Annotated in this window: 104 protein-coding genes, 2 tRNA genes and 1 pseudogene (2 of these 107 cut by a window edge); 35 read left to right on the plus strand and 72 right to left on the minus strand. The window is 65.3% G+C overall.

Going from position 1 to position 114,865, the window contains the following annotated elements; translation table 11 throughout:
- The 8 genes from F8O07_RS08240 to F8O07_RS08275 form a co-directional block, all read right to left on the minus strand.
- Positions 1-872, minus strand: partial view of a shikimate dehydrogenase gene (locus tag F8O07_RS08240; RefSeq protein WP_192496711.1) — the 5' portion only. Its footprint begins 37 nt before the window's first position; only the first 872 of its 909 coding nucleotides appear in the window; it begins with the start codon at positions 870-872; the stop codon falls past the left edge of the window.
- Positions 872-1,957 carry an endolytic transglycosylase MltG gene (gene mltG, locus F8O07_RS08245; protein ID WP_158031583.1) on the minus strand — a complete coding sequence of 362 codons (1,086 nt, stop codon included), beginning with the start codon at positions 1,955-1,957 and terminating at the stop codon, positions 872-874. Before mltG ends, F8O07_RS08240 begins: the two co-directional genes overlap by 1 nt.
- Positions 1,954-2,433 (minus strand): Holliday junction resolvase RuvX, encoded by a 480-nt coding sequence (ruvX, locus tag F8O07_RS08250; protein ID WP_158031584.1) that lies wholly within the window; start codon positions 2,431-2,433, stop codon positions 1,954-1,956. The genes mltG and ruvX overlap by 4 nt, the downstream gene beginning before the upstream one ends.
- The gene (gene alaS, locus F8O07_RS08255; protein WP_158031585.1) at positions 2,430-5,093 is read right to left on the minus strand and encodes an alanine--tRNA ligase; all 2,664 of its coding nucleotides are present in this window, start codon (positions 5,091-5,093) and stop codon (positions 2,430-2,432) included. The genes ruvX and alaS overlap by 4 nt, the downstream gene beginning before the upstream one ends.
- 114 nt (positions 5,094-5,207) lie before the next feature.
- Positions 5,208-5,417 carry a hypothetical protein gene (locus F8O07_RS08260; RefSeq protein ID WP_158031586.1) on the minus strand — a complete coding sequence of 70 codons (210 nt, stop codon included), beginning with the start codon at positions 5,415-5,417 and terminating at the stop codon, positions 5,208-5,210.
- 6 nt (positions 5,418-5,423) lie between these two features.
- Positions 5,424-5,801 (minus strand): DUF948 domain-containing protein, encoded by a 378-nt coding sequence (locus F8O07_RS08265; RefSeq protein WP_158031587.1) that lies wholly within the window; start codon positions 5,799-5,801, stop codon positions 5,424-5,426.
- 45 nt (positions 5,802-5,846) lie between these two features.
- Entirely contained in the window at positions 5,847-6,476 is a 630-nt protein-coding gene (gene rpsD / locus F8O07_RS08270; protein ID WP_158031588.1) for a 30S ribosomal protein S4, read from the minus strand.
- Between the two features lie 160 nt (positions 6,477-6,636).
- Positions 6,637-8,166: a replication-associated recombination protein A gene (locus F8O07_RS08275; RefSeq protein WP_158031589.1), complete on the minus strand. Its 1,530-nt coding sequence runs from the start codon at positions 8,164-8,166 to the stop codon at positions 6,637-6,639.
- 126 nt (positions 8,167-8,292) lie between these two features.
- Between F8O07_RS08275 and F8O07_RS08280 the strand changes: the two genes are divergently transcribed.
- Together F8O07_RS08280 and F8O07_RS08285 are read left to right on the plus strand one after the other, a co-directional pair.
- Positions 8,293-9,528, plus strand: coding sequence for a DUF349 domain-containing protein (locus tag F8O07_RS08280; protein WP_192496712.1), 1,236 nt, complete (start codon positions 8,293-8,295; stop codon positions 9,526-9,528).
- 123 nt (positions 9,529-9,651) lie between these two features.
- Positions 9,652-10,266 (plus strand): hypothetical protein, encoded by a 615-nt coding sequence (locus F8O07_RS08285; RefSeq protein WP_158031591.1) that lies wholly within the window; start codon positions 9,652-9,654, stop codon positions 10,264-10,266.
- Here the strand turns inward: F8O07_RS08285 and F8O07_RS08290 are convergent.
- The 9 genes from F8O07_RS08290 to thrS form a co-directional block, all read right to left on the minus strand.
- Positions 10,256-12,526, minus strand: coding sequence for a RelA/SpoT family protein (locus F8O07_RS08290; RefSeq protein WP_158031592.1), 2,271 nt, complete (start codon positions 12,524-12,526; stop codon positions 10,256-10,258). The genes F8O07_RS08285 and F8O07_RS08290 overlap by 11 nt on opposite strands.
- Before the next feature lie 44 nt (positions 12,527-12,570).
- Positions 12,571-13,638, minus strand: a complete 1,068-nt coding sequence (secF, locus tag F8O07_RS08295) for a protein translocase subunit SecF (protein WP_158031593.1) — start codon at positions 13,636-13,638, stop codon at positions 12,571-12,573.
- Positions 13,638-15,560: a protein translocase subunit SecD gene (gene secD / locus F8O07_RS08300; protein WP_158031594.1), complete on the minus strand. Its 1,923-nt coding sequence runs from the start codon at positions 15,558-15,560 to the stop codon at positions 13,638-13,640. The genes secF and secD overlap by 1 nt, the downstream gene beginning before the upstream one ends.
- Before the next feature lie 161 nt (positions 15,561-15,721).
- Entirely contained in the window at positions 15,722-16,180 is a 459-nt protein-coding gene (gene yajC, locus F8O07_RS08305; protein WP_192496713.1) for a preprotein translocase subunit YajC, read from the minus strand.
- Between the two features lie 78 nt (positions 16,181-16,258).
- Positions 16,259-17,371, minus strand: a complete 1,113-nt coding sequence (ruvB, locus tag F8O07_RS08310) for a Holliday junction branch migration DNA helicase RuvB (RefSeq protein ID WP_158031596.1) — start codon at positions 17,369-17,371, stop codon at positions 16,259-16,261.
- Positions 17,368-17,955: a Holliday junction branch migration protein RuvA gene (gene ruvA / locus F8O07_RS08315; RefSeq protein WP_158031597.1), complete on the minus strand. Its 588-nt coding sequence runs from the start codon at positions 17,953-17,955 to the stop codon at positions 17,368-17,370. Before ruvA ends, ruvB begins: the two co-directional genes overlap by 4 nt.
- Positions 17,952-18,572, minus strand: coding sequence for a crossover junction endodeoxyribonuclease RuvC (ruvC, locus tag F8O07_RS08320; RefSeq protein ID WP_158031598.1), 621 nt, complete (start codon positions 18,570-18,572; stop codon positions 17,952-17,954). Before ruvC ends, ruvA begins: the two co-directional genes overlap by 4 nt.
- Position 18,573: 1 nt before the next feature.
- Positions 18,574-19,335 carry a YebC/PmpR family DNA-binding transcriptional regulator gene (locus tag F8O07_RS08325; RefSeq protein ID WP_158031599.1) on the minus strand — a complete coding sequence of 254 codons (762 nt, stop codon included), beginning with the start codon at positions 19,333-19,335 and terminating at the stop codon, positions 18,574-18,576.
- A 144-nt stretch (positions 19,336-19,479) separates the two neighbouring features.
- Positions 19,480-21,582, minus strand: coding sequence for a threonine--tRNA ligase (gene thrS / locus F8O07_RS08330; RefSeq protein WP_158031600.1), 2,103 nt, complete (start codon positions 21,580-21,582; stop codon positions 19,480-19,482).
- Positions 21,583-21,732: 150 nt separating this feature from the next.
- Here thrS and F8O07_RS08335 point away from each other — a divergent pair.
- Both F8O07_RS08335 and F8O07_RS08340 read left to right on the plus strand, forming a co-directional pair.
- A tRNA-Val gene (locus F8O07_RS08335) sits at positions 21,733-21,806 on the plus strand.
- Positions 21,807-22,096: 290 nt separating this feature from the next.
- A complete protein-coding gene (locus F8O07_RS08340; protein ID WP_158031601.1) occupies positions 22,097-22,498 on the plus strand; it encodes a hypothetical protein in 402 nt (133 codons plus the stop codon).
- Positions 22,499-22,577: 79 nt separating this feature from the next.
- Here the strand turns inward: F8O07_RS08340 and F8O07_RS08345 are convergent, their stop codons facing one another.
- The 4 genes from F8O07_RS08345 to F8O07_RS08360 all read right to left on the minus strand — a co-directional run bounded on the left by F8O07_RS08345 (position 22,578) and on the right by F8O07_RS08360 (position 26,280).
- Positions 22,578-23,024, minus strand: a complete 447-nt coding sequence (locus tag F8O07_RS08345; RefSeq protein WP_158031602.1) for a cytochrome c oxidase subunit 4 — start codon at positions 23,022-23,024, stop codon at positions 22,578-22,580.
- Positions 23,025-23,026: 2 nt separating this feature from the next.
- Positions 23,027-24,757, minus strand: coding sequence for a cytochrome c oxidase subunit I (gene ctaD / locus F8O07_RS08350; protein ID WP_158031603.1), 1,731 nt, complete (start codon positions 24,755-24,757; stop codon positions 23,027-23,029).
- Positions 24,758-24,770: 13 nt separating this feature from the next.
- On the minus strand, positions 24,771-25,688 hold the full coding sequence (gene coxB, locus F8O07_RS08355) for a cytochrome c oxidase subunit II (protein WP_158031604.1): 918 nt from the start codon (positions 25,686-25,688) through the stop codon (positions 24,771-24,773).
- Positions 25,689-25,929: 241 nt separating this feature from the next.
- Entirely contained in the window at positions 25,930-26,280 is a 351-nt protein-coding gene (locus F8O07_RS08360; protein WP_318655640.1) for an iron-sulfur cluster assembly accessory protein, read from the minus strand.
- Positions 26,281-26,542: 262 nt separating this feature from the next.
- Here F8O07_RS08360 and F8O07_RS08365 point away from each other — a divergent pair, with 262 nt between their 5' ends.
- On the plus strand, positions 26,543-27,127 hold the full coding sequence (locus tag F8O07_RS08365; protein WP_158031605.1) for a DUF3043 domain-containing protein: 585 nt from the start codon (positions 26,543-26,545) through the stop codon (positions 27,125-27,127).
- A 1-nt stretch (position 27,128) separates the two neighbouring features.
- On the opposite strand, the gene F8O07_RS08370 is transcribed toward F8O07_RS08365, so the two are convergent.
- The 24 genes from F8O07_RS08370 to F8O07_RS08485 all read right to left on the minus strand — a co-directional run bounded on the left by F8O07_RS08370 (position 27,129) and on the right by F8O07_RS08485 (position 53,939).
- Positions 27,129-28,202, minus strand: coding sequence for a quinone-dependent dihydroorotate dehydrogenase (locus F8O07_RS08370; protein WP_158031861.1), 1,074 nt, complete (start codon positions 28,200-28,202; stop codon positions 27,129-27,131).
- Positions 28,202-28,714: a transcriptional regulator NrdR gene (gene nrdR / locus F8O07_RS08375; protein WP_158031606.1), complete on the minus strand. Its 513-nt coding sequence runs from the start codon at positions 28,712-28,714 to the stop codon at positions 28,202-28,204. Before nrdR ends, F8O07_RS08370 begins: the two co-directional genes overlap by 1 nt.
- A gap of 7 nt (positions 28,715-28,721) precedes the next feature.
- Positions 28,722-30,032 (minus strand): histidinol dehydrogenase, encoded by a 1,311-nt coding sequence (gene hisD / locus F8O07_RS08380; protein WP_158031862.1) that lies wholly within the window; start codon positions 30,030-30,032, stop codon positions 28,722-28,724.
- A gap of 157 nt (positions 30,033-30,189) precedes the next feature.
- Positions 30,190-33,717, minus strand: coding sequence for a DNA polymerase III subunit alpha (gene dnaE / locus F8O07_RS08385; RefSeq protein WP_225733230.1), 3,528 nt, complete (start codon positions 33,715-33,717; stop codon positions 30,190-30,192).
- Positions 33,718-33,763: 46 nt separating this feature from the next.
- Positions 33,764-34,690, minus strand: a complete 927-nt coding sequence (locus F8O07_RS08390; RefSeq protein WP_158031607.1) for an RluA family pseudouridine synthase — start codon at positions 34,688-34,690, stop codon at positions 33,764-33,766.
- A complete protein-coding gene (gene lspA / locus F8O07_RS08395) occupies positions 34,680-35,255 on the minus strand; it encodes a signal peptidase II (protein ID WP_158031608.1) in 576 nt (191 codons plus the stop codon). The genes F8O07_RS08390 and lspA overlap by 11 nt, the downstream gene beginning before the upstream one ends.
- A gap of 8 nt (positions 35,256-35,263) precedes the next feature.
- The gene (locus F8O07_RS10775; RefSeq protein ID WP_158031609.1) at positions 35,264-35,932 is read right to left on the minus strand and encodes a DivIVA domain-containing protein; all 669 of its coding nucleotides are present in this window, start codon (positions 35,930-35,932) and stop codon (positions 35,264-35,266) included.
- A 64-nt stretch (positions 35,933-35,996) separates the two neighbouring features.
- A complete protein-coding gene (locus F8O07_RS08405; protein WP_158031610.1) occupies positions 35,997-36,284 on the minus strand; it encodes a YggT family protein in 288 nt (95 codons plus the stop codon).
- Between the two features lie 19 nt (positions 36,285-36,303).
- A complete protein-coding gene (locus tag F8O07_RS08410) occupies positions 36,304-36,786 on the minus strand; it encodes a cell division protein SepF (RefSeq protein ID WP_158031611.1) in 483 nt (160 codons plus the stop codon).
- A 29-nt stretch (positions 36,787-36,815) separates the two neighbouring features.
- Positions 36,816-37,565 (minus strand): YggS family pyridoxal phosphate-dependent enzyme, encoded by a 750-nt coding sequence (locus tag F8O07_RS08415; protein WP_225733231.1) that lies wholly within the window; start codon positions 37,563-37,565, stop codon positions 36,816-36,818.
- Between the two features lie 17 nt (positions 37,566-37,582).
- Positions 37,583-38,797 carry a cell division protein FtsZ gene (ftsZ, locus tag F8O07_RS08420; RefSeq protein ID WP_158031612.1) on the minus strand — a complete coding sequence of 405 codons (1,215 nt, stop codon included), beginning with the start codon at positions 38,795-38,797 and terminating at the stop codon, positions 37,583-37,585.
- A 166-nt stretch (positions 38,798-38,963) separates the two neighbouring features.
- Positions 38,964-40,022 (minus strand): FtsQ-type POTRA domain-containing protein, encoded by a 1,059-nt coding sequence (locus F8O07_RS08425; RefSeq protein WP_158031613.1) that lies wholly within the window; start codon positions 40,020-40,022, stop codon positions 38,964-38,966.
- Positions 40,012-41,424, minus strand: a complete 1,413-nt coding sequence (gene murC / locus F8O07_RS08430) for a UDP-N-acetylmuramate--L-alanine ligase (protein ID WP_158031614.1) — start codon at positions 41,422-41,424, stop codon at positions 40,012-40,014. The genes F8O07_RS08425 and murC overlap by 11 nt, the downstream gene beginning before the upstream one ends.
- Positions 41,425-41,434: 10 nt before the next feature.
- Positions 41,435-42,532: a UDP-N-acetylglucosamine--N-acetylmuramyl-(pentapeptide) pyrophosphoryl-undecaprenol N-acetylglucosamine transferase gene (locus tag F8O07_RS08435; protein ID WP_158031615.1), complete on the minus strand. Its 1,098-nt coding sequence runs from the start codon at positions 42,530-42,532 to the stop codon at positions 41,435-41,437.
- Positions 42,529-43,680, minus strand: coding sequence for a putative lipid II flippase FtsW (gene ftsW, locus F8O07_RS08440; protein WP_158031616.1), 1,152 nt, complete (start codon positions 43,678-43,680; stop codon positions 42,529-42,531). Before ftsW ends, F8O07_RS08435 begins: the two co-directional genes overlap by 4 nt.
- Positions 43,680-45,176 carry a UDP-N-acetylmuramoyl-L-alanine--D-glutamate ligase gene (murD, locus tag F8O07_RS08445; protein ID WP_158031617.1) on the minus strand — a complete coding sequence of 499 codons (1,497 nt, stop codon included), beginning with the start codon at positions 45,174-45,176 and terminating at the stop codon, positions 43,680-43,682. The genes ftsW and murD overlap by 1 nt, the downstream gene beginning before the upstream one ends.
- Complete coding sequence (gene mraY, locus F8O07_RS08450; protein ID WP_158031618.1) at positions 45,173-46,267, minus strand: phospho-N-acetylmuramoyl-pentapeptide-transferase; 1,095 nt, start codon at positions 46,265-46,267, stop codon at positions 45,173-45,175. Before mraY ends, murD begins: the two co-directional genes overlap by 4 nt.
- The gene (locus F8O07_RS08455; protein ID WP_158031619.1) at positions 46,264-47,673 is read right to left on the minus strand and encodes a UDP-N-acetylmuramoyl-tripeptide--D-alanyl-D-alanine ligase; all 1,410 of its coding nucleotides are present in this window, start codon (positions 47,671-47,673) and stop codon (positions 46,264-46,266) included. Before F8O07_RS08455 ends, mraY begins: the two co-directional genes overlap by 4 nt.
- Positions 47,670-49,349 (minus strand): Mur ligase family protein, encoded by a 1,680-nt coding sequence (locus F8O07_RS08460; protein WP_158031620.1) that lies wholly within the window; start codon positions 49,347-49,349, stop codon positions 47,670-47,672. Before F8O07_RS08460 ends, F8O07_RS08455 begins: the two co-directional genes overlap by 4 nt.
- Before the next feature lie 18 nt (positions 49,350-49,367).
- Positions 49,368-51,128 (minus strand): peptidoglycan D,D-transpeptidase FtsI family protein, encoded by a 1,761-nt coding sequence (locus F8O07_RS08465; RefSeq protein WP_158031621.1) that lies wholly within the window; start codon positions 51,126-51,128, stop codon positions 49,368-49,370.
- A gap of 48 nt (positions 51,129-51,176) precedes the next feature.
- Complete coding sequence (locus tag F8O07_RS08470; protein WP_158031622.1) at positions 51,177-51,776, minus strand: hypothetical protein; 600 nt, start codon at positions 51,774-51,776, stop codon at positions 51,177-51,179.
- Positions 51,773-52,762 carry a 16S rRNA (cytosine(1402)-N(4))-methyltransferase RsmH gene (gene rsmH, locus F8O07_RS08475; protein ID WP_225733232.1) on the minus strand — a complete coding sequence of 330 codons (990 nt, stop codon included), beginning with the start codon at positions 52,760-52,762 and terminating at the stop codon, positions 51,773-51,775. The genes F8O07_RS08470 and rsmH overlap by 4 nt, the downstream gene beginning before the upstream one ends.
- Entirely contained in the window at positions 52,752-53,183 is a 432-nt protein-coding gene (mraZ, locus tag F8O07_RS08480) for a division/cell wall cluster transcriptional repressor MraZ (protein WP_158031623.1), read from the minus strand. Before mraZ ends, rsmH begins: the two co-directional genes overlap by 11 nt.
- A gap of 324 nt (positions 53,184-53,507) precedes the next feature.
- Positions 53,508-53,939 carry a DUF3040 domain-containing protein gene (locus tag F8O07_RS08485; protein WP_158031624.1) on the minus strand — a complete coding sequence of 144 codons (432 nt, stop codon included), beginning with the start codon at positions 53,937-53,939 and terminating at the stop codon, positions 53,508-53,510.
- Between the two features lie 42 nt (positions 53,940-53,981).
- Here F8O07_RS08485 and F8O07_RS08490 point away from each other — a divergent pair, with 42 nt between their 5' ends.
- Together F8O07_RS08490 and pknB are read left to right on the plus strand one after the other, a co-directional pair.
- Positions 53,982-55,085, plus strand: coding sequence for a polyprenyl synthetase family protein (locus F8O07_RS08490; protein WP_158031625.1), 1,104 nt, complete (start codon positions 53,982-53,984; stop codon positions 55,083-55,085).
- A gap of 36 nt (positions 55,086-55,121) precedes the next feature.
- Positions 55,122-57,278 carry a Stk1 family PASTA domain-containing Ser/Thr kinase gene (pknB, locus tag F8O07_RS08495; protein WP_158031626.1) on the plus strand — a complete coding sequence of 719 codons (2,157 nt, stop codon included), beginning with the start codon at positions 55,122-55,124 and terminating at the stop codon, positions 57,276-57,278.
- A 144-nt stretch (positions 57,279-57,422) separates the two neighbouring features.
- Here the strand turns inward: pknB and F8O07_RS08500 are convergent, their stop codons facing one another.
- Both F8O07_RS08500 and F8O07_RS08505 read right to left on the minus strand, forming a co-directional pair.
- A complete protein-coding gene (locus F8O07_RS08500; RefSeq protein ID WP_225733262.1) occupies positions 57,423-58,760 on the minus strand; it encodes a class II 3-deoxy-7-phosphoheptulonate synthase in 1,338 nt (445 codons plus the stop codon).
- A gap of 133 nt (positions 58,761-58,893) precedes the next feature.
- Positions 58,894-59,583, minus strand: a complete 690-nt coding sequence (locus F8O07_RS08505) for a lysophospholipid acyltransferase family protein (RefSeq protein WP_158031628.1) — start codon at positions 59,581-59,583, stop codon at positions 58,894-58,896.
- Positions 59,584-59,695: 112 nt separating this feature from the next.
- Between F8O07_RS08505 and F8O07_RS08510 the strand changes: the two genes are divergently transcribed.
- On the plus strand, positions 59,696-61,195 hold the full coding sequence (locus F8O07_RS08510; RefSeq protein ID WP_158031629.1) for an LssY C-terminal domain-containing protein: 1,500 nt from the start codon (positions 59,696-59,698) through the stop codon (positions 61,193-61,195).
- A 39-nt stretch (positions 61,196-61,234) separates the two neighbouring features.
- On the opposite strand, the gene def is transcribed toward F8O07_RS08510, so the two are convergent.
- On the minus strand, positions 61,235-61,726 hold the full coding sequence (gene def / locus F8O07_RS08515; protein WP_158031630.1) for a peptide deformylase: 492 nt from the start codon (positions 61,724-61,726) through the stop codon (positions 61,235-61,237).
- A 1-nt stretch (position 61,727) separates the two neighbouring features.
- Positions 61,728-65,159, minus strand: a complete 3,432-nt coding sequence (locus tag F8O07_RS08520) for a pyruvate carboxylase (protein WP_158031631.1) — start codon at positions 65,157-65,159, stop codon at positions 61,728-61,730.
- Between the two features lie 143 nt (positions 65,160-65,302).
- Here F8O07_RS08520 and F8O07_RS08525 point away from each other — a divergent pair, with 143 nt between their 5' ends.
- Complete coding sequence (locus F8O07_RS08525; RefSeq protein WP_158031632.1) at positions 65,303-66,154, plus strand: ParA family protein; 852 nt, start codon at positions 65,303-65,305, stop codon at positions 66,152-66,154.
- A 76-nt stretch (positions 66,155-66,230) separates the two neighbouring features.
- On the opposite strand, the gene F8O07_RS08530 is transcribed toward F8O07_RS08525, so the two are convergent.
- The 3 genes from F8O07_RS08530 to F8O07_RS08540 all read right to left on the minus strand — a co-directional run bounded on the left by F8O07_RS08530 (position 66,231) and on the right by F8O07_RS08540 (position 68,226).
- On the minus strand, positions 66,231-66,782 hold the full coding sequence (locus F8O07_RS08530; protein WP_158031866.1) for a MerR family transcriptional regulator: 552 nt from the start codon (positions 66,780-66,782) through the stop codon (positions 66,231-66,233).
- Positions 66,783-66,949: 167 nt separating this feature from the next.
- A complete protein-coding gene (locus tag F8O07_RS08535; protein WP_158031633.1) occupies positions 66,950-67,687 on the minus strand; it encodes a MerR family transcriptional regulator in 738 nt (245 codons plus the stop codon).
- On the minus strand, positions 67,687-68,226 hold the full coding sequence (locus tag F8O07_RS08540) for an FHA domain-containing protein (RefSeq protein WP_158031634.1): 540 nt from the start codon (positions 68,224-68,226) through the stop codon (positions 67,687-67,689). The genes F8O07_RS08535 and F8O07_RS08540 overlap by 1 nt, the downstream gene beginning before the upstream one ends.
- Before the next feature lie 158 nt (positions 68,227-68,384).
- On the opposite strand from F8O07_RS08540, the gene F8O07_RS08545 reads away from it, so the two are divergent.
- The 4 genes from F8O07_RS08545 (at position 68,385) to F8O07_RS08555 (ending at position 70,188) form a co-directional block, all read left to right on the plus strand.
- Positions 68,385-68,458: transfer RNA gene (locus F8O07_RS08545), tRNA-Pro, on the plus strand.
- Positions 68,459-68,906: 448 nt separating this feature from the next.
- Positions 68,907-69,137, plus strand: coding sequence for a hypothetical protein (locus tag F8O07_RS08550; protein ID WP_158031635.1), 231 nt, complete (start codon positions 68,907-68,909; stop codon positions 69,135-69,137).
- A gap of 95 nt (positions 69,138-69,232) precedes the next feature.
- Complete coding sequence (locus tag F8O07_RS10600; RefSeq protein ID WP_192496714.1) at positions 69,233-69,376, plus strand: hypothetical protein; 144 nt, start codon at positions 69,233-69,235, stop codon at positions 69,374-69,376.
- Entirely contained in the window at positions 69,373-70,188 is an 816-nt protein-coding gene (locus F8O07_RS08555; protein ID WP_158031636.1) for a hypothetical protein, read from the plus strand. The genes F8O07_RS10600 and F8O07_RS08555 overlap by 4 nt, the downstream gene beginning before the upstream one ends.
- A 165-nt stretch (positions 70,189-70,353) precedes the next feature.
- On the opposite strand, the gene F8O07_RS10780 is transcribed toward F8O07_RS08555, so the two are convergent.
- From F8O07_RS10780 to F8O07_RS08575, 5 genes are all read right to left on the minus strand, one after another.
- The gene (locus tag F8O07_RS10780) at positions 70,354-70,482 is read right to left on the minus strand and encodes a hypothetical protein (protein WP_263969998.1); all 129 of its coding nucleotides are present in this window, start codon (positions 70,480-70,482) and stop codon (positions 70,354-70,356) included.
- Between the two features lie 207 nt (positions 70,483-70,689).
- Entirely contained in the window at positions 70,690-70,923 is a 234-nt protein-coding gene (locus F8O07_RS08560) for a hypothetical protein (RefSeq protein WP_158031637.1), read from the minus strand.
- A gap of 563 nt (positions 70,924-71,486) precedes the next feature.
- Positions 71,487-72,545, minus strand: coding sequence for an LPO_1073/Vpar_1526 family protein (locus tag F8O07_RS08565; RefSeq protein WP_158031638.1), 1,059 nt, complete (start codon positions 72,543-72,545; stop codon positions 71,487-71,489).
- Complete coding sequence (locus tag F8O07_RS08570; RefSeq protein WP_158031639.1) at positions 72,532-72,822, minus strand: hypothetical protein; 291 nt, start codon at positions 72,820-72,822, stop codon at positions 72,532-72,534. Before F8O07_RS08570 ends, F8O07_RS08565 begins: the two co-directional genes overlap by 14 nt.
- Positions 72,819-73,262 carry a recombinase family protein gene (locus F8O07_RS08575; RefSeq protein WP_158031640.1) on the minus strand — a complete coding sequence of 148 codons (444 nt, stop codon included), beginning with the start codon at positions 73,260-73,262 and terminating at the stop codon, positions 72,819-72,821. The genes F8O07_RS08570 and F8O07_RS08575 overlap by 4 nt, the downstream gene beginning before the upstream one ends.
- Here F8O07_RS08575 and F8O07_RS08580 point away from each other — a divergent pair.
- The gene (locus tag F8O07_RS08580; protein ID WP_158031641.1) at positions 73,261-73,977 is read left to right on the plus strand and encodes an AbiV family abortive infection protein; all 717 of its coding nucleotides are present in this window, start codon (positions 73,261-73,263) and stop codon (positions 73,975-73,977) included. The two genes, F8O07_RS08575 and F8O07_RS08580, sit on opposite strands and share 2 nt — an antisense overlap.
- Before the next feature lie 224 nt (positions 73,978-74,201).
- Here the strand turns inward: F8O07_RS08580 and F8O07_RS08585 are convergent, their stop codons facing one another.
- Positions 74,202-74,507, minus strand: a complete 306-nt coding sequence (locus F8O07_RS08585; RefSeq protein ID WP_158031642.1) for a DUF2510 domain-containing protein — start codon at positions 74,505-74,507, stop codon at positions 74,202-74,204.
- Positions 74,508-74,707: 200 nt separating this feature from the next.
- Between F8O07_RS08585 and F8O07_RS08590 the strand changes: the two genes are divergently transcribed.
- Positions 74,708-75,775, plus strand: a complete 1,068-nt coding sequence (locus F8O07_RS08590) for a hypothetical protein (protein WP_158031643.1) — start codon at positions 74,708-74,710, stop codon at positions 75,773-75,775.
- 458 nt (positions 75,776-76,233) lie between these two features.
- On the opposite strand, the pseudogene F8O07_RS08595 reads toward F8O07_RS08590, so the two are convergent.
- Together F8O07_RS08595 and F8O07_RS08600 are read right to left on the minus strand one after the other, a co-directional pair.
- Positions 76,234-77,169, minus strand: a pseudogene (locus tag F8O07_RS08595) (recombinase family protein); the annotation flags it as partial.
- Between the two features lie 15 nt (positions 77,170-77,184).
- On the minus strand, positions 77,185-77,793 hold the full coding sequence (locus F8O07_RS08600) for a recombinase family protein (protein ID WP_158031645.1): 609 nt from the start codon (positions 77,791-77,793) through the stop codon (positions 77,185-77,187).
- A gap of 632 nt (positions 77,794-78,425) precedes the next feature.
- On the opposite strand from F8O07_RS08600, the gene F8O07_RS08605 reads away from it, so the two are divergent.
- From F8O07_RS08605 to F8O07_RS08620, 4 genes are all read left to right on the plus strand, one after another.
- Positions 78,426-78,734 (plus strand): hypothetical protein, encoded by a 309-nt coding sequence (locus F8O07_RS08605; protein ID WP_158031646.1) that lies wholly within the window; start codon positions 78,426-78,428, stop codon positions 78,732-78,734.
- Between the two features lie 14 nt (positions 78,735-78,748).
- Positions 78,749-79,030, plus strand: a complete 282-nt coding sequence (locus tag F8O07_RS08610) for a hypothetical protein (protein WP_158031647.1) — start codon at positions 78,749-78,751, stop codon at positions 79,028-79,030.
- On the plus strand, positions 79,030-79,425 hold the full coding sequence (locus F8O07_RS08615; RefSeq protein WP_158031648.1) for a hypothetical protein: 396 nt from the start codon (positions 79,030-79,032) through the stop codon (positions 79,423-79,425). Before F8O07_RS08610 ends, F8O07_RS08615 begins: the two co-directional genes overlap by 1 nt.
- 263 nt (positions 79,426-79,688) lie before the next feature.
- A complete protein-coding gene (locus F8O07_RS08620) occupies positions 79,689-80,462 on the plus strand; it encodes a 5'-methylthioadenosine/S-adenosylhomocysteine nucleosidase (protein ID WP_192496716.1) in 774 nt (257 codons plus the stop codon).
- 1,629 nt (positions 80,463-82,091) lie between these two features.
- Here F8O07_RS08620 and F8O07_RS08635 read toward each other — a convergent pair.
- On the minus strand, positions 82,092-82,361 hold the full coding sequence (locus tag F8O07_RS08635) for a Rho termination factor N-terminal domain-containing protein (protein WP_158031651.1): 270 nt from the start codon (positions 82,359-82,361) through the stop codon (positions 82,092-82,094).
- Positions 82,362-82,631: 270 nt separating this feature from the next.
- On the opposite strand from F8O07_RS08635, the gene F8O07_RS08640 reads away from it, so the two are divergent.
- Together F8O07_RS08640 and F8O07_RS08645 are read left to right on the plus strand one after the other, a co-directional pair.
- Positions 82,632-83,360, plus strand: a complete 729-nt coding sequence (locus tag F8O07_RS08640) for an NUDIX hydrolase (protein WP_158031652.1) — start codon at positions 82,632-82,634, stop codon at positions 83,358-83,360.
- Between the two features lie 110 nt (positions 83,361-83,470).
- Positions 83,471-84,514: a hypothetical protein gene (locus F8O07_RS08645; RefSeq protein WP_158031653.1), complete on the plus strand. Its 1,044-nt coding sequence runs from the start codon at positions 83,471-83,473 to the stop codon at positions 84,512-84,514.
- Positions 84,515-84,521: 7 nt separating this feature from the next.
- On the opposite strand, the gene F8O07_RS08650 is transcribed toward F8O07_RS08645, so the two are convergent.
- Complete coding sequence (locus F8O07_RS08650) at positions 84,522-85,376, minus strand: carbon-nitrogen hydrolase family protein (RefSeq protein ID WP_158031654.1); 855 nt, start codon at positions 85,374-85,376, stop codon at positions 84,522-84,524.
- A gap of 130 nt (positions 85,377-85,506) precedes the next feature.
- On the opposite strand from F8O07_RS08650, the gene F8O07_RS08655 reads away from it, so the two are divergent.
- The 3 genes from F8O07_RS08655 to F8O07_RS08665 are packed head-to-tail and all read left to right on the plus strand — an operon-like array spanning position 85,507 to position 89,727.
- Positions 85,507-87,060: a class I adenylate-forming enzyme family protein gene (locus F8O07_RS08655; RefSeq protein ID WP_158031655.1), complete on the plus strand. Its 1,554-nt coding sequence runs from the start codon at positions 85,507-85,509 to the stop codon at positions 87,058-87,060.
- An 8-nt stretch (positions 87,061-87,068) separates the two neighbouring features.
- Positions 87,069-88,544, plus strand: a complete 1,476-nt coding sequence (locus F8O07_RS08660; protein ID WP_225733233.1) for a beta-ketoacyl-[acyl-carrier-protein] synthase family protein — start codon at positions 87,069-87,071, stop codon at positions 88,542-88,544.
- Positions 88,537-89,727 carry an acyl-CoA dehydrogenase family protein gene (locus F8O07_RS08665; protein WP_158031656.1) on the plus strand — a complete coding sequence of 397 codons (1,191 nt, stop codon included), beginning with the start codon at positions 88,537-88,539 and terminating at the stop codon, positions 89,725-89,727. The genes F8O07_RS08660 and F8O07_RS08665 overlap by 8 nt, the downstream gene beginning before the upstream one ends.
- Before the next feature lie 118 nt (positions 89,728-89,845).
- Here the strand turns inward: F8O07_RS08665 and F8O07_RS08670 are convergent, their stop codons facing one another.
- On the minus strand, positions 89,846-90,049 hold the full coding sequence (locus F8O07_RS08670) for a cold-shock protein (protein WP_158031657.1): 204 nt from the start codon (positions 90,047-90,049) through the stop codon (positions 89,846-89,848).
- 458 nt (positions 90,050-90,507) lie between these two features.
- On the opposite strand from F8O07_RS08670, the gene F8O07_RS08675 reads away from it, so the two are divergent.
- Both F8O07_RS08675 and F8O07_RS08680 read left to right on the plus strand, forming a co-directional pair.
- Positions 90,508-91,836, plus strand: coding sequence for a bifunctional glycosyltransferase family 2/GtrA family protein (locus F8O07_RS08675; RefSeq protein WP_158031658.1), 1,329 nt, complete (start codon positions 90,508-90,510; stop codon positions 91,834-91,836).
- Positions 91,833-93,896, plus strand: a complete 2,064-nt coding sequence (locus tag F8O07_RS08680) for an ArnT family glycosyltransferase (RefSeq protein WP_158031659.1) — start codon at positions 91,833-91,835, stop codon at positions 93,894-93,896. The genes F8O07_RS08675 and F8O07_RS08680 overlap by 4 nt, the downstream gene beginning before the upstream one ends.
- A 119-nt stretch (positions 93,897-94,015) precedes the next feature.
- Here F8O07_RS08680 and F8O07_RS08685 read toward each other — a convergent pair whose 3' ends face one another.
- The 4 genes from F8O07_RS08685 to F8O07_RS08700 form a co-directional block, all read right to left on the minus strand.
- Positions 94,016-95,215, minus strand: a complete 1,200-nt coding sequence (locus tag F8O07_RS08685; RefSeq protein WP_158031660.1) for a hypothetical protein — start codon at positions 95,213-95,215, stop codon at positions 94,016-94,018.
- Positions 95,216-95,359: 144 nt separating this feature from the next.
- Complete coding sequence (locus tag F8O07_RS08690) at positions 95,360-95,926, minus strand: GNAT family N-acetyltransferase (RefSeq protein ID WP_158031867.1); 567 nt, start codon at positions 95,924-95,926, stop codon at positions 95,360-95,362.
- A gap of 99 nt (positions 95,927-96,025) precedes the next feature.
- Positions 96,026-96,838, minus strand: a complete 813-nt coding sequence (locus F8O07_RS08695) for a formate/nitrite transporter family protein (RefSeq protein ID WP_158031661.1) — start codon at positions 96,836-96,838, stop codon at positions 96,026-96,028.
- Entirely contained in the window at positions 96,835-97,776 is a 942-nt protein-coding gene (locus F8O07_RS08700; protein ID WP_158031662.1) for a VOC family protein, read from the minus strand. Before F8O07_RS08700 ends, F8O07_RS08695 begins: the two co-directional genes overlap by 4 nt.
- A 195-nt stretch (positions 97,777-97,971) precedes the next feature.
- Here F8O07_RS08700 and F8O07_RS08705 point away from each other — a divergent pair, with 195 nt between their 5' ends.
- From F8O07_RS08705 to F8O07_RS08715, 3 genes are all read left to right on the plus strand, one after another.
- A complete protein-coding gene (locus F8O07_RS08705) occupies positions 97,972-98,184 on the plus strand; it encodes a heavy-metal-associated domain-containing protein (RefSeq protein WP_158031663.1) in 213 nt (70 codons plus the stop codon).
- A gap of 66 nt (positions 98,185-98,250) precedes the next feature.
- A complete protein-coding gene (locus F8O07_RS08710) occupies positions 98,251-100,518 on the plus strand; it encodes a heavy metal translocating P-type ATPase (RefSeq protein WP_412973608.1) in 2,268 nt (755 codons plus the stop codon).
- A gap of 47 nt (positions 100,519-100,565) precedes the next feature.
- Entirely contained in the window at positions 100,566-101,201 is a 636-nt protein-coding gene (locus F8O07_RS08715) for a DedA family protein (RefSeq protein WP_158031664.1), read from the plus strand.
- 35 nt (positions 101,202-101,236) lie between these two features.
- Here F8O07_RS08715 and F8O07_RS08720 read toward each other — a convergent pair whose 3' ends face one another.
- Positions 101,237-101,794: a type 1 glutamine amidotransferase domain-containing protein gene (locus tag F8O07_RS08720; protein WP_158031665.1), complete on the minus strand. Its 558-nt coding sequence runs from the start codon at positions 101,792-101,794 to the stop codon at positions 101,237-101,239.
- A 57-nt stretch (positions 101,795-101,851) separates the two neighbouring features.
- Positions 101,852-103,084, minus strand: a complete 1,233-nt coding sequence (locus F8O07_RS08725; protein WP_225733234.1) for an AI-2E family transporter — start codon at positions 103,082-103,084, stop codon at positions 101,852-101,854.
- A 105-nt stretch (positions 103,085-103,189) separates the two neighbouring features.
- Between F8O07_RS08725 and F8O07_RS08730 the strand changes: the two genes are divergently transcribed.
- Positions 103,190-105,304 (plus strand): NAD(+) synthase, encoded by a 2,115-nt coding sequence (locus tag F8O07_RS08730; protein ID WP_158031667.1) that lies wholly within the window; start codon positions 103,190-103,192, stop codon positions 105,302-105,304.
- Positions 105,305-105,313: 9 nt separating this feature from the next.
- Here F8O07_RS08730 and rraA read toward each other — a convergent pair whose 3' ends face one another.
- Both rraA and F8O07_RS08740 read right to left on the minus strand, forming a co-directional pair.
- Positions 105,314-105,814: a ribonuclease E activity regulator RraA gene (gene rraA, locus F8O07_RS08735; RefSeq protein ID WP_158031668.1), complete on the minus strand. Its 501-nt coding sequence runs from the start codon at positions 105,812-105,814 to the stop codon at positions 105,314-105,316.
- Positions 105,811-107,322 carry a helix-turn-helix domain-containing protein gene (locus F8O07_RS08740; protein WP_158031669.1) on the minus strand — a complete coding sequence of 504 codons (1,512 nt, stop codon included), beginning with the start codon at positions 107,320-107,322 and terminating at the stop codon, positions 105,811-105,813. The genes rraA and F8O07_RS08740 overlap by 4 nt, the downstream gene beginning before the upstream one ends.
- A gap of 214 nt (positions 107,323-107,536) precedes the next feature.
- Between F8O07_RS08740 and aceA the strand changes: the two genes are divergently transcribed.
- The 5 genes from aceA (at position 107,537) to F8O07_RS08765 (ending at position 114,283) form a co-directional block, all read left to right on the plus strand.
- The gene (gene aceA, locus F8O07_RS08745; protein WP_158031670.1) at positions 107,537-108,847 is read left to right on the plus strand and encodes an isocitrate lyase; all 1,311 of its coding nucleotides are present in this window, start codon (positions 107,537-107,539) and stop codon (positions 108,845-108,847) included.
- Between the two features lie 154 nt (positions 108,848-109,001).
- On the plus strand, positions 109,002-110,720 hold the full coding sequence (gene aceB, locus F8O07_RS08750) for a malate synthase A (RefSeq protein WP_158031671.1): 1,719 nt from the start codon (positions 109,002-109,004) through the stop codon (positions 110,718-110,720).
- A 4-nt stretch (positions 110,721-110,724) separates the two neighbouring features.
- Positions 110,725-112,092 carry an MFS transporter gene (locus tag F8O07_RS08755; protein WP_158031672.1) on the plus strand — a complete coding sequence of 456 codons (1,368 nt, stop codon included), beginning with the start codon at positions 110,725-110,727 and terminating at the stop codon, positions 112,090-112,092.
- Positions 112,089-113,225, plus strand: coding sequence for a cation:proton antiporter (locus tag F8O07_RS08760; protein WP_158031673.1), 1,137 nt, complete (start codon positions 112,089-112,091; stop codon positions 113,223-113,225). The genes F8O07_RS08755 and F8O07_RS08760 overlap by 4 nt, the downstream gene beginning before the upstream one ends.
- Positions 113,226-113,263: 38 nt before the next feature.
- Positions 113,264-114,283 carry an acyl-CoA thioesterase gene (locus F8O07_RS08765; RefSeq protein WP_158031674.1) on the plus strand — a complete coding sequence of 340 codons (1,020 nt, stop codon included), beginning with the start codon at positions 113,264-113,266 and terminating at the stop codon, positions 114,281-114,283.
- Between the two features lie 31 nt (positions 114,284-114,314).
- Here F8O07_RS08765 and F8O07_RS08770 read toward each other — a convergent pair whose 3' ends face one another.
- Positions 114,315-114,865, minus strand: partial view of a CPBP family intramembrane glutamic endopeptidase gene (locus tag F8O07_RS08770; protein WP_158031675.1) — the 3' portion only. The gene runs 301 nt beyond the window's last position; only the last 551 of its 852 coding nucleotides appear in the window; the start codon falls outside the window, past its right edge; its stop codon occupies positions 114,315-114,317.

Genomic DNA, 114,865 nt, shown 5'->3' on the forward strand with positions numbered 1-114,865 from the left:
GGCGGCAGCACTGCTCGCATCGCACGCACGATCGTCGGTTCGTCGGGCAGCTCGCGCGTGTCGTCGCCGAAGACGAAGAAGCGCACCTGCGCGACCGCCTGCCAGAGCAGCATCTCGATGCCCGAGACTGCGGTGCCGCCGATGGCCTGCCAGCGGGTCGCCAGCGTCGAGGGCCATGGGTCGTAGGCGACGTCCAGCAGCACGTCGCCCGCTGAGCTGAGTCGAGGTTCAATCGCATCTGCGGCATGGGCGGGCAGCGTCGACACGACCGCCGGTGCCGTCAGCGCGAGCTCTCCCCCGGTCAGCGTCACGACATCCACCGTGACGCCCCAATCGGCCGCGCGATCGACCAGCTCGCCGGCGTGCTCCGGCGTGCGTGCGTGCAGGCGGACGCTGCGGGCGCCGAGATCTGCGAGCGCCCGCAGCGAGCTCAGTGCGGTCGCACCCGAGCCGATCACCTCGGCGCTCTCGAGTCGTTCGATTCCGGCTTCGCGCAGGGCTTGCTCGATGCCCCACACGTCGGTGTTCGCCCCTTGCAGCACACGCGTGCCGGAGCTCCTGCCTGAGGCGAAGCGCAGCGTGTTGGCCACCTGCAGCTCGTCGACCAGCGGAGTCACCTCCTCGAGATAGGCGATGACCTCGCGCTTCAGCGGCATCGTCAGGCTGAGCCCGAGCCAGTCGTCGCCGAGCCCCTGCAGAAAGGGCAGCAGCTCGCCGCTGCCGACCTCTGCGCGGTCGTACTGCCAGGGCAGCCCGAGGGTGGTGTAGGCGGCATTGTGCAGCAGCGGAGACAACGAATGCTCGATCGGGCTACCCAACACGGCTAGGCGCCGCTGCGACCGCACGGTCGCAGCGGAGGCATCGGCAGCCACTACTGAATGCCTTTCTGCTGCTTCCAGGCGTTGTACCGGTCGACCGACGCCTGATGCTCCTGCAGCGTCGTCGAGAAGACCGTCTCGCCGGTGTCGAGGTTCACCGTCACGAAGTACAGCCAGTCGCCGGGGGTCGGGTTGAGCGACGCCTGGATGGCGTCGTCGCCCGGGTTGCCGATCGGTCCGACCGGCAGGCCCTTGTTGGCGTAGGTGTTGTACTTGTTGCTCGCATCGTCGCGTTCCTGTTTGTCAGGCTCGACGATATCGGTGCGCCCCGACCCGTAGGTCACAGTCGAGTCCATCTGCAGCGGCATGCCCTGGGCGAGCCGGTTGTCGATCACACGCGCGACTTTGCCCATGTCGGCGACGCTGCCCGATTCGGCCTGCACGACCGAGGCCTTCGTCATCACGTCGTAGCGTGCCGCGTCGCCCTGCACCCCGGCGTTGTCGAGGGCCTTGTTGGCGCGATCGACCATCTGCTTGATGATGTCTTTCGGCTCGGCCTCTGGGTCGATCGTGTATGTCGCCGGGAACAGGAAGCCCTCCAGGGACTTATGATCCTTCGCCTGCTGCGGAACGTCGTAGGCGTTCACGTCGCGCGCGGCGGCCTGCAGCTTCTCGAGCGGCAGATCGACCACCTCCGAGATGCGGGCCAGAATCTGCGACTGTCGGTAGCCTTCTGGAATGACGACCTTGAGGTCGACGCGGTTCGACGGGTCGCTCAGCACATCGATGACCGTGGCCGAGGGAGACTCTTTCTGCAGCTTATACGCCCCCGGCTGGAAGACCGGTTCAGGAGACCGTTTGTGGTACTCGTCCAAGAAGCCCTTGTACGTCTTGATCACGCCGACGTCGACGAGGTTCTCGGCGATGTCGGTGCCCGACTCACCGTCACGGATCACGAACGTCACGTCGTCGGTGCCCGGCCCCGGGTAGTCGATGACCTCGCCGATGCCCATCTCACGCATCAGCGACCGCCCGGCGAAGAGCAGCGCGGCGATGAAGACGGCGACCAACACCGTCACAACGATCCAGGTGATCGTGCGTTTGCGTCGTGTGCGGCGTCTGCCTGCGTGTCTGCTCATGCATCGTTCCTTTCGACAGCGTCGCCGAGCAGTCGCCCGGTGTGCTGCTCAATCTCCAGCGCCTGCTGCAGGATGGCAACTGCGGCTGCCTGATCGATCACCGATCGCTGCTTCCCGCGTTTGCGACCGCTCGGCCGCAGCTGACGGGCCGCGACGTTGGTGGTCAGCCGTTCGTCGACCAGATGTGCAGCGATGCCGGTTCTCTCGACCAGCTGCTGGCAGACGTCACGGGCGTCGTCCGTCGACTGTGTGTCGCCGCCGCGCAGATTGATCGGCAGGCCGCAGACCAGCCCTACGGCGCCGTACTCCTCGGCGATTTCTGCGATGCGTTCCGCCCATGAGCCGTCATCAGTGCGCTGCACCGTCTCGACCGGGTAGGCCAAGAGGTGGTCGGCGTCGCAGGCGGCCACTCCGATGCGGGCCTTGCCGACATCGATGCCGAGCAGCACGCCGCGACGCTCACCCGCTGCTGTCACCGGTCGCGCACCTGCACACGCACCGCTTGGAGCGCGGCCTCGACTCCGCTGGCGTCGGTGCCGCCTCCTTGAGCGAAGTCCGGCTTTCCGCCGCCTCCGCCGCCCAGACGCGTCGCCGCAGCCTTGACCAGGGCCCCGGCCTTGACGCCGAGATCACGAGCCGCCTGATTCGTGGCGACGACGACCGTCGGTCGCTGACCGACGACCGCGACCAGCGCGACCACGGCTGCGTCCGCGCCCAGAGCTGACCGCACCTGCATGCCCAGCTCTCGCAGGGCATCAGCATCTGACACCTCGACGCGTGCGACGACCGCTCGCACGCCGGCGAGGTCTTCGGCACGTCCCACGAGAGCGGGAACCTGGGCGCCGAGCTTGGCCTTCGTGAGATCTTTGACCTGCTTCTGTGCGGCGTGCAGCTCTTCGACCAGAGCCGAGACTCGCTGCTCGAGCTGGTTGGGCTTCGTCTTGAGCTGAGCGGCGAGCGAGGCGATGAGCTGCTGCTGCGTGATGCCGTGCTGCACGGCGTCCATGCCGACCAGTGCCTCGAGACGACGCGCACCTGAGCCCACCGACGTCTCGCTGATCAGGTTGACGACGCCGATCTGCGAGCTGTGCGCGACATGCGTGCCTGCGCAGAGCTCGCGTGACCACGGGCCGCCGATCTCGACGACGCGAACCTCGCGACCGTATTTCTCACCGAAGAGGGCCATCGCGCCGGTCGCCTTTGCCGACTCGAGATCCATGATCGTAGCGCTGACCGGCAGATCGTTGCGCACAGCCTGGTTGCAGATCTCGTTGATCTCGCTGACCGTCTCAGGGCTCAGCCTGTTGTTCCAGGCGAAGTCGAGACGCATGTAGCCGGGGCGGTTGAGCGACCCCGACTGCACCGCGGTGCGGCCGAGCGTCTGACGCAGGGCGGCGTGCACGAGGTGTGTGGCCGAGTGTGCCTGGCTGGCCTCGAGACGATGCAGCGCGTCGGCGTGCACCTGCACGCGGTCGTCGACCGCCAGTGTGCCTTTCGAGACCTGCACCGAGTGAACGGTGAGCCCCTTGACCGGTGCCTGCGCGTCGACGATGCGTCCGGTGAAGTTGGCACCGACGAGCGTGCCGTGGTCTGCGGTCTGGCCGCCGCCCTCGGCATAGATCGGCGTCTCGTCCAGAATGACGTCGACCGACTCGCCCTCGGTGGCAGTCGGAACCGACTGACCGTCGCGGATGAGACCCAGCACACGTGCCTCGGTCGACAGCGCGTCGTAGCCGAGGAACTTGGTCGCACCCAGCGCGCGCAGATCCCGGTAGACCGCGAGATCGACGTTGCCGGTCTTCTTCGACTTTGCGTCGGCCTTAGCGCGTTCGCGCTGCTCGGTCATGAGCTTGGCGAACTCGTCGCGGTCGACGTCGAGGCCGGCCTCCTGCGCGATCTCGACGGTGAGGTCGATGGGAAACCCGTACGTGTCGTGCAGAGCGAACGCCGTGTCGCCCGACAGCGACGAGCTCTTCGCCTCTTTGGTGTGCTCGATCGCGAGGTCGAGGATCGTCGTACCGGCGCCCAGCGTGCGCAGGAATGAGTCCTCTTCGTTGTAGGTGATGTTCGAGATGCGCTCGAACCCGGTTTCGAGCTCGGGGTACGAGGCTTTCATGGCGTCTTTCGACACCGGCAGCAGGTCGGGCATGACCGGCCGGTCGACGCCCATCAGACGCATGGCGCGCACGGCGCGACGGATCAGGCGGCGCAGCACGTAGCCGCGGCCGTCGTTCGAGGGGCTGACGCCGTCGTTGATCAGCATCATCGCACTGCGCACGTGGTCGGCGACGATGCGCAGCCGCACGTCGTCGTCGTGGCTCTCAGTGCCGCCGTAGCTGATGCCTGCAAGCTCGGAGGCCCGGTCGAGCACGGGGCGCACCTGGTCGATCTCGTACATGTTCTCGACGCCCTGTTTGACGAAGGCGACGCGCTCAAGCCCCATGCCGGTGTCAATGTTCTTGTGCGGCAGCTCGCCGACGATGTCGAACTCGGTCTTCGAGCGCACGTTGTTGATCTCGTACTGCATGAACACGAGGTTCCAGATCTCGAGGAATCTCGAGTCGTCTATGGCAGGCCCGCCGTCACGGCCGTATTTCGGGCCGCGATCGTAGTAGATCTCGGAGCAGGGACCGGCGGGGCCCGGCTGACCGGTCGACCAGTAGTTGTCCTCGCGGCCGAGACGCTGGATGCGGTGCTCGGGCAGACCGGCGATACGGCGCCACAGCTCGTGCGCCTCGTCGTCGTCTTCGTAGACGGTGACCCAGAGGTCTTTCTCGTCGAACCCGTAGCCGCCGTCGGCTTCGGACGAGGTCAGCAGATCCCAGGCATAGGTGATCGCGCCCTCTTTGAAGTAGTCGCCGAACGACCAGTTGCCGAGCATCTGGAAGAAAGTGCCGTGGCGGGCCGTCTTGCCCACCTCTTCGATGTCATTGGTGCGGATGCACTTCTGGCAGTCGGCCGCCCGCGGGTACGGGGCGGGAACAGCGCCCGTCAGATACGGGATGAACGGCACCATGCCGGCGACGGTGAAGAGCAGGGACGGATCATCCGAGATCAACGATGCCGAGGGAACGATGGTGTGATCTTTGCTGGCGAAGTAGTCGAGCCAGCGCTGTCGGATATCCGCAGTGTACATATGCCTTCACAGACGTTTCGTAGTGGGGAAACGGGTGCCAGGTGCGGATCTCTCCGCACGATGGCACCCGTCCGGTGAGTCGTTCACCGTGAGAAGTTTTGGGCTCAGCGCAGATCAGTGCTGCGCAGCGTCACGCAGTTCGTCCTGCAGATCGTCGATCGCCTCTCGAACCTCGGCCGTGCGCTCCTGAAAGCTGCGCGCCACGGTGTCGGTGAAGTCGTTGACCTCGGCGAAGAATGCCTGACCCTTCTCGGTCTGCGACACCTTGTGAGCCACGAGGAATCCCGTGCCGATGCCGACGATGAACCAGAATGCCTTGCCCATATGCGCCTACTTTCGCTTCGCGGTGGTCTTGGCCTGCTTCGCCGTCGTGCGACGGCTTTTGCCGAACGACGCCGCGATGCCTGCGACGCGCCCTAACGGCGAGTTGACGACCGAGGTGACCGTCGCGACGACGCCGCTGACGTTGTCGGCGACCTTCGTCAGGTTGGTCGTGATGCCGTCGACCTTGACCAGCTGCCGATTGGCCTCGGCCACGGTCGCCGTGCTCTCTTCGATCAGGGGGGCGACGTTGTCGGTGAGATCGCGCACGCTCTCGCGTGCCTCATCGAGCAGATGGCCGAGCTTCCAGAGCGGCACGATCAGCACCGCCACCAGAACGACGAAGGCGATCGCAGCGATCAGCGCTGCAATGTCTCCTCCAGTCATGACCGTTCTCCTCTCTCCCACCGACAACGTCGGATGGGTCAGTGATCAGCGCGCAGCGTAGTACTCGACGACCAGCTGGACTTCACAGGTGACGGGCACTTCGGCGCGCTTCGGGCGACGCGTCAGCGTGGCCTCGAGCTTGTCGAGCGTGACGTCGAGATACTCCGGCACGGCCGGCAGCACCTCTGCGTGGGCGCCTTCTGCGGCGACCTGGAAGACGTCGAGCTTCTCGCTCTTCTCGTGCACGTGAATGAGCTGACCCGGCTTCACGCGGAACGACGGGCGGTCGACGCGTTCGCCGTCGACCATGATGTGACGGTGCACGACCAGCTGGCGAGCCTGCTGGATGCTGCGGGCGAAGCCGGCGCGCAGAACGAGCGCGTCGAGACGCTGCTCGAGCAGCTCGACCAGGTTCTCACCGGTCAGACCCTCCTGCTTGCGGGCTTCGCTGAACACGCGGCGCAGCTGTGCCTCGCGGATGCCGTACTGGGCGCGCAGACGCTGCTTCTCGCGCAGACGCACCGCGTAGTCGGAGTCGGTGCGGCGCTTCGTGCGGCCGTGCTGACCCGGGGGGAACGGACGGTTCTCCATCAGTCGGGCAGCCTTGGGGGTCAGTGCCACGCCCAGCGCGCGGGACAGACGGGTTTTGCTATGAGTACGCGACTTCGTCGCCATTGTTTCCTCTCGATGACGCTAAATACAATCAATCAGTGAGCCGGGGCAACGCTCGGCTACAGAGCGCCACCATTCACTCCGCGGGCGCAGCCGCTCGCCGTGCAGAGTTCAGGCCGAATAACACTACCACGCTCCTCTGTGCGCGGCGCCCGCCGCACCGTCACTTCTTCTCGAGCCCGTCGTCGGCATCCGCCGTCGCCTCAGGCGACGACTCAGCCGCCTTCCCGGAGGGCACCTCAGGAGTCTTGCCAGAGGGAGCTTCGGCGGTCTTCGCGGTGGCCGCCCCAGCGGTCTTTGCCGTGGGCGTCTGCGCAGCTCGCTGCATCGGCAGCCCGGCGAGCAGCCGACGCACCTGATCGAGTCGACGGCCGATCGTGGCGTCGAATCCGTGGCCGGTCGGCTCGTAGTAGCGGCGTCCCTGCAGCGTGTCGGGCAGATACTGTTGGGCGCTCACCCCCGTCGGCTCGTCGTGGGGGTACTGATAGCCGATGCCGTGGCCCAGTGCACGCGCCCCTTTATAGTGCGCATCGCGCAGATGGGACGGCACATCGCCTGCCTCACCGGCTCGGATGTCGGCGATCGCGCGATCGATGGCCAGGTACGCCGCATTCGATTTGGGGGCCGAGGCCAGATAGACGGTGGCCTCGGCCAGAGGGATGCGACCCTCGGGCATGCCCACCATCGCGACCGTCTGCGCGGCAGCCACAGCGATGCTCAGCGCCTGTGGATCGGCCGTGCCGATGTCTTCGGCAGCCGAGATCATGAGACGTCGTGCGATGAAGCGGGAGTCTTCGCCGCCCTCGATCATGCGGGCCAGGTAGTGCACCGCCGCGTCGACGTCTGACCCGCGGATCGATTTGATGAACGCACTGACCACGTCGTAGTGCTGATCGCCGTTCTGGTCGTACCGCACCAGCGCTCGGTCTGCCACGATCGCGACCACTGCCGCGGTGATGCGGGGCAGCCGAGCCTGTTCGGACGAATCTGCGTCGTCGGTCTTCTCAGCGGACGCAATGTCGGCGTCTGCCTGGCCGGCGGCCGCCTCGAGCAGGGTCAGCGCACGCCGGGCGTCGCCCGAGGCGAGCTCCACGATGGCCGTTCGGGCCTCGTCGTCGATCGCGACCGCCCCGTGCAGCCCACGTTCGTCGACGATGGCGCGATCGATGAGAGAGAGCAGGTCGTCGTCGGAGAGCGACGTCAGACGCAGCAGCAGCGATCGGCTGAGCAGCGGTGAGATCACGGAGAACGAGGGGTTCTCAGTGGTCGCCGCCACCAGCGTGACGATGCCGTCTTCGACGCCGGGCAGCAGGCTGTCCTGCTGCGCCTTGGTGAATCGATGGATCTCATCGAGGAACAGCACCGTCTGCGTGCCATAGAGGTCACGGTCTGCCTGCGCCTGCTCCATCACGCGTCGCACGTCTTTGACTCCGGCGCTGATGGCCGAGAGCTCGATGAAGCGGCGCTGTCCCTCGGTGGCGATCACATGCGCCAGCGTCGTCTTGCCCGTTCCCGGGGGGCCGAAGAGAATGACCGATGCCGGGGTGCGCTCGCCCTCGGTCGGGTGGCACAGACGCCACAGCGGTGTGCCCGGTCGACGCAGCTCGCTCTGACCGACAACGTCGTCGAGCGTTCGCGGTCGCATGCGCGCCGCCAATGGCCGGCTGGCTCGGGCACCTTGCAGAGACGTCATGCCGACAGCGTAGCGCCAGCCGACGACACGGCCGCTCAGACCGGCTTCGCCAGCGCGTCACGTGCACAGCAGCCGTCTGCCACCGGCTAGACTGGTGCAGCATCGAAGCGGGATTTGAGGAGAGTCGTGAGCGAGACACACCAGCAGCAGTTCGGCCGCGCCGACGGCGAGGGAAACGTCTACCTGGTCACAGGTGACGGCGAACGCTGGGTCGGGCAGGTCACCGGAGCCACCGCCGAGGAGGCACTGGCCTTCTACAGCCGCAAGTTCCAAGACCTCGTCGGCCAGGTCACTCTGGCCGAGCAGCGGGCACGCACCGGGGCGAAGGCCCGAGACGTGCGCAAGAGCGTCACGGCACTCGACGAAGCGCTGAAAGAGCCGGCGGTCGTCGGCGACCTCGACGCGCTGCGCACCAGGGTCGACGCACTGCGCACGCAGGTCGACGCACTGGAGAGCAAGCAGCAGGAGCAGTCGGCGCAGGCCCTCGCCGAAGCCGCGGCACAGCGAGAGGCCATCGTCGAGAAGATCGAGCAGCTGGCCGCCACCCCGGTCGCCAACATCCGCTGGAAGGACGTTCACGCCCAGGTCGAGCAGATCTTCGGCGAGTGGAAAGAGCACCAGCGCACCACGGCCCGCCTGCCCAAGCAGCAGGCCGACGCCCTGTGGGCGCGGTTCAAGCAGTCTCGCCGCAAACTCGAAGACGGTCGACGGGCGTTCTTCGCCAGCCTCGACGAGCAGCATCGCACGGCCAAGCAGACGAAGCAGCAGTTGGTCGAAGAGGCGCAGAAGCTGGCCGAGCAGGCCGAGCCCCGTGTCAATGACTACCGCGCGCTGCTCGATCGTTGGAAGGCCGCCGGGCGCGCCGGCGCCAAGGTCGACGACCGCCTCTGGGAGCAGTTCAAAGCAGCCGGAGACGTCATCTTCGCGAAGAAGCAGGAGCACGACGCCGTCACCGACGCCGAGTACGCAGAGAACCTGCAGAAGAAAGAGGGAGTGCTGACGCGGGCTGAGGCGCTGCTCCCGGTCACTGACTGGAAGGCTGCTCGCTCCGCGCTGCGTCGTCTGCAAGACGAATGGGATGAGATCGGTCGGGTTCCCCGTGCCAGCATGCGCTCCGTCGAGGCTCGGCTGCACGCTGTCGAGACGGCGGTCAAAGAGGCCGAAGACGCACACTGGTCCAAACGCAACAGTGAGAAGAGCGATCGTGCCACCGGTCTCGCCGCGCAGCTGCAGCAGAGCATCACCGATCTCGAGGCAGAGCTCGCTGCTGCTGAGGCGGCAGGTGACGCAGAGAAGACAGCCGAGATCACCAAAGCGCTTGAGACGCAGCGCAGCTGGCTGAAGGCCACCGGCATCGCCTGATCTGCCATCGGTCTCACAGCCCCGGCGGATGCTCCTTGTGCACAGGAGCATCCGCCGGGCCTTTCTGTACACAGCGTTGCTTTGACCCGTGTGCTTCGCCAACACTCGTGATCGACTGGCCTCATGGATCAGACAGAGGCGAACGGCCTGCGAGCTCAGGGCACCCGATCATCCGCTCACACACTGAGCCCCGAATGCTCCGCTCTGGCGGCGTTCTTCTCACCAGAAGAGCGCCGCCGGCTCACTCTTGACGGCCTGCTGAATGATCTCGGCGGCGTGCACCTCCCGTGGTTTGCCGCCAGCACGCCCCGAGCGCGGGCCGCCTCGCTGCCGACGCTGCCCGAGCCACTGGTCTGGGCAGGACGAACCGCTGCCTGGGTCTGGACGGGGTCACGCCGCCGCCCGTTCTATGAGGCGATGACGGCTCCCGGTCGACGCTGGGACATCCGTCGCGACGCCCTCGGCTCCGGAGTGATCTGCAGAATTCGCCATATGCGGCTGCAGCACTCGCACGTCGACGCTCTCGACCGCGCTCGCGTCACCGGCCCGACGCGCACCGCGAGAGACCTCGCCATGACGCTCGAGCATCCTGATGACTGTGTGCTGCTGGCCGACCTCGCGGCGCAGCACCGCCACGCGGTCGAACGGGCGCTGCCCTTGCTGCCCGCCGGCGATCAGACGCAGCACTCCGCGCATGCGCGACGCGCGCTGCAGCAGGCGCTCGCGCTCAGCCGTTGACGCGGTAGACGTCGTAGACGGCGTCGATGCGTCGCACGGCGTTCAGGATGCGATCGAGATGCACGGTATCACCCATCTCGAAGACGAACCGAGAGAGCGCCAGACGGTCGTCAGAGGTTTTGACGGAGGCTGAGAGGATGTTCACATGATGCTCGGAGAGCACCCGAGTGACATCGGAGAGCAGGCCGGAGCGATCGAGGGCCTCGACTTGGATGTTCACCAGGAACACGCTCTTGTGCGTCGGTGCCCACGAGACCTCGACCATTCGATCATGTTGGTTCTCATTGAGGTCGGCAACGTTGCGACAGTCGGCTCGGTGCACTGAGACGCCTGCGCCGCGAGTGATGAAGCCCACGATGTCGTCGCCGGGCACCGGAGTGCAGCACTTCGCCAGCTTGACCATGACGCCCGACTGACCGCGCACCAAGACCCCGGAGTCGCTGGTGGCCGCGCGCTGATGCGTCGTCGGATGCGGATGCGCCATGATCGGCAGTTCGCTGGTCGTCTCATCGAATTCGTCGAGTTCGATGCGCTCGATGACCGATTGAGTCGAGACGTGTCCCTCGCCGAGCGCCGCGTACAGCGCCCCGATGTTGGGGTACCCGAGGCCTGACGCGACCCGTGTGAACGCCTGCTGATCGCCGATGACGCGCAGCGGCACTCGGTTCTTGCGCAGCGCCCGCTGCAGGGCCTCTTTGCCGGCTTCGATCGACTCGTCGCGGCGCTCTTTGCTGAACCACTGGCGAATCTTCGCACGGGCTCGCGGGCTCGTCACGAACGAGAGCCAGTCTTTGCTCGGCCCGGCGTCCGCAGAGCGCGAAGTCAGAATCTCGACGACTTCGCCGCTGGCGAGTCTGGTGTCAAGCGGCACCAGACGACCGTTCACCTTCGCTCCCATCGCGCGGTGACCGACCTCGGTGTGCACCGCGTACGCGAAGTCGATCGGCGTCGCGCCGCCGGGCAGACCGACGACCTTTCCCTGCGGGGTGAAGACGTAGACCTCTTTGGCTCCGATCTCGAACCGCAGCGAGTCGAGGAACTCCCCCGGGTCTTTGGTCTCGGACTGCCAGTCGGAAAGGTGCTGCAGCCAGACCAGCTCCTGGTTGATGCCCTGCTCGGCGGTCTGGTTCATCACCGGCTTCGCCCCGCTGGCCTTATAGAGCCAGTGCGCAGCGACCCCGTACTCGGCGCGCTGATGCATCTCGTAGGTGCGAATCTGAATCTCGACGGGGCGTCCGTCCGGGCCGATCACCGATGTGTGCAGCGACTGGTACAGGTTGAACTTCGGGATCGCGATGTAGTCTTTGAAGCGCCCGGGAATCGGGCTCCACCGGGCGTGAATGGCGCCGAGAGCGGCGTAGCAGTCTCGGATCGAGTTCACCAGGATGCGAATGCCCACGAGGTCGTAGATCTCGTCGAACTCACGCCCGCGAACCACCATCTTCTGGTAGACGGAGTAGTAGTCTTTCGACCGCCCGACGACCTCGGCCTTGATCCGCTGTCGACGAAGATCGTCGTCGACCATCGAGATCACGCGCTTGACGTATGACTCGCGCGCCGGCGTGCGCTCTTTGACCAGACGCACGATCTCGTCGTAGACTTTCGGGTAGAGCGCCTTGAACGAACGGTCTTCGAGCTCGTGCTGCAGGGCACTCAGGCCCAAACGATGAGCGAGCGGCGCGTAGATCTCAAGCGTCTCTTTTGCCTTACGCGCCGCCTTCTCAGGCGGCACGAAGCCCCACGTCCGTGCGTTGTGCAGCCGGTCGGCCAGCTTGATCACGATTACTCGCACATCGCGAGCCATCGCGACGACCATCTTGCGAACAGTCTCGGCCTGGGCGTTCACCCCGTACTTGACTTTGTCGAGCTTCGTGACGCCGTCGACCAGCATGGCGATCTCGGCCCCGTAGTCGGCCGTGAGCTGATCGAGCGTGTAGTCAGTGTCTTCGACAGTGTCATGCAGCAGCGCAGCCGCCACGACTTGGGCTGATACTCCCAAGTCGGCCAGAATCTGCGCCACCGCGATCGGGTGGGTGATGTACGGTTCGCCGCTCTGACGCAGCTGCCCGTCATGGGCTGCATAGGCCGTCAGATACGCCCGCCTGATCAGAGCGAGGTCTTCTTTCGGGTGATGGTGTCGAACCGTCTGCACCAGTTGCGAGACCTGAGCGTCAAGACCGGTCGCCGGCCGCTGGAAGAGACGCGGCAGGCCGAGACGTCGTGGGGCTGACGGTGTTGACTGCTGCTGTGGCTCAGGCATGGTGTCGCCCCCTGATCGGTCGTGCGCTGTAGTGCTCCTGATGACTACTTCAGAGTACTCGGTTCGCCCGCAGACGTCGCATCGCCCGCCATCGCCTCTGTCGCCTCGCCAGCAGACGATCCTGCAGCCTCAAGTTCGGCACGATGCTCGGCGACGACTTCGTCATGCGCGACGATCTTCGGCTCTCTGCTGCGCAGCAGCGCATAAGTGGGCGCGGCCAGGAAGATCGTCGAGTACGCACCGACCAGGATGCCGATGAAGAGCGCCGTCGAGATGTCACGCAGTGTTCCCGCACCGAGCAGCCCGCCGATGAACAGAATGGATGCGACCGGAAGCAGCGCCACGACCGTGGTGTTGATCGAACGAATCAGCGTCTGGTTGACGGCGAGGTTGACCAGTTCTCCGAATGTTCGCGTCTTCTGCTCTTCGAAGCCGCGCGTGTTCTCACGAATCTTGTCGAAGACCACGACGGTGTCGTACAGCGAGTAGCCGAGAATCGTCAGAAAGCCGATCATCGCCGAGGGTGTGACCTCGATGCCGACCGCTCCGTAGATGCCAGCGGTGACCACGAGGTCATGGAAGAGGCTCAGCATGGCCGCGAGTGACATCTTCCAGGTTCGGAAGTAGATCGCCATCAGCACCGAGGCCAGTACGAGGAAGATGATCAGACCGCGCAGCGCCTGCGCTCCGACGTCCGCACCCCAGCTCGGATTGATGTATGACACGGCCACGTCGTCGCCGGGCACCTGGTACGTCTGTGCCAGAGCCGACGAGATCTGCTTCGACTCGTCTTCGCTGACCTGGTACGTCTGCACACGAATGGTGTCGTCGCCGATCACGGCGATGCGCGGCTCGATCTCGCTGTTCTGCAGCACCGATTCGACAGCGTCACGCGCCGGCTGCTCCTGGGGATCAACAACGTGCGTCACGCGGAACTCACTGCCTCCGCGGAACTCGATGCCGAGGTTGAACCCGCCCCGGGCGATCGGAAGGATCACCGAGAGCAGGATCAGCACGGCGGCGATCAGGTACCACACCTTCCAGCGACCGATGAAATTGACTGAACGCTTGCCTGAGTGCAGGTCGAAGCCCAACTGCGAGAAGGCGGCCATCAGCGCTGCTCCCCCTTCTTCTCATCGGCTGCCGAGTCTGTCTGGGCAGCGCCTTTCTGTGCGTCGTTCGTCGAGGCGGCCTCGGCTGAGTCGACGCCGTCATGCGGATGCGGTTCGAAGCCCGCAGCGCGAGCCTTGCGTTCGGCGATGGTCAGGCGGCGTTCGGCCTCGCCGGCAGCCCGGCGCGACTTCTTCGCTTTGCGACTGCCTGGTTCGGCAGATTCTGCCGCCCGAGCGGCGAAGTCCAGGTTCAGGCGTCCCCGATAGGCGTTGCCGAGCATCTGCGGGTTCAGTCCCGAGAAGTGATGGCCCTCGCCGAAGAACCGTGTGGTCGCGAGCAGCTGCATCATAGGGTGGGTGAAGAGCATGACCACCACGAGGTCGACGATGGTGGTGAGACCCAAGGTGAAGGCGAAGCCCTGCACACCGCCCACGGCGAGCACATAGAGCACGACGGCCGCGAGGAAGTTCACCATGTCTGAGGCCAGAATCGTGCGCAGCGCACGCTTCCAGCCCACCTCGACGGCGGGGATGAGCGTCGACCCGTCTCTGAGCTCGTCGCGTATTCGTTCGAAGTACACGATGAACGAGTCAGCCGTGATGCCGATCGCCACGATCAGGCCGGCGATGCCGGCCAGTGACAGGCGGTACCCTTCTGTCCACGACATCAGTGTGACGAGCAGATAGGTGATGCCCGAAGCGAGCACCAGTGACACGATGGTGACTAGGCCGAGGGCACGATACTGGAAAAGCGAGTACACGACGACGGCCAGCAGACCGATCGCACCGGCGATGAGGCCGTAGACCAGCTGCTGGGATCCGAGTGTCGGAGTGATCTTGTTCTGGCTCTGCACATCGAAGCTGATCGGCAGTGCGCCGTACTTGAGCTGATCCGCAAGCGTCTGCGAGCTCTCCTGGGTGAACTGCCCGCTGATCTGCGCGCGTCCGTCGGTGATGATCGCATTCGAGGTGGGTGCCACGATGACCTGTCCGTCGAGCACGACGGCGAAGCGGTTGGCCGGCTCGGTCTGGCTGGTGAGGTCGCTCGTGACCTTGTGGAACATGTCGGTGCCGACATCGTTGAATTCGATGTTCACGACCCAGTTGTTGGTGACGGTGCCGTTCTGACCGGCCTGCTGGCCCGCCTTGGCGTCGCTCAGCTGTTCGCCGTCGAGCAGCGCTCCGTCGGCTTTGTCATCCTGACGGTCGACCGGAGCGAGCAGCAGCTTCTCTCCGTTTGCGCTGCAGGCGATCTTCGGCAGGTCGGCACTGTTGACGCTGGTGCCGTCGGCATCGACCGAGGCACGGTTCGGCACGGGGTCGGCCATCTTGTACTGCTGCTGCGATGCGGCGTCGTCTCCGTTCTCCGGAGTCGATCCGTCTGCGGGAACCACGCAGCTGTATGCGTCGAACTGCGAGATGATGTCGTTCGACGCCTTCGTGCGAGCGGCGTTCTCGGTGGGATCCTCGCCGTCAAGCGTCGGCAGCTTCTCGGTGACGCCCGGCGTCGTCGGCGTCGTCGAGGTGGCGGCAGCGGAGCGCCAGACCCGACGAAACTCAAGCTTCGCAGACGACCGGATGCGCTGCAGCTGCTCGTCGGTGGGGTCGCCTGGAAGACTGATGACGATGTTGCGGCCGCCCTGCGTCGTGATCTCGGCTTCGGAGACGCCACCGGCGTCGACACGCTGGCGCATGATGCTCTGCGCCTGTTTCATCTGGTCGGCGCTCGGGTCGCTGCCGTCCTCGGTCTCTGCGGCGAGCACGATCTCCGTGCCGCCCTGCAGATCCAGCGCCAGCTTCGGCGTCGCCGAGGCTCCGCCCCAAAGGATGCCGCCGCCCAGGGTCGCCGCGAGAGCGACGATCACCACCCCGAGCCAGATCAGAGACTTGCGTGCCTGTCGCACCGGACCGCTTGCTGCCACTGTGTCGTTCTTCCTCGTCGTCAAGAGCACACGACCTGCCGGTCAGCGCACCGAACCGAGCGGTCGTTCCCCCCGGCTGCGTGGCCGTCTCATCTCTTCGAGACCGGACCACTCATGCGAATGAGCCGATGCACGTGGGCATCGGCTCATTCGCATGTCATCTAGTTGTTCTTGGGCTTGTCGTCATTCTGCGACGACGCATCGTCATGATCAGCGGTCGTGTCATAGTTCGAACCGCCGTTGTAGCGGTCGTTCTCGTCGCTGCGCAGGCCGTACTTCGGCGAGCCGTCCTCATCGGTGAGCGGCTCGGCAGCGGGGGTCGAGTCGCTCGTCACGGCGGCGGCCGGAGCATCGTCGACGGGAGACGACTCGATCTTGGTGATCGTCTGACGGTGCACGCGCACGAACGTTCCCGGCGTCGACTCGAGGGTCACGGTGTTGTTCGCCTCATCGATGTCACGGATCGTGCCGAACAGGCCGAAGCTGGTCATGACTTGGGCGCCGACGACGGCCTTGTCCTGGGTCTGCTTCGCCTCCCGCTGTCGTTTCTTGTTGTTGCGGAACGTCACGAAGATCAGCACGACGAATACCGCCAGCAGAATCAGAAGCATTGGATCCATGGAATAAAACTCCACTCTCATCGTCGGTTGCGGTCATCGGGCACGCACAGACGACCCGATCCAAGAGACTAGGCTACCCTAATCGTCCAAAAGCGTGGGCTGTGCGTTCCCTGCGGACGAGAGTTTCGCCTTCGGCGGAATCAACCCCAGATGCAGCCAGGCGTCACGCGATGCGACACGGCCCCGAGGGGTCCGCAACACGAGACCGCTGCGCACCAGGTACGGTTCGACAACTGACTCCAGAGTGTCGGTCTCTTCGCCGACGCTCATCGCCAACGGGCCGAGCCCGACCGGCCCCCCGGCGAACTGTCGGATCAGCACGCCGAGCACGTCTCGGTCGAGCCGGTCGAGACCGAGTTCGTCCACCTCGTAGAGCGACAGCGTCGATGAGACCGCCTCTAGAGGATCCTCATCGGGATGCACGATGAGGTAGTCGCGAACACGGCGCAGCAGCCGGTTCGCGATGCGAGGCGTTCCCCGTGACCGCGAGGCGATCTCGATGATGGCGTCTTCGCTCAGTTCGATCTCGAGCAGACCCGCGGTTCGATGCAGCAGCTGTGCGAGTTCATGAGGCGGATAGAACTCCATGTTCGCGGTGAACCCGAAGCGGTCGCGCAGCGGTGCGGGCAGAGCGCCCGCCCGCGTCGTGGCACCGACCAGCGTGAACGGCGCCAGCTCGAGCGGAATCGACGTCGCACCCGGCCCTTTGCCCACCATGACGTCGACGCGGAAGTCCTCCATCGCGAGATACAGCATCTCTGCAGCCGGCTTCGCGATGCGATGGATCTCGTCGATGAAGAGAACCTCGCCCTCGGTGAGCGAGCTGAGGATGGCGGCGAGATCGCCAGCATGGGTGATCGTCGGACCACTCGTCAGGCGCAGCGGTCGCCCCAGGTCATGCGCGACGATCATCGCCAGAGTCGTCTTGCCGAGTCCGGGAGGTCCCGCCAGCAGAATGTGATCGGCTGCACGCTCTCGCACTCTGGCGGCCTGCAGCACCAGATCGAGCTGTTCGCGCACTCGGCGCTGACCGACGAACTCATCGAGATGCTGCGGCCGGAAGGCGACGTCGTTGGCCGAATCGCGGTCGTCGAGCGGCGTCGGCGAGACGACGCTCTCAAGAGGCGCAGACGCTTCGCCGCGCGGGGTCTCGTCGCCCGCCGACGATCCTGGACGGCGCCTCGAACTCATCGAGCACCCCCGAGCAGGGCGAGCGCAGCTCGCAGCAGTGCGTCATCGCCTTTGGCGCCCACTTCGACGGCTCGCGCAACGGCCTCCTGCGCGTCACGCTCGGCCCACCCGAGGCCGACCAGAGCCGCGACCACGTTGACCGAGACGGCGGCGGATGCCGTGGACGTCTGCTGCGCAGGCGCCGGCGGTGCGATGCGGCCGGCAAGCTGCACGGTGATCAGCTTCGCGGTCTTCGCACCGATGCCGGAAATGGTCTGGAACGTCTTCGCATCTTCGTCGGCCACCGCCTGAGCGATGCGCTGCGGAGAGAGACCGCTCAGCACGGCGAGAGCCAGCTTCGGCCCCACACCGCTCACGGTGCGCAGAACGTCGAAGAGGCCTTTCTCCTCGGGAGTGCGAAAACCGAACAGCGTGACGGCGTCCTCACGCACGATCATGACGGTGAGTACGCTCACCTCGCTGCCCTCGCGCAGGCTCCGAGCCTGTTCTGCCGTTACCGATACCAGGTACCCCACGCCGTTGACGTCGATCAGCAGCTGGTCGGCGCCGGCGCTGACGACGGTGCCCCTCAGAGATCCGATCATCCTCGCCTCATCTTCCACTGCCCCGTCTTCGCCGCATCGCCTGCTGTGCGTTTGGAATTTGCCTGGCCGCGTTCGCGACCCAGCCGCCACTGCCGCTGCGCCGCCGTCTCGCCGGCTGGCGCGACCGCCTTCGTGTCGCTCGCAGTTGGCTTGAACGACTCACAGATCGCCACGGCCAGGGCATCGGCGGCATCGGGCGGTCCGTCGACGTGGTCGATGCCCAGCAGCCTCGCGACCATGTGCTGCACCTGCGACTTGTCGGCTCTTCCACTGCCGGTGACCGCAGCTTTCACCTCACTGGGCGTGTGCAGCACCAGCGGGATCTCAGCTTCGCCTGCGAGATGCATCACTGCGCCGATGATGTGCGCGACGCCCATCACCGACGGTAGGTTCTGCTGGGCGAAGACGCGTTCGACCGACACGGCTCGAGGCCGATGTCGCCGTATCAGCCGTTCGACCTCATGTGAGATCCGATGCACGCGAACCGCGATGTCGGCGGCCGGGTCGGAGCGGATCACGCCCACGTCGACCAAAGCGACGCGACGTCCCGGGCGCGACTCCACGACTCCGAACCCACAACGGGTCAGGCCGGGGTCGATGCCCAGGATGACCGACATGTCAGTCTTCTTCGGCCAGCGTCTCGACGATCTCGTCGCTCACGTCGAAGTTGCCGAACACGTTCTGCACGTCGTCGCTGTCTTCGAGCGAATCGATGATGCGGAACAGCTTGCGTGCCGTGTCGATGTCGACATCGATCTGCAGACCGGCGACGAACTCGTTCTCTGCAGAGTCGTAGTCGATGTTCGCGCCGACCAGGGCCTGCCGAACGGCCACCAGGTCGTTGGGCTCGCTGATCACGCGGAAGCTGTCGCCGTTGTCGATCACCTCTTCGGCTCCTGCGTCGAGCACCGCCTCGAGGATGGAATCCTCGGTGACACCGTCAGCCTTGGCTACGGTGACGACACCCTTGCGGCTGAAGTTGTACGCAACCGATCCCGGATCGGCCAGCGTGCCGCCGTTGCGGGTCAGCGCGGTGCGCACGTCGGCCGCTGCGCGGTTCTTGTTGTCGGTGAGGCACTCGACCAGCAGCGCGACGCCGCCCGGAGCATACGCCTCGTACATGATGGTCTCGTACTTCGCACCACCGTCGACCTCGCCCGAACCGCGCTTGACGGCGCGGGTGATGTTGTCGGCCGGAACCGAGTTCTTCTTCGCCTTCTGAATGGCGTCGAAGAGGGTCGGGTTGCCCTCAGGGTCGCCGCCGCCCAGGCGTGCGGCCACCTCGATGCCCTTGATGTACTTCGCGAAGGCCTTGGCGCGCTTCGCGTCGATCGCGGCCTTCTTGTGCTTCGTGGTCGCCCATTTGGAGTGGCCTGACATGTGACTCCTTGTTCGTGATCTCTCGATGAATCTTACTCGTGATGACGATTCGGTCTCCGGTGGCCCGCTGAGCCGACTCGACCAGTGACCGTCGACGGATGCCGTGCGCCGCAGCAGCGTGCGGTGTCGGCCCGATGCGAATCGCTACTCGGCCGTGGCAGCGGCCTTCGCCTGCTGTGCTGCCACTTCGGCCAGTGCGACGGCCGGCGCCTCGACGCCGGAAGCGGACGTGGCATCCACCGCGCTGCTGACCTGCACCCTGGCGTCGGCGAGTCCGCGCAGCCAGGTGATCGCCTCGGCGACGGGCACACCGTTGCACTGCGAGCCGTCACGGAAGCGGAAGCTCACCGTGCCCGACGAACGGTCGTCCTCGCCGGCGATGAGCATGACCGGAACCTTCTGCTTCGAGTGCGTGCGGATCTTCTTGGGCATGCGGTCATCCGACGTGTCGACGCTGGCACGCAGCCCGACGGCACGCAGCTGCGCCGCGACATCCTCGAGATACGGTGCGTACTCGTCGGCCACCGGGATGCCGACGACCTGCTCTGGTGCGAGCCACAGCGGGAACGCGCCGGCGTAGTGCTCGGTGAGCACGCCGAAGAAGCGCTCGATCGATCCGAAGAGCGCGCGGTGAATCATCACCGGGCGCTGCAGCGTGCCGTCGGGCGCGGTGTACTCGAGACCGAACCGCTCAGGCAGGTTGAAATCGAGCTGCAGCGTGCTCATCTGCCAGGTTCGGCCGATGGCGTCGCGCGCCTGCACCGAGATCTTGGGACCGTAGAATGCGGCGCCCTCTGGATCGGGCACGAGTTCGAGACCGCTCGCCTCGGCGACCTCTCGGAGTGTGCGGGTCGCCTCTTCCCAGACCGCATCGTCTCCGACGTACTTCTTCGGATCCTTCGTCGAGAGCTCCAGATAGAAGTCGTCGAGACCGTAGTCTTTCAGCAGGTCGAGCACGAACTGCAGCACGCTGGTGAGCTCGTCTTTCATCTGCTCACGCGTGGTGTAGATGTGCGCGTCGTCCTGGGTGAACCCGCGGGCACGAGTCAGACCGTGGATGACGCCGCTCTTCTCGTAACGGTAGACGGTGCCGAACTCGAAGAGTCGCAGCGGCAGGTCACGGTAGCTGTGCGCCTTGCTCGAGTAGATGAGGTTGTGCATCGGGCAGTTCATGGGCTTCAGGTAGTAGTCCTGCCCCTGACGCCTGACGTTGCCCTCTGCATCGAGCTCTTCGTCGACGTGCAGGGGTGGGAACATGCCGTCGCTGTACCAGTCGAGATGACCGCTCACCTCGTACAGGTGTGATTTCGTGATGTGCGGGGTATAGACGAACTGATACCCGGCCTCTTCGTGACGCTGACGCGAGTAGTCTTCCATCACCTTGCGGATGATGCCGCCCTTGGGGTGGAAGACCGGGAGGCCGGAGCCGATCTCGTCGGGAAAGCTGAACAGATCGAGCTCGACGCCGAGCTTGCGGTGGTCGCGCTTCGCCGCCTCAGCGAGACGGTGCTCGTAGGCCTTGAGCTCCTCTTTGGACGGCCAGGCCGTGCCGTATATCCGCTGCAGCTGCGCGTTCGCCTGATCGCCGCGCCAGTAGGCCGCTGCGGTGCGCAGCAGGTCGAAGCCGTTGCCGATCAGACGGGTGGTCGGCAGGTGCGGTCCGCGGCACAGGTCGCACCAGATCGTCTCACCGCTCTTCGGGTCGACGTTGTCGTACATCGTGAGGCCGCTGCCGCCGACTTCGACCGACTCTTCGTCGTCACCGGCGTTGCCCTTGAGGCCGATCAGCTCGAGTTTGTACGGCTCGTTCGCCTCTTCGACGCGGGCGTCGGCCTCTGAGACGGGACGACGCACGAAGCGCTGCCCCTGCTTGACGATGCGCTGCATCACCTTCTTGATCTGTTTGAGATCTTCGGGAGTGAAGGGCTCCTCGACGTCGAAGTCATAGTAGAAGCCGTCGGTGATGAACGGACCGATCCCCAGCTTTGCGTCGGGGCGAACCTGCTGCACCGCCTGTGCCAGCACGTGCGTCGTCGAGTGACGCAGGATGTTGAGCCCGTCCTCGCTGTCGATCGTCACCGGCTCGACGGTCTCGCCCTCGGCGACGGTGCCGGCGAGATCGCGAAGCTCTCCGTCGACTCGCTGGGCGACGACGTCGCGGTGGTCTGCGAAGAGATCGGCGCCGGTCGTTCCAGCTGCCACCTCTCTGTGCTCGCCGTTGACAGTGATGGTGATGGGTGACGACACCGGAGCTCCTTGAGCATGGCCGCGCCGACCGATACGAAGCGGTCCGCGCGTGGGTGATTGCTGTTGACCTGACTATCCTACCGCAGGGTGTGCGCAGCCTTGGAAAAGTACGCTATACTTGTCGAGTTGCCTGAAAGGCAGCAGTCGTTTGGGCGATTGGCGCAGTTGGTTAGCGCGCTTCCTTCACACGGAAGAGGTCGCTGGTTCGAGTCCAGTATCGCCCACAGTAAGACAGCCCCGGAATCACGCGGATCGCGTGGTATCGGGGCTGTTCTCGTCTCATGGCGCAGAGCGCAGGTGAGGGGCGGTGTCGAAGAGCCTCTCAGGCGCACGGCCAGACACGACGGTCACAGCATGCGTCCGCTCCCCTGGCTCGGTGGCCAATCGTATTCGCTCCCAGCAGGATGCTCAGTTCGCAGCAGAAGCCTCCTAGAATGCGAATCACCTGGTGATGTGCCAGGGGCTGTCAGACGCAACGGGGCGTCGACCGGCCGAGATGCAAGGAGGCATCAGCATGATCACCAAACGCGTCAGCCCAGTCGTCATCGACGGCCAACGGTATTTTCCACTTGAGCGCCCAGAGCAGCTGCCTCGTGAGTTCGGCAGCATCGAGCTGTTCATACGCAACAAGGTGCCGGTGCGATTCACCCGAGTCGCCGACAACACCTGGGTTGTGCACCGCACTGATCGCCCGGGCTCGACCGGCGTGCTCGTGGATGACCCCGAGGGCGACGCAGAGGCCAGGAGCGGGGTCACTGTGAAGGCTCCGGAGGCTCACGAGTCGAACCGTCCACGTCCCCGTTTCATCTATTCCGCGGCTGCAGCCACCAACGTCGGTCTCCCCGATTGGCGAATTCCGCTGCAGCGCGTCTCATGGGACGATTTCCTGAAGTTCTTCGAGTCGGCATCAGTCTGATCACTGAGAGAGACGAAAACAGCGGCCCCGCATCCGTAAGATGTGGGGCCGCTGTTCTACTCAGCAGGTCAGTCGACGATCAGTGTGCCAGCCGATTGCGGTGGTTCTCAAATGAGAAGCCGATGACGGTCACGACCAGCAGCGCACCGCCGATGATCGTCATCCACGTTCCGACGGCCAGGCCCAAGAAGATCACTCCAGCTGCCAGCGAGAGCGCGAAGGGCCACCAGCTCCACGGGCTGTACCAGCCGTAGTCGGGGTCGGCGTCTTCGATCTTCGCCTCGAGATCATCCTCAGGAAGGGTTCCGCCTGCGTTCTTCGACGCCTTGTAGAAGTAGAAGGCGGGAAACCAGGCCATGCCGATGCCCAGGGCCAGCACGGTCGCACCTGCGGGCTCGATCGGAACGGCAGGGTTGAACAGTCCGACGCCGTCGTTGACGAACGCGAGGCTGCACACGAAGTATGCGACCAGACCGACCAGGAAGAACAGGCCGATGCCGAAGAAGATATGTGCTGCAGTCTTCATTCTCAGTTCTCTTTCTTGTCGCTCGCCGCACGGACGGCCGGCACGTCGGCGAGAGCCTCATGTCGATCTGCCTGCTCGGTCTGCTTGGCCGTGGCGAGTGCGAGTTCGGGATGGTGCAGGTCGAACGCCGGACGCTCCGAGCGGATGCGCGGGATCGCCGTGAAGTTGTGCCGCGGCGGCGGGCAGCTGGTGGCCCATTCGAGCGAGCCGCCGAAGCCCCAAGGATCGTCGACGTTGACGCGCTTGCCGTAGCGAGTGGTCATGTAGACGTTCCAGAAGAACGGCAGGAACGAGATGGCCAGAATGGCGGCACCGATGGTCGACACCTGGTTCAGCACCGTGAAGCCGTCCTGCGGCAGGTAGGTGTAGTAACGACGAGGCATGCCCATCGCGCCCAGCCAGTGCTGCACGAGGAACGTCGTATGGAAGCCGATGAACAGCAGCCAGAAGTGCACCTTGCCCAAAGTCTCGTTGAGCATCTTGCCCGTGAACTTCGGCCACCAGAAGTACAGACCGGCGAACATGGCGAACACGACGGTTCCGAACAGCGTGTAGTGGAAGTGCGCCACGACGAAGTAGGTGTCAGACACCTGGAAGTCGAGAGCAGGGCTGGCCAGGATCACACCGGTGAGTCCACCGAAGCAGAAGGTGATCAGAAAGCCGATCGACCAGAGCATCGGGGTCTCGAAGGTAAGAGACCCTCGCCACATCGTGCCTATCCAGTCGAAGAACTTCACGCCCGTCGGAATGGCGATGGCCATCGTCATCAGTGAGAAGAACGGCAGCAGCACCTGGCCGGTGACGTACATATGATGCGCCCAGACGGTCGCGGAGAGGGCCGCGATCGAGATCGTCGCGAGAACCAGTGTGCGGTAGCCGAAGATCGGCTTGCGACTGAAGACCGGAATGATCTCTGAGACGATGCCGAAGAACGGCAGCGCGATGACGTAGACCTCAGGGTGCCCGAAGAACCAGAACACATGCTGGAAGAGCATGGCTCCACCGGTCTCTGGATCGAAGATGTGCGTGCCGAACTTGCGGTCGGCGAACAGAGCGAAGAGCGCAGCTGCGAAGGGCGGGAACGCCATGATCACCAGGATGCTGGTGACCAGCGTGTTCCAGGTGAAGATCGGCATACGCCACATCGTCATACCCGGCGCACGCAGCGAGACGATCGTCGCGATGAAGTTCACCGCACCCATGATCGTTCCGAAGCCGGACATGGCGAGGCCGATGACCCAGAGATCGCCGCCCATACCGGGTGAGTACGTCGACGTCGACAGTGGGACGTAGGCGGTCCAGCCGAACGAGGCTGCACCCTGAGGCGTGAGGAACCCGGCGACCGCGATGAGCGAACCGACGGTGTACGTCCAGTAACCCAGCGCGTTCAGGCGCGGGAACGCGACATCCGGTGCACCGATCTGGAGTGGCACCAGGACGTTTGCGAAACCGGCGAAGAGCGGTGTCGCGAACATCAGCAGCATGATGATGCCGTGCATGGTGAAGAGCTGGTTGTACTGCTCTTTCGTCGGGATCACCTGAAGGCCCGGCTCGAAGAGCTGCGCTCGGATGAGCAGGGCCAGCACGCCGGCGAACAGGAACCAGACGAACGACTGGACGATGTACAGGTAGCCGAGCGTCTTGTGGTCGGTCGTCGTCAGGAATCTGACGATCGAATGGCCTTTCTTACCCAGCTTGGGCGAGTAGCCCGCGACTGCTGTTGCGGAAGTCATAGTTCTCTTCCCCTCAATTCTCTGTCACGGCAGCAGCGCTGTGCGTGTGCTCGGCATCATCGGAGTTGTATTTCAGATCTTGGCGGCGGTCGAGCTCATGCCCGAGTGCGCCGGTGTTGCCACGCTCGCGGAGCTCCGCGATGTGAGTCTGGTACTCGCTGTCAGAGACGACCTTCACGTTCATGAGCATCATCGAGTGGTACTCGCCACAGAGCTCGGCGCACTTGACCGGGAACGTTCCTTCTTTCTCAGGAGTGAACGTCCAGTAGTTGTTGTGCACGCCCGGAAGCAGATCTTTCTTGTACAGGAACTGCGGCACCCAGAACGAGTGGGCGACGTCGCGAGCGTCGAGCTTGATCTTGACCTCTTTGTTCACCGGGAGGTACAGCGTCGGCAGCTTCGACTCGTCGAACGTCGGGCCGCTGACATAGTCGGCCTGAATGCCGGCGTCTTCGTGAACGTCAGGGTCGCCAGCAGTGGTGAGGTAGTTGATGTCCCAGCTCCACTGTTTGCCGACGACCTGCACCTGAACGTCGGCTCCGTCGTAGGCAGGCGTCGCCTTGGCCTCGGTTGCCGACTGCACATGGACGGTCGCAATGAAGAACCCGATGATCAGCACGAACGGCACGGCGGTGTACAGAACCTCGATCGGCAGGTTGTAGCGAGTCTGCGACGGAACGCCGGTGTCACCCTTACGACGCCGGTAGACGACGACGCACCACACGACCAGGCCCCAGACGACCAAGCCCACGCCCAAGAGCACGACCCATGAATGAACCCACAGATCAGTGATCTGCTGAGTGTGGTCAGTGGTGTCTGACGCGGGGAGAAACCCTCGCTTCGCATCATCTGAACACCCGCTCAACGCCAGGGCCGCGATGCCCAAGACGCCGCTCGCAGCGACGGCTCTCTTCACTCTCGAACGCACCATTGTTCCTATCGGTAGCTTCTGAACGCAGCATCGACATACATCGACGCACTATCCATATTACCCACTCCGAACCGTCTCACTGACCATATGCACACCGAAAGACTGAATTCTCCGTGCATCGGCTGTGAAATTCACAGCATGAGCCCTGAGCCCTTGGGCCTGGACGCCGCGACACGCAGACGGCGGTCACCGCCCGAGACTCACACTCGGGTGGTGACCGCCGTCTGACGAAGCCGAAGAATCAGTGGAACGAGTCGCCGCACGCACATGACCCCTGTGCGTTGGGATTGTCGATCGTGAAGCCCTGCTTCTGAATGGAGTCTTCGAAGTCGATGGTCGCACCGTCGAGATACGGTGCGCTCATCTTGTCGACGACGACTTCGACTCCCTCAGCGAACTCGGCGAGCAGATCGTCGTCGAGCAGCCGCTCATCGAAGTAGAGCTGGTAGATCAGGCCTGAGCAGCCCCCGGGCTGAACGGCAACACGCAGGCGAAGGTCTTCGCGGCCCTCCTGTGTGAGCAGAGCGTGCACTTTCTCCGCCGCGGAATCGGTGAGCGCGACGTTGTGCTTCTCAATGGTGTCGGTTGCCACGATGGTCTCCTTCTTCAGCTGCACCGCACGTCATCGACGCCCGGCGATCTCTGCAAGCATCCTACGTCGTTTCCAACGTCGTCGCGCCCTGGTGTGTTCCCGGCACTGCGGAGTTTCGCCGTGCAGGGCCGGCTCGGGCCATCGCCATGCCGGTTGGCGTCCCTCCGGCACCGCATAGAATGGAGCAGTGCGTCGGAGACGGCGCCCGAAGGTCGGCGCTCCGCGTCGATCTGGCACACCTCGACTTCCAGGAGCAGCACGCGTGAGCAGCAGGCACCACGATTCCGCACAGGGCAACGATCAGAATGAGTCGGCTGACGAGACGTTGCATCAGGGCAAAGGGCGCCCCACCCCGAAGCGCCGTGAGGCTGAGGCCCGAAACCAGCGGCCACTCATTCCGAACGATCGCAAAGAGGCGAAGGCTCGTGCCCGTTCCGAAAGAGAGAAGGCACGGCTCGGTATGGCCGCGGGCGACGACCGGTTTCTGCCGGCCAAAGAGAAAGGGCCGCAGAAGCGTCTGATTCGCGACTACGTGGACGCCCGCTGGTCGCTGGGAGAGTTCATGCTTCCCGTGATGATCATCGTCATCGTGCTGACCTTCATCCGCGAGCCGATGATCGTCACGATCTACACCGTCGGTCTCTGGGTCTTCGTCGCGGCTCTGCTCATCGACTCGTTTGTGATCGGACGAAAAGCACGGAAGATCGCGGCCGACCGCTTCGGCAAAGACGAGGTCGAGAAGGGTCTCGGCGTCTACGCTGCGATGCGCGCGATTCAGATGCGCGGCATGCGTCTGCCGAAGCCGGCGGTCAAGCGCGGCGAGTTCGACCCGAACCGCCGCCTCTGACTCAGCGGTACGCGGCTGCGGTCAGCTCGGCGAACGATGAGAAGCGGCTGCGCTGCAGCCGCTTCTTCAGCTGCCGGTTGATCTGTCGGGCCCACCCCGGGCCGGCATAAATGAACTCTGAATAGCCCTGCACGAGTGTCGCCCCAAGTTCGAGGCGCTCCCACACGTCAGCTGCGTCGCGGATGCCGCCCACAGAGACGATGGGCAGGCGGGCTTCGTTGTGTGCGGCGAGCAGACGCAGCACTTCAAGGGAGCGATCGTGCAGTGGCCGTCCTGAGAGACCTCCGGCGCCCATGCGCTCCACGGTCGCGGGGTCGGTGGTGAGCCCTTCCCGCGACACTGTGGTGTTGGTCACGATGATCCCAGCGAGCCCGAGCTCGGTCGCCATCGCCAAGATCGCGACGAGTTCGTCATCGCTCATGTCCGGAGCGATCTTCACCAGCACCGGCGTTCTGCCGGCGACCTCGCGAATGCCGCTGAGCAGTGGCTGCAGCGTCTCCACATGCTGCAGCGAGCGAAGCCCCGGCGTGTTCGGGCTGCTCACGTTGACAGCCAGGTAGTCGGCGAGCGGCGCCAGCGTTCTGGCAGCCCGCTGGTAGCTCTCGGGAGCCTCGTCCAACGGGACGACTTTGTTCTTGCCGATGTTGACGCCCACCCGCAGCGCTGATCGCCGATCGCGCGCACGAAGGCGTTCCGCGGCCGCGGCCGCGCCTTTGTTGTTGAAGCCCATGCGATTGATGAGCGCACGGTCGGCGGGCAGCCGAAACAGTCGAGGCCGAGGGTTGCCCGGCTGCGGATCTGCCGTGATGGTGCCGACCTCGACGTGGCCGAAGCCGAGGTCGCCGAGCGCCTCGAACATGACCGCGTTCTTGTCCAGGCCAGCAGCGATGCCGAACGGTGTGGCAAAACGCTGGCCGAACGCTTCGACTTCGAGCAGTTGATCCGGACGTGTGCAGGCTCTCGCGACGGCACCGACGCCAGTGGCATGGGCGACGCGCAGCAGCGCGACGGTGAGCACGTGCGCCTTCTCGGGGTCCATGCGGGTGAGCACATTGTCGAACAGCAGCCGGTAGATCATGCGTCGCCCTTCTTGGTGCTCTTCGCGGTGGCAGCCGCCTGGTCATTCGCAGCCTCGTGTGCGGCTGCTCGGCCGCGGAGTCGTTTCACGGCCTCTTCGAAGTCATCAATCGACGAAAAACTGCGGTAGACGCTCGCAAAGCGCAGATACGCCACCTCGTCGAGTTCGAGCAGCGGCTCGAGAATGGCGAGTCCGACGTCATGCGACTTGACCTCGCTGGCGCCGCTCTGCCGAATGGTCTCTTCGACGCGTTGGGCGAGCAGGGCGAGGTCACTGTCGCTGACCGGCCGGCCCTGGCAGGCCTTGCGCACACCCGCGATGATCTTGTCACGTCGAAAAGGCTCGAGCACTCCCCCGCTCTTGACCACTGACAGCGATGCCGTCTCGATCGTGCTGAACCGACGACCACAGGCCGGGCACTGGCGACGGCGGCGAATGGACGTTCCGTCGTCGGACGTGCGAGAGTCGACGACCCTGGAGTCTGGGTGACGGCAGAAAGGACAGTGCATCGGTGACTCAGGCCTTGCTCTCGAATCGTGCGGCGATGCTTTCGGCGTGTGCGTTCAGCTTCTCGGCCTCGGCGAATCGTTCGATGGGCTCGGCGATCTCGGCGAGGCCCTCACGCGTGTACTCGATGATCTGCTGCGGACGCAGGAAGGTGTAGGCGCCCAACGCCGGGCTGAACCGCGCGCGCCCACTCGTCGGCAGCACGTGGTTTGACCCTGCCATGTAGTCGCCCAGCGGAACCGGAGAGTAGGGGCCGACGAAGATCGCGCCGGCGTTGCGCACCCGATCGGCCAGCTCTTCGGCGCTCTCAGTGATGATCTCAAGGTGCTCGGGAGCATAGGCGTCGCTCACCGCGAGCGCGGCATCGAGGTCGTCGACCAGAACCACGGCCGACTGCTCTCCGTTCAGTGCGACTGAGGCACGTTCCCGGTTGGGAGTGTGATCCAGACGAACGCTCAGTCGCGCACGAACCTGATTGGCGAACGTCTCGGAGTCGGTCACCAAGACCGAGGAGGCATCCTCGTCGTGCTCGGCCTGACTCAGCAGGTCTGCCGCGACCAGATCGGCGTCAGCGTGTTCGTCGGCGATGACGAGAATCTCGGTCGGACCGGCGACGGAGTCGATGGCCACGTCACGAGAGACGGCCAGCTTCGCGGCGGCGACGAAGGCGTTGCCGGGCCCGCTGATCACGTCGACGGCGTCGAGCCCGATCTCAGGCACCCCGTAGGCCAGCGCAGCGATCGCTCCGGCTCCGCCGAGGGCGTAGATCTCGTCGAGCCCGAGCAGACCGGCCGTCGCAAGGGTCAGGGGGTGCACGGCGCCGCCGAAGGCCTGCTGCGCCGGCGAGACGAGCGCCAGCCGCTGCACACCTGCGACCTGTGCCGGCACGACGTTCATGATCACGCTCGACGGGTACACCGCCTTGCCACCGGGCACGTAGAGCCCCGCGGCCTGCACCGGTGCCCAGCGCTGGGTGATTCGCGACCCGCCGGGAAAGGTTGTGACGACCGGCTCGCGCAGCTGAGCAGCTGTCGCCTTGCTCACGCGTTCGATGGCGATCTCGAGCGAGTGGCGGATGCTCGGATCGAGTTCGCGAACCGCGGCGTCGATCTCGGCCTGGCCAACCCGGAACTCGTCGATCTGCACGTGGTCGAACCGCTGAGCCTGATCGATCAGCGCCGCGCGACCGTTCTCTCGCACGTCGGCGATGAGCTGCTGCGCAGCCTGCTCGGCGGCGGCCACGTCATGGTGCGGGCGGGGAAGCTGGTCTCTGAGAGAGAGGGAGTGGACGTTCTGCTCGCGAAAATCGATAGTGTGCATCACACACCACAGTCTACTCTGCGCCCCGTGTCGACACTGTTCTCCGTGTCGGCTCTGCACCCAAGTGTCGACGCGGCCCAAGTGTCGACGCTGTCCCCAGTATCGACGCTGCCCTCAGTATGGACGCTGCCTCGACGGATGCGCCGTGGGCTCGGCCTCAATCGATGCAGCTGGCGCCGAGCAGCGCTTTGAGCTCGCTGTACAGCGCCGCAGTGACGCTGACCCGATAGGGAATCTCGAAGACGCGCTCGGCACCCGCAGTCATCAGCTTCAGCAGCACCTCGGTGTCTCCGCTGTGGCGCACCAGAATGGACGACAGGTCTTCAACGATCTCTGGTGTCGCCGTCAGCTCTGGAATGCTCAGCATCAACGGCAGTCCGGCTCCCCCGGCGCCCTTGATCTCGGGGGTGAAAACAGAATAGGCATGCAGCGTCGCGCCGTCATCACGCTCGTTGATGCGACCGCGCACCACCACGATGGAGTCGGCTACCAGCGCCGGAGAGAACTCCTGGAAGGTCTTGCCCATGAAGAGCGCTGACATCTCGCCGGTGAAGTCTTCGACCTCGATGATGGCGTACTCGTTGCCGCTGTTGCGCGCGATGCGCTTCTGCACGCTCGTGATGAGCCCGGCGATGGCGACTTTGTCTCCGTCGTGGAACCGTTCGCCACCGGTGATGTCGACGATGTTCGCATCTGCGTGCCGAGAGAGCTCGCGCTCCAGCCCGTGCAGGGGATGGTCAGACACGTAGAGTCCGAGCATCTCGCGCTCGAACGAGAGCTTGATGTGTTTGTCCCACTCGGGGCGGTCAGGCACCTCGGCCCCCGGCTGTTCGTCGAGGTCGAACATCCCGGCGAACAGGTCGACCTGGCCGTGCGCTTCGTTGCGTTTGAGTTTGGCCGCTTCGTCGACTGCCTGCTCGTGAATCTCGATGAGCGCGCGGCGGGTGCTGCCGAGCGAGTCGAAGGCACCTGCTTTGATCAGCGATTCGATGGTGCGCTTGTTGCAGACGGTGAGCGGCACTTTGCGCAGAAAGTCGTGAAAGCTCGTGAACGGGTCTTCTGTCTCACGGGTCTTCACGATCGCGTCGACGACGTTGGCGCCGACGTTGCGCACCGCTCCCAGACCGAAGCGGATGTCTGTTCCGACGGCCGAGAACCCGAGGAACGAGGAGTTGACGTCGGGCGGCAGCACCGAGATGCCCATATGGCGGCACTCGTTCAGGTACATCGCGAGTTTGTCTTTGGAGTCACCGACGCTGGTGAGCAGAGCCGACATGTACTCGGCCGGGTAGTTGGCCTTCAGGAAGGCTGTCCAGTAGGAGACGACCCCGTAGCCGACCGAGTGCGCCTTGTTGAACGCATAGCCGGCGAAGGGAAGCAGCGTATCCCAGAGCGCTTTGACGGCCTCTTCCGAGTAGCCGCGATCGACCATGCCCTGATGAAAGTTGGCGTACTGCTTGTCGAGCTCGGACTTCTTCTTCTTGCCCATGGCGCGACGGAGCATGTCGGCCTGACCGAGGGTGAAGCCGGCCACCTTCTGGGCGACGCCCATGACCTGCTCCTGGTAGACGATCAGGCCGTAGGTCTCGCCCAGGATGTCTCTCAGCGGCTCTTCGAGCTCTGAGTGAATCGGCTGAATCGGCTGCAGGCCGTTCTTGCGCAGCGCGTAGTTCGTGTGCGAGTTCATGCCCATGGGGCCCGGGCGGTAGAGCGCGATCACAGCCGAGATGTCGGCGAAGCTGTCTGGCTTCATCTGCTTGAGCAGCGTGCGCATCGGCCCGCCGTCGAGCTGGAACACACCGAGCGTATCGCCCCGGGAGAGCAGGTCGTACGTCGGTTTGTCATCGAGGGAGACCTCTTGCAGATTGAGCGTCTCGCCACGGTTCTGTTTGATCGAATCGACCGCATCGCCCATCACGGTCAGGTTGCGCAGACCGAGAAAGTCCATCTTGAGCAGACCCAGGTTCTCGCACGCCGGGTACGGGTACTGCGTGATGATCGCGCCGTCTTCTTCGCGCTTCATGATGGGGATGTTGTCGATCAGAGCCTCCTGGCTCATGATCACGCCCGCTGCGTGCACGCCCCACTGGCGCTTCAGCCCTTCGATGCCCCGCGCCGTCTCCAGGATCTTCTGCGAGACCTCGTCGCCTTCGACGACCTCGCGGAACTCGGCGCCCTCCTGATACCGCTTGGCATCCGGGTCGTACATCTCTTCGAGGGTCATCTCTTTGCCCATGACGGCGGGCGGAAATGCCTTCGTGAGCTTCTCACCGGCAGAGTACGGCAGTCCGAGGATGCGAGAGGAGTCCTTCAGCGCCTGCTTCGCCTTGATCGACCCGTAGGTGACAATCTGACAGACGCGGTCATAGCCGTACTTCTCGGTGACGTACTTGATCACGTCGGTGCGGCGACGGTCGTCGAAGTCGACGTCGACGTCGGGCATCGACACACGCTCGGGGTTCAGGAATCGCTCGAACATGAGGCCGTGTTCGAGCGGATCAACCTCGGTGATGTGCATGGCATAGGCGACCATCGATCCTGCGGCTGACCCTCGCCCGGGGCCGACGCGCACGCCGTTGCCCTTGGCCCACTGGATGAAGTCGGCGACCACGAGGAAGTAGCCGGGGAAGCCCATCTGCTCGATGATGCCCATCTCGTAGTTCGCGCGCTCGCGAACCGGTTCAGGAACGGTCTCGCCATACCTGGAGTGCAGACCCGTCTCGACTTCTGATTTAAACCAGGTGAGCTCCGTCTCGCCCTCCGGCACGTCGAACTTCGGAGTGAGGTCGCGTTTGACGAACTCCACCTCGCAGCGCTCGGCGATGCTCAGCGTGTTGTCGCAGGCTCCTGGATAGTCCCGGAACAGCTCGCGCATCTGCTTCGGAGTCTTCAGATAGAACTCGTCGCTGCCGAAGCGGAACCTCTTGGGATCGTCAAGAGTTGAGGCGGACTGCACGCACAGCAGCGCGGCGTGCGCATGGGCATCCTCTGCATGTGTGTAGTGGAGGTCGTTGCTCGCCACCAGCGGAAGCTGCAGATCCTTGGCAAGGTCGATCAGGTCGCTCATCACACGGCGCTCGATGTCGATGCCGTGATCCATGATCTCGCAGTAGTAGTTGTCGGGCCCGAAGATGTCGCGGTACCGTGCCGCAGCCTCCCGAGCCTCTTTGTACTGGCCGAGGCGCAGGCGAGTCTGGATCTCGCCGCTGGCGCAGCCCGTCGTCGCGATGATGCCTTTGGCATACTGCTGCAGCAGTTCGAGATCCATACGAGGCTTGAAGTAGAAGCCCTCGATCGACGACAGCGATGCGAGCCGAAAGAGGTTGTGCATGCCCTCCGTCGTCTCAGCGAGCATCGTGGCGTGGGTGTACGATCCGCCGCCCGAGACGTCGTCTTCGCCGCCGCTGCCCCACCGCACGCGGGAGCGATCCTGGCGTTTGGTGCCAGGCGTCAGATAGGCCTCGAGGCCGATGATCGGTTTGATCCCGGCGTCCTGACACGCATAGTAGAACTCGTACGTGCCGAACATGTTGCCATGGTCGGTGATGGCCAACGCCGGCATCTCGAGCCGGGCCGCCTCGGCGATGAGCGGTTTGATCTTCGCGGCACCGTCCAGCATGGAGTACTCGCTGTGCACATGAAGGTGCACGAAGCTGTCGGAAGCGGTGCTCGATGATGCAGCCAAGAACGATCGCCTTTCGCAGACGTGACTCAGGGGAACTCGGCCCAGTCTACGCCTGTGGGTCGCACAGCAGCGAGAGGGCGTGCCGCAGGTCTGTCGGCGGTTCGCTGTCGACGACCATCGGCTCTGCGGTCACTGGGTGAGCGAAGTCGAGACGCACCGCATGCAGCCACTGCCGGGTGAGACCGAGTTGCTCGGCCAGCACAGGGTCGCCACCATAGAGCGGATCACCCATCAGCGGATGATGCCGTGCCGACATGTGCACACGAATCTGGTGGGTGCGTCCTGTCTCGAGGTGGATCTCGAGCAGCGAGCCGCGAGCGAAGGCCTCGAGCGTTCGGTAGTGGGTCACTGAAGGGCGCCCGCCGGCGACCACGCCGAACTTCCAGTCGGCACGCGGCAGACGGCCGATCGGCGCGTCGATGGTTCCGCTGCTGGGGTCTGGATGCCCGTGCACGACCGCCTGATACGTCTTGTGCACGGTATGATCGCGAAAGGCCTGCTTCAGCGCACTATAGGCCGGCTCACTGCGAGCCACCATCATCAGGCCGCTCGTGCCGACGTCCAGTCGCTGCACGATGCCGTGCCGTTCGGGTGGACCGCCCTGTGCCACACTGATCCCGCGTGCAGCGAGCACGCCGAGCACCGTCGGGCCGGTCCAGCTGGTCGCCGGATGCGCGACGACACCCACCGGCTTGTTCACGATGACGATGTCATCGTCGAGGTAGACGATCTCGAGCTCGGGAACGTCGAGTGGACGCACCGCGAGACGGTCTTCCTCCTCCCAGTAGACGGTGACGAGACCGCGATCCTCGAGTCGGTCGGCTTTGTGCAGCGGTCGACCTCCCTGTGTGACGTCTCCCGATGTCATCAGCGACTGAATACGGGCCCGTGACAGCCCGGTCAGCTCTGCCAGGCCGGTGTCTGCGCGCTGACCGATGAGCTCAGGCGGAATGGAGACGAGCTTACTGGGCATGTTCGTCTGCTCGTACAGCTGACGACTCGCCCTTGGCCGCTGCCGAGACCTCTTCGAACTGGCGAGGGCGGAAGAGCATGATCAGCACCAGCCCGATCACCGCACAGGTGAGCATGATGTCGGCGAGATTCACGATCGCGAAGCCCTTGAGCTGCAGAAAGTCGACCACGTGCCCCCGAGCGAATGCGGGCGGGCGGAACAGCCGGTCGACCAGGTTGCCGACGACCCCGCCCAAGAACACGCCGAAGAGCACGATCAAGGGGGTCGAGCGCAGCGACCGAGAGAACCAGACGAGCACACCGGACACGATGACGGCGAGCACGGTGAAGACCCACGTCATCTCTTCACCCATGGAGAAGGCCGCACCCGGGTTGAACACCAGACGAAGCTGAACGAGGTCGCCGACCAGCGAGACCGGCTGCCCCAATGTCAGAGTCGCAATCGCCCAGATCTTGACGAGTTGGTCGATGACCACCGCCACAGATGCGATGCCCAGCACAGACAGAATCGAGCGGCGGGCCGAGGCCCGCCGCTCGATGTCGTGCGAGGCTGAGGAATCAGCCACGCGTCACGCTACTTTCGGCCGTTGCTGCTGCCGTGCACCGACTTCGTGGTGCTCTCAGCGAGCGAACCCGACGACTCGAGGTCTTTGAGCTGACCGCTGATGAACGACTTGAGCGACGAACGGTACTGACGCTCGAACGTCTCGAGATCTTTGATGTCAGCTTCAAGAGTGGTCTTGCGCTGGGTGAGGTCGTTGAGCTCTTTGGTCTTGCGGTCCTGCACCTCGGTGAGGATGCGGCGGGCTTCGACGCGAGCCTCGGAGATGGTCTTCTCTTTGGTCTCTTCGCCTTCGCGAACATGCTGATCGTGCAGGGTGCGAGCAAGCTGCAGGAGCGAGGTGGCCTCGTCTGACTCGTTGCGCGGCTCGGCATCGTTTGACGCGTTGTTCGTCGTGGGCGCAGCGGCAGCGGGTGCGGTTGCGGCGACTGCTGCCGGCGCAGCCTCGGTGCCACGGCTCTGACGCAGCATCTTGATCTCGGCCTCGGCGCGAGCCAGCTTCGACTTCAGCTCGTCGGCTTCCTGAGCCTTGGCCTTGAGCGACTCGTTCTCATCGCTCAGGCGACGGAACTCGACGACGACCTCGTCAAGGAAGTCATCGACTTCGTCCTGCTCATAGCCATCGCGGAACTTCGTCGTCTGGAACCGCTTGTTCAGAACGTCATCGGGCGTTAAGGCCATTACTTACTCCTAATTCGTGTGTAGTTTCGCTCTCGACTTGAGCTTGAGCCAAACCCCATCAGATTCATCTTAGACCATTGAAAACCGCACCCAGGGTGCTGAAGACAAAAATGGAGAGGAAGATGCCGAAGTCGAGACTGACTTGACCGACTCGCAGTGGAGGAAGAAGTCGTCGTGCCAGCCGCACCGGCGGGTCGGTGATCGTGAAGAGCAGCTCAGCGAGAACTGTGACGAGATGCGGCAGTCGCGCTGATCTGCGCAGCCCCAGAACCAGCTCGACCAGAAACCTCAGGAAGAGAACGGATGAGTAGGTCTGGCAGAGCCAGCCGAGAATGCCAAAGAGGATGCTCACGCCGAGTCGCCGTCAGAGACTACTGCTCGGTGAAGAACCCGACCTGGCTGGGATCTTCGTCGTCTCGCTGCTGTCCGCCGCTCACAAGCACGTTCTGTGGAGAGAGAAGGAAGACTTTCGGTGTCACCCGCTCGATCTTACCCAAGAGCCCCTGTGCCAGACCTGATGCGAAATCGATCAGACGACGTGCGTCAGGCTCAGTCATCTGACTGAGGTTGATAATCACGGGGACGCCGCCTCGGAAGCCCTCGGCGATCATCTGCACGTCAGCGTATTTCTTCGGATGGACGGTCAGAATCTCGTTCAATTCACCTGCCTGGGTCTGTGCTGGCGTGCGTCGCAACGGCGTGACGTTGCTGCGCTGCTGGGCATGCGTTGTGGTCGTCTGTGCGGCGGCTGCCGCCGGACGCTCAGTTGCGGGCGCTGCCGGAGTCTCATCGACGTACTGGTCGTCGTCGACGAGTCCGAGGTACTCAAGTGTCTTGCGCAGTGGGTTTCCCATGGGGCATCCTCCAATGTCTCTGTCACAGGTTAGCGGCCGGAGACCGGTTTTCCAGTGATTGCCGTGCCGATTCGCAGGTGTGTCGCACCATGACGGACGGCCGCCCGCCAGTCGCCGCTCATCCCAGCCGAGATGCTGCGGGCCTCGGGAGCGATGTGCTGAATGTGCAACGAGAGCTCCTGCAGTCGTTCGAACGCCCGATCGGCATCGACCCCGAGCGGCGCCACGGCCATCAGCCCCTCAAGACGCAGGTGCGGCGAGGAGAGCACACGTTCGACCAGATCGTCGAGCTCGTCAGACGCCACCCCCCCTCGGTCGGGCTGACCGTCGAGCGAGACTTGGACGAACGCGTCGACAGCATGATTCAGCTCGATCCGGTCGATGCGATCGACCAGCTCCGGACGATCGATGGAATGGATCGCAGACGCGAGTCGAGCGACCTGACCGGCCTTCTTCCGCTGCAGCTGCCCGATGAAGTGCCACCGAGCCGACGCCAGCGCAGGATCTGCCTCGAGTTTGGCGTGCAGCCCCTGCAGAGTGTTCTCACCGAAGTCTCTCTGCCCGGCAGCGTGCAGCACAGCGGCGAGCTCCGGCGTGTGGTACTTCGTGACGACGATCACCTGCACCTCGTCACGGCGACGGCCGCACAGGCTCAGCTCTGCCTGCAGATCGGTCTCGAACGCGCGCAGACGCTCCGTGACGCCTGCCTCGCCCCCGGCAAGCCGAGGCACCGGCAGCACCGACGACCCAAGGTCGATCGACTCGCTGGGGGCGGGCACGGACTCGAACTCCGCACTCACTTCAAGAAGTCAGGAACGTCGAGCTCCTGATCGTCGAGTCGCTCGAACGGATACGAACGCGCCGCATAGGGATCGGCGACACTGGTGTCGACCGACTGCTCAGCGCCGCTGGCATCGCTGCCGGCTGTGGTCGCGTCGGCGTCTGCGGCATTCGACGCGACTGCCTCGTCCGATTCGTCGGCCGTCTGGGCGGCCGTCGGCCTCTCGGCTGCCGCGGGTGCCGCATGACCGCGCTCGTCGCGTCCCCGACGCAGATTGCGCAGTTCGTCCTCTTCGTCGAAGCCAGCTGCGATCACGGTGACGCGCACCTCGTCGCCCAGCGCGTCGTCAAGCACGGTGCCGAAGATGATGTTCGCCTCTGCGTGCACGACCTCCTGCACCAGCTGCACGGCGTCGTTGATCTCGAAGATGCCGAGGTCTGACCCTCCCTGCACCGAGATGAGCACACCGTGCGCGCCGTCGATCGTCGACTCCAGCAGCGGCGACGAGATGGCGAGCTCCGCCGCTTTGATCGCACGATCGGCGCCCCGTGCGGAGCCGATGCCCATCAGAGCCGTGCCGGCTCCCTGCATCACTGACTGCACGTCGGCGAAGTCGAGGTTGATCAGCCCCGGTGTCGTGATCAGGTCGCTGATGCCCTGAACACCGGCGAGCAGCACCTGGTCGGCGATCGAGAACGCCTCGAGCATGGTGATGCCGCGATCGCTGATCTCCAGCAGCCGGTCGTTCGGCACGGTGATCAGCGTGTCGACCTCGGCACGCAGGGCCTGAACACCCGACTCTGCCTGAGACATACGCCGCTTGCCCTCGAACGAGAACGGCTTGGTGACCACGCCGATCGTCAGAGCCCCGATCGACTTCGCGATCTTGGCGACGACGGGAGCGCCTCCGGTGCCCGTGCCACCGCCCTCACCTGCCGTCACGAAGACCATGTCGGCGCCACGCAGCGTCTCTTCAATCTCATCGGCGTGCTCTTCGGCCGCGCGTCGCCCGACCTCAGGGTCGGCGCCAGCGCCGAGCCCGCGGGTCGACTCGCGACCGACGTCGAGCTTGACGTCCGCGTCGCTCAGCAGCAGTGCCTGCGCATCCGTGTTGATGGCGATGAACTCGACGCCTTTGAGCCCGCGCTCGATCATGCGGTTCACTGCATTGACGCCGCCGCCGCCGATGCCGACCACTTTGATCACGGCGAGGTAGTTCTGGTTCGACATATTGGACCGGCCTTCCGTCAACCTTCAACTTCAACTGGAGCGTTAAAGTTATACTGCGTATACGTTTGATCTCTGAGAAAGTATCCACGTCTGAACGCCGAAACACGACGGCTCATGCGGTGTGTCGCGACTTGGATGCGAAATCCGAGCATGCCGGACGCGCTCGTCATGAGGCCACCGGGAGCGACGGCGAGGACACATCGATGTGCTTGGCATCCGGCCGATCCCCCACCAGAGCACGAAGCACGCGCGCCTTGAGCTCCGTCTCGCTGCCGTCTCCCCAGACGACGGTCGTCCCGCTGCGCAGTGTGAGTTGCACGTCATCCTGTGTGCTCGCCTGCGCAGAGGCCACCTGGGCCAGCAGGTCACCGTCCAGGCTGCGCAGCACAGCTGCGACCGACGAGAACGCCGGCGACTGCGGATCCGTCGAGGCGACCTGCAGTGTGGGGTACCCCTCCTCAGGCTGATCTGCGCTCTGCACCACCACACCTGCCGCATCCACCAGCAGGTAGGAATCGCCCTTCTTGAAGACGCCGATGGGGGCCCGTTCGGTCACTGTCACGATCAGGGTGCCCGGCAGCTCGGCACGGATGCTGTACGACTCGACAGCACTGAACTGCTGCAGCTCGCGCTCGATCTGCGCCCCGGAGAGTCCGATGATCGGTCGCCCCACTTGGTCGCTCAGCGCGTCGCTCAGCTCGGCTGCAGATGCACGCTGCGTTCCACGCACCTCGATATGCTGCACCGACAGCCACGGCGAGAACACGAGGCCGATGGTGACGGCGATGACCACGGCCAGGCCGATGATGAGGAACCGCCCGAGGTGCAGGTCGTGGAAGAGCGAGCCGATGCTCGCCCGAGTCGCCGCAGTCCCTGCTCTCCCCTGCCCCGCCCGCTGCTGACCGCCGGCGAGATCGCCGGAGCGATCGAGACGGCCCGCAGCACGCAGATCCTCGCGCTCGCGTGCGCGCCGTCGACGAACCGTCGCCCGAAGCTGAGCTCTGGCGGCGCGAGCCGTTCTGGCCTCCTGCCAGCGAGTGCTCAGCCCCGCCCGCCAGTCGGTCGACTCCGCGTCGCCGGACGACGTTCCGACCTCGCGAGGCCGGGACGTCGCACGCCCTCTGCTCTTTCGACCGCCCGCACGCCCGGTGCGTTCCCGTTCATCGGGCCCGTCATCCTCCTGTGTTCGCAGGTGCGGTCGCCGAATGCGATCGTCACCGGTCACGCAGACGCTCCAGCAGTCGCGGCAGAATCGGGTAGAGGCCCACGCCGAGCGTCAGCACGATATCGCCCGGCCGCGCACGACGCACGATCTGTTCGACGGCGTCGTCCCACGTCGGGCTGTAGTGGCCGAGATCGGGGCGCGGGAACCTGCTCACCAGCCAGGCCGAGTCGATGCCCGGGATCGGGTCTTCACGAGCTCCGCGCAGCGTCAGCACGTCGGCGAAGTCGGCCCAGCGGTCGAAGACCTGTGCGAACTCGTCCGCGTGATCGCGCGTGCGGCTGTAGAGGTGTGGTTCGAAGATCACCAGCACGTGCCCGTCACCGGCCAGCTCATGGGCGGCGGTGAGCACCGCGGCGACCTCGGTGGGATGATGTGCGTAGTCGTCGACGACGGTCACCCCGCCGACCACGGCCTGACGATCGAACCGGCGAGCGGTTCCCTGGTAATGGCCTGCCGCACGCAGTGCATCGGCCAGCGGATATCCGAGCTGACGCAGCACTGCGGCGACACCGAGCGCGTTCAGTGCGTTGTGGTGGCCGAGCAGGTCGCTGCGAAAGCGGATGCTTCCCTCGGGCTGGGCAGTCACGGCGACGTCGGTCTCCCACCCCTGTGGCGCCACCTCGGTCAGCTCGAGATCGTTGCCGTCGCCCGCCTCGCCGAATGTGATCAGGTGTTCGGCACCGTCGAGTCGCGGCAGAATCGCTTTGGTGAGACGGTCGCTGCCGTTGACCACGGAGAACTCCGCGGCGCTGGTGATGAAGCGCACGAAGGCGTCTTCGATGCCCTGAGCGGTGCCGTAGTGGTCGAGATGCTCGGTGTCGATGTTGGTCACGAGCACGCCGGCCGTCTCGTATCGCAGGAACGAGCCGTCCGACTCATCGGCCTCGAGCACGAACAGGTCTGATTCGCCCCAGCCCGCGTTCGTGCCGAGCTCTTTGATGATCGCGCCGTTGACGAAGCTCGGATCGGCGCCGAGTTCGCGCAGGGCGGTGATCAGCATGCCGGTGCTCGTGCTCTTGCCGTGTGCTCCGGCGACCGCGATGACGCGGTGGCCGCGAGTCAGCCATTCCAACGCCTGTGACCGGTGGATCACGCGCAGACCTGCTGCTCTGGCCGCTGCCAGCTCGGGGTTGCTCTCGTGCACCGCAGACGAGATCACGACGGTGTCGACGTCGTGCACATGGTCGGCGGAGTGCCCGATGGCGACGGTGACGCCCAGTTCGCGAAGGGCCTGCACATTGGCGCTGTCGGCCTGATCGGAGCCGGTGACCTGCAGCCCCTTCGCAGCCATCATGTGCGCGATGCCGCTCATACCGGCACCGCCGATGCCGATGAAGTGGATGCGCCCCAGCTCGTCAGGCAGCGTGTTCGACGAGTCGACGGATGTGTTCGTGTCGTTCATTTCGTCCTCCTCAGTGCTTCTGCTCGGCCACTTCTCGTGCCATGTCGGCGAGTCGCTGCGCGGCGTCCACGATGCCGATGCCGACCGCAGCATCGTGCATGGCGTCGAGCCGGTCGCGATCGGCCAGCAGCGGCAGCAGCACCTGCGTCACCCACGTCGCGTCGAGTTCTTCGTCGCGTGCCAGCATCGCGGCTCCGGCGGCGATCGCCGGGCGTGCGTTCAGCTCCTGCTCGCCGTTGCCGTGCGGATACGGCACGTACACCGCCGGAATCGCCAGGGCGGTGAGCTCGCAGACCGTCGAGGCTCCCGATCTGGAGACAGCCAGCGACGCGACCGCGAGGGCGTCCTGCATGTGGTGGCAGTACTCCATGAAGTGATAGCCGTCGACATCGGGAGCAGCCACGTCGTTGCGCGCTCCGGCCACGTGCAGCACCTGCCAGCCGGCATCGACGATCTGCTGCGCCGCAGAGGCGAGCACCTCGTTGATGTGCTTCGCTCCGAGCGAGCCGCCGGTCACCAGAAGCACAGGACGTTCGTCGAGGCCGAGACTGGTTCGACCGGCGGCGACGAGCTGTGCATCGCTGCCCGCAGCACGTGCATGAGCGATCTCGGCGATCTCAGGCCGCAGCGGCATGCCGATCACCTCTGCGCCGGCCAGCGGAGTGTCGGGAAAGGCGACCGCGACGTGCGCCGCACGCTTCGCCCCCAGGCGGTTGGCCAGGCCAGGCCGGGCGTTCGCCTCGTGCACGAGGTAGGCGACGCCTTCGCGTCTGGCAGCGAGATAGGCCGGGGCCGAGGCATAGCCTCCGAAGCCGACGACGGCGTCGACGCCCCGACTCACGATGATCGAGCGCACCTGCCGCACCAGCGAGCCGAGACGCTTCGGAAAGGCCAGAGCCTGCGCGTTCGGCCGACGCGGAAAGGGCAGCTTGGCGATGGGGATCAGCTCGTATCCGCGGGCCGGCACAAGTTCCGCTTCGAGCCCCTCGGCGGTGCCGAGCACCAGAATGCGAGCATTGGGATCGCTCTCACGCAGGGCATCGGCTGTCGCGAGCAGCGGGTTGACGTGTCCGGCGGTGCCGCCGCCTGCAAGCAGATAGGTCGTCACGAAGAAGTCCTTTCGGTATTGGCGATGCCGAGCACCACCCCGAGCATGAGCAGATTGGCCACCAGCGATGATCCACCATAGGACACCAAAGGCAGCGGCACGCCGAGCACGGGCAGCAGACCGAGCACGACCGCGATGTTGATGAAGGCCTGACCGACAGTCCACGTGAGGGCTCCGGCGACCACGATCTGCTCGAACGGCCGATCGGCGAGACGCACGATCAGCCGCACCATCAGAACCGCGAGCAGCACATAGAGTCCGATCAGTGCGATCAGCCCGACCAGTCCGAGCTCTTCGCCGATGATCGCGAAGATGAAGTCGTTCTCGGCCTCGGGCAGCCACGCCCACTTCGACTTGGAGTTGCCCAGGCCCACCCCGAAGATTCCGCCCGCCGCCAGCGCCCAGGTGCCGTGCGTGGTCTGCCAGCAGGTGCCGCTGTAGTCGGTGCAGCCCGACGACCCGGCCCAACTGGCGATGCGGCTCAGACGGTTGGCGCTGCCGATCGCGAAGATTCCGGCGATGATCCCGCCGGCGACGGCCAGAGCTCCCAAGAAGCGCAGCGGCACCCGACCCACGAAGAAGCAGCCGAACACGATGATCAGCATCACCATGGCCGTGCCGAGATCGCGACCGGCCATGACGAGTGCGATCGCTGCGACGACCCAGACCAGCACATGTTTGACGAAGGCTTTGAGGCTCGTCAGATCGTCGCGTCGCTCGCTGAGCACTCGTCCGAGCCAGATCACCAGCGCCAGCTTCATGAATTCGCTGGGCTGCACGGTGAATCCACCGACGTTCAGCCAGTTTCGGTTGCCGCCGCCGGCCGATCCGAGCGAGGTGCTCACCACGAGCAGCTGCACCAGCATGGTCGCGATGAGGAACGCCTTCGACCACCGTCTCAGCACCTCCATCGGTATGCGTGAGACGAGCAGCATCGCAGGAAAGGCGAGCAGGGCGATCAGGCCCTGCTTCATGAACAGGCTGAAGAAAGAGTTCGAAGCCGAGTACGAGTCGATCGACGAGGCGGAAAGCACCATGGTCAGACCGAGCAGCAGCAGCAGCGTGATCACGCCCAGCAGCTGGCCGAACGACTTCGTGATGTGGCGTTGGCCGCCGAGCAGCCGGATGCGCGTGTTGTTCGCGCTCATCACGCGCTTTCCCGAAGCCCCTGCACTGCTGCGGCGAAGAGATCGCCGCGCTGGGCGTAGCTGACGAACTGATCCCACGATGCTGATGCCGGTGCCAGCAGCACGACGTCGTCAGGGTGCGCCATCTGCGCCGCAGCAGCCACAGTCTGGCGCATCAGTTCGGCGCCGGCTTCAACGTCACCGGGTTGGGCCACGACGTCGATCTCGTGCGTCTCGACCTCTGGTGCGAGGCGGGCGAACAGGTCACGCACCGTCGATCGATCGGCGCCGACGATGACGGCGCCCCGCAGCCGACCATGCTCTCGCTCGATGAGCGGCGCGAGGTCGATGCCCTTGAGCATGCCACCTACGATCCAGACGACTGAGTCGAACGATTCGATCGCCACACGTGCGGCATGCGGATTCGTCGCCTTCGAGTCGTCGATCCAAACCACACCGTCGATCTCGGCGACCGGCGTGATGCGGTGTCCGTCGGTGTGGAACTCGTCGAGCGCCCGTCCGATTGCGGCTGCGTCGACCCCCACCGAACGAACCAGCGCGATTGCGGCCAGCGCGTCGAGCACGAGGTGGCGCAGGCCGAGCCCATGCGCCTGCAGGCGAGACACCGTGGTGATCTCCTGCGCATGCGTCTCACGGTTCGCGATGAACGCGCGGTCTGCGATCACGTCGTCGACGATGCCGATCTGGCCGATCGAAGGGGCCACCGGGCCCACCCCGATCGCTCGGGCACCGGCCACGACATCCGCCTGCTCGACGATGTCAGTGACCTGCTCGTCGCCGATCGGATACACGCACGCCGTCTGCACGTTCTCGTAGATGCGCGCCTTGGCCGCCGCATACGCCTCGACGCTGCCGTGCCAGTCGATGTGGTCGGAGTCGATGTTCAGGCAGACGCTCGCCCACGGACTGATGTGGTTGATGTAGTGCAGCTGAAAGCTGGAGAGCTCGACCACGATCGCGTCATAGGCCACCGGTTCGCGCACGAGATCGAGGATCGGCACACCGATGTTGCCGCATGCGGCAGCGCGCAGCCCCCCCGCGACGAGCATGTCGGTGGCCATCTCGACGGTCGTCGTCTTGCCGTTGGTGCCCGTGACGCAGAGCCACTTCGTGTCATGACCGCGCTGACGCTGCAGGTGCCAGGCCAGGTCTATGTCGGTCAGCAGCGGAACCTGCTGCTCACACGCCCACCGAACCGCGGGATGATGCGGCGAGAACCCGGGAGAGACCACGATCGCCTCGGGCGCGAACTCCTGGAGCACAGCCACCTCATCGCCGTCGTGGGCGATTGGCCGCCATTGGGCCCCCAGCACGCCGAGCAGGTCGATGTGCTCGGCAGAGGCGCTGCGCCCCATGGCGAGCACGTTCGCGCCGAGTTCGACCAAGGTGTCTGCCACCGAGAACCCGGTGACGCTCATGCCGAGCACGGCGACGCGCCGACCTGCGAAGGTCTGGTCGTCGTGCGTGCTGTCGAAGAAGTCGGTTTTGTCAGTCATCGTGTCGTACTCACCCACTGCACATAGAAGATCGCGAGCCCGGCGACCGCGCAGAGGCCGGCGAGCACCCAGAAGCGCACGACGACGGTCACCTGCGCCCAGCCTTTGAGCTCGAAGTGATGGTGCAGCGGAGCCATCAGGAACACCCGTTTGCCGCCGCTGATCTTGAAGAAGCCCATTTGGATGAGCGACGAAAGCAGCGCGACGACGAACATGCCGCCGATCAGCACAGAGAGCACCTCGGTGCGGGTGACCATCGCCACCGCGGCGAAGGCGCCGCCGAGCGCAAGTGACCCGGTGTCACCCATGAAAATCTGCGCCGGCGATGTGTTCCACCACAGAAAGCCGATCAGCGCCGCGACGATCGACGTGACGATGATCAGCACGTCGAGGGGATCGCGCACCTCATAGCACTGCCCGAACGAGACGCCCGAGGCACGTTCGCAGTCCTGGTTGAACTGCCAGAAGGCCAGCGCCCCGTAGGCCCCGAAGGCGAGGATGCCGATGCCTGCGGCGAGCCCGTCGAGACCGTCGGTCAGATTCACCGCGTTCGAGAAGCCGGCCACGATGCCGTAGACCCAGATGAAGAAGATGACGGCTCCCGGAATCACTCCCCAGGCGAACAGGTTGATCGGGGTGTCACGCAGCACAGACACGTACGTCGAGGCCGGGGTCAGCCCGCTCTGATCGGGAAACTGCAGCACTCCCCAGGCGAACAGGCCGGTGATCACCAATTGGGCGATCAGCTTGGCCGCTGGGGTCAGCCCCAGCGAACGGTGATTGCGCACCTTGATGTAGTCGTCGGCGAAGCCGACGAGCCCCATGCCGACGGTGAGTCCGAGCACCAGCATCCCGGTGGCCGTCACTCCGGCGCCGGTGACCAGTGCCGAGACGAAGTACCCGGCGAGCACTGCGATGAGGATGACGATTCCGCCCATCGTGGGCGTGCCGCGTTTGGTGAGGTGGGTGCGCGGGCCGTCCTCTCGGATGAACTGTCCCCATTCCAGGCGGTGAGCCAGCCTGATGAACAGCGGCATGCCGAAGATCGAGATGATCAGCGACACGGCGGATGCGACGAGTACGCTGATCATGCTCTGGCGGCATCCTCATACAGGCGGTCGCCCAGGAATCTGAGCCCCGCAGCGTTCGACGACTTCACCAGGACGACATCTCCTTCTCGCAGTCGTGGCGCCAGCCAGTCGTGCGCTTCATCCGCGTTCTCGCAGTAGACCGCTTCGCCGCCCCAGGATCCCTCCTGCTCGGCGGCGAGGAAGATGCGGCGGGCATCGTTACCGACGACGACGAGCTGATCGATGTTCAGTCGAACGACGTCCTGGCCGATCTTATCGTGCTCGGTGCCGCTGGCCTCTCCCAACTCGCCCATGGCACCGAGAACGGCAATGGTTCGATGTCCGGTGCGACGGATGCCTGCGAGCGTGCGCAGGGCGGCTGACATCGAGCCGGGGCTGGCGTTGTAGCCGTCGTTGATCACGGTGACACCGTCGGCGCGGTGCAGCGCCTGCATGCGCCAGCGTTCGCCTGAAGACAGGCTTTCGAGACCGGTGACGATCTGCTCGCGGCTGAGCCCCATGTGCAAGGCCGCCGCCGTCGCCGCAGCGATGTTCCAGGCGTTGTGCTCGCCGAGCAGTGCGACGCTGGGGTCGACCGTCTCACCGTCGAACGTGAGCTCGACGCGAAGCCGCTCCCCCTCCGGCTCGACGGCACCGATGCGCACAGCAGCGTCGCTGCGCGCTCCGAACCAGACGACCTGAGCACTGGTGTGCTCGGCCATGCGACAGACGTTCGCGTCATCGGCGTTGAGCACCGCGACGCCGGTCTCGGGCAGAGATTCGACGAGCTCCTGTTTCGCGATGCGGATGTTGTCGACCGAGCCGAATTCGCCCACATGAGCCAGGCCGACCTGCAGCTCGATGCCGAGGTCTGGATGCGCGATGCCTGAGAGATAGCGCAGATCGCCGATGTGGCTCGCACCCATCTCGACGACCACGAAACGCGTCTGCAGCGTCGTCTGCAGCATGGTCAGTGGTGCGCCGACCTCGTTGTTGAACGACCCCTGCGGAAACACCGTCTCGCCCGCCTGCGAGAGCAGATGAGCGAGGATGCGCTTTGTCGTGGTCTTTCCCGCCGAGCCGGTGATGCCGATGACGTGCTCGAGACGGCCGTCGGAGCGAGCCTGAAGCAGTACCGCCTCTGCGAGCAGTCCGAGCGCCCGCGTGGCGTCGGCGACCACGATCTGGGCCAGCGTGGCGTCGGGCACGGGATGCTCCACGATCGCGGCAGCCGCCCCTTGACGCTGAGCCGTGACGACATAGTCGTGCCCATCGCCGCTCTCGCCCCGACGAGCCACGAAGAGATCGCCTGTCGACACCTCGCGGGAGTCAGTGCGCACGGCACCGGTCACCAGACCGGCCTCAGCAGAACCGGCCAGCGTGCCGCCGACGGCCTCGGCGATCCAGTCAACGTCTGTCGTGATCATGCCTGCTCCTTCTCACTCTCGGCGTCGTGTCGCTCCGCAGCCGCCAGATCGTCGGCGTGCACGCCGTCGGCGGGATCCTGCCCTCCGCGCCGGGAGTGGTTGGGCTCGAAACCGGCCTCCCGCAGTGCCTCGCGGGCCGCTCCGCGTGAGGAATACGGAAGCTTGACGCCGCGCACCTCGTGGTAGTCTTCGTCGCCCGGACCGCACACGATGATCGTATCGTCGTCATGAGCGATGCGGATCGCAGTGCGGATGGCCGCCGACGGGTCGCCGACGTCATAGACCTCAGCCGGGTGATCCGCGGCACGGGCGGCCTCGACGAGCACCGATCTGATCGCATCGGGATCTTCGAATCTGGGGTTGATGTCGTTGACCACGAGCACGTCGCTGAGCTCGCTGGCGACCCGTCCCATCGCTGGACGCTTGTACGGATCGCGGCCGCCGTCCGCGCCCAGAATGAGCACGATGCGCCCCTTGGTCTGCTTGCGCACGGCCACCAGCGTCCGCTCCAGCGCATCCTCGGTGTGGGCGTAGTCGACGAAGAACGTCGGCCCGCTCTCGCCGGAGACCCGCTCCAGACGCCCGGGCAGATACACGTCTGCCAGCACGTGGGCCTCGAGACCGGACTCAATCTGCTGCGCATCGATGATGCCCGACTCCACGAGCATCACGACTGCGAGCACCGCGTTGACGTCCATGTGCACACCGGGCACTGACAGCACGATCGGCCAGCGCTGACCGTTCGGCCCGACCAGCGTGCCGGTCGATCCGTCCGCTCGATCGCTCTGCTCGACGAGCTGCCAGTCGCATTCGTCGCCGGTGCCGACTGTGGTCACCGGGAGCTCGGTCTCTCGTGCCAGCCGCCTGCCCCATTCGCTCTCAAGCGAGATCACGGCGCGATCTGCCCGATCTGCGGTGAACAGTGCGCGTTTCGCGGCGTAGTAGTGCTCCATGTCGCCGTACTCGTCCAGGTGCTCTGGACTCAGGTTGGTGAAGCCGACCACCGCGAAGTGCACCCCGTCGATGCGGTGTCTGGTGACTGCCTGAGCCGACACCTCGACCAACAGGGCTTTGGCGCCGAGCTCACGCATGCTGGCGAGCAGGCCGTGCAGCTCGCTGGCCTCCGGCGTGGTCAGGGCGCTGCCCAGCACGTGTTCGCCAACATGCCGCTCGACGGTCGTGCTCAGTCCGGTGCGCACCCCCGCGTGTCCGAGCAGGGCCTCCATGAAGTACGTGGTCGACGTCTTTCCGTTCGTGCCGGTGACGCCCAGCGCGGGCAGACGATGCGTGTCGTTCGCGTAGATGTGCTCGGCGACCTTGCCGAGCACCAAGCGCGGGTCCGGCACGATCAGCAGCGGCAGATCCTTCGCCGTGCTGGCGGCGACGTAGCTTCGCCCGGCTTCGTCGGTCAGCACGGCCACCGCTCCGAGACGCCGAGCCTCCTCGGCGTACTTGGCGCCATGGGTGTGCTGACCGGGCATGCCGACGTACAGATCGCCAGGCCGCACGTCGCTGCTGGTGAGCGTCACACCGCTGATCACACGTGCGGCTGCGGCGTCGGCCGCGGGCTCGCCCGCCGACGTGACGACCGACGCGCCGAGCAGGTCGGCGACGGCGGCCAGCGTCAGATCAGCCGAGTGTTGGGGACGAATATGAGGTGCGGTTCGCGAAGACATCAGTACATTCTCCCACTCTCACCACGTCGGTGCGTAGTCGGGCAGCTCTCCGGTGGCTGGCGGCACGTTGTTCGTGATCAGCGTCTGCGCCATGACATCGTGAAACAGCGACATGGTGTTGTCCGAGGTCTTGTCTGTGGCCGGGTTGTAGATCGTGATGCCGACGACGAAGCGGGGGTCTCCGGCGGGCGCCATGGCGGCCAGCGAGTTCACATACTGGTTGGGCAGATAGCCGCCGTTCGTTCCGGCGATCTGTGACGTGCCCGTCTTACCAGCCAGGCTGTAGCCTGCGATCTGCGCAGACTTGCCCACGTACTGGGTGAAGAGCGGTTCGAGCATTCCTCGCAGTTTGCGGGCGGTCTCGGGCTGGATGACCTGCTCGGGCTGAGCCGACGGGTTCTCCGTCGTCGTGCCGTCCGCACTGGTGCAGCTCTTGATCAGCCGAGGCGAGATGCGCACGCCGTTGTTCGCCACCGCCTGATATGCGCTGGCGACCTGAATCGGCGTCGCCGCGATGCCCTGACCGAACATGGTCGTGTAATGCGAGATTTTGTCCCATTTGTCGACCGGCGCCAGCGTCCCGCTCGACTCTGCGGGAAAGTTCACAGCAGACTTCTCGCCGATGCCGAATCGCTTGAGGTAGTCATAGCGTGTGGCGTCGTCGACTTTGTCTCCGACCTGCATGATGCCGGTGTTCGACGACTTCATCAGGATGCCCGTGCTGGTCAGATTGAGGGTGTCGTGATCCCACGCATCTTTAATGGTGTGCGGGGTGCCGGGAACCGCGATCGACCCGGGGGCCTGGAACTGGCTCTCGGGGCCCACGTCGCTGTGCTCCATGGCGGCGGCCATCGTGATCGTCTTGATCGGAGACCCCGGTTCGTAGGTGCTCTGGAAGATGCGCGAACCGCGATCCTGCTCTTTCGACGCCCCGACGTCGTTGGGGTCGATGCTGGGAGTCTCTGCGGCGACGAGGATGTCTCCCGTCTTCGCGTCGAGCACCGTCGCCGAGATCCACTGTGCACCGAGTTCGCTCTGGCGCTCGGTGATCTTCTGCTGCACATACCACTGCAGATCGCGATCGATGGTCAGTTCGACCGTGCCACCGTCGGTCACCTGCTGCTCGGTGACCGTGGTGCCCGGGATGCGGATGCCGTCGGCGCCGCGTTCGTAGCTCTCTTTTCCGTCGGTGCCGGCGAGACAGCTGTCAGCCAGCACTTCGACGCCTGCCTGCGGCTGCTGCTCGGCGCTGATGAAGCCCAACAGGTTGCCGGCCACCGCGCCCGAGGGATACGTCCGGTGTGGCACTGCTTCGATCGCGAGCCATTTGATGTCGAGGGCGCGAAGCTCCTGGTACTGATCGGCGTTCAAGTCCTGTGCCACGACCGAGTACTGGCTGTTCCCCTCCAGCGCCGTCTTGATTCGGGCTGGATCCTTCTTCGTGATCTGCGCCAGTCGATCGATGATCTGCTGCAGGGTCCATTTCTGGCCTTTGCCGTCGACCTGGACGATCGAGTCTCCGGCCAGCGTCTGATCGGCCGCCACACGATATCGCTGCACGCTCTGCGCGAGCACGTTGCCAGAGCGGTCGGTGATCGTTCCGCGCACCGCCTGCAGGGTGAGAGGCACTGACCGGTTGCCCTCCGCCTGCGCGTTGAGGCCGGGGGCGTCGACGATCTGGATGAACACCAGTCGAACGACGAAGACGAGTGCGACTGCGACGACCGCGGTCAGAACCGCGATCAGACGACGCCGACGATTGCCCAGAACCGGTGCCATTTCAGCATCCCCTGTCGACGGCTGGGACGGACTGCGAAAGCAGAGCCCTCATCGCAGCGTCACCTGTGGCAGTTTGGAGCCTCCGCCTTGACCGGCATCGCCCGACTGGCTGTCGTCGCTCGGCGCCGCAGTGCCGTCGGCAGAGCCTGACGAGGAATCCGAGCTGTTCGCATCTGCAGTCGCCCCGGCCTGGAGCTCCTGCTGATCGACTCGCTGCGGTGTCTTGGCCTCGTCGCCCGCCGCCGGCTTCGCGGTGGCATCGGCCGCGTCGAGCGTCGCGAGCATACGGTTGTTCACGAGGCCCTTCTGCGCCGCGATCTGCGCACCCTTGCTGTCGGCCGACCCAATGGTCTGCCCGTCGGCAAGACGAAGGAAGGTCACCTGCGTCGAAGGCTCCATGCCCAGCTCTTTGGCGCGGTCGGCGAGGTGCTGCGGTGACTGCAGCGCCGAGATCTGCTCGCTGAGGCTTTGGCGTTCGCGCTTGACCTGGTTCTGGTCCTGCTGCAGCTGGTTGATCTGGTATCCGCCGTCGGCCAGACCGATGCTGAGCATCAGCTGGGCCACGAGCGCCACCGCGATGACGGCCACCAGGATGCCACCGTGGACGATCCGCGTGCGCACGCGAGACGACATCTGCGTCATGGTCATCGGCCCCTCCGAACTCTCTGCACCGCTCGGAGACGTACCGAACGCGCTCTGGGATTCTGCTGCTGCTCTTGGTCTGCCGCCTGTTCGGCTCCTCGGGTGAGCGAGACGAACCGCGGGGCGTGCTCCTCGAGTTCGACAGGCAGCCCGCTCGGCGTACTCGAGGTGGTCGCGTCGCGCATGATGCGCTTGACGATGCGATCCTCGAGCGACTGAAAACTCATCACGACGACTCGCCCGTCGACCGAGATTCGATCGAGTGCCTTCGGCAGGGCGTCTTCCAGCCCGCGCAGCTCTTGGTTGACCTCGATGCGGATCGCCTGGAACACACGCTTCGCCGGGTGCCCGCGGTGGTCGGTCGCCTGGGTCGCGGTGCGCACCGCTTCGACCAGGTCAGCGGTCGTGCTGAGCGGATGCTGTGCCCGCATCTCGCCGATGCGCTCTGCGATGCGCCGGGCGTGCTTCTCTTCGCCGTAGCGCCGCATGATCGTCCAGAGACGGCTCACCTCATAGGTGTTCACGACGTCTGCGGCGGTCAGCGTCTGCGACGGATCCATGCGCATGTCGAGCGGGGCATCGGCACGGTACGAGAACCCGCGTTCGAGATCGTCGAGCTGCAGCGACGAGACGCCGAGGTCGAAGAGCACCGCCTGTGCTACTTCGACGCCGCACTGATCCAGCGCCTGGTCGATGTGGTCGTAGGAGGTGTGCACGAAGCGCACACGGTCGCCGAAGCGCTGCAGACGTCTGCCGGCCAGGGCGATGGCGTTCTCGTCACGGTCGATGCAGATCGCCTGCGCGTGCTCGCACCGGTCGAGCACGGCCTCGGTGTGCCCGCCCATGCCCGTGGTGGCATCGACGTAGATGCTGCCGGGTGCGCTGAGCGCGGGGGCCAGCAGGTCGACACAGCGGTCTCTCATGACTGAGACGTGCAGCGCGCTGGGATCGGCATCGGCGCGCAGATGGGGGTAGGTCTCGTCAGAAGACACCGGGGATCACCTCTTCTGCGGTCTCGGAGAACGGCTCTTCGTTGGCGTTCAGGTACTGCTGCCACGCGGATGAATCCCAGATCTCGGCTCGGTTGCCGGTGCCGATCACGGTGAGGTCTCTGGTGAGACCGGCGTAGCGTCGCAGGTCTGCCGGCACGCTGATGCGGCCCTGCTTGTCGGGCACCTGATCGCTCGCACCAGAGAGGAAGAGTCGCAGAAAGTCTCGGGCCTGCTTCGACGTCATCGGCGCTTGGCGAATCGACTGGTGGATGTTCTCGAACTCCCCTGCACTGAACACGTAGACGCAGTGCTCCTGCCCACGCGTCAGAACGACGCCGTCGGCCAGCTCGTCACGAAACTTCGCAGGCAGGACGAGCCTTCCTTTGTCATCCAGCCGGGGAGAATGCGTGCCGAGAAACATGCCGCACTCCTTCCTCGGGCTGGTTGGTCTGCAATGCTCACCACTTTACCCCACTTCCCTCCACCACAGTCCACCTACCTCGCAGAACACACCGCATTCTCAACGTTTCGACTCGTTCGGAGCCGCCGTGTCTGGTCGCCGTCTTAAGGAGCGGCACCTGCCGATGCTTGGAATACCGCGGCAGCGAGCCGTCGCGTGGTGCGTGCGGTCGCAGATGTGGAGGAGAGTGGGAGCTTTCAGCCACCCAGAGATGCGAAAAGCCCGCCCCTTGCGGGACGGGCTTTGTGATTGACCGGAGCTGCGGTCAGAAGGTCATGTGATCGATCACTGGAATCGGCGGTTCCAGCGATCCTCCATGCGCTGCCCCATCGAGTCGCCCTTCGCAGACTTGGTCTGGTCAGAGCCGTTGGGGCCATCGTGACGGTCGGAGCCGGCTGATGCGGTTCCGGCCGCAACCGGGGTCGGACGCATCGCCCAGATGATGCTGGCGACGATGAGCACGAAGCCGACCACACCCACGACGATGAGCTTGGCCGACACAGCCCACAGCAGCAGCGCGAGACCGATGACGACGCCGATCACGCCGAGCACGACGGCCATGCGGTTCAGCGAGCGCGGCACCTGATCGGTCGAGACTTCGTCAGACTCGGCCTGGTAGAGGTTGCGCTCCATTTCTTCGAGCAGCTTCTGCTCGTGGTCTGAAAGCGGCATGAGCACCTCCGTTCTCTCGCTCGGGGACTGCATCGCAGTCTTCATCTGCGCTCATTCTAAGGGCAAGCGAAGCATTAGGCTAGACAGGTGACCGCCCATTCCACTCTGCTGCAGCTGGTGCAGGATCGCATCGACGCGTTTCTCAGTCGAGAATCCGCACACCTGCGTCGAATCTCCTCACTCGCCACTCCGCTCACCGACGAGCTCTCCGGTCTGCTGCACGGCGGCAAACGATTTCGTTCCCAGTTCTGCTATTGGGGCTGGCGAGCGGCAGAGGCCGACGCCGACGAGGAGCTGTCTCGCATGCAGTTGGAGTCCGTGCTGCAGCTGAGCGCCGCCATCGAGCTCTTTCATGCGGCCGCGCTCGTGCATGACGACGTGATCGACAACTCCGACACCCGACGTGGTCGCCCGGCTGCGCATGTGAGCTTCGCCGAGCTGCACCGCTCCGGCCAGTGGCGGGGGGATTCCGCCCAGTTCGGCTCGTCTGCCGCCATCGTCCTCGGTGATCTCCTTCTCGGCTGGTCGCAGCGCGGTTTCGCCGATGCCGTCGATCTGCTGCCCGAGGCCAGCATCCGGCGACGTCTGCGCGAGCTCGTCGCAGATATGACGACTGAGGTGATGGTCGGGCAGTATCTCGACATCCTCGGCGAACACGCCTGGCCTGCTCTGCCTGACGACGAGGCACTCGAACGCTCAGAAACCGTCATGCTCTACAAATCGGCGAAGTACTCGATCGAGCAGCCGCTGTTGATCGGCGCAGCGGTGGCCGGTGCCGACGACGAGCAGGCCAGCGCGCTCTCGGCTTTCGGCGTGCATGCCGGCCTGGCCTTCCAGCTGCGCGACGATGTGCTCGGCGTCTTCGGCGATCCCGCGCAGACCGGCAAGCCGGCGGGCGACGATCTTCGCGAGGGCAAACGCACCGTGCTCGTCGCCCTCACCCGATCGATGGTGCCCGCGACCGTGCGTCACGTCGTCGACGACCTGCTCGGCGACCCGACGCTCACGAGCGAGCAGATTCAGATGCTGCAAGAGACGATCGTCGAATCCGGTGCGCTCGCTGCGACAGAGCGCCTCATCGACGATCACTCGTCGCAGGCGGATGCCGCGCTGCAGTCCGCTCCGATCGTTCCGCCCGCCCGCCGGGCACTGGGCGATCTCGCCCGACAGGCTGCTCAGCGCACCCGCTGATCCGGCCTGAAAGAGCCTGCCGTCTAGGATGGTGCCGTGACCGACGACTACACGCCTCCAGCAGACCCCCTCATCGGGATGCTGCTCGACGGCCGTTATCGGGTGGACGAACGCATCGCTCGCGGCGGCATGGCGACCGTCTACCGGGCACGGGACGAACGCCTCGATCGTGTGGTCGCCGTCAAGGTGCTGCACCTGCATCTGGCCGAAGACGAGTCGTTCCGCGACCGTTTCACCCGTGAGGCGCTGGCCGCGGCGAGGCTGTCGCATCCCAACGTCGTCAACGTGTTCGACCAGGGCCAGCAGGCCGGAGTCTGCTACCTCGTGCTCGAGTACGTTCCCGGGCAGACGCTGCGCCACCTGCTGCATCAACAGGGTCGGCTCACTCCGCAGGTCGCGCTCGAAGTGCTCTCACAGGTGCTCGAAGGGCTCGCCGCCGCTCACCAGGCCGGGCTCATGCATCGCGATCTCAAGCCCGAGAACATCCTGCTCAGCCCGGACGGCCGGGTGAAGATCGCAGACTTCGGGCTGGCTCGAGCGGTGGAGAGTTCGACCTCGGCCACCTCCGCGCTCATCGGCACCGTGGCGTATCTCTCGCCCGAACTGCTGCGCCGCGGCACGGCCGACGAACGCTCGGACATCTACGCGCTCGGCATCATGCTCTTCGAGATGCTCACGGGCGAGCAGCCCTTCACGGGGTCGGCCCCAGCTCAGGTCGCCTTTCAGCATGCCAACGACGAAGTGCCGCTGCCCAGTTCGATCGTGCACACCCTGCCTGCCGAGCTCGACGACTTAGTGGTCTGGGCGACGCGCGCCGACCCGCAGGATCGGCCCGCCAACGCCACCGATCTCTTAGAAGAGACCCGACGTGTGCAGTCCGAGCTCGCTCTTCCGGTCGGCTCCTACCGTGCGCTGCGCGCGCTGCTCGCACACGCAGCGGCCGGTGACCGCTCGCTGAACGCCACTGAGGTGCTGCGCCCGACCATGGTCGCGCCTGCGGTTTCGGCCGCTCCCCCGTCTCCGGCATCCGCCATCGCCAAGCTGCCCACCGTCACACCGCCGCTGCCCGTTGCCGGCGCTGACGATCGCGGCGACGAGCACGGTGGCGACGGGCCGGATGACGACGCGACGGCTCCGCACGAACCGGTCGCCCCTGAGGCATCGACTGCCGCAGCTGCGTCAGTGGTTGCTGATGCCGGCGAAGATCCAGAGTCTGAGCGCGATGCGGTGGACGCCGTGCTCACGCGGGTGCAGACGCGCCGTCGGCGAGGGTGGTCGATCACCGCAGTCGTCGTTGTGGTGACCGTGCTGCTGGCCGCGGCGGGGTGGTTTCTCGGGGACGGTCCCGGTGCACGCCTGACCGTGCCGAACGTGGCAGGCGCGACCCTCGAAGACGCCCAACGCGTGCTTGCCGATGCCGGCATCGACTCGACGCAGGCGCAGGCCAACAGCCTGGACGTGCCAGCAGGCCAGGTGATCGGGACTGACCCTTCGGCGGGTACGCGCGTGCCGAAAGACGCATCGGTCTCAGTCGTCGTCTCGCTGGGCCCGCGCATGATCGCGCTGCCCGACGTGGTCGGTTCGAAGGCCGATCTCGCCGACGACGCCCTCGCACAGGCAGGCTTCGTGGTGTCGGACGACCGCGCGGAGCAGTTCGACGACAAGGTGGATTCGGGGTCGGTGATCGGAGTCACGGGCAGCGACGGCAGCATGGTCAAGGCATCGACCGAGCTGGCCGAGCGAACGCAGCTCGGGCTGGTCGTCTCGCTCGGTGCGGTGCCGGCTGTCTCCGGGCAGTCACTGGCAGACGCGACGACACACCTGCAGGACGTGGGCCTCAAGGTCAGTTCGTCCGAGGCCTTCCACGATACGGTTCCCGCAGGCTCCGTCATCTCGGCGGCGCCGGACAAGAAGCCCGTGCACAAGGGCGACACGATTCGTCTGGTGGTCTCGAAGGGCCCCGAGATGGTCACAGTGCCCGATGTGAGCGGACAGACCCTCAACGACGCACGTGCGACGCTGCGCGCAGCCGGGCTCGACGGCACGTCGAACTTTCCCGAGCAGGCGATCCCGTTGAGCACGAAGAGCTATTGGGACGTCGTCACTGTGTCAGGCACCGACCCTGCCGCCGGCACGTCGGTGAAGAAGGGCACGACCGTGAAGATGAACGGGTCGCTCTTCGACGCGTTCTGATCGACGGCCGAGGGTCGAATCAGCGCAGGAGCGCCCCGTCAGCGCAAAGGCACCACCGCAAGCCACACCACCGCAAGCCACGAGGCGCACTGACGTGGGTACTGACGAGTGCGACTCGCAGTGAGCCACACCCGTCAGCGTCGGTCAGGCGGAGTGAGACTTCTTGAGCTCCTCGGCGACCAGGAACGCGAGCTCCAGAGACTGCCGGTGGTTCAGACGCGGGTCGCAGAGCGACTCGTAGCGAGTGGCCAGCCCGGCCTCGTCGATCTGTTCGACGCCGCCCAGGCACTCGGTGACGTCGTCACCGGTGAGCTCCACGTGGATGCCTCCGGGAACGGTTCCGACTGCCGCATGCGCCTCGAAGAAGCCGCGCACCTCGTCGACCACGTCATCGAACCGACGAGTCTTGTAGCCGGTCTCGGTGGTGATGCCGTTGCCGTGCATGGGGTCGGTGATCCACAGTGGCTGGGCACCGCTCGCCTTGACCGCCTCGAGCAGCGGGGGCAGCGCCTCGCGAATGCGGCCGGCGCCCATACGAGTGATGAAGGTCAGACGACCGGGGATGCGATCCGGGTCGAGTCGGTCGATCAGACGAAGCGCGTCGTCGGGGTCGGTCGTCGGGCCGAGCTTGACGCCGATGGGATTGTGAATCTTCGAGAAGTACTCGATGTGTGCGTCGTCGACCCCCCGGGTGCGCTCACCGATCCACTGGAAGTGCGCCGAGGTGTCGTAGACCAGCCCGGTGCGCGAGTCGATGCGTGTGAGCGGGCGCTCGTAGTCGAAGAGCAGCCCCTCGTGGCCCACGTAGAAGTCGACGCGTTTGAGATCGTCGAAGTCGGCGCCGCAGGCGGCCATGAACTTGATGGCCCGGTCGATCTCTTGAGCCATCTCGTCGTAGCGGGAGTTGGCCGGGTTGCGTGCGAAGCCCTGGTTCCAGCGATGCACTTCGCGCAGATCGGCGAACCCGCCCTGGGTGAAGGCCCGAATCAGGTTTAGCGTCGAAGCCGAGGTGTGGTACGCCTGCACCAGTCTCTGCGGATCTGCCTCACGTGACTCCGGAGTGAAGTCGTAGCCGTTGACGATCTCACCGCGGAACGCAGGCAGTGTGACGTCGCCGCGCGTCTCGGTGTCTTTCGAGCGCGGCTTCGCGAACTGACCGGCCATGCGCCCCATCTTCACGACGGGCACCGACGCACCGTAGGTCAGAATGACCGCCATCTGCAGGATCGTCTTGACGCGATCCTTGATCTTGTCAGCGGTGGCACCCTCGAAGGTCTCGGCGCAGTCGCCGCCCTGCAGCACGAATGCCTCCCCTCGGGCTGCCGCCCCCAGACGGTCGCGCAGGGCATCGGCCTCACCAGCGAAGACCAACGGAGGCAGCGCGCTCAGCGTCGCCCGAGCATCCGCGAGCGCAGCCGAATCAGGCCACGACGGCTGCTGCTTCGCAGGCAGCTGCTCTGCGGCGTCGAGCTCGGCCAGCAGCGACTGTGCGACCGTGTCGCTGACGACCGGCTGCTGGTCGGTGATATTGGCATTCACGTGGCGTTCCCCAATCATTTGGTGCTGTCGGCTCGATGCAGGTGCGTCGGGTCGGCGGTTCCGCGTCGCCGCGGGATCACTGCTGAGCTGCGGCGAGACGGTGGCGCACACTCGACGCGTACACGTCGCGGTACTCCTGCTCGCTGATCATCTGCAGCTCGTGCATTATCTCATCTGTGATCGATCTCAACACGAATCGATCGCCTTCCATTCCCGCGAAGCGGGTGAAGTCGAGCGCTGGCCCGGCGATGACGGCCAGCGGCACACGCTTCGGCCATTTGGCGCCGATCGGCATCATCTTGTCGGTGTTGCGCACTGCGACGGGCACGACGGGGCAGCCTGCGGCGAGAATCGTGCGGGCGGCACCCGTGCGGCCACGGTAGAGATAGCCGTCCGGACTTCTCGTTCCCTCGGGATAGAGCGCCAGCACGTGACCTTCAGAGAGCACGCGCAGACCGGTGTTGAGCGAGGCCTCGCTCGCTTTGCCGCCGCTGCGGTCGATGGGCAGCTGACCGGTGCCCTTCATCATGACCCGGGTGAACCACCCTTTGATGCCCTTGCCGGTGAAGTACTCGCTCTTCGCCAAGAAGCGCACCGGGCGCTTCACGAAGAGCGGCATGATGATTGAGTCGATGAACGACAGGTGATTGCCGACGAGCACAACAGGCCCCCGGTCGGGGATGTTCTCAAGACCGCGCACCTCAGTGCGGAAGAACAGTCGCAGCCAGGGGCCGATGAACACCCATTTGAGCAGCCAGTAGAGCACGGTGAAACCTCCAGTGGGCCAGTCTACCGGGATAGTCTGGGGGTCTGGGCGCAACACGGCGCATGGCACGGTGCCCGTCGGTGAACCGTGCGCAGCAGTCCGAAAGGGGAACATGGATATCCGGACCCTCCGCACGCGCTCGACCGCGCTAGTGCGCAACCGCACCAGAATCGCCAGGCTGCTTGACGGATTCTTCTTCGTCTTCGCCGCCGTGGCCACCTTCTGGCTCGCATTCACGCTCTTCACCGACTCGCTCGACACCGGCTGGTGGGGTGCGCTGGTCGCCATCGTGTTCTGGGTGCTGATCGCCTACCTCGCGCTGCCCCGACTGCATCGCATCCTCACTTCGATCTACGTGCCCGACTACTTCATCGGCCGCACCCGCACCAGCGACGGTCTGTTGGGCGACCCCGTGAACCTGGCGCTGATGGGCGACGAGCAGCGTCTGCATCAGATCATGGACGCGGCCGGCTGGACGCGCGCCGACGACCTCGGGCTGCGCTCAAGCATCCGCATCGTGACCTCGACGCTGTCTCGACGCAGCTATCGCGAGGCGCCCGTGAGCCCGCTCTTCCTCTTCGGCAGGCAGCAGGACTTCGCCTATCAGCAGGAGGTCGAGGGCAACCCCGCCAAGCGACATCACGTGCGGTTCTGGCGCTGCCCGCCCGACTGGCTGCTGCCCGGCGGCCGCCGCGTCGACTGGCTCGCGGCCGGCACCTTCGACCGTGCGGTCGGCCTCTCGCTGTTCACCCTGCAGGTCACGCACAAGATCGACGAGAACACCGACATCGAGCGCGACCACATCGTGGCGAGCGTGCTCGGCGCCGACGACGACGTGACCGTTCACGTGCTGCGAGACTTCTCGACCGGCTATCACTCCCGCAACGGCGGCGGAGACTCCATTCGCACCGACGGCGATCTGCCGATCATCGATCTGCGTGACGACGGCGTCGAACCGTTCGCCGGGCAGGATGTCGTCGAGGCGTCTGACGCTGCGGCCTGGCTGCCCGGTGCACGTCAGGACCGTGCTGCGGATGCGGTGCCTGCGCACTCGGCACAGGCTGCGGCACGACTGAAGCGGCCGGCGTTCGAGCTGCTCGATGACGACTCAGGCGAACAGTCGACCCTCGAAGAAGTTCGGCGTCACGGTCGGCCCGTGACGATCACGTTCGGTGCGGCGGTGCTGATGCTGCGCGCACTGGGGTCTCTGGTGCTGATGGTCAGCGGCGCGCTGCTGCCCGACGCCGACGTGCATGAGCTCGTCGCCGACGTCGGCGTCGATGCGGCGACGCTGCCCCAGGCCTTCGACGTGCGCTGGGTGCTGATGCTGCTGGGGCTGGCCATCGCGGCCGTGACCGCGCTGCTCGCCATCCTGGTGCTGCGCGGCTCTGACTTCGCACGCATGGTCGTGCTGGTGTTCGCAACGCTGTCGACGCTGCTCGCCTTCGCGAGCCATGCGGCGGGGCTGCCCCTGCTGTCCGACTTCTCGACGCTGATGACGGTGACTCTGAACATCCTGATTCTGATCGCGCTGAGCGGGCGACCCGCTCGCGCCTACGCGACGACGCGTCGAGAGCGGCGCAGAGCACGCATCGCATCCGCAGCTGCCTGAGAATGCGATGCGGCTGATGGGGCTGCAGCAGAGGCCCGCTCAGAACCAGGACTGAGCGCGCACCTCGCGCATGGCGGCACGCCGGGTCTCGCCCTGCAGCCGGTGCAGATAGACCGTGCCTCCGAGGTGATCGATCTCGTGCTGCAGCGCCTGGGCCATCAGCCCGTCGCCCTCCAGCGTCACGGCGTTGCCGTCGAGGTCGATGCCCTCGGCGCGCACCCAGCTGTACCGCGGTGTGTCGAACCACAGGCCGGGCACCGACAGGCAGCCCTCCTGAATCTCGACGATCGGCTCGCGACGCTCGACGATGCGAGGGTTCAGCAGGTAGCCGACCTCGCCGTCGACGTTGTAGCTGAACGCCGCAAGGCTCACGCCGATCTGCGGCGCGGCCACGCCGGCCCGCCCGGGCAGTTTGACCGTGTCGATGAGATCCTGCACCAGCTGGCGCACGTGCTCGTCGATGTGGTCGATCTGTTCGGTCGGCTGGCGCAGCACCGGATCGCCGTAGAGGCGAATGTCGCGAACCGCCACGTCACTCCCCTGCCACGTTCGTCACCGTGCTCGGGGCGATCACCAGCAGCAGATCGCCGGGCTCGACCTGGCGCGACCCGTCGAAGACGACGCGCTCGACGACGCCGTCGGCGCCGGCGGCGATGTTCGCCTCCATCTTCATGGCCTCGATGCTGGCCACCGGCTCGCCGACCGAGACGGTGTCGCCCGGCTTGACCTTGAGAGTGACGACCCCCGCGAAGGGAGCGGCCACCTGGTTCGGGTTGCTGACGTCGGCGCGCTCGGCCTCTTCGGTCTGCACCTTGATCGACTCGTCGCGCACGGTGACCGGTCGCAGCTGACCGTTCAGCACCCCCATGACGGTGCGCTCGCCCTTGTCGTTGGCCGGGCCGATCGCCGAAAGCGCGGTGTAGAGTCGCAGCCCCTTGTCGAGCTGCGCCGCGTGCTCTTTGTTCGCCTCGAAGCCGTACAGATAGTCTTCGGTGTCAAGCGTCGACAGATCGCCGTAGTCCTGACGGAACTTCTCGAAGTCGTCGGCCGGCCCCGGGAACAGCAGGTGGTTCAGCTGACGACGACGCGACGCGGAGTCGCCCTCGAGTGCGCGCTCCTGATCTTCGGTGAGCTCGGTCTCGGTGAGGTGCACTTCGCGCCCGGCGAGCACCTTCGAGCGGAAGGGCTCAGGCCACCCGCCCGGCAGATCGCCGAGTTCGCCGGCCATGAACTTCACGACCGAGTCGGGCACGTCGTACTTCTCGGGATGCGCCTCGAAGTCATCGGGATCGGCACCGACGGCTGCAAGGTGCAGAGCGAGGTCGCCGACCACCTTCGACGACGGGGTCACCTTCGGCGGGCGACCGAGGATGCGATTGGCCGCCGCGTAGTTGTCTTCGATGACCTCGAACTTGGTGCCCAGGCCGAGGGCGATGGCCTGCTGTCGCAGGTTCGTCAGCTGCCCTCCGGGAATCTGGTGGCGGTAGATACGGCCTGTCGGCGCATCGAGCCCCGACTCGAACGGTCGGTACAGGTGCCGCACGGCCTCCCAGTACGGCTCAAGATCGCTGATCGCATCGAGGTCGAAGCCGGTGTCGCGCTCGGTGTGGCTGAGCGCGGCGACCAGGGCCGAGAACGACGGCTGGCTGGTCGTTCCCGCGAGCGGTGCTGCAGCGACGTCCACCGCATCCACACCGGCCTCGCTGGCGGCCAGCAGCGTCGCCAGCTGACCGCCGGGCGTGTCATGCGTGTGCAGGTGCACGGGCAGATCGAACTCGCGCCGCAGCGCGGTGACGAGCTGACGTGCGGCCTCGGGGCGCAGCAGACCGGCCATGTCTTTGATGCCGATCACGTGGGCGCCCGACTGCACGATCTGCTCGGCGAGCCGCAGGTAGTAGTCGATCGTGTAGAGGTCTTCGCGCGGGTCGAGCAGGTCGGCGGTGTAGCACAGCGCGCCTTCGGCCACCGCGCTGCCGGTCGCCAGCACCGACTCGATCGCCGGGCGCATCTGGTTGATGTCGTTGAGCGCGTCGAAGATGCGGAACACGTCGACGCCGCCCTTCACCGCCTCTTCGATGAACGCGTCGGTGACCTTGGTCGGGTACGGGGTGTAGCCGACGGTGTTGCGACCGCGCAGCAGCATCTGCAGCGGGATGTTGGGCAGCGCGACGCGCAGCTTGTCGAGACGCTCCCACGGGTCTTCGCCCAAGAAGCGCAGCGCGACGTCGTAGGTGGCACCGCCCCAGGCCTCGACCGACCACAGACCCGGTGCCGCGGCGGCGACGTACGGCGCGGCTTCGAGCAGATCTTTGGTGCGCACGCGCGTCGCCAGCAGCGACTGGTGGGCGTCGCGGAACGTGGTGTCGGTGACGCGCAGCTGAGTGTCGTTGCGCAGCGCCTCAGCGAAGGCCCGCGGCCCCACCTGGTCGAGCAGCTGCTTCGCGCCGTCGGGCACGACCTTGGTGTCGATGGTCTGCGGCAGCTTCTGCGTCGGGTCGACCAGCCCTGCAGGGCGCTCACCCCAGGGTTTGTTCACCGTCACGTTGGCGAGCCACGTGATCAGCTTGGTGCCGCGGTCTTTCGACTTGCGCATGTCGAACAGCTCGGGCCGCTCGTCGATGAAGTGCGTGCTGAGATCGCCGGCGATGAAGTCGGGCTCGGCGAGCACATTCAGCAGGAACGGGATGTTCGTCGAGACCCCGCGGATGCGGAACTCGGCGAGAGCACGACGGGCACGACGCACGGCCGACGGAAAGTCACGAGCCCGGCAGGTGAGCTTGGCGAGCATCGAGTCGAAGTAGGGGCTGACCTGCGCGCCTGCCGCGGTGGTGCCGCCGTCGATGCGCACGCCCGCACCGCCCGGCGAGCGGTACGTGCTGATGCGACCTGTGTCGGGGCGAAAGTTCTCGGCCGGGTTCTCGGTCGTGATGCGGGTCTGCAGCGCCGCCCCGTGGATGCTGATGCGGTCTTGCGAGAGACCGAGCTCGGGCAGCGTGGCGCCGGCCGCGATGAGCATCTGGGCCTGCACGAGGTCGACGTCGGTGACTTCTTCGGTCACGGTGTGCTCGACCTGGATGCGCGGGTTCATCTCGATGAAGACCGGCGTGCCAGCGCGGTCGCCGACGGTCTCGACCAAGAACTCGCAGGTGCCGGCGTTGACGTAGCCGATCTCTTTGGCGAATCGGATGGCCGCCGTGGTCAGCTGCTCGCGCAGCTCTGCGGTGATGTTCGGCGCCGGAGCGATCTCAACGACCTTCTGGTTGCGGCGCTGCACCGAGCAGTCGCGCTCGAAGAGATGCACCGTGTAGCCGCTGTGGTCGGCGAGCACCTGCACCTCGATGTGACGCGGGCGCAGCACGGCCTGCTCGAGGAACATACGCGAGTCGCCGAACGCATTACCGGCCTCGCTCATGGCCTGTTCGAGTGCGGGCTTCAGCTCTTCGGCGGTGTCGACCTTGCGAATGCCGCGACCGCCGCCGCCGGCCAGGGCCTTCGCATACAGCGGAAAGCCGATCTCGTCTGCCAGCGCGACCAGCTCATCCGGGTCGCTGCTGGCGTGCGTCGACGCGAGCACCGGCACACCCGCACGAATCGCCGCCTCTTTGGCGTTGACCTTGTCGCCGGCCAGCTCCAGCGCATCCGCACCGGGCCCGATGAAGGTGATGCCGTTCTCGGCGGCGGCGCGGGCCAGCCCGGGGTTCTCAGAGAGAAAGCCGTAGCCCGGGTAGATCGCGTCAGCACCCGATTCGAGGGCGACGCGAATGATCTCGTCGATGTCGAGGTAGGCCTTCACCGGGCGCCCCGCCTCACCGATCTGGTAGGCCTCATCGGCCTTCAGCCGGTGAATGGAGTGTCGGTCTTCGTAGGGAAAGACCGCGACCGTCTTCGCACCGAGCTCGAATGCGGCCCGGAACGCACGAACGGCGATCTCTCCACGATTGGCCACCAGGATCTTCTTGAACAATTGGTCTCCCCACATCGCGAGTCGTTTGCACGATTGTACCGTGCTGCCGCGCCCCGCTCACACGCCCAGTTCACACGCCCAGCCGACGGTCAGAACCGAGACGGTTGTGCAGAGTCGCGCTCTACCGGGTAGCGTAGATGGTCGTGGACGTACTCAGTGTGAGCTCTCTTAAAGGCGGGGTCGGAAAGACCACCGTCGCCCTCGGTCTTGCCTCAGCGGCCCTGGCGCGCGGAAAGCGCACCCTGGTCGTCGACATCGACCCCCAGACAGATCTGACCACCGGTCTGGCCGTCGACCCCGGGTCGGCGCTGACCGTGGCAGACGTGCTCAAGAACCCGTCGCCCGACGTCGTGCGTCGCGCGATCGTGTCGAGCGCCTGGACCGAAGACCGCACACTGTCAGTCGACGTCATGGTCGGCTCGCCGCGAACCATCGAGTTCGACGTGCCGGCCCCTCGCCCACGCGATCTCTGGAAGCTCGACGAGGCGCTCGCGCTGCTCGAAGACGCCTATGACGTCGTCATCATCGACTGCCCGCCGTCGCTGAACTCACTCACCCGCAACGCCTGGCTCGCCAGCGACCGAGTGCTGCTCATCGCCGAGCCGAGCCTCTTCGCCGTCTCAGCCGTGGGTCGCGCGCTCAAGGCCATGGAAGAGCTCAGCCTCGATCAGCAGGTGCCGGTGAAACCTCTCGGCGTGTTGGTCAACCGCTTTCGCAAACAGTCGATCGAGCATGAGTTCCGCATCTCAGAGCTCGAACAGCTCTACCCGCGCCAGCTGCTCGACGTACGTCTGCCCGAGCGAGCCAGCCTGCAGCAGGCTCAGGGTTCGGCACGGCCGGTGCACTCCTGGCCGAGCGAGTCGGGCAAGAAGATGGCCGCACAGTTCGACCAGGTGTTCGATGTGTTCGAGCAGGCCGTCGACGGTCACCCACAGGCTCGTGGGCATGCCGGGCGCAAAGCCGCTGCCAAGGCCGCCGAGAAGAAGACTCACTGACCCTCAGCGGTCAGCGCGGGCTGCGCCTACTCCCCTGTTTTGAGCTGGCTCTCCGCTGAGGTGAGGATGCGACGGCTCAGCTGGCCGAGCGGCGACGATGGCGGCGTTCGGCGAGTTCGTCGACGTGCGTCTCGGTCGCGCCGATCGTCACCAGGTTGTCTTCGACCTCACGCAGAACCTTGCCGACGGCGATGCCGAACACCCCCTGGCCCCGACTCACCAAGTCGATGACCTCGTCGTTCGAGGTGCAGAGGTACACGCCGCCGCCGTCGCTCATCAGAGTGATCTGCGTCATGTCTTGAATGCCCGCATCGCGCAGCTGTTCGACGGCGACGCGAATCTGCTGCAGCGAGATGCCCGTGTCGAGCAGACGCTTCACCAGCTTGAGCGTGAGGATGTCGCGAAAGCCGTACAGACGCTGTGTGCCAGACCCGTGTGCGCCGCGAATCGTGGGCTTCACCAAGCCTGTGCGTGCCCAGTAGTCGAGCTGTCGATAGCTGATGCCGGCGGCGTTCGCTGCAACTGCACCGCGATACCCTCGGTCTCGGTCGAGCCCGGGAATGCCATCAGTGAACAGCACGTCAGAGAGTTCAGGGTCGTCGACTGACGAAAGCTGCGCATCCGGCATATCTGGGTGCTGTTCATCAGTCATGAACGACTCCTTCGAGGGGGCTGTGACGACCGCAGCTTGTGCGCGATCTGTGAGTCACATTACCAGCCGCACCCCGCTCGAAGACTGAAGACGAGGCTTTCTCGTCGGCGTGTCGAAGTCTCAACGTTCACGTGAGACTTGAATCAGCTGTCGAGCTGTTGAACCGCTCGCTCCAGCAGGGTGCGTTTCAGGTCGACGAGCGCCTCTACCACCTCGGCGGTGACGTTCGCCGCCTGGGCACGAGCCTCCGGAACATCGCGACGGAAGCCACTGATCGCACCCTCGACGAGCCCGATCTCACGATCGGTCGAGGCCTTCACGCCGCGCAGATGTCTGGGCTCGATGCCGCGTTCTTTGAGCGAGACCAGCAGGGTCAGCACTTCGCGAGCCTTCTGGTCGAAGCGCGACCCGGTGGGCAACAGACCGACCGAGACCGCGTCGCGCACCAGCTGTGCGTCGGCGTGTGTGATCTCGATGAGCTCGGCTCGCGAGTACGCCTGCTGGTCGGCCTGGTGGTCGAGTGCGCTGAGCGGATGCGCGATACCCGGGAGCATCGGAGACTCCCCCGCGTCGATCTCGTCGACGTACTGGCGGATGACTTTGAGTGGCAGGTAGTGATCGCGCTGCAGGCTCAGCACCAGGCGCAGACGGTCGACGTCTGCGGGGCCGAACTTGCGGTACCCGGATTCGGTGCGCTGCGGCGAGACCAGACCGCGTTCTTCGAGAAAGCGGAGCTTCGACGGGGTGACGTCGGGAAACTCTGAGACCAGTCGGGTGAGCACCTGGCCGATGCTCAACAGCTTCTGGGCATCATCGGTGGACTCGGCTACTGGCTGTGCAGCCGCCGAGTGGTCGATGTGCCTGCGTGCAGCCTGCCCCATCAGCCGTTCTCGCCTGTGAGCAGATCGCGACGTGACGGGTAGTAGGTGAGTCGGAACTTGCCGATCTGCACTTCTGCGCCGTCTTCGAGATGCGCACTCTCGATGCGAGTGCCGTTGAGGTACGTGCCGTTCAGCGACCCCAGGTCGACGACGTCGTAGCCGACGGCGGCACCGGTGCCGGTGCGACGGAACTCCGCATGACGGCGGGACACGGTCACGTCGTCGAGGAAAATGTCGGCGTGCGGGTGACGGCCGACCGTCACCACGTCGGAGTCAAGCAGAAAGCGCGACCCGACATTCGGCCCCTGGCGCACGATCAGCAGTGCCGACCCGGCAGGCAGCGAGGCGATGGCCTCGAGCTCTTCGGTGCCGACGCCAATCTGAATCGCCCCAGTCGCAAGCAGCTTCTGCGCGAACGTGCCGGTGAAGGTGAGGGTCTCATCTTCGGTCGAGAGATTCACGACCGGCTGCACTCGCGTGGCCGGCTCTTGGGGATCATTCTCGGGATGCTGCTGCCCCAGATCTTGGTCTGCGCTCATTCATCCCTCCTCTCAACACAATCTGGTGACCACTTTAGTCGATCAATGAAAGGTGTGGGCGCGGCGTGTCGTGCCGATTCACGCGCTCTCAGGCATGTGCGTACCGATGCACCCGTGCGCATGTGTATTATGGGTGAGGTTGTCCACGAAATGGACGACGGGCTGTGGCGCAGTTTGGTAGCGCACTTGACTGGGGGTCAAGGGGTCGCAGGTTCAAATCCTGTCAGCCCGACACAACACCGTGAAGAACCCCGGAAAATCAACGATTTTCCGGGGTTCTTGCGTGCCAGGGGCTGGCGCTGGAGCAGTGCGTGTGCACGCAAGGTCTTCTCCGAAGAGCGCGACACGCCCGGAACCCGCGATGCCGGCTTCGAATGCTGGCACGGAGGAGCGCGCTCCGTAGCGCTTGTTAGCATCTTCGGTTCCTCTCGCGATGAATCCTCGAAGTCGTCTCAAGCCCCCGTGCCCGCAGGTTCAATTGGCCTTAGCCGCTGAGCTCCGAGATATCGCCCACGAGCGCGACACGGCCCAACTCCAATCGCTGTACTTATCCCATCGCTTTGGGTTCTAGTGAGAGTGAAACCGCTCGACCGACAAAGCCCACCAGCCCGACCAGACCGGTGGGCTTTGTTGCGAGTCGAATCTCTGTCACCAGCTTTCTTGTGCGGCAGAATAGGAGCATGGATCTGCCCCAGCCCGACTGCGAGTTCGGATACCCGTTCGCGCAGTTGCGCGAACGGGTGAGCGACAACGCATTCGAGCTCTTCCAGGAGAGCGTCCTCCACCGGACGGTGACCATTTGTGAGGGCGAAGCGTGCTCCGATCCCCACGGCCGCATCGCCTTCGTGCGCGACGTGCGGCGCTTTGCACGGTCAATTCCCGCTTCAAGTATGGGCGGCCGCGCTGAATGACGAACGGCACGGTCACGGCGGATGAGCCTGGCGACTTCGAGCGCCCCAGGCTCACGCCTGAGCAGTTGGAGAACATGCAACGCATACTCTCCAGGATGAACTTCCCGACGATCAACCTGCCCGATTCGGTAATCTCGACCATCGCTGAGACCACACGACTCTTCGACGCCAGGCTCGATCGACTGTCGATGGTGGCGCGACAGCTGATCGGAGCCAACGCTCGCGTCCAGGCTAGATGAGCACGATCATCAACAGCGATGCCCTGAGGAACCTCACGACCGCCCAGGCGGGCTTCACCGCCTACGCCGATCGCTTGATCCAGAACATCGACTTCTCGGCGATCGCTGCGGCCTCGGAACGGTTTTCAGAGCAGCAGACTGCGCTGCTCAAGAACCTTGTGCCGGCGATGGATGCGATGCGGGCGAGGTTCTACCCGCCCAACCTCCGCGGCATCGACCGGCTGGACTTCGCGTCCGTGAACCACATCGTCATGGCCGAGGGCATCCCTCTCTACGGGGTGCCACGGACGTCCGTAGTCGAGGCGCTGATCCGCACTGAGAGCGAGCCCGCGCGACGCGCGATCCTCGGGCGACGGTGGAAGACGATCTCGGCGGGCTGCCGTGAGCTTCTCACGGGCTGCACAGCGCCTGCCATCGCTCAGTACGTGCCCGTCGCGCTTGCTGCTCTGAACGCGCTCGAAGCAGGTCACCCGATGGCTGCGCAGGCGCTGATCGGATCACTCACCGACGTCGTCGTCAACGGCTACTTCAGCAAGAATCGCTACGACTTCACGCCTGGCAAGAAGAACCTGACCAACGAGGCCTACGAAGAGTTCACGATCCGCGAGTTCATCGCCTTCGCGCCGATCTGGCAGGCCTACCAGCAGTTCTTCGTCAGCAATGGCGACAAGATTCCATTGACCTTCAGTCGGAACGCAACGGTGCACACTGTGAGCTCTCGTCAGTACAGTCGCCGGAATGTCGTACAGGGTTTGATGCTCGTCACCAGCCTGCTGTACCGCTGGAACGAAAAAGTCGCTGCTAAGCCGTAGTCAGGGAGTCTACGCTTCGCTCAGTGTTGACCTGATCTGACCTGTCAGTTCGTTGACGTACCGCTGCGTCTCCGCCATACCCTCGGCTTCGATGCACGCCCTCACACGGGTCTCGCTGATCGTGATCACCCGCCGGAAGCACTTGAGCGCAGCCAACACACCCACCTATTTGTCCCGGTCCTTGGCCAAGGCCACCAGCCTCACGTCGACCGCTAAGCCGATAGGAAGAGCCGCCTCCCGCAGCGCTGCATGGCCGATGTTCGTCGCGCTGATCGTGAACAGTTCGCCGATCACCGCAGGTCCTCGAACGGGTCGATCAGTGACTGGATGCCGTGCTCGTGGTGGACGAACGCGATGCGCCCCCCGACTCATCGGAGCCGAAGCCGATGTCCGGCTCGCAGGTGCGCCTTAGACGGCGCACCTGCGGTAGCACTCATCGATCGGCTCGCGCATGGGGATCCCGTCCACGTCGCCGACCTCCTCGCACTTCATGCCATGACTCTAACCGTCGACGATCTCACGCACAGCCACGAGGGCGTTCTCGGTTTGCCAGACGTCACATGCCCCGTCAGGCTCGACCTTCCAGCGGTCGCGGTTGCTGCCCCCGTTGCTCGCGAACCCGCGGTCGATGACCATCTGTTCGCTGCTCTCCGTCGTCAACTCCCAGATCTTGCCGCCGCGCAGCTCGACAATCTCGGTCGTTGCTGTTGCGCTGTCGGTATGGTCGTGCTCCATTCAACGAGCCTACCCAGGCACGACTGAGCGCCGTCAGGCGACTGGACCGGGCACGCGAGAAGATGGACAGTGCAACGAGTACAGATAGGAGCATCGGTGACCGACCGGGTCTACTACGAGGACCACGCGAACTGGTCGACCGTCGACTTCTACGCGCTCTGACGCTACCTCGACCGCCTCGCCGAGTACGTCGGCCCGATGCAGCAGCAAGCTGCTGACCCAGCGCGTCGCTCAGTCCTCGTCCAGTCCCGGAAGACCGGCGTCCGCGACGAGGAGCTGGCGGCGATCGACGTGGCGCTGATGTCGGGGAGAGCCGGTGCCTACTCAAAGCGGTGCTGCTCTCGCATGGACGCTTCTAGCTGGTGCATGAACGCTTCCCAAACCTGCACGCGCTGGAGCAGACTGTCAGCCCATCGCGGCTAGCCGGCTTCGACGAGTACCCGGCGTCGGTGCAGGACGTGCCCGCTAGTTGAACGTCGGACAGCGAGGTTTAGAGCAGTCTCGACGACCTCCAGCACACGTGACGTCGTAGGTTCAAGTCAAGCCGTGCTTCGCGCGACGACCTACGGCAGCCAGATCTCCAGCGAAGCATTGCTGCCGGTCAACCGCGTCCAGTACGCGTGACCGAGCGCCAACCCAACCGACGTCAGCGTCAACGATCGAAGCCCCGTCTTGTCATCATCCCATGTATCACGAAGGGTGCTGAATTCTGGCACTCTCGCGACTACCTCGTCCGACACCTCCCCCTCTGACATGCGCCCGAGACTAACCACATTTTTCAGGTCTGGGATCCGTCCTTCGAGCCCGAGCACTGTGGCACGCTTCTCGAGATCTTCATCCGCAAGAAGGTTCAACTGAAAGCGGCTCTGATCTCGCAACGCCGGAATCACGAATTGGCATGCCTGCAGTTCGGTCAGCAGGGCCGCATCAATATCGTTCTCGGCGAAACCTTTGGTGTAGAGGCCTTCAACGCCCGACATGATCCCATTGGCGAAGCTGTGGCTCGAGATACTCAGCGATCCAGCGCCGACGTATTCGATGTGCTGGTAGTCTGCGTGGCCCGTAGGGAGTGAGATTCCGAGAGCGGAAACTTCATTCTTCAACCGCAAGTAGTAGTCCTCAGGCGTACCGATATTTGTGGGTCGCGTGTACCTCAAGTAGAAGACCCAAGCGATCGCTCGTCGTTGCTTCTCGGTCAGCTTCGGTGCTGACACAATAGCCTCGTTGAGCGCCAGAGTTCGTAGGTTTCGATCCTCCTCACCAACGCGTGCCGCCAAGAGATCCACGAGCGCCACACGAAGCTCGTCTTCACCGGAGCGAGCGAACTCCTTCTGCGCCTGGAAGACGACGCTCTGGACGTCGGGATCCGCAAGTTGATCGACCCGCTCGGGTATTACTGTTTCAAGCTTGGTCAGAAATTCATTGGTCAGCTGCTCAGCGCGCGCTACGGCCAGTGTCTGGGCAACGCCGGCAAGTTCGAGCGCGTTGCTCCTAAACACGTCAAGCGCGACAGTGCGGGCTTCGTCGATCGAAAGGCCGTGCACATGAATATCCTTGCCCGCTTGATAGTTGGTGGAATTGTCACCGGCTTCTTGCGCCTGATCGCGCCTACCCATCTGCATCGTCGCTCCGACCGATCGTCATGTCTCTTCCTGCCTGGTAATTAGTCGACGCCTTGCCGCCGCGTTGTCGTTGAGCAGCGGAAGGCGTATCGCATCGAAGGAGTCCCGCTACGAGAAGGATCAGGCCAAGTCCTGTCACGACAAGAGCGACGACACCTTGCCAAGACCAAAAAGAAAGGTCGTTCTCAAGCGAGTAGATGTAGTAGGCCACCCCTAATGCGCCCCCAAGGCCGACAACGACGCCGCCTGCAGTGACAAGTCTGTCTGGTGTGCTCATGTCAGAACCATATCGCTCTTCGGTCGCTGCTCTGAGAACCAGCCGGTCGCGGCCTCTGCTAGCACGCCCGACACGGTCCCGACGGAGACGTCAACGGCTGAGGCGATCACCCGGATCGACTTGCCCTTCTCGCGGCGAGCGAGGATCACCGCTCGCTTGTCGTCATCGACCACCCAAGGTCGACCCCCGACCTTGCCGCGGGCACGTGCTGCGTCCAGCCCGAGCCTGGTCTTGTGCACGACGTCGCGCCGACGATCCTCGGCCAGCGCGAGCGCCAGATCAAGAATCAGGCTCCGCTCGGTATGCTCGCCCTGCGCGATGCCGTCGAGTACCTTCACAGCGATGCCGCGCTGGAAGAGGTCGGTGACGACGATCAACCTCTCGAGGAGGCTACGTCCTAGCCGGTCCGCTGTCCTGGGTCGACCGCATACTTGTGGCATGGAACTGACCCCTGCCGCCGCGCGAGGCTTCTGGAAATCCCTGACGGACAACGCGACGAACCTCGTGACCGACGCGAACCTGCTGCTCGAACACGGCTCGTTCGGCAGGGCGCGCTCTCTGACCGTGCTTGCCCAGGAGGAGCTGGGCAAGGCGCTGTGGCTGTACGAGACGTTCGAGTCCGCATGGAGCAGCGGCAGCGACGAGCCGCAGGCCGTCGAGCGCCTCGCTTCGGACGGGCGCAAGCACGCGGTCAAGTACATGGCGGCGTTCGTCTTCGGCCAGGAACTCGAGGCGTTCTGGGGCGACTACGGGTCGCTCTACGAGGACGCCCCCGTCGACGGCACGCAGGCCGACCGGGACGCCTGGTTCGCCGCGCGCGACGCCGAGGCGAAGGCCGCCGGGAAGGCCGCCAACGAGGAGAAGATGCTCGGCTTCTACGTCGACCTCGACTCCGATGGGAGGATCCTCAGCCCGAGCGACGTCGACGCGGGGACGATCGCGGACGACCTGCGGACCGCCGCGCAGGTGGTGGAGATGCTACTGATCAAGGACCACAGCCGGATGAAGCTCGACGCCGACACCCCCTACGACAGCACGCACGCGCAGCAGCACAAGCTACTCAGTATCAGCCGCCCCGAGGACTGGGCGGGCGCGTCGGAGGCGTTCAGGAGCGGTGGGTACTTCCGTGCCGGCGAGGAACGCCCGGTGGAGTGAGGCCTCGAAAAGGTTGACATTAGTAAACGTCGACGGCTTCTAGCTCGACGAGCACCCGGCGTCGGTGCAGGCGATGCTCTGAGCAACGACCCTGCGAGTACATCGCATTGCTGGACGGGCTGAGTCCAGCTGCGGCCGTTCCGCCATCGGCTGCGGCCCTGGCTGTCGTGGTACCAGCCTGCGGGGACAGCGGGGGTGACCGCTGCAGTCTGCTTGGCCGTCGGCTAGAAGTGATTGGCCCAAGTGTCGCCGTCCCACCACCTCAATAGTTCCGAGCGCCCGTCCTGGTACCAGCCAGCATGAGACAGCGAGCGGGGCGCGGGAGGGGCCGGCGCTGCCGACAGCTTGATCGTCGACTGTGGCAGCTCGGATGGAGCTTCGTCCGCACCTTCGCCTCCGGTTTCGGCGTCGAAGCCCTTCTCGCCGAAGATCTTTGACGCGCTGATGACTAGGGCTGCGCCACCGGCGATGACAACGGCGTTTTTGAGGGCGAACGGCGTGCTCTCGTTTCCGCCGAAATCCCTCGGCATCGGATGTTCTTGTGTAGCTGTCGCAAGTCATAGTCGTACTCGCGGCGCTGATACTCGTACTCGTGCCAGCATCAGTGGTCGCACTCGCATTCACACCCGTACCTCAAAAGTCCTGATCGCTTGCCGCCAGCCGGAAATGTCGGTGGTTCGATCTAGCGTTGTAGACGACACGAGAGCAAACGAAGCAGGAGCACGTCAGGATGAGCGCAAGTCAATACCGTGGACAGTTGGACCGCAAGCGCAAGCAACGGATCGAAGCGGACAAGAAGGCGGGCGAGTATCGGTCGAAGGAGTCTTCGAAACGTGCTGATGCCGCTAAAGCAAGGCAGGCTGCTGCAAAGACCACGAGCAGTTCCACACTCAGCAGCAAGTTGCGAGAAGCCGAGCGACGAGAGAAGGAAGCTGAGACTGCAGGCAAGGAGGCAAGTCGCTGGCAGACCCGTGCGGCCGGCTATGCCAAAGAGGAAGCCGCGCTACAGACCAAGCTCTCCCGTGCCGAACAATCAGAGGCCGATGCCGCCGAGCGGCGTCGCAAGAACGAGCAGCAGCGGGCCGACCGTCGCGCGGCGGCTGAACGGGCTGAGTTTGAATTGAGGATCAGCGGTGCCGAAGTAGCCGTCAACAGCGCGCTGCGTCACCTTCCAATGCCCAAACCCGAGAAGCTCCGAGTACTCATGCTGGGTGCCTCCGCTGAAGGCGACCTCCGCGTGGGGCGCGAACAGAAGCGCATCCGCGCTGCCGTTGGGTCCGCGCTACATCGGGACCAAATCGAACTTGACGTCCGGCCTGCAGCAACCACGGCTGACTTGTTGGACGGCATTACGAAGTTCCGTCCTCACGTGGTCCACTTCTCGGGTCACAGTAACAATGACTTGATCGTCTTCGAGGACGAAGTAGACGAACTTCATGAGGGAGTAGTCGTGACAGCGCGAGCGTTCGCTCGAGCGATCAGCTCAACCGACGATCCTCCGCTCCTCGTCCTTCTGAACTCCTGCCGTTCCGCAGCCCAGATCGACGAACTGGTGGAGCAAGTCGTGCCATTCGCTATCGGGATGGCTGACAGCATTGAAGACGCCGATGCGATCAACTACGCCGCACAGTTCTATGCGGCAGTCGCAAACGGGCAGTCCATCAACTCTTCCCATCTGTCAGGTCAAGCAGCTCTTGAACTTGCAGGCCTGGAGAGCACCGACTTGCCGACGCTTGCCTGGGCACCCGACGTCGATCCATCAACCACGATCCTTGTCAAACCCGGGATCGAAGGCTGACCTCAGATACACTCACGTGGACGCAGCTCCCACGGTGTATTCCACAGTCACGCTCACGCTCCAAGCATCTCGTCTTGGGGCCGTTCGGTACTCTTCTTGCCACCGAAAGTGTGCACGCAGACGTGCACGCAATGTCCGGGATGTCGACAGATACAGCGGGAACGGCTGATACCCCTCGAGCCTTACTCCCATATGGGATCTGCGGGTATTGAGCGTCCGTGGCGTAGATCACGTCGAGGGCCACGCGCTGATCGGTGGTCAACCGTGCTTGAGACTTCGCCGGATTTTTCGCGACCGCACCCCGCGAATCGTGTCTCTTTGGGGTTCGGTTCCGCGATCCGCGTTGCTCAGAGCCCTTGAGAACACGGGAGATCAACGATTTCAGCGCCGGACGCTTGTTTGAGAATCGCTTGGGAAGGCCCACCCAAATCCGGTATGGGAACGCCTGCCGTGGGGCTTTACTCAGCTAGGACCTCGGCGATCTCATCCCGCAGTTCGACGCGCAGATCTTCATCGCCTGGGCCGATGAGGACGCGGTTGAACAATGCGTTGTTCATCTGCTTCCGCGCATCTGGCGCTGCAGCGAGGTATCGCGCATGCGCGTCGTTCAGGAGTTCCAAGAGCGCCGATACACGTCGCACTGCAGTAGCCGCAGCCTCCCCGAGCCGGGTTTGTTCTTCGCTGACCCGAGACAGCGTCTGCGACAGCTTCTTCGGCTCTCTCACGAGCGTCTCGCGGGCGATGCCATCTGAGTAGTAGAGATCGAGTAGCTTTGCCTGGTGCGAGGCCAGAAGTGTCGATTGTTCGTCGAGTTCGACACAGTGTTGCTCTCGGGCATCAGCGTCAAGCGCGACGCGCAGCTGATGCGCCTGCTTGATCTTCCGTAGTCGACGGTCGTCAATCTCGATCGTCGAATACGCGCCTTCGACGCGGCGTTCGACGTTTGCGATTGGCAACGCACTCTGTGTGCATCGTGGAATGCCAGACTGCCGACCGGAGCAGACGAAGTAGTCATAGATGCGGCCGCTCTGCGAACGGGCCTTGTGAACGATGAGACGCCAGCGGCAGTTGAGACAGTAGACCGTGCTCTTGAGGTAATGCGTATGAATGCGACTGCGTTCGCCGCTGCGTCGAGCCTCGAGGAGTCGTTGCACCGTGTCCCAAGTCGTCGTCGAGACGAGCGGTTCATGTGATCCAGCGTGCTGAGCTCCGTTCATTGTGACAATGCCCTTGTAGTACGGGTTGGTCAGCACCCGATGGAAGCTCGTCACTGTGGGAATAGCAGCCGGTCGCGCCGGGGTTGGGCGTGTTCTTAAGCCGCGTTTCTCGAGTTCAGCTACGAGCTGAGCGACGCTCCAGTTGCCTGTCGCATACGCCTCGAACGCCCAAGCAACATGCGGCGCTCGTTCCTAGTCGGTCACGACGGTTCGAAACTCCCGACCATCATCCGTCTTTCGTCGGACATTGAGATACCCGATCGGTGCGCGACTCGGCGTCCCTCCCTGGATAACCTTCTGGCGCATGCCCTTCATGACTTCCTGCGCAAGGTTACGCGAGTAGAACTCGGCAATCGACGCCATGATCCCGTGCAATAGCGCGCCGTTCGGCGTCGTGCCGATGTCCTCCGTGCTCGAGACGAGACGAGCTCCAGTGTCGTGAATTGCTCGGGTGATCGCGATGTCATCGGCGCGAGAACGGGCGAGTCTGTCGAGCTTGTGCACAATGACATAGTCGACCGGATGCTCTCGCAGGTAAGTGAGCATCCGTTGGAGCCCGGGCCGGTCGGCGCTTCGCCCCGATCGCCCACGATCGACAAATTGGGCAGCGACGAAAGCACCAAGTGCGTGTGCTTGCTTGTGGTTTGCCTGGAGTTGGGCAGGGATAGAGAAGCCGTCTAGCTCACCGCCCTTCGTTGCCTGACGAATAGTCGAGACTCGGGCGTACGAAATAGCAAGCACCGGGGACAAAGCCTCCGGAGCAGATGAACGAGGATGAAAGGTATCTAATATGTGGGTCATTAGGCCAAGATGACAGTGGTGCCGACACGCTGCTTAGCGTCGGTGAGGTACTGACATCCGTGCATGATTCTTCGGAGTTTGGGGTGAATAGCTTCTCTCGACGAGGGGCCTCGGTACCGACTGCTCTCACCTGTCCAGAGAAAAAGTAATGAGCTTGCTGGCGCCATCGCTAGATGAGTGTGTTTCGGATACCGCTCACCGGTATCACGGCAGGAGTGCCCTTTATGTGGTGCCATCTCCATTCCCGCGCGTACTGGCCTTTGCGCTCCAATCAAGTTGAACATCCAGAAATACTCGATTCAGCGCCAGAAGATCTGATATAACTTGATTTACAGTGGCGTAGCTGTCCGAGTTAGGGGATCAATGTCAACACCGTCTACCGGCATGCAAGACAAATCTGAGAAGCTGTTGGCCGGGATACTTGCTCTTATGGCGGCAGAGCGAGACGACGCAATCAGCGCAAGATCAGCTAGTCTCCCCCGTCTCCGAAGCAGCGAGTCAGTGTTGAGTTCTGCGGGTTTCACTCCGGCCGAGATTGCTGAGTCTCTTGGAAAGACATATGAAGGCGTTCGTTCAACGCTTCGGCGTGAAGCAGCTCAGAAAAACAAGCGTGCTAAGGATGTGGGTGACGCATGACTACTCCGTATGAGCAGGAGATGCTCGACAAAATGGACCTCTTGCTCGGCGCCGTACAGCTCGCCTACGCGGAGGAAATCAAGACCGCGCGAGCTGACCTGCGTTCCGACCCAGTTATTGCTGCAATCCTCGACACGTGTGAAGACTGGACAGCCTCGGCAACAGTAATCAATGAGGCTGTGCGCGTGTCGGAATCCGGGAAGCGTACTGTTCAACGGCGCATCGCGGACCTCATTGGGAAGCGCGCGTTGATGTCACGTGGTGCCGGTGCGTCAATGAGCTACAAGAGCACTGGACTGCTGTGAGAAGGGTATAATTAATGGTTGCTATTGAAGAGGAAGACGCGGAAATCGCGTTCTCCGCTAGCCAGCAGGCTCTGCTTGCTGCTCTGGTCGCGTTGCTTGCGGATGAGAGAGAACACGACTCTCTACGGACAGCCAGTCGGAAGACCGAGGTACTTCTTGCTGATGCAGGTCTTCGCCCGGCTCAGATTGGCCCAATTCTTGGTAAGAAGCCGGACACGGTAAGGGTCGCCATCAATAGAGCGCGACAAGCAGCTGCAAAGTCTGCCAAGAAGCTTTCTGAAAGCAAAGGCGAGTAGTGGCGGAAAGCTTGGAACTGTTAGCCGAGATCGCTGCAATGCGAAATCAGCTCGATGATGTCTCGGCAATGACAGCTGCACTTTTGCGTGCCAACGGAGAGGAGCTGTCCGAAGCGATTCTGGATTATCTAAGCAAAGACGAGGCTGCGCGGATCATCTTTCTGATGTGCGACGGGGCTACGACGCAGGCCACCATCGTGGCTGGTCTAGGGGCCCGTAAAATCAAGGGCGGAAGTGCTGCGCAGATCACCCGCAAGCTTGAGAAGCTTGCCAAGGACTATCACCTGATAGCACCTGATCATCGACGAGCGGGGAGCAAGGTCTATCGACGTACTCAAATCGCTACAGCACTCAGCATCGAGCGCAAGCTTCTCAAGGCAGGCTTCACACTGTGAGTGCCGCCGATGAACGGGCCTTGGTTCAAGCGCTTGCGCGAGCCTGCCGGACTCGTGGTTTTCACGACAGTACCTCGTCGATAACAGGTGTCGTCGTTCGATCGTACACGGAATCGGCTAGTGTGCGGCCTTCCGATATTTCCGAGACCTTCTGTGTCTCGAATGGTCTCACAAAGGCTGAAGCAGCCGCTTTCGCCAATGAAGTAATTTCGTCGATTCGCAAGGACGAGACCGATTGCCACAGCATCGTGAGCCCATCCGTGATGATTGTCACTGCGCTGAGCCTAGAAGCAGAGGCAGTGGCGGAGTATCTCGAGGACGTTCGTGAGGTAGAACACCCCATCACGGGGTCCATATATCAGGTTGGACGATTCAACGGATCGCTCATGTTCGATGTTGCAATAGTCGTAACCGCACCCGGGAACGATTTCGCGGCAATGGAGACTGAGCGTGCCATCCAGCACTTCAGGCCCGCGGTTGCGTTGTTCGTTGGGGTTGCTGGTGGGGTTAAGGATGACGTCGTCATCGGTGATGTTGTTGCAGCGGACTACGTCTACGACTACTCTTCGGCGAAGGAAGGCGACGGTTTCGTTCGAGCCAGGATCAAGACGGCGAATGCGACCTATGCGGCTGTTCAGCGTGCCCGTGCGGTCGCATCATCCCGAGCATGGATTCCACTCATCAAGCGTCAACCCCCTCTCGCCAATGCCCCAGTGCCCAGTGCCCTCATCAAGCCAATCGCCGCTGGACCGCGGCTGTTGACTGCCACCGATGCCCCGACTGCGCTATGGATCAAGCAGCACTGTGGGGACGCACTAGCGGTCGAGATGGAGGGATATGGGTTTCATGCAGCGATGTCTGCGTACCCCGATATCAACGCAATGGTAGTCCGTGGGGTATCGGACGTAGTGGATGGGAAGTCAACTGAAGCAGATAAGGAATGGCAGCCGGTCGCAGCGAGCCGCGCCGCCGCTTTTGCGCTGACCCTCGCTACTGGGCTTCTCCAATCGTCAGTAAAGAAGCAATCAAATAGATGAGGCGACAATGGCGAAAACTGAAACCGAAGAACTGATCTCGGCAATTCAAAGCATCGATCGAAAGCTAAGTGCTTTGCTATCGATCGCAGTGGATCAACACCTGCGACGGACGCCCGACCTCGCGAACCCGCGTCCGCGGAATATTGATCAGATACTATCGGACGCTGGCATGCTCGGAACAGAGATTGCAACCACGCTCGGAAAGAGTCCGCAGGCAGTTTCTCAGGCGCTGAGGAGTAGATCCAAGCCGAGCGAAGGTGCTCGCAACGCTCAGTCTAAAACGGAAAGCAATTAGGTTGATCGGTCCGAGCTTCCTTGTGCTATGGGAGCCAGTGATGATCAATGGAACGCAGGTCGCGTGTTGGAGTATCTGTCCCCGAAGCATGAACGTGGAAGGCACACAGGTACGTCGACTAGAACACTCGTTTACTAACAGCCCAACTGGTAAATCAGGAGGACAAGCTATGTCTTGGGGTGGCCGCCGCTTACAGATCATGTCAATAACTTCAAGGTCCTCGGTGAGCCTGAGTTCGCCTCGAAGTCGCCATTAGCGCTTGCGCCACGCCACGCCAGCCTCATCAAGAACCCACCTAGATCACCCGCAACGACCCGCCACCCACCGGCTACACTCGACCCAAGCGAACCGCCCGGTTCCCTGTAAACACAAGGGAATCCGCGAGTTCCCGAGATGATCGGCGGAGACCGGAAATCGGCCGGATCCTCCAAGGGGTCGCAGGTTCAAATCCGGTCAGCTCGCCGGACAGAACGCTCCGTACACTTGCAAACACACGGCACGGGCGTTTTCTCGTTGCCCCTGTTCAGTCGCCTCGGGGTGATCTAGGGGTGATGACTGCTTGACCGCCTTCGCACGAGCGTACTGCGGAGAATGCTCACTACGGGGCCGAGCACCTGTGACTGGAAGTATGGCACCCGAGACATAGGAGACCTCTCCCGAGGCCTTGTAGACATAGGCGGTCGCTCGCTCGGCGGGCTGGCCGGGGCGGCCGTCCGGGGTGTTCTCGTCGAAGCGACGCTGGTTCTCGTCCTAGCCCTCGGCAGGATGTGAGACGCCCTAATGGTTCCCGGGGCAGCCGCGTTGATGTGCACACCCCGCTCCCCTGCTCCTCAGCGAGGAGCACTCATGAAGGGCACGAGAGCGGCCTTCGTCATGGCATAGTCGAGCGGGTCGTGTTCCGGATCGAACGGCTGGATCGATGCGGTCACAATGACGGAGAAACCGATTGCAGGAGCGTGGCGCCCTCCCGGGGTTTTCCCGGCAGGCTGAGGCACCTGCGCCCCGCATCTACGCTGTAACGTTCGGTCTCTGCGGCGTCTGGTTCCTCCTGCGGCAGGTACGAGATCGCGACATCGGCCCCTCCCGCGCAAAGGCGATCGCGATGGCGCGACCGACCCCAGAGTCACCGCCGGTGATGAGTGCCCACTGTCCCAGAGTCTCGCACTGCCGCAGCAACTCTCCTCACTGTGATCTGCTCGGGCGGTCAGCCCGGCTGGTCCAGCTAATTCCGCTCCGGTAGCGGTGGCCACGAATACTTGTAGCGCGGATCGGTGTTCGTCATGGTCTGCTCCGTTGTTTCGTCGCTCATTTCATCGAGACGAGGATCGCCCGAGTCAGTGCTCGCGCAACAGACGGATGAGCTCGGCTTTGCGTAGCTTGGAGTAACCGGTGAGGCCGAACTCCTTCGCACGTTCGCGCAGTTGCGAAACGGTGCGTTCTTCGTAGTCCTCTGCTTCACCACCGCGCTTGCCAATCTTTGACCGACCGTCCTTGGCCGCCGCGTTCGAGATGCGGGCAGCTTTCTCTTTCGACGCCCCATCGTCACGCAAACGCTCGTAGAGCTTCTCGTCCTTCAGCTGGGGCACGGATGATCGTTTGGGCACCGTCCTCTCCTTTCTTTGCGTGTGGTCCTGCGGAGGCTGCGCGCCCGCCACGCAGGTGGAAGGCTACGCAGAGAAACCCATCGGCCCGCGTGCTGTCAGATGCCGGATGAAGTCTCTACCACCGACTCTAAGCGGAGCCCTGTCGCACGACCACCCCATTGACATGGTTGACAGCGATGGCTCATGGTGACGCCCCCCGCGAATCAAGACCTCTTGCTCTCCGGGTACACGACCGTACGGCGCGGCCGCACCCTGCCCTATGGTGTCATCATGACCACATTGGCCCAGCAGGCACGGCACCAGCTCGAGGCGCAGTTCGGGCCCGGCTATCGCATCCCCTTCGTCGCGCAGGGCACCGGGACCTCGAGGGCCGACGCACGCCGCTCGGCCGTGCTCATTCTCTTCGGCCAGCTCGATGAGGTACCCGCCACCGCCAGAGCGACCGCCGCGGTCGATGCTGCAGATCACGCCACAGACGCCCACCCCGTCGTGCCCGAACTCGACGTGCTGCTCACCCGCAGATCGAGCACGATGCGCGCGCACGCCGGCCAGATCGCCTTCCCCGGCGGTGGCGCAGAGCCCGACGACGCCTCACCGGCTGCGACCGCACTGCGCGAGGCCAATGAAGAGACCGGCGTCGACCCGACCGGCGTCGATGTGTTGGGCACGCTGCCCGACATCTACATTCCCGTCAGCAACAATCTGGTCACGCCGCTGATCGGCTGGTGGCGCCGCCCGAGCGAGATCGCGGCTGACAACACCGAGTCGACCGAGGTGTTCCGCGTGCCCGTCGCCGAGCTGATCGACCCGACGCATCGTGGCACGTCGGTGCTGCGGGTCGGCCACCAGACGCATCACGGCCCGGCGTTCCGGCTCGCGTCGCACTTCGGCGGGCATCTGGTCTGGGGCTTCACCGCGATGCTGCTCGCCGGCGTATTCGACTCGCTCGGGTGGGCGGTTGCGTGGGATGCCGACCGCCGCTTCGAGGTCGCCCGCTGATCGCGCATGGTCGCCGCCGGTCGAGTACCGCTCCGTGCACCAGCCGACTAAACTCGGTGGTCGTCACTGTGTCGCACGCAATGTCGAGCTGAGAACAGGAACCACAGAACATGGCCCAAGCAGCCAGAAGCAGGAGCCACACGAACGGCGGTTGGTGGATCGCCAGCGCGCTGATCGTCGTCGTACTCGTCTGCGGCGGCTACCTCTGGTACCTGCACGGCGGCGGTCTCGATCAGCTGAGCACAGGCGCTGGCAGCGATGAAGGCCGCTGTGCGTCAGCCACGACTTCTCTGACCGAAGCGCAGAAGGCGCTCACCGATGCGGCAGCCGCAGCGAAGACCGCCCTGCACGAGGCAGACGCGGACGCCGACGTCGCGAGCCGTCGCCCCGCTGAGGCCGCTGACGAAGAGGGCCCCGCGTACGCGGCCACACCCGATGGCACGACGCTCATCGCACAGCTGCGGCCGGCGGCGAGCAGTGCCACCACGACGCCGGTTCCTTCGTGCAGCACGCGATCTGACGCCGACGCGATCGGCACCCACGCCGACGAGGTGAAGGCACAGGCCGGCGATCTCGCGAAGAGCACGGCGACGCTGCGCCAGGGCATGACCCAGCTCAAGCGCGATCAGACCGCCAAGACCGCCCCAAAGGTGCTGAGCGCCTCAGACCAGGTGCTCTCCGACGCCCACACCACCGATGAGTACGCGACCAGCGACGTGGGGCGCACGCTGATTCCCGACGTCGAGAGCCGCCGCGACGCTCTGCGCAAACTGATGCAGACCGACACCAAGAACGTCGACGCCGCCCTGTTCGACAAGACGGTGGATGCCGCACGCTCCGGCGCGACGGCGCTGGCCGCAGACCTGGCCGAGTGGAAGCAGGCGCGTGCTGACGAAGAGACCGCGGTCTCGCAGAAGTCGCTGGAGCAGGCCGCATACGACACCTCGCACGACGACGAGCACGATGCCGACGAGCAGGACGCCGATCACTCCCCCAGCGCTCAGAGCACCGCATCCGACGCACCTGCGGCCGGCGAAGACATCCGGCTGCACGCCTTCTGCAAGGCGCAGAACGGCTACATCACCTACCGTGCGTCGAACGGCTGGAGCCGCATCACAGCCAACCAGGATTACCTGCAGCGGCAGTGCGACTGACCGTCGGTCAGCGCTGCTGAGACTCGTCGGCGATCGTCACGGCGAACCTCCGGCCCAGCAGCGCCGGGTTCGTGGCACGCACTTGGGCGATGCGCTGCAGGCTGATCTCGGTGTGCACCAGAGCGTCTTCGGCACCGGTGGCCGAGAGCACCACGCCCATCGGGTCGACAATCAGTGACCGTCCGATGCCGTCGGGCACCGACTGCCCCGCAGCCAGCACATAGACGGTGTTCTCAATGGCACGCGCCTGAGCCAGCGTGCGCCAGTGCAGTTCTTTCAGCGAACCGCCGACCCACTGCGACGGCACCGCCACCAGCTCGGCTCCGGCGTCGACGATGCGTCGGGTGATCTCGGGAAAGCGCAGGTCGTACCCGGCTTGCAGACCGACGACGATGCCCTCGACCTCGAAGGTCTGCGGGTCGTCGAGCGGCCCCGGTCGCACATACCGCGACTCATGGTGCCCGAAGGTGTCGAACAGGTGCACCTTGCGATAGATGCCCTCGATCTCGCCTTTGGGCGACACCGCGACCACGGTGTTCCACAGCCGCTGGTCGTCCTGGTCGTCGACCTCGCCGAAGCCCGCGACCACGTGGATGCCGTGCACCGCTGCGATCTCGGCGAGCTGACAGACGAAGGGGCCGTCGAGCGGCTGCGCGTGGGCGACGAAGTCTGCCCCGAGACGACCGCTGAAATACGAGGCGTACTCCGGAAAGACCACGAGGGATGCTCGGCGACGGGCCGCCTCGGCGACGCACCGCTCGATGATGCGCAGGTTCTCGGCTTCATCCGGCCCCGGCGAGATCTGTGCGGCCACCACCACCACGGTCTTGTTCAGCCAGAGAGAGTCTTCGGGAGTCGACATGACGTCATCTTCTCACAGCACAGGCGTCGAGTCGCCGCACGACGCTCTGCCAGCAGCGGCCGTTGGGGTAAGGTGTGCGTCATCGAGGCAGAACGCCGCCCGTCTCAGCGCACCTTTCGAGGAGAAAACCGTGCCCATCACTCAGTCGATGCTGCAGGTCGCGGCCTCGCACCCCGAACGCCTCGCGATCGTCGGCGACCGTCTGCGTCTGACCTACCGGCAGCTCGTCGACGACGGAGCCCGAGTGCAGGCCGCCGTCGAGCATCTGCTGGGCCCCGACCGAGACGCGACGACAGCCGGCATCCCCGAGGCGCAGGGGCGTCCCATCGTCGGCATCTGCCTGACCGACGCCGCACAGACCGGGCGTCTCATCGCCGGTCTTGCGGGCTTCGGCGCGATCTCGGCGACCATCGACCCGCGCTGGCCGGTCGACCATCAGCTGCGCGTCATCCACCGCACCCAGATGGCCATCGTCATCACCGACTCGACCACGCTGCGGCAGCGGCTGCACGACTGGACGGGCACCGTGATCACCTCGGCAGCCTTCGACGAGCTCACACGCACCCTGCCGCCGGCGAGCGCACCGACCGTCCGCGACGGCGACGAGCCCTTTCTGCTGCTGTTCTCGTCAGGCACGACCAGCGCACCCAAGGGCTTCATCCGCACCCGCCGCGAGTACCGCTACAACATCGCCGTCTCGAGCCGCTACCTCGAGGCGCTCGACGGCGAGCGCACCCTCGCGCCCGGGCCCATCTCGTACAGTCTGACGCTCTATGCCCTGCTCGAAGTGCTCGCCTCTGGCGGCACCTGCTCGCTGAGCGACTCGTTCTCGCCGATTCCGCTGGTCTCGCGCATGCGTGACGAGCACATCGAACGCATCGTGGCGGTGCCGGCTGCGGTGCAGGGCATCGCTCAGGCGGCACGACACGAGCCGGCCGCGGCCGAGCACCTGCGGCTGCTGGTGACCGGTGGCGCCAACCTCTCGGCGAGCGTGCGTGAGAGCGTGCAGCAGGCCTTTCCCGGTGTGCCGCTGATCAGCTACTACGGGGCCGCCGAGATCGGATTCATCGGCGACAGCCGCGGCGGCGACGGCACCCGCATCCATCTCTACGACGGCGTCGAGATCAGCATCCGCGACCCGCACGGGCAGCCGGTGCCCGACGGTCAGATCGGCGAGCTGCACATTCGCGTGCCCTCGACGGCGGCCGGCTATGTCGCCGCACTCACCGACGAGCATCTCGTCGACGAGGCCGGCTGGGCGACGGTGCACGACCAGGGCCGGCTGGTGGATGGCGCGCTCGAGCTGGTCGGGCGCGCAGGCGACATCGTGGTCACCGGCGGTCACAAGGTGAGCCTTCCCGAGGTGGAACGCGCCCTGGCCGAGATCCCGGGCTGCGAGCGCAGCTGCGCGGTCGCCGTGCCCGACCGCACGCTCGGCTCGATCGTGGTCGCCGTCATCGAGCACGATGAGCGGGATGCTGGCGCAGTCGGGCTGCCCACGAAGGCCGGGCTGCCAACGAAGGCCGAGCTACTCCGCGAGCTGCGTCGGCGTCTGGCTCCGCAGTTCGTGCCCAGAAGGTTCTGCGTCGTCGCCCGGCTGCCGCGCACCGTCGGGGGCAAGGTTCGGCGTTCCGAAACCACTGAGCTGATCGAGGCCGACGGACCGGAGGTCACCCGGCTATGAGCGCAGATGTGTCCACGAACTCACGTCCCGCGGTGAGCGCGTCCCAGAACGGCGCACGCCGCCCGGTCTTCGTCAGCGGGTTCGGTGCCGTGGCCCCCTGCGGGCTCGATGCCGAGACCACCTGGCAGGCGGTGCTCGCGGGGCGCAGCGGCATCGGGCTGCTGCACGGCCCTGACGGCTGCGGCGGATCGTACGACGACCTGCCCGTGCGTATCGGCGGGCAGGTTCGCGACTTCGAGGCGAGCTCGGTGCTGCCGCCGCACGAGGCGCGCCGACTCAGCCAGGTGCTGTGGTGGGCGATCGCCGCAGCAGACGAAGCCCTCGCTCACGCCGGGTCGGCTGGTCGGCTGCCGGGCGCGCCACGAGCCGAGATTATTGTGGGCACCGGATCTGGCCCGATCCAGACGATGCAGCAGCAGACCCGGGCGCTCGACGCCCGCGGGCCGAGAGGAGTCACCCCGTACGTCGCCATGCACGGCGCGCCCGACGCCGCCGGCGCCCTGCTCAGCATGCGCTACGACCTGCACGGCCCGACCGTCGGCCTCTCGGCCACCTGCGCGAGCGGGGCGGTCGCACTCGGCGAGGCCATGCGCCGCATCCGCCACGGCTATGCCGATGCCGTGCTCGTCGTGGGTATGGAAGACTGCCTCAACGCGGTGAACCTCTCGGCCAACGCACGCATGCGGGCTCTGGCGGCCGGGTACGAGGCCGACCCGGCATCCGCCTGCCGCCCGTTCGACCGCGCCCGCAGTGGGTTCGTCATGGCGCAGGGCGCCGCGGCCGTCCTGCTCGAATCCGGCGAGAGTCTGCGGGCGCGCGGCGGTCGCCCGCTCGCCGAGCTGGCCGGCTATGGGGCGTCGAGCGATGCCTGGCACGCGACGGCACCCGACCCAGAGGCGCGCGGCGCGGCTCAGGCGATCGATGCTTGTCTGCAGGATGCCGGCGTCGCGCCCAGAGACGTCGATCACGTGAACGCGCACGGCACCGGCACCCCGCTCAACGACAGCATGGAGGTGCAGGCCCTCGACCGCGCGCTCGGCGCGGCGGCACAGCAGGTGCCGATCACCTCGACGAAGTCGTCGACCGGTCATCTGCTCGGCGCCTCGGGCGTGCTCGAGGCGGTGTTCGCCGTGCAGACGCTGCGCGACCGTGTGGTGCCGCCGACGATCAATCTGGACGAGAGTGCGTTTCCCGACCACGACATCGTCACCGGGCAGGCCCGGCCGGTCGACGTGCGCACGGTGCTGTCGAACTCCTTCGGCTTCGGCGGGCATAACGCCTCGCTGCTGCTGCGCCGCGCATCCGCACTCTCCCGAGGAGACCTCGTGAGCTCGCATCCGCAGACGGCTCAGGCTCAGCCCCAATCCAAAATCCAGACTCAAGCCCAGCCCCAGACTCAGGCTCAGCCCCAAACTCAGACCCAGACCCAGACGACCGGGCAACCAGCCGGCCGCCGACCCATGCGAAAGGCAATCGATGACTGACACCGCACACCGCGACCGCGAGGCGCGCTTCGCCGAGATCTCGCAGCAGCTGCTGCCCGACGATCTCTGGCAGCGCATCCATGATCGAGCCGCCGATTACGACGAGCGCAACGTCTTCTTCGACGAAGATCTCGCCGAGCTGCGCGAACACGGCTATCTCAAGGCGTTCGTGCCCACCGAACTCGGCGGCGCCGGCCTCGGCATGCACGAGGTGTCGCTGCTGCAGCAGCGTCTGGCGCAGGCCGCACCGGCGACGGCTCTCGGCATCAACATGCATCTGGTCTGGACGGGTGTGGCGCACGCCATGGCCGCTCGCGGCGATCACTCGCACGACTTCGTGCTCGAAGAGACCGCTGAGGGAGAGATCTTCGCCTTCGGCATCAGCGAGGCGGGCAACGACTTCGTGCTCTTCGGGTCGACCACCGAGGCCGACCCCCAGGACGACGGCGGTTATCGCTTCACCGGCACGAAGGTGTTCACCTCACTGGGCCCGGTCTGGACGCGGCTGGGGGTGCACGGGCTCGACCAGACCGACCCGGAAGCCCCGCGAGTGGTCTACGGGTTCGTCAATCGCGAAGACGGCGGCGCCGAGCCCGTGGGCGGCTGGAATCCGTTGGGCATGCGCGCGACCCAGAGCCGGTCGACGCGACTCGATCACGCGCTGGTGCACGCTGACCGCATGACCCGAAGCATTCCCGTCGGCCCCTCCCCCGATCTGCTCACCTTCGCCATCAACGCGAACTTCCAGCTGCTGATCGCCTCGGTCTACACAGGGCTCGCCGCGCGGGCGCTCGATCTTGCCGTCGAGGGGCTGCGCGGCCGCTGGTCGGCAAAGGCTTCGGAGTCGCTCGCCGAGGTGCCGGAGTTTCGTGCGCGCATCGCCGACATGGCGATGGAGTACGAAGCCGTGCCGCCGCAGCTGGCGACGTACACCAGAGAGTTCGACGCCCTCGTCGATCACGGCGCAGGCTGGGCCCGCCGGTTCGTGGGCGGCAAGCTGCGCGCCGTCGAGATGGCCAAGAACGTCGTGCAGGATGCGATCCGTCTGTCCGGGTCACGTGCCTATGACGCCGGCAGCGAGCTCAGTCGCCTCCAGCGCGACGTGCTCGCGGGGATGTTCCATCCGGCAGGCTGGGACGCCGCACGGCCGGTCTTCGCAACGCAGTATCTCGACGAGCAGTAGTCGTCAGACGACGAAAGAGGGCGTTCCCACTGAATTCATCAGTGGGAACGCCCTCTTGGTGTGTGCCGTGCGCGATCAGTGCGATCGTTCACGACTCACGAAGTCGACTGCGCCTGTCTCAGGCGTTGCGGATGTTCTCGGCCTGCAGACCCTTGGGGCCCTGCGTCACCTCGAACTCGACGTGCTGGTTCTCTTCGAGGTTACGGTAGCCGTCACCGGTGATCGCGCTGTAGTGAGCGAACACGTCGGCGCTGCCGTCGTCAGGGGCGATGAAGCCGAAGCCTTTTTCCGAGTTGAACCATTTGACTGTGCCGGTTGTCATGCTGTACTGCTTTCTTTCGTTGTTCGACAGCACTCCTGCACTGTCGATTTTTCGCGGCCCGGTGGGCGCGAAGCTCTTCTGTGTGCGTATGACAACCGTTGTCATACGACTTGTGCACGCCCTTTTCGCGCGAATCTCGTCGGACGCCGAGGCATATTCGCACATGCCACCGAGAGTGCTGATCGTCCGTTGATTGCTTTCGAAGGCCGAGCGGGAAATCACTCGGCCGTTCGACGACCGATGTGACCGAGAGACGACTGCCTACATCGCTCTCGTCCATACAGGCGCTCTCAACCGCCCGCGGTAGCTCTCAGCCTACACACCTCGCCTGCGACGCGCGACTCCTGCGGCGCGGCGCGTCGCGGCGAATCTCGCCGACAAGACTGTCACAGCTTGCTGCTCGGAACTGCACATACAATCACCTCCTGCATCACAAGCACCGTCGCGAGCATGTTCATATGACGACCGACCAGACCCGACCGGCAACCGACCCACACCGTCTGCGCGCCCCTGATCCGCCGCAGACGCCGCACAGCGTGCTGAACATCGTGATTCCCGTGTACAACGAAGAGGCCTCGCTGGCGCGGGCGGTGACGACCACCCGCTCCTTTCTCGATGAGGGGTTTCCGTTCAGCACGACGATCACCATCGTCGACAACGCATCGACAGACGGCACGTGGCAGGTCGCCGGCGCGCTGGCCGAGAGTCTGCCCTCCGTGCGCGCTGTGCATCTCGATCAGAAGGGGCGAGGGCTCGCGCTGGCCACCGCCTGGTCTGCTGCCGACGCTCAGGTGCTCGCATACATGGATGTCGATCTCTCGACAGATCTGCGCGCACTCGCACCGCTCGTGGCACCGCTGGTCTCAGGGCACAGCGATCTGGCGATCGGAACACGGCTTTCTCGCACCTCTCGGGTGAAGCGCGGCGTCAAACGAGAGTTCATCTCACGCTCGTACAACCTGCTGCTGCACGGCACGCTCGGCGTTCGCTTCTCAGACGCACAGTGCGGGTTCAAGGCGATCTCGGCGCAGGCAGCTCGGGCTCTGCTGCCCTACGTGCACGACTCACAGTGGTTCTTCGACACCGAGCTGCTGGTGATCGCCGAGAAGGCAGGACTGCGCATTCACGAGGTTCCGGTCGACTGGGTCGACGATCCAGACAGCCGTGTCGACATCCCGGCGACTGTCAGGCAAGACCTCGGTGGCATCGTGCGGCTCGGATCCGAGCTCGTGCGCGGTCGCATCCCGCTCGAGACGATTCGTCGCACGGTTCGACCAGGAGACCCAAGAGCACCTGCGTCGACCGACGCGAGCGCACCAGAGACGCAGAGCGGCTCGCTGCTCAGACAGCTCGTACGATTCGGTCTGATCGGCGTCGCGAGCACGGCCCTCTACACCGTGCTGCTGCTGATGCTGCAGACCATGATGAGCGCGCAGGCGGCCAATCTGCTGGCGCTGCTGCTGAGCACGATCGTCAACACCCAGGCCAATCGCAGACTGACCTTCGGAGTGCGCAGCCGTGCCGGCACCCTGCGGCATCAGGGCCAGGGGCTGCTCGTCTTCGCCCTGTGCTGGCTACTGACCTCGGTGGCGCTTTCGCTGACTCAGGGGTTCTCTCCCCTCGTGCAGATCGTGGCTGCCACCGTCTCGAACCTTGTCGCCACGCTGCTGAAGTTCCTGCTCTTTCGACGCTGGGTCTTCCGCCCGCACCCCGCCGATTCGACGTCGGCAGCCGATTCGAACGACCGATCCTCACACCCTACGATCATCTCCGGAGGAGACAAATGACGACCACCACATCCACCCCCGAGACCGCCGCCGTCAGCGAGACGCGGGCGCCCGAGAGGCAGCGACGCCCACGGTGGGAGCTCCCGGCGCTCGGTGCCCTGCTGGTGGTGACGGCCTTCACATACATCTGGAATCTCGGCGCGTCGGGTTGGGCGAACGCCTTTTACAGCGCCGCCGTTCAGGCCGGCGCCGAGAACTGGACTGCTTTTCTCTTCGGCTCTTCAGACGCCGGCAACTCGATCACTGTCGACAAACCGCCGGCGTTCCTCTGGCTCATGGCGCTCTCTGTGCGGGTTTTCGGGCTGAACACGTGGGCGATGCTGATACCTCAGGCTCTGCTGGGCGTCGCGACGACAGCGGTGCTCTATGCCGCCGTGCGGCGGGTCTCCACCCCCGTGGCTGCTCTGCTGGCCGGCGTCGCATTCGCGTCGACGCCGATCGTGGCGTTGATGTTCCGTTACAACAATCCCGATGCGATGCTCGTCTTTCTGCTCACGCTCACGGCGTACTTCGTCGTCCGTGCCGTGCAAGACGGCAGAACACGATGGATGCTGTGGGCCGGCGTCGCCATCGGGTTCGCCTTTCTGACGAAACAGCTGCAGGCCTTCGTCGTGCTGCCGGGGTTCGCCGCAGCCTATCTGCTGGCGGCACCGGTGCCGTTGCGACGCCGTCTGCGAGACGGGCTGCTGGCCGTCGCAGCGATCATTGCGAGCGCTGGATGGTGGGTGGCTCTGGTCGAGCTCGTCCCCGAGTCGTGGCGCCCCTACGTCGGCGGTTCGCAGAACGACTCGTTTCTCGAGCTCACCTTCGGGTACAACGGGCTCGGCCGCATCACTGGCAACGAGACAGGGTCGGTCACACCCGGCGGAGGCGGCGGGCAGGGAAGCATGTGGGGCTCGACCGGGATCACACGTCTGCTCGACGGCGAGATCGGAGGTCAGGCGTCCTGGCTCATTCCTGCTGCGGTCATTCTGATGGTCACGCTGCTCGTGCTCACGTGGCGTCGTCCACGAACTGACGCGCTGCGGGCTTCGGTCATCGTGTGGGGCAGCTGGATGCTGGTCACCTTCCTGGTGTTCAGCTTCATGTCCGGCATCTTCCACGCCTACTACACGGTCGCTTTGGCACCGGGCATCGCCGGCGTCATCGGGCTCGGTGCCGCTGAGCTGTGGCGGATGCGCGGCGAGAGCGCACGACGCGGCCGCGCTCTGACCATCGTGCTGGCAGGGGCGGTCATGGTGACGGCGGTTTGGGCGTTCGTGCTGCTCGGCCGCAGTGAGAGTCTGCTTCGCTGGCCGGTTCTTGTGCTCGGCGCGGCCTCGGCGATCGGACTGGCGGCCAGCGCCTGGGTTCCCGATTCGCGAAAGCTGGCCGTGCGCAGCGCAGTCGCCGCAGTCGTCGTCTGCCTCGCCGGGCCGACGAGCTACACGATCTACACCGTGCAGCAGGGGTACACCGGCTCGATCATCACCGCGGGCCCTGCCGTGCAGTCTGGCAGCATGCGAGGCCCAGGCGGCGGTATGGGAGGCGGCATGGGCGGCGGCATGGGCGGCGGACAAGGCATGCCGCAGCCTAGAGCAGGCGCGGCTGACGGTGCCGACTCGGCACCGAACGCTCCGGGCACCTCGCCGGACGGCTCAGGTTCCCAGCCGCCGAGTGCAGGATCGGCCGGAGGACGCAGCGAAGGCCGCATGGGCGGCGGGCTTCTCGGCGGCACCACGGTCTCGGATCAGATCACAGAGATGCTGCGAGGCGATTCCACCGCCTTCCGGTGGGCGGCAGCCACGACAGGGTCGCAGAACGCGGCCTCGTATCAGCTCGCCGCCGACGTGCCGGTCATGCCGATCGGCGGGTTCAACGGCAGCGACCCGTTCCCGACGCTGCAGCTGTTCCAGCAGTACGTCGACGATGGCGAGATCCACTTCTACATCGCCGGGGGTTCCATGGGAGCGCCCAACGGAGGGTCATCGGCGTCCTCTGAGATCGAGTCGTGGGTGCAGCAGAACTTCACAGCTCAGACCGTCGACGGAGTGACCGTCTACGACCTCACACAACGGTGAACCGAAATCGCCCGCCGCACTCTGCTCACTGAGCAGCTGTGCGGCGGGCGATCTTCGTCGGCTCTGTTCAGGCGGCCAGCCCTGTGCAGGCGGCCAGCTCTTCAGGCGGTCGGCTCTGCTCAGGCCAGAGATGCCCTCAGACAGTCGGGCGCTGTCGAGCGGCCTTGCGCTCCATCCCCGACGCGCATCCGTCCGGTCGCTCCGGTGACCCCGGTCGCTCCGCCTGCTCCGAGTGCCTGCTGCACCAGTCGTACGCAGTTCTCGAACGCTTCGGCGTTGCGATCGGTCATCTCGCCGGCATAGTGTCGCGCGGCGATTTTCATGTTCAGTGCTTGGCGACGTGTCGCCCACCCCTTCTCGACGCGGCCGACCGGCAGCGCGCGAAGATAATGCGCGCCGACGAGCCCCGGCCATGAGACTGCCCGGCGGTCTGATCGTCGGGCGTCGGTACGCATCACTCGCGAGTTCTCCAGGTGCAGCACGCCGTCGAGCATGACGACGCGGCGGGCGTCGTAATGGTCTGCCTGACGCCACGAGCGACTCGATTTGACCTGGACGCCGATCACTTCGTGCGCTGTGGTGTCGATCACGATCATGTCGGCGTTCGCTCCGCCGGCGAATCGTTCGAACTGCGGCGGGGCGGGAAGCACCACTGTCTGAGGTGACCGGCACGACACTTCGAGCAGGGCGATCATCGCGTCGATCTCTGTGAGCATTCCCGTGTGCCACCTGCGCAGCTGTCTCGTCTCAGCGTCGTCTTGGGCCATGCTGCCCAGGGCTTGTTCGCGCACTGCGGAGAACAGCAGGACGTCACTGGAGAGTTCGAACCGCGCCCGCGCCACCGTGCGGCGGATGCTTCGTGGCGTGCACTCGTCGAAGAGCAGTGCGCTCCACATCGGCAGACATCTGGCGTTCAGCCGGTGAAAGCTGAATTCGGTCAGCGCGTGCAGCACCTTCGCCGATTCGATCTGCTGAGATGCGGTCACTCCTTCAGCCGGCCCGCCAGAGCAGTCGCCCTCAGAGGCCGCCTGCTCGTTTGCGATCTCGACTGACAGCGCGACGAGTCGATCTCCGGCCGCGGCGAACCAGCGCAGGTAGGCCTGCGCCTCGGCATCGAGCTGACGCTTCGAGATGCCGATGGCTCTGCCGCTGAGACAGTCGTGCAGAAGACCGCCCCAGCGCTCGGCGTGGGCCCTCCCCTGACCCATGATGGAGTCGAGTTCGCGCTGCGTCTTCGCTGGGAGGCTTGCCCCAGCTGTCGCAGTGTGCGTCGGTGGGACTTCGCGGTGATACGCCTGCACGAATTCGCTGAACTGCATGACTCCTCCTGCCGGGAGCCGCAGCATGCGGTCCCCGACTACAGGGTGCCGCCTGATGCTGTGCCGTGTCTGAGCAGCAGCCGTGCGTCTGCAATCACCGAAGGGGGTCAGCGCCGGTTCGGTGCCAGCCAGGTCAGAGGGGTCTCAGAGGTGCTTCGGCAGCATGGCGGGGCGGGCCATGCCGGCCTCGGCGGGATGATCGTCGTCGAGGTCGAGTTCAAGCCAGGTGACGTCGTGCCACTCGTCGAACTTCCAGCCGACCCGTTCGAAGCGGCCGACCTCACGAAACCCCATGCGCTTGTGCATGCGGATGCTGGCCTCGTTCTCGCTGACCACGTTCGCGATGACGCGTCGGTAGCCACGCTCGGCCAGACGATCCATCATGGCGTCGTACATCGCACGACCCACGCCTCCACGGCGTTCGTCGACCGACACGTACACGCTGGTTTCGCAGGTCCAGTCATAGGCGGGTCTGTCGCTGAACTCGTGCGCATATGCGTACCCGACGACCTGGCCGTCGCGTTCGGCGACCACCCATGCGTAGTGCTCGAGGGCTCCCTGCATGCGCTCGGCAACCATCTCGGTCGTCGGAGCGATCGTCTCGAAGGTGAACGACGTGTGTTCGACGTACGGACGGTACACTTCGGCGCACGCCTGAGCGTCGTCAATCGTCGCCAGGCGGATGTTCAGATCGGTCACAGTCTCTGTCATCGTCACCGCGTTAGCCTAACGTTCGAAAGTGAACATGCAAACCCCTCTTTCCTGCGTGTCGCCGACGTCGTGGCACGCCCTTGGCATGGGGTGACGGGATCAGACGACGCGCCGATGTGCCCACCACAGTGGAAGGACGGTGAGCAGCAGCGCGCCGGCCAGGTTTCCGGCCAGTGCGGGCACCTGATTCCACGCCCACCACTGCGCTGCGGTGACGTCGGCGCCGAGTACGATGCCAGCCGGGATCACGAACAGGTTCACCACCGCATGTTCGAGTCCCAGGGCATAGAACATCGTCACCGGCAGCCACATCGCCAGCACTCGCCCGGCAGTGTCGTCAGCCGCGTAGTTGAGCATCGCGCCGATCGTCACCAGCCAGTTGCAGAGCATCGCCTTGACGAAGACCACGGCGACGCCCAGGGCGCCGAATGCGGCGTAGCCGGTCGTCTTGGTCTCTGCCGTGCTCACGATCATCGCGATGACGGCGGATGTCGCGCTGTGACCCTCGGGCGTCCTGCCGAAATCCGTGGCACCGGCTGCGAAGAGGCAGATGAAGACGCCGGCACCGGCGAAGTGCCCGACCAGCACCCATGTCGCGTTGCGCGCGAAGTCACGGCCGCGAGCGCGGTGCGCGAGCATGGCCAGCGGCACGACGGCGAAGTTGCCGGTGACGAGTTCGAGACCGAGCAGCATGATGACCACGAACCCGATCGGAAACACGATAGCGCCGATCAGCGGCAGCCCGGTCTGCGTCGTGGCCGCATATGAGAGCACCGTCGCACACGAGAGCAGCGCTCCGGCAAGTGCGCCGCGGGCGAAGAGCGACGCGGCCGGAGCCACAGCCCGTTGGGCTCCGGAGTCAATCACTCGATCGAGCATGACCCGCGCGCTCACGGCTCTCGGTGCGCTCACGGCGCCAGCAGCTCGTCGATGACGATCTTCTTCATGCCCAGAAGTCGTTCATAGGCTTTGGGTCGCTGCATCAGCTCGCCGATGTTCGCAGGAACGATCTGCCAGCTCACCCCGAACCGATCTCGGCACCAGCCGCAGGCCTCGGCCTCAGGCGACGACGACAGCAGCGCCCAGAGACGGTCGATCTCGGTCTGGTCGGCGCAGTCGACCTGCAGAGACACACCCTCGCTGAAGGTGAAGTCGGCACTGCCGGTGTCGTCTGCGGCCGTGAGCCACTGGTCACAGAGCTGAAAGTCCGCGAACTCCAGCAGCCCGTCGGCGCTGGCGTCGCCCGTCGGATCTTTGTCTGTTCGGCTGTGCGGAATGACCGTGCCGAGCCCGGCCATCTCGGCGCGCGGTCTGAACACGTCGACGTAGTACTCGATCGCCTGCAGGGCACTTCCCCGCTGAGGGCCGGCGAACAGGAGCGACGGCAGCACGAAGGGCCGAGGCGCACCGCGAGGGTCGGTCAGGATCAGCTGCCAGCACACGCCGTATCGATCCTGCATCCACCCGAAACACCTGCTGAACGACGTCTCGCCCAACGGGGCGAGGGCTGTGCCGCCACGACCGAGTGCCTGCCACACGCGGTGCAGATGCTCCTGTGCCTGAGCGTCGACGCTGGGGTCGAAGTTCAGCATGAGCGAGATCGACGGGTTCGGACGAAATTCCGCACCGGCGTTGATGGCGACGAGCCTCTGGCCCGCGACGGTGAACTCGATCGTGAGCTCCTGGCCCGCCATGGCTTCCTGGAAGGGAAGCAGGCCCTCGTGCGGATAGTGCGAGACGTCGGTGACGTGGCAGTCTGGCAGCGCCTCGAGGTAGAAGTCGACGGCCTCGCGAGCGCTGCCGTCGAACCAGAGGTTCGGCACGATGCAGGCCTTCTCGTCTGTCTGCATCGGGGGCCTCCTTCGATCGCCGCTGACCATGTCATCTCATCGTGCGCCATGAGCCCGTTCTGCCACCACTCGGGCGCCGCGGAATATTCGATTTCGTCGGTGCGACAGCGCAAAGTCAGGAGTATAGTGGGCGAACGAATACCCCCACCGGGTATTCGAGCCGACGATGTGATTCGTCGAAGAGAGGAAGACGACATGAGCACGATCACCGATTTCGCCGTCACGGGGATGTCCTGCGGGCACTGCGAGCACGCCGTGCGCGAGGAGGTCGAGAAGATCCCCGGCGTGCAGAGCCTCGAGGTCAGCGCACAGACCGGTCGCCTGCACATCACCAGCGAGCAGCCGCTCGACGACGCAGCAGTTCTGGCCGCCGTCGAAGAGGCCGGATACTCGGCGACTCGCGGCTGAGCCGGCCGCAGTCAGAAGCCGCAGAGACAACAGCGGGCATCATTCTCAGCGAAGGAGTCAGACACCGTGACCGCAGAGAGCACCACCTCGGCAGCGACCGGGCGCGACAGCATTGAACTCGAGATCGGCGGCATGACCTGCGCCTCGTGTGCAGCACGCATCGAGAAGAAGCTGAACCGGCTCGACGGTGTGCAGGCGACGGTGAACTTCGCCACCGAGAAGGCACGGGTCCACGCGCCCGAAGGGTACGACCCGGCGCAGCTGATCGACGTGGTCGAGCAGACCGGCTACACGGCAGCTCTGCCCGCTCCCCCCGAGCCGTCCACCGCATCCGCCGCCGCCTCGCACGCCGACGTCGAGCTGGTGGCGCTGCGCAACCGGCTGATCGGCTCTGTGGTGCTCTCGGTGCCGGTCATCGCGATGGCCATGATCCCCGCACTGCAGTTCACGAACTGGCAGTGGCTGTCGCTCACCCTTGCGGCTCCGGTCGTCGTCTGGGCGGCGTGGCCGTTCCATCGCGCCGCCTGGATCAACCTGCGTCACGGGGCGGCGACGATGGACACGCTCATCTCTCTGGGCACCGTCTCGGCGCTGCTCTGGTCGCTCTACGCGCTCTTCTTCGGCACAGCCGGCATGCCAGGCATGCACCATGCGTTCGAACTCACGATCGCGCCCACCGACGGCTCGAACAACATCTACCTCGAGGTCGCCGCCGGGGTCACCATGTTCATCCTGGCCGGGCGCTACTTCGAGATGCGCTCGAAACGACAGGCCGGCGCGGCGCTGCGCGCACTCGTCGAGCTCGGGGCCAAAGACGTCGCGGTGCTGCGGAACGGCCGCGAGCAGCGCGTTCCAGTCGCTCAGCTCGCCGTGGGCGACGAATTCGTGGTGCGGCCGGGCGAGAAGATCGCGACCGACGGCCGCGTGATGTCAGGGTCGTCGTCGGTGGATGCGTCGATGCTGACGGGCGAACCGGTGCCGGTCGAGGTGCGCGAAGGCGACGCTGTGGTCGGCGGGACGGTGAACGCCGGTGGCCGCCTGGTCGTGCGCGCCACCCGGATCGGCTCCGACACGCAGCTCGCGCGGATGGCGCAGATGGTCGAAGACGCCCAGTCGGGCAAGGCGCCGGTGCAGCGGCTTGCCGACCGCGTGTCAGCCGTCTTCGTGCCCATCGTGATCGGCATCGCCCTGATCACGCTAGTGGTGTGGCTGCTGCTCGGGCATCCCGCCACGGCGGCCTTCACCGCAGCCGTCTCGGTGCTCATCATCGCCTGCCCGTGCGCTCTGGGGCTGGCGACACCGACCGCACTGCTGGTAGGCACGGGGCGCGGTGCGCAGCTCGGCATCCTCATCAAAGGCCCCGAAGTGCTCGAGTCGACGCGTCGGGTCGACACCATCGTTCTCGACAAGACCGGCACAGTGACCACGGGCCGCATGACCGTGAAGAACGTCGTCGCCGAGCCTGACGTCACGCAGCACGAGCTGCTGCGGCTGGCCGGCGCCCTCGAGGCGGCCTCGGAGCATCCGATCGCCCGTGCGATCGCCCAGGCTGCGGCCGAAGCCGAAGCTCTGCCAGAGGTCTCTGACTTCGCCAATGCCGCGGGCCTCGGCGTTCGCGGCCTGGTCGAGGGCCATGTCGTCGTCGCCGGCCGCGAGGCGCTGCTGGAGCAGTGGTCGATGCACCTGTCTGACGAACTCGTGGCCGCCAAGCAGCAGGCGGAGCAGGGCGGTGCGACCGTCATCGCCGTGGGCTGGGACGGCACGGCACGCGGCATCGTCGTCGTGGCCGACGCGGTGAAGCCGACCAGCCGCGAGGCGATCGCGCAGCTCACCGGTCTCGGGCTCGACCCTGTGCTGCTGACCGGAGACAATGCACGGGCCGCTCGGCAGATCGGCGCCGAAGTGGGCGTCGGCCAAGTGATCGCCGAGGTGCTGCCGCAGCAGAAGGTCGCCGAGGTGAGGCGGCTGCAGCAGGCCGGGCACGTCGTGGCGATGGTCGGTGACGGCGTCAACGACGCCCCCGCGCTGGCCACCGCCGACTTGGGGCTCGCCATGGGCACCGGCACCGATGTGGCCATCGAGGCCGCAGACATCACCCTGGTGCGTGGCGATCTGCGCAGCGCCGCCGATGCGATCCGACTCGCCAGGCGCACACTCGGCACGATCAAGACCAACCTCTTCTGGGCCTTCGCCTACAACGTCGCGGCGATCCCGCTCGCAGCGCTGGGGCTGCTCAACCCGATGCTGGCGGGCGCAGCGATGGCGTTCAGCAGCGTCTTCGTCGTGGGCAACAGCCTGCGGCTGCGCGGCTTCCGCAGTCGTGCACAGGGCTGATACACGCTCGGCGATATGCCACAGCGCACCGGGTACGCTGGGAGGCCATGGGATCTGCAGCCTCTGACTGGGTGTTGTCACTCGCGAGTTCGCCCTGGGTGTTCGTCGCGCTGGCCCTCGTGCTCGCGCTGAGCGGCACGCTCACCTTTCTGCCCACACAGTCGCTCGTGATCGCACTGGCGACGATCGCCTACGCCCGCCCCGAGCAGTTGTTCGTGACCATCGTGCTGCTGATCAGCACCACCGTCGGCATGGTGGTCGGCGACCTCGGAGCGTTCGGTCTGGCACGGTGGACGCATCTGGGCAGCTGGCGATGGCTGAACGGCGTCAGAGTGCGGCGCATGAGACGCTGGATGCGACGCCGGCTGCGGGATCAGCCCGACATCACCATGATCAGCGCCCGTCTGGTGCCGATGGGGCGTCTGGCGACCACCCTCGCGTGCGCCGACCTGCACATGCCGACGGCGCTGTTCGTCCGACTCTCGGCGGTCGGCTCGCTGGTCTGGGCGATCTACAGCACCGGCATCGGCGCGGTCGCCGGCATCTGGGTCGAGAGGCATCCCGTAGTCGTGATCTGCATCGCCGTGGTGATCGCGATGCTCATCGGCATGATCGCCTCACGCATCCAGACCGCGCTGATGTCTCGCGAGACCTCGGAGAGTCGCTCTGGGCGGCTCTCCTGAGCTCGGCCCTCCTGACCCCTCGCCCCTCCCCGGCCTCAGCCTTCCAGCGTCGTGATGATGGCCGCCACGAAGGCGTCGAGATCCTGCGGCGACCGCGAGGTGATCAGCCGCCAGCCATCGGTGTCGTCGACGACCGCTTCGGCGTCGACCCACTCGGCTCCCGCGTTGACCAGATCGGTCTTGATGCTGCTGTACGAGGTGAGCTTCTTGCCCTCGGCCACTCCGGCGTCGATCAGCGCCCAAGGTGCGTGGCAGATCGCAGCGATCGGCCGACCCGCGATGGTGAAGCGACGCACGATGCGCTGCGCGTCGTTGTCAACGCGCAGCTGGTCGGCGTTGATGGTGCCGCCGGGCAGCACGAGCAGGTCGAACTGCGCCGGGTCGATGTCGGCGAAGGTCGCGTCGGGTGCGAGCGTCTCGCCGACCGTACGGTCGTGCACCAAGGTGAGAATGGCCTCAGGCTTCGGCGCGGCGACGGTCACCCGAGCGCCTGCTGCGCGCAGATCGTTGACCGGGCGCGAGATCTCAGCGGTCTCGACTCCGTAGTTGGTCGAGATGACGAGCACGCGTTTCTCTGAGAGTGCTGTGTTCATAGAAGAGCTCCTTCTGAGTCTTGATCGTCGACGCCGAGGCGGAGCCGACGCCGCCGATCATACGTCGCTGCCACCCGATGCGTCAGCGTCTTTGTCTGAGGCCGCCGCCGCATCCGCCGACGCTGCGCCGGTGGGGGCTTTGGCTTCCTCTTCGGCGGTCAGCTCGGCCTCGCGAGCCTCACGACGTTCTCGAGCTGACTTCGCCCGAGCGAACCGTGCTGGGCGTCCAGGCCCGTCCCAGACCTGCAGCACCGACCACGCCGCTGCGGTGAGCGGCACTGCGATGATCGCCCCGAGCACACCACCCAGCGAGGCGCCGATGGTCAGCGCGATCAGAATCACCAACGGGTGCAGCTTCAGCGTGCGCCCCATGACCACAGGCTGCAGCAGATTGCCCTCGAGCTGGTTGACCACGATCACGATGGCGATCACGATCAGTGCGGCGACCGGCCCGTTGGCCACCAGCGCGACCAGGGCGGCGAGCACGCCGGCCAGCGTGGCCCCGACGATCGGGATGTATGCCGTGACGAACACGATCACGGCCAGAGGCAGCGCCAGCGGCACCTGCAGAATCACGAGTCCGATGCCGATGCCGACGGCATCAGCCGCGGCCACGATCGTCGTGCCGCGCAGATAGCTGCCGAACGTGGTGACGGCCTGCTGTCCGGCGCGGCGAGCCCGTGTGTATCCGTCTCCGTGCAGAGGCCGCAGCAGGAACTCCCAGATCGCCGCCCCGTCTTTGAGAAAGAAGAAGAGCACCACCACGAAGATGCCGAAGCCGGTGAAGAACTCCGCCGTCGCCGAGACACCGGCGAGTGCTCCGCTCTGAAAGCCGCTGCTGGCCAGCACGCCCTGCGCCCACGCCCCGACCTCGGCGAGCGCCGGCATGTGCACGGTGAACGGCAGCCCGTCGATGAAGTCCTGGAGCGTCTGCATGCCGCCGGTCGCCGAGCTGACCAGCACGTTCCACTGGTTGAGCACAGCCCACACGATCAGCCAGATCAGCAGCCCGAAGGTGACCACGATGCTCAGCAGGGCCGTCCAGGCGGCGAGCATGGCCGGCGCGCCTCTGCGCCGCAGCCAAGCGGTGAACGGAACGATCGCCGACGAGACGATCAGAGCGAGCAGCACGGGAATGCCGACGATCGACACCTGCATGATGGCGAAGATCACGACCACGATCACAGCGAGCACGACCAGAGTCTGCACGCATCGCGTGGCCAGCGTTCCGAAGCCGTCAGCCCAAAGCCGACGAACGGCTCCTGGTTCTTTCACTGCGCGTTCAGTCATCATGACGCCTCAGCCCCTTCATCTTCATCGTGCCAACACGGTAGCAAATGTTCACCAAGTGTACTGTCTGCCGGCAAGGCCTCGCGCTGTGCCAGACTGGAGGCCATGACCGATCGACTTGTCGCCGCCCGTGCACTTGGCGCCCGGGCGAGCGCCTACGCTCAGGGCTTCGCTCGCGTCGCAGCCGTCACCTTTCCCATCGCCATCGCCGATCCTGCTGCGAACGCGAAGCAGATCATCCAGCAGGCTGTCGAGTGCGACCGAGACGCGGTCGGGGTGGCTGTCTTCAGCGAGCTGTGCCTGACCGGTTACGCCATCGACGACTTGGTGCTGCAGGATGCCGTGCTCGACTCCGCCGTCGACGCCCTGATCGAGGTGGTCGCAGCAAGCACCGAGCTGCTGCCGGTGCTCGTGGTCGGTGTGCCGCTGCGGCACGAGACCCGGCTCTACAACTGCGCCGCAGTCATCCATCGCGGCCGTCTGCTCGGGGTCGTGCCGAAGTCCTACCTGCCGACCTATCGGGAGTTCTACGAACGCCGCTGGTACGCTCCCGGAGACGACCAGCGCGGCGGCAGCATCCGCATCGGCGAATTCGATGCGCCCTTCGGCACCGACCTGCTCTTCGACGCCGTCGACGTACCGGGGCTGGTGCTGCACACAGAGATCTGCGAAGACACGTGGGTGCCGGTTCCGCCGAGCGCCCGTGCCGCACTGGCCGGGGCGACCGTGCTCGCGAACCTCTCGGGCAGCCCCATCACCATCGCCCGCGCCGAAGACCGCCATCTGCTGGTGCGCTCGGCCTCTGCCCGCTGCCTCGCCGCCTATGTCTATGCCGCCGCGGGAGCCGGCGAGTCGAGCAACGACCTTTCGTGGGACGGCCAGACGATGATCTACGACAACGGCACGCTGCTCGCGCAGACCGAACGCTTTCCCGACGGCCCGAGACGGTCGGTCGCCGATGTCGATCTCGACGTGCTGCGGCAGGAGCGCCTGCGACAGGGCACGTTCGACGACAACCGACGCACACTCGCCGATCTGAGCGGCGACGCCTGCAAGGGCGACTATCGCACCGTTTCGTTCACACTGAGGCCGCCCACCGACGACATCGGCCTGCGCCGCACCCTCGCCCGCTTTCCCTTCGTGCCCGCCGACCCCGACCGGCTCGCGCAGGACTGCTACGAGGCGTACAGCATCCAGGTCTCGGGTCTCATGCAGCGCATGCGCTCGATCGGCTCGCCGAAGCTCGTGATCGGCATCTCGGGAGGCCTCGACTCGACGCACGCGCTGCTCGTCTGCGCACAAGCCATGGACCGTCTCGGACGCCCACGCACCGACATCCTCGCATTCACCATGCCCGGGTTCGCGACGAGCGACCACACCAAGTCGAACGCCGTGGCACTGGCCGAGTCGCTGGGGGTCACATTCGAAGAGCTCGACATCAGGCCTGCCGCACGCGAGATGCTCAGCCGCATCGGACACCCCTTCGCCGACGGTGAGCCGGTCTATGACACCACCTTCGAGAACGTGCAGGCCGGGCTGCGCACCGACTATCTGTTCCGACTCGCGAACCAGCGCGGCGGCATCGTGGTGGGCACCGGCGATCTCTCGGAGGGCGCTTTGGGCTGGTCGACGTACGGCGTCGGCGACCAGATGTCGCATTACACGGTCAACACCGGCGTTCCCAAGACGCTGATGCAGCATCTGGTTCGCTGGGTGAGCTCGACCGGGCACTTCTCTGCCGAGGTCTCAGCCGTGCTGCAACGTGTGCTCGACACCGAGATCTCGCCCGAACTGGTGCCCGCCGGCGCCGACGGCAAGGTGCAGAGCACCGAAGAGAAGATCGGCCCCTACGCGCTGCACGACTTCACGCTCTATCAGGTGCTGCGTCACGGCATGCGCCCGAGTCGCATCGCCTGGCTGGCCGCACATGCGTGGGCCGAGCCGACGACCTGCCGCGACGCCGGCATCGGGCAGTGGCCCGCGGGCTTTCCCGAGGCAGATCGCCATGACTTCGACCTGCAGCAGATCGTGCACTGGCTCGAGGTCTTTCTGCAGCGCTTCTTCGGGTTCGCGCAGTTCAAGCGCACGGCGATCCCGAATGGCCCGAAGGTGTCGCCCGGCGGGTCGCTCTCGCCGCGCGGCGACTGGCGGGCGCCGTCAGACTCCTCGCCGCAGGCATGGCTCGACGAGCTGCACCGGGCATTCCCGAACGGCGACTGAACCGGTCGGTCACCCCTCGGAACGCGGGTCGACGCTGAGGAACACCACGCCGTCCTCGTCTGAGACGACCCAGTCGCCCGGCCGCACATCGACCTCGAGAAAGCGGATGGGCTCGCCCAGCACGCCGAAGCCGCGCTTCACGGTGGGCACCGGCTGAGAGCCCAGCGCCTTGACGTGCACGTCGGCCTGACCGAGTTCGACGGTGTCGCGCACGGCACCGGCCACCAGGATGCCGGCCCACCCGTTTCGCGCGGCCAGCACGCCGAGATTGCCGCCGACCACCGCGCGGCGCAGCGATGCTCCTGCGTCGACGACGAGCACACGCCCTTCGCCGGGCGTGCCGAGCTGCTCTCTGATCAGCGTGTTGTCTTCGTGCACCTGCAGTGTCTGCACACGTCCGAAGACGCGTCGGCGACCGCCGAAGCTGCGCAGCTGGGTGACCACGCTGCGCAGCTCGCGATCGCCGTCGTCGGCGAGATCTGCGGTGAGCAGGTCGGACGAGTCGGTCATGGTCGGTTCCTTTCGTCGGCCGTCGGTGACGGTTCGGGCGGTGCGTGTCGTTCGAGGAATTCGTACACGTCTGTGGTGTCGACGCCGGGAAAGACGCCCTGTGGCAGCGCGGCGAGCAGTGAGGCGTGCGGTCGCGTGGCAGGCCAGCACTGATCTTCCCATTTCTCTCGCAGGTGCGCTGGCGGGATGCGACAGCAGTTCTCGTCCGGGCACGTCGAGACGGCACGACTGGTGGTGTTGCCGCCGCGAAACCAGCGGGCATGGGTGAAGTCGGTGCCGACCGACACCGACACCCTCCCCTGCGACGAGGCGAGCACGCGAGCGGCGCACCAGAACGTGCCGGTCGGCGTGTCGGTGTACTGAGCGAACGGGCTGAAGTGATCGGTCTCGGCGAAGACGATGCGGCTCGTCCAGTGCCGGCAGCAGGTCTGCCCCTCGATGGCGCCCAGAGAATCGGTGGGAAAGCACACGCTGTCGTTCTCGTAAGCCTTCCAGATCGTGCCGGACTCATGCACTTTCACGAAGTGCACGGGCAGATCGAGAAACTCCGTGGCCAGGTTGGTGAACCGATGCGCAGCAGTCTCGTAGCTGACGGCGTAGGCGTCGCGAAAGTCGTCTATGGCCAGGTCTTTGTTCGCCTTCGCGGCCTGCAGTCGTTCGACGCTGCGTGTGCGAGGCATGAGCATCGCGCCGGCGAAGTAGTTGCTCTCGACCCGCTGGCGCAGGAACTCCGCGTAGTCCGCGGGAACGGTGTGCCCGAGCACCTTGCTCGACAGCGCCTGCAGCACCGCGGCGCGCGAGTCGCCCGAGCCGATCACCGACTGCGGCAGATAGATGCGGCCGTTGCGCTCGTCCAGCACCGACCGCGTCGACTGCGGCAGGTCGTCGACGTAGTGCAGCGTGACGCCGAGGTGTTCGGCCAGCGCTGCGGTCAGCCGCTGCGGCAGCGGGCCGCCCGCGTAGCCGAGCGTCTCGAGCAGTCCCTCGGCCTCATCATCGATCGGTTCGAAGTAGTTGTCGCTGGCCCGCATCGTGGTACGCAGTTCGGCGTTCACCCGGCGGGCCTCTTCAGGTGTCGCCTGTCGATCGTCACGCAGCTGCTCGATCTTGCGATAGAGGCCGACGATCGTGGCCAAGGCGTCGTCTCCCAGTCGAGGCCCCACTCGCACCGCAGGCAGGCCGAGCGATGAGAACCCGACCGACCGCTGTATGCGTTCGAGCTCGATCTCGTGCGACGCCCGTTCGTCGGGCGGCTCATCGCCACCGATGAGATCGTCGAGGGGAACGGCGAGCACTTCGGCGATGCGCCTGAGCTGGCTGAGCTTCGGCTCTCGGTGCCCGTTCTCGAGCGCTGAGATCTGGCTGGGCGCGCGCTCGATCGCCTGCGCGAGAGACTCCAAGGTGAGCCCTCGCTGTTTTCGTATCGCGCGAATCCGCCGCCCGATGATGAGAGCGTCAACCATCGCCTCATCGCCAAGACGCGCCCCGCGCCGTTGCGTGGTCGTCATGTCTTCATGATGACACAGCCGTTTTCTCCGCAGAACAGAAATATCGCAGAACTTTCCTGCAGATTCGTCCGGATCGTCCGCATCTCTTGCCGCAGAGTAGAACTCACCACAGCACGACCGATCGACTCAACGACGACTCGATCACCCGAGTGACGTGGTTCGGCTCACCGGCCGATGAGGTGGCACACGCACCATGAGATCAAAGGAGATCACCATGACCGAGCAGAACATCCGCCCCGGCGACCAGACACAGACCGCTGAGCACCTGCAGTTCGAGTGGGACAACGACCCGCGCTGGGAGGGCGTGCGCCGCGATTACTCCGCTGAAGACGTGCTGCGCATTCGCGGCGGCATCCGCGAAGAGAGCACACTCGCCCGTCGCGGCGCCGAGAAGCTCTGGGAGCTGCTGCACGAAGAGGGCGACGACTGGGTGCGCGCGCTCGGCGCTCTCACCGGCAACCAGGCGGTTCAGCAGGTGCGAGCCGGTCTGCGCGCCATCTACCTCTCCGGCTGGCAGGTCGCCGCAGACGCGAACCTCTCGGGCCAGACCTACCCAGATCAGAGTCTGTACCCGGTCAACTCGGTGCCAGCGGTCGTGCGCCGCATCAACAACGCGCTGATGCGCGCCCACCAGGTGGAGTTCGGCGAAGGCGGGCCCGAGGCGGTCACCCGTGACTGGATGGCGCCGATCGTCGCCGACGCCGAAGCAGGCTTCGGCGGCCCGTTGAACGCCTTCGAGCTGCAGTCGGCGATGATCCAGGCCGGAGCGGCGGGCGTGCACTGGGAAGATCAGCTGGCCAGTGAGAAGAAGTGCGGCCACCTCGGCGGCAAGGTGCTCATTCCGACGAAGCAGCACATCCGCACTCTGCAGTCGGCTCGACTCGCGTCAGACGTCGCGGGTGTGCCCACCCTGATCATCGCCCGCACCGATGCGCTGGCGGCAGATCTGCTCACCAGCGACGTCGACGAGCGCGATCGCCAGTACACGACCGGCGAGCGCACCGACGAGGGCTTCTACCGAGTGCGCAACGGCATCGAGCCGGTCATCACCCGCGGTCTGGCCTTCGCCGAGTACGCCGACCTGCTCTGGGTCGAGACCGGAGAGCCCGACATCGAGCTTGCCCGTGAGTTCGCCACGGCGATCCACGAGAAGTTCCCCGGCAAGCTGCTCGCCTACAACTGCTCGCCGTCGTTCAACTGGAAGGCGCACCTCTCTGACGAGCAGATCGGCTCGTTCCAGCGTGAGCTCAGCGAGCTGGGCTACAAGTTCCAGTTCATCACGCTGGCCGGCTTCCACGCGCTCAACTACTCGATGTTCGAGCTGGCCAGCGGCTACCGCGACGAGCAGATGACCGCCTACGTGCAGCTGCAAGAGAAGGAGTTCGCCGCCGAGAGTCAGGGGTACACCGCCACTCGACACCAGCGCGAGGTCGGCACCGGCTACTTCGACCGCATCTCGACGGCGCTCAACCCGGACAGCGCGACCCTCGCGCTGGTGGGCAGCACCGAAGAGGCACAGTTCTGATCTCGTCGGATCGGGGCGCCCCTGCATCGCCGCAGGCCGTGCCCCGACCGGCTCACTCCCGACGCCGCCGTCGCCACGACGCCGGTCGTCACGTCACACAGCCACGCACCCGCCGATCAACGACGATCGGCCCCGCCACCAGGATTGGAGAATCATGCACACCACCACTGCCGTCCGCCGACCGACCCGACCCGTCGTGCGCGTCGCCGGGCGCATGCACGAACGCTTCGACGAGATTCTCACGCCCGAGGCGCTGGACTTTCTCGCCGCACTGCACCACCGCTTCTCGTCACGTCGCCATGAGCTGCTCGCCAAACGGGCGAAGCGGCTGAAAGACTACTCGCTGGGCACCAACCCCGACTTCCTGCCCGGCACCGCGCACATCCGCGCCGACCGAAGCTGGCGTGTCGTCGGCTCTGCGAATGCGCCCGGTCTGCAGGATCGGCGCGTCGAGATCACGGGGCCGACCGATCGCAAGATGACCGTCAACGCGCTCAACTCCACCGCCAAGGTCTGGCTCGCCGACTTCGAGGATGCCACCAGCCCCACCTGGCAGAACGTGGTCGGCGGCCAGCTGAGCCTCTTCGACGCGATTCGCGGGCAGATCGATTTCACCTCGCCAGAGGGCAAGCAGTACGCCCTGCGAACGAAAGAGCTCGCCGAGCTGCCCACCATCGTGCCTCGCCCGCGCGGCTGGCATCTGCCCGAGAAGCACTTGGTCTTCACCGATGACAGCAACCGCACCGAAGACACGTCGGGCAGCCTCGTCGACTTCGGGCTGTTCTTCTTTCACAACGCGAAAGAGCTCATCGCCCGCGGGCGAGGCCCGTACTTCTACATTCCCAAGCTCGAGAGCCACCTCGAAGCCCGCCTGTGGAACGACGTCTTCACCTTCGCCGAGCACGCACTGGGTCTCGACATCGGCACCATCCGCGCCACCGTGCTGATCGAGACGCTGCCTGCGGCCTTCGAGATCGATGAGATCCTCTACGAGATGCGCGATCACATCACGGGCATCAACGCCGGCCGCTGGGACTACATCTTCAGCGTGATCAAGGTCTTCCGCGAGCGCGGTGCGAAGAACGTGCTGCCTGATCGCTCCTGCATCACGATGGAGGTTCCCTTCACCCACGCATACGCACAGCTGCTGGTCAAGACCGCACATGCCCGAGGCGCCTACGCCATCGGCGGCATGAGCGCATTCATCCCGAATCGGCGCGATCCGGAGGTGACCGAGCGCGCCTTTCAGCAGGTGTCTGCAGACAAACGCCGTGAGGCAGAGGCCGGCTATGACGGCACCTGGGTCGCGCATCCCGACCTGATTCCCTACGCACAGGCCGAGTTCGACGCAGTGCTCGGCGAGCGGCCCAACCAGGTCGAACGTCAGCTCGACGACGTCAGCATCGGGCAGAGCGATCTGCTGAACTTCCAGGCGACCCCTGGCGAGGTCACCGAGGCCGGCCTGCGCGACAACGTCTCGGTGGGCATCCGCTACATCGAATCGTGGCTGCGCGGCGTCGGTGCCGCGGCCCTCGACAACTTGATGGAGGACGCGGCGACCGCCGAGATCTCGCGCACGCAGATCTGGCAGTGGCTGCACTACCAGACCGTCACCGCCGAGGGCAATGCCATCACCCGCGAGCGCGTGCAGCAGATCATCGACGGCGTGGTCTCAGAGCTGCAGCGCTTCGACGGCGACCGGTTCGACGACGCCGTGCAGGTGTTCGCACAGGTCGCCCTCGACAAGCCGTTCCTGCCCTTTCTCACCACAGAGGCGTACCGACGCTACCTCGCCACCGATGTGGTCACGCCTGAGCCGCTGACCGATGAGGCTGCCGGTCTCGTCGAGCCGCAGCCGGCGAACCGAGGATGACACCATGTCGACGCAGACGCAGACACAGACAGTTCGACAGTCGGGCGGTCCACAGACCGGTCGGGCGCGCACAGCGCACGGCCGGTCTTGGGTCAGCGTCGCCGCCGTGCTCTTCGCAGTCGCCTGGGCCGGCAACGAGTTCACTCCGCTGCTGGTGATGTACCAGATGCACAGCGGCTTCACCGCCCTGCAGGTCAACATCCTCTTCGGCGGCTACGTGCTGGGCATCATCCCGGCTCTGCTGATCGGCGGCCCCATGGCCGACCGCATCGGCCGCCGTCCTGTCATGATCCCAGGCCCGCTGCTGGCCATGACAGGCAGCCTCGTACTCGCCCTCGGCCCCGAGAGCATGGTGGCGCTGTTCGTCGGTCGTCTGCTCTGCGGGCTCGCGCTGGGTCTGGCGATGGCCGTCGGCAGCACCTGGATCAAGGAGCTCTCGACGGCCCCGTTCGATGCGAACGCCGATGCGGGGGCGGGCGCACGCCGCGCATCCATCACGCTCAGCGTGGGCTTCGGGGCCGGCGCCGCAGTCGCCGGAGCCATCGCGCAGTGGGGGCCAGCGGCCACCATGCTGCCCTACCTCGTCAACGTCGGGCTGCTCATTCCGGTGACTGTGTGGATGATGCGCAGAGGCCCGGAGACGCAGGTGCACGCAGTGCTCTCGACGTCACGCCGCCGCAGCCGCTCGCGCTTCGCGCTGATCGCCGAAGACGGCATCGACCCGGCGGTGCGTCGCCGATTCCTGCTGATCGTCGCTCCCGCAGCTCCGTGGGTGTTCGGCTGTGCAGCCAGCGCCTACGCGATTCTGCCCACGCAGATGCGCTCGCAGGCTCCCGGTCTTGAGATCGGCTTCAGCGCGCTGATGTGCCTGGTGGGTCTCACCTGCGGCGTCGGGGTGCAGCCGGTGATCAAGCGCCTCGAGCGTCCGGGGTCGGCCCGCACGCTGGTGCTCGGCCTGGTCGTCGCCTGCGCGGGGATGCTGCTGGCCGCGAGCGCACTGGCCACGCAGCAGGTCTGGCTGGGTCTGGTCGCCGCGGCCGGGCTGGGCATTGGCTACGGCACGGTTCTGGTGTCTGGTCTGCAGTACGTGCAGCGCATCGCGCCGCCCGGTCGTCTGGCCGCGTTCACCGCCGTGTTCTACAGCCTCACCTACACGGGGTTCTTCATGCCGGCGATCCTCTCGGGCATCGAGCTGGCATTCAGCGGGGTGCACCACATCTGGATGTTCGCGGTGGGCGCTGCGCTGGCGCTGGTCAGTCTCACGGTGGTCGCAGCGAGCAGCGCAGCACTGCGTGAGCGTCCCAGTGCGGATGCCATGGTCGAGCTCACGCGGGAGGGCGGCTGCACACGGGGTGCTAACGTGCCAGCATGACTCTGCTCACGCTGCTGGCGATCACTGTGATCGCGCTGCTGGGGCCTGTGCTGAGCTGGGTCACCCGTTGGCGTGCCCCGGTGCTCGTCGGTCAGATTCTCGGCGGCCTGCTCATCGGCGGCGCCGGCTTGGGATGGGTCGATGCCGGCGACTCGATGTTCACGCTGCTGGCCGACTTGGGCTTCGCGCTCACGATGTTCGTCGCCGGCAGCCAGATTCCGGTGCGCAACCCCGAGCTGCGGCCGCTGCTGTTGAAGGGGCTTATCCGAGCGGCAGCCGTGGCCGTGGCCGCTCTGGCGCTGGGCGCGCTCATCAGCCTCACCCTGCACAGTCCGGACTGGCTGATCTATACGGTCGTACTCGGGTCTTCTTCGGCGGCGCTGGCGCTGCCCGCGATGGCTCAGGCCCGGCTGACCGGCCCGGCGGTGACCGCCACGATGGCGCAGATCGCCGTCGCCGACGTGGCGTCGATCGTGCTGCTGCCTCTGGTCATGGACACCGGCCGCGCCCTGCTGACCATCGTCGGCGCACTGGCACTCTGCGCTCTGACCGCCGGGGTCGTTCTCGCGCTGCGCATGATGCGACGCCGGGGCATGCTGAGCGAGGCGCACCGGGTCAGTCGCCGCGAGCATTTGGCGCTCGAGCTGCGCATCTCACTCGTGCTGCTGCTCGCGTTCGCCGTACTCGCCTCGCAGACAGCGGTGTCGATCATGCTTGCCGGGTTCGCTGCAGGGGTCGCGGTCTCGGCGATCGGAGAGCCTCGACGTCTGGCGAAGCAGGTCTTCGCCCTCAGCGAGGGCTTCTTCTCACCCCTGTTCTACGTCTGGCTCGGCGCGTCGCTGTCGCTGGGCGACCTGTGGAGCAGTCCGCGGCACGTTCTGCTGGGCCTCGCACTGGGCTTCGGCGGCCTGGCCGTGCACGCGGTCGGCGCGGTGACCGGGCAGCCCGTCTCACTGGCGCTGCTCGGCGGCGCACAGCTGGGCGTGCCGATCGCTGCGGCCACCATCGGCATGCAGACCGGTGCGCTGAACGGCGGTGACGCCGCAGCGCTCGTCTTCGGCGCGCTCATCAGCGTCGTGTCGCTGTCGGCGACGGTTCCTCTCGCAGCGAGACGTTTCGCCACGCAGCGCTGATCCGCTGCCGCCGCGGGCGAATCGACTAGGGTATGTGCATGCTCACTGACCCTCATCCGTCAGAGCCCACCGGCTCATCCCCCGCCGACAGCGATGCGACGTCGCCAGAAGATCACATCACGCTGCGCTTCATGGCCCTGCCTCAAGAGGTCTCGAAGACCGGCACCTCGATCGCCGAGGGCCGCGTCCTCGAATGGATCGATCGGGCCGGCTACGCCTGCGCCGTCGGATGGAGCTCGTCGTACTGCGTGACCGCGTACGTCGGCAACGTCCACTTCAACAGTCCGATCGCCCCAGGCAGCATCATCGCTGCCCATGCCCGCATCATCCACACCGGCCGCACCAGCATGCACGTGCTCGTGCGCGTCGAATCGGCCGACGTGCGCACTCGCGCCTACCAGCCGGCCTGCGACTGCATCCTGATCTTCGTCGCCGTCGACGAGAACGGCACGCCGGCGCAGGTTCCGCAGTGGAGCCCGCAGACCGACACCGAACGCCAGCTGCACGAGGCGGCCATCGAGCGCATCGAGCCCCGCCGCCGCATCCGCCAGTCGATGGCCTCGCAGGCCTACACCACTTACGGCACCGCACCAGAGACGGTCTTCCGCTTCTTGGCCGCGCCTCAGCATGCCAACTGGGGCGGCAAGACCCACGGTGGCACGGTGATGCGCTGGATCGGCGAAGCGGCGAACACCTGCGCCAGCAGCTGGGCCAAACACGACGTGGTCGGCGTCTACTCGGGCGGCATCCACTTCATCAACCCGATTCCGATCGGCAACATCGTCGAGATCCGCTCGCGCCTGCTGCTGACGACGCCGCACAGCATCCACGTCAGCACCCAGGTGCGCACGGCAGACCCGAAGCGGCCCAACGACCTGCACCTGACGACTCGATGCATGACCGTGCTGGTCGTCGTCGGCGAAGACGGGCACGCGACCGACGTGCCACAGTGGGAGCCGGTCAGCGACGAGGATCGCCACCTGCGCTCACACGCTCGCGAGCTCATCCAGATGCGTCACGAGATGCATCCGGTGCCGCTCGAACTGCCCGGCATCTGATCGGTCGGCCGCTGGCCGACCGACGCGCGACCTAGCCGAGCAGACCGGTCGACAGCAGCCAGGGGCCGGCCAGCTGCCAGCCGACGAACGCGCAGGTGTCGAGCAGAAAGTGGGCCACCACCAGCGGGGCCACTCCGCCCCACCGTCGGGCCGCCCAGAGAAAGACCACGCCCATCACCGCGTTGCCGACGAACGGGCCGATGCCCTGATACAGGTGGTACGAGCCGCGCAGCAGGGCGGCTGCGACGAAGACGGCCGGCCATCCCCACGCGATCTCGCGCAGACGGATCGCCAGCCAGCCCGAGACGATGGTCTCTTCGAGCACGGCGGCCTCGATGGCTGCGAGCAGCAGCACCGGGATGCTCCACCAATGCGCATCGAGCGCTGCGGGGACGACGTTCGCGGTGAGCCCGAGCAGCCGCCCGACGGCGTAGAGCGCGAGGCCGGGCAGCCCGATCACCGCCGCCAGCAGACAGCCGCGGCCCCATGCGCGCCTGCTCCAGAGGTCGTGCAGACCGAGTCTGGCCGCGCCTGCTGCGAAGCCGGCGCCGGTGAAGCCCGCGCCAGAGCATCGGTCGGCAG

Origin of the sequence: Pseudoclavibacter sp. CFCC 13796 (assembly GCF_008831185.1) — a bacterium.
GTDB lineage: Bacteria > Actinomycetota > Actinomycetes > Actinomycetales > Microbacteriaceae > Pseudoclavibacter_A.

Excerpts from the sequence above, each read along its gene's own strand:
- F8O07_RS08550 (WP_158031635.1), top strand. The coding sequence starts at position 68,907 with ATGGATCTGCCCCAGCCCGACTGCGAGTTCGGATACCCGTTCGCGCAG.
- F8O07_RS08690 (WP_158031867.1), bottom strand. The coding sequence starts at position 95,926 with ATGACAGAGACTGTGACCGATCTGAACATCCGCCTGGCGACGATTGAC.
- mltG (WP_158031583.1), bottom strand. The coding sequence starts at position 1,957 with ATGAGCAGACACGCAGGCAGACGCCGCACACGACGCAAACGCACGATC.
- F8O07_RS08755 (WP_158031672.1), top strand. The coding sequence starts at position 110,725 with ATGTCGACGCAGACGCAGACACAGACAGTTCGACAGTCGGGCGGTCCA.
- F8O07_RS08680 (WP_158031659.1), top strand. The coding sequence starts at position 91,833 with ATGACGACCACCACATCCACCCCCGAGACCGCCGCCGTCAGCGAGACG.
- murD (WP_158031617.1), bottom strand. The coding sequence starts at position 45,176 with ATGACTGACAAAACCGACTTCTTCGACAGCACGCACGACGACCAGACC.
- F8O07_RS08410 (WP_158031611.1), bottom strand. The coding sequence starts at position 36,786 with ATGGGAAACCCACTGCGCAAGACACTTGAGTACCTCGGACTCGTCGAC.
- F8O07_RS08530 (WP_158031866.1), bottom strand. The coding sequence starts at position 66,782 with ATGCCGGATGCGCAGCTTTCGTCAGTCGACGACCCTGAACTCTCTGAC.
- mraZ (WP_158031623.1), bottom strand. The coding sequence starts at position 53,183 with ATGTTTCTCGGCACGCATTCTCCCCGGCTGGATGACAAAGGAAGGCTC.
- F8O07_RS08640 (WP_158031652.1), top strand. The coding sequence starts at position 82,632 with ATGACCACATTGGCCCAGCAGGCACGGCACCAGCTCGAGGCGCAGTTC.
- ruvB (WP_158031596.1), bottom strand. The coding sequence starts at position 17,371 with ATGAGTTCGAGGCGCCGTCCAGGATCGTCGGCGGGCGACGAGACCCCG.
- rpsD (WP_158031588.1), bottom strand. The coding sequence starts at position 6,476 with ATGGCGACGAAGTCGCGTACTCATAGCAAAACCCGTCTGTCCCGCGCG.
- ftsZ (WP_158031612.1), bottom strand. The coding sequence starts at position 38,797 with ATGTCGAACCAGAACTACCTCGCCGTGATCAAAGTGGTCGGCATCGGC.
- F8O07_RS08585 (WP_158031642.1), bottom strand. The coding sequence starts at position 74,507 with ATGCCGAGGGATTTCGGCGGAAACGAGAGCACGCCGTTCGCCCTCAAA.
- F8O07_RS08510 (WP_158031629.1), top strand. The coding sequence starts at position 59,696 with ATGGATATCCGGACCCTCCGCACGCGCTCGACCGCGCTAGTGCGCAAC.
- F8O07_RS08670 (WP_158031657.1), bottom strand. The coding sequence starts at position 90,049 with ATGACAACCGGCACAGTCAAATGGTTCAACTCGGAAAAAGGCTTCGGC.
- F8O07_RS08715 (WP_158031664.1), top strand. The coding sequence starts at position 100,566 with ATGGGATCTGCAGCCTCTGACTGGGTGTTGTCACTCGCGAGTTCGCCC.
- nrdR (WP_158031606.1), bottom strand. The coding sequence starts at position 28,714 with ATGCACTGTCCTTTCTGCCGTCACCCAGACTCCAGGGTCGTCGACTCT.
- F8O07_RS08470 (WP_158031622.1), bottom strand. The coding sequence starts at position 51,776 with ATGACCATGACGCAGATGTCGTCTCGCGTGCGCACGCGGATCGTCCAC.
- yajC (WP_192496713.1), bottom strand. The coding sequence starts at position 16,180 with ATGGATCCAATGCTTCTGATTCTGCTGGCGGTATTCGTCGTGCTGATC.
- F8O07_RS08705 (WP_158031663.1), top strand. The coding sequence starts at position 97,972 with ATGAGCACGATCACCGATTTCGCCGTCACGGGGATGTCCTGCGGGCAC.
- ruvC (WP_158031598.1), bottom strand. The coding sequence starts at position 18,572 with ATGTCGGTCATCCTGGGCATCGACCCCGGCCTGACCCGTTGTGGGTTC.
- F8O07_RS08730 (WP_158031667.1), top strand. The coding sequence starts at position 103,190 with ATGACCGATCGACTTGTCGCCGCCCGTGCACTTGGCGCCCGGGCGAGC.
- ruvA (WP_158031597.1), bottom strand. The coding sequence starts at position 17,955 with ATGATCGGATCTCTGAGGGGCACCGTCGTCAGCGCCGGCGCCGACCAG.
- F8O07_RS08455 (WP_158031619.1), bottom strand. The coding sequence starts at position 47,673 with ATGATCACGACAGACGTTGACTGGATCGCCGAGGCCGTCGGCGGCACG.
- F8O07_RS08720 (WP_158031665.1), bottom strand. The coding sequence starts at position 101,794 with ATGAACACAGCACTCTCAGAGAAACGCGTGCTCGTCATCTCGACCAAC.
- alaS (WP_158031585.1), bottom strand. The coding sequence starts at position 5,093 with ATGTACACTGCGGATATCCGACAGCGCTGGCTCGACTACTTCGCCAGC.
- F8O07_RS08285 (WP_158031591.1), top strand. The coding sequence starts at position 9,652 with ATGGATCAGACAGAGGCGAACGGCCTGCGAGCTCAGGGCACCCGATCA.
- F8O07_RS08765 (WP_158031674.1), top strand. The coding sequence starts at position 113,264 with ATGCTCACTGACCCTCATCCGTCAGAGCCCACCGGCTCATCCCCCGCC.
- F8O07_RS08485 (WP_158031624.1), bottom strand. The coding sequence starts at position 53,939 with ATGAAGACTGCGATGCAGTCCCCGAGCGAGAGAACGGAGGTGCTCATG.
- aceA (WP_158031670.1), top strand. The coding sequence starts at position 107,537 with ATGACCGAGCAGAACATCCGCCCCGGCGACCAGACACAGACCGCTGAG.
- F8O07_RS08275 (WP_158031589.1), bottom strand. The coding sequence starts at position 8,166 with ATGACGTCTCTGCAAGGTGCCCGAGCCAGCCGGCCATTGGCGGCGCGC.
- F8O07_RS08290 (WP_158031592.1), bottom strand. The coding sequence starts at position 12,526 with ATGCCTGAGCCACAGCAGCAGTCAACACCGTCAGCCCCACGACGTCTC.
- F8O07_RS10775 (WP_158031609.1), bottom strand. The coding sequence starts at position 35,932 with ATGGCCTTAACGCCCGATGACGTTCTGAACAAGCGGTTCCAGACGACG.
- aceB (WP_158031671.1), top strand. The coding sequence starts at position 109,002 with ATGCACACCACCACTGCCGTCCGCCGACCGACCCGACCCGTCGTGCGC.
- F8O07_RS08460 (WP_158031620.1), bottom strand. The coding sequence starts at position 49,349 with ATGTCTTCGCGAACCGCACCTCATATTCGTCCCCAACACTCGGCTGAT.
- F8O07_RS10600 (WP_192496714.1), top strand. The coding sequence starts at position 69,233 with ATGAACTTCCCGACGATCAACCTGCCCGATTCGGTAATCTCGACCATC.
- F8O07_RS08570 (WP_158031639.1), bottom strand. The coding sequence starts at position 72,822 with ATGAGCACACCAGACAGACTTGTCACTGCAGGCGGCGTCGTTGTCGGC.
- F8O07_RS08700 (WP_158031662.1), bottom strand. The coding sequence starts at position 97,776 with ATGCAGACAGACGAGAAGGCCTGCATCGTGCCGAACCTCTGGTTCGAC.
- F8O07_RS08685 (WP_158031660.1), bottom strand. The coding sequence starts at position 95,215 with ATGCAGTTCAGCGAATTCGTGCAGGCGTATCACCGCGAAGTCCCACCG.
- F8O07_RS08605 (WP_158031646.1), top strand. The coding sequence starts at position 78,426 with ATGACTACTCCGTATGAGCAGGAGATGCTCGACAAAATGGACCTCTTG.
- F8O07_RS08540 (WP_158031634.1), bottom strand. The coding sequence starts at position 68,226 with ATGAGCGCAGACCAAGATCTGGGGCAGCAGCATCCCGAGAATGATCCC.
- F8O07_RS08620 (WP_192496716.1), top strand. The coding sequence starts at position 79,689 with ATGATTGTCACTGCGCTGAGCCTAGAAGCAGAGGCAGTGGCGGAGTAT.
- F8O07_RS08610 (WP_158031647.1), top strand. The coding sequence starts at position 78,749 with ATGGTTGCTATTGAAGAGGAAGACGCGGAAATCGCGTTCTCCGCTAGC.
- ctaD (WP_158031603.1), bottom strand. The coding sequence starts at position 24,757 with ATGACTTCCGCAACAGCAGTCGCGGGCTACTCGCCCAAGCTGGGTAAG.
- F8O07_RS08265 (WP_158031587.1), bottom strand. The coding sequence starts at position 5,801 with ATGACTGGAGGAGACATTGCAGCGCTGATCGCTGCGATCGCCTTCGTC.
- F8O07_RS08565 (WP_158031638.1), bottom strand. The coding sequence starts at position 72,545 with ATGCAGATGGGTAGGCGCGATCAGGCGCAAGAAGCCGGTGACAATTCC.
- F8O07_RS08760 (WP_158031673.1), top strand. The coding sequence starts at position 112,089 with ATGACTCTGCTCACGCTGCTGGCGATCACTGTGATCGCGCTGCTGGGG.
- F8O07_RS08325 (WP_158031599.1), bottom strand. The coding sequence starts at position 19,335 with ATGTCAGGCCACTCCAAATGGGCGACCACGAAGCACAAGAAGGCCGCG.
- F8O07_RS08390 (WP_158031607.1), bottom strand. The coding sequence starts at position 34,690 with ATGCCCAGTAAGCTCGTCTCCATTCCGCCTGAGCTCATCGGTCAGCGC.
- F8O07_RS08560 (WP_158031637.1), bottom strand. The coding sequence starts at position 70,923 with ATGGAGCACGACCATACCGACAGCGCAACAGCAACGACCGAGATTGTC.
- F8O07_RS08675 (WP_158031658.1), top strand. The coding sequence starts at position 90,508 with ATGACGACCGACCAGACCCGACCGGCAACCGACCCACACCGTCTGCGC.
- F8O07_RS08600 (WP_158031645.1), bottom strand. The coding sequence starts at position 77,793 with ATGACCCACATATTAGATACCTTTCATCCTCGTTCATCTGCTCCGGAG.
- F8O07_RS08740 (WP_158031669.1), bottom strand. The coding sequence starts at position 107,322 with ATGACGACCACGCAACGGCGCGGGGCGCGTCTTGGCGATGAGGCGATG.
- F8O07_RS08580 (WP_158031641.1), top strand. The coding sequence starts at position 73,261 with ATGGAACTGACCCCTGCCGCCGCGCGAGGCTTCTGGAAATCCCTGACG.
- F8O07_RS08340 (WP_158031601.1), top strand. The coding sequence starts at position 22,097 with ATGATCACCAAACGCGTCAGCCCAGTCGTCATCGACGGCCAACGGTAT.
- F8O07_RS08645 (WP_158031653.1), top strand. The coding sequence starts at position 83,471 with ATGGCCCAAGCAGCCAGAAGCAGGAGCCACACGAACGGCGGTTGGTGG.
- F8O07_RS08590 (WP_158031643.1), top strand. The coding sequence starts at position 74,708 with ATGAGCGCAAGTCAATACCGTGGACAGTTGGACCGCAAGCGCAAGCAA.
- F8O07_RS08650 (WP_158031654.1), bottom strand. The coding sequence starts at position 85,376 with ATGTCGACTCCCGAAGACTCTCTCTGGCTGAACAAGACCGTGGTGGTG.
- murC (WP_158031614.1), bottom strand. The coding sequence starts at position 41,424 with ATGAACGACACGAACACATCCGTCGACTCGTCGAACACGCTGCCTGAC.
- coxB (WP_158031604.1), bottom strand. The coding sequence starts at position 25,688 with ATGGTGCGTTCGAGAGTGAAGAGAGCCGTCGCTGCGAGCGGCGTCTTG.
- F8O07_RS08260 (WP_158031586.1), bottom strand. The coding sequence starts at position 5,417 with ATGGGCAAGGCATTCTGGTTCATCGTCGGCATCGGCACGGGATTCCTC.
- secF (WP_158031593.1), bottom strand. The coding sequence starts at position 13,638 with ATGGCCGCCTTCTCGCAGTTGGGCTTCGACCTGCACTCAGGCAAGCGT.
- ftsW (WP_158031616.1), bottom strand. The coding sequence starts at position 43,680 with ATGAGCGCGAACAACACGCGCATCCGGCTGCTCGGCGGCCAACGCCAC.
- F8O07_RS08465 (WP_158031621.1), bottom strand. The coding sequence starts at position 51,128 with ATGGCACCGGTTCTGGGCAATCGTCGGCGTCGTCTGATCGCGGTTCTG.
- hisD (WP_158031862.1), bottom strand. The coding sequence starts at position 30,032 with ATGCACACTATCGATTTTCGCGAGCAGAACGTCCACTCCCTCTCTCTC.
- F8O07_RS08535 (WP_158031633.1), bottom strand. The coding sequence starts at position 67,687 with ATGGGGCAGGCTGCACGCAGGCACATCGACCACTCGGCGGCTGCACAG.
- F8O07_RS08575 (WP_158031640.1), bottom strand. The coding sequence starts at position 73,262 with ATGCCACAAGTATGCGGTCGACCCAGGACAGCGGACCGGCTAGGACGT.
- F8O07_RS08725 (WP_225733234.1), bottom strand. The coding sequence starts at position 103,084 with ATGACTGAACGCGCAGTGAAAGAACCAGGAGCCGTTCGTCGGCTTTGG.
- F8O07_RS08555 (WP_158031636.1), top strand. The coding sequence starts at position 69,373 with ATGAGCACGATCATCAACAGCGATGCCCTGAGGAACCTCACGACCGCC.
- mraY (WP_158031618.1), bottom strand. The coding sequence starts at position 46,267 with ATGATCAGCGTACTCGTCGCATCCGCCGTGTCGCTGATCATCTCGATC.
- F8O07_RS08665 (WP_158031656.1), top strand. The coding sequence starts at position 88,537 with ATGACTGACACCGCACACCGCGACCGCGAGGCGCGCTTCGCCGAGATC.
- F8O07_RS08345 (WP_158031602.1), bottom strand. The coding sequence starts at position 23,024 with ATGAAGACTGCAGCACATATCTTCTTCGGCATCGGCCTGTTCTTCCTG.
- rraA (WP_158031668.1), bottom strand. The coding sequence starts at position 105,814 with ATGACCGACTCGTCCGACCTGCTCACCGCAGATCTCGCCGACGACGGC.